General features: G+C 71.0%; 105 protein-coding genes and 3 tRNA genes (1 of these 108 cut by a window edge). 49 read left to right on the top strand and 59 right to left on the bottom strand.

Going from position 1 to position 114,156, the window contains the following annotated elements; genetic code table 11:
- Nucleotides 1-147 precede the first annotated feature (147 nt).
- The 4 genes from HNQ07_RS12005 to trmH all read right to left on the bottom strand — a co-directional run bounded on the left by HNQ07_RS12005 (nt 148) and on the right by trmH (nt 3,770).
- Complete coding sequence (locus tag HNQ07_RS12005; RefSeq protein WP_184112052.1) at nt 148-1,380, bottom strand: 2,3-bisphosphoglycerate-independent phosphoglycerate mutase; 1,233 nt, start codon at nt 1,378-1,380, stop codon at nt 148-150.
- Nucleotides 1,381-1,465: 85 nt separating this feature from the next.
- Entirely contained in the window at nt 1,466-2,080 is a 615-nt protein-coding gene (locus HNQ07_RS12000) for a dienelactone hydrolase family protein (RefSeq protein ID WP_260322888.1), read from the bottom strand.
- Between the two features lie 111 nt (nt 2,081-2,191).
- Nucleotides 2,192-2,983 (bottom strand): MeeY/MeeF family manganese export membrane protein, encoded by a 792-nt coding sequence (locus HNQ07_RS11995; RefSeq protein WP_184112048.1) that lies wholly within the window; start codon nt 2,981-2,983, stop codon nt 2,192-2,194.
- 121 nt (nt 2,984-3,104) lie between these two features.
- A complete protein-coding gene (gene trmH / locus HNQ07_RS11990; protein WP_184112046.1) occupies nt 3,105-3,770 on the bottom strand; it encodes a tRNA (guanosine(18)-2'-O)-methyltransferase TrmH in 666 nt (221 codons plus the stop codon).
- Between the two features lie 174 nt (nt 3,771-3,944).
- Here trmH and HNQ07_RS11985 point away from each other — a divergent pair, with 174 nt between their 5' ends.
- The gene (locus tag HNQ07_RS11985) at nt 3,945-4,139 is read left to right on the top strand and encodes a hypothetical protein (RefSeq protein WP_184112043.1); all 195 of its coding nucleotides are present in this window, start codon (nt 3,945-3,947) and stop codon (nt 4,137-4,139) included.
- 13 nt (nt 4,140-4,152) lie between these two features.
- On the opposite strand, the gene HNQ07_RS11980 is transcribed toward HNQ07_RS11985, so the two are convergent.
- Nucleotides 4,153-4,704, bottom strand: a complete 552-nt coding sequence (locus tag HNQ07_RS11980; protein WP_184112041.1) for a DinB family protein — start codon at nt 4,702-4,704, stop codon at nt 4,153-4,155.
- 125 nt (nt 4,705-4,829) lie between these two features.
- On the opposite strand from HNQ07_RS11980, the gene HNQ07_RS11975 reads away from it, so the two are divergent.
- Nucleotides 4,830-6,008, top strand: coding sequence for an ABC transporter substrate-binding protein (locus tag HNQ07_RS11975; protein ID WP_184112039.1), 1,179 nt, complete (start codon nt 4,830-4,832; stop codon nt 6,006-6,008).
- A gap of 6 nt (nt 6,009-6,014) precedes the next feature.
- Here HNQ07_RS11975 and HNQ07_RS11970 read toward each other — a convergent pair whose 3' ends face one another.
- On the bottom strand, nt 6,015-7,034 hold the full coding sequence (locus HNQ07_RS11970) for an MBL fold metallo-hydrolase (RefSeq protein WP_184112037.1): 1,020 nt from the start codon (nt 7,032-7,034) through the stop codon (nt 6,015-6,017).
- Nucleotides 7,035-7,075: 41 nt separating this feature from the next.
- Complete coding sequence (locus HNQ07_RS11965) at nt 7,076-7,726, bottom strand: trimeric intracellular cation channel family protein (protein WP_184112035.1); 651 nt, start codon at nt 7,724-7,726, stop codon at nt 7,076-7,078.
- Between the two features lie 163 nt (nt 7,727-7,889).
- Here HNQ07_RS11965 and HNQ07_RS11960 point away from each other — a divergent pair, with 163 nt between their 5' ends.
- The 10 genes from HNQ07_RS11960 to HNQ07_RS11915 all read left to right on the top strand — a co-directional run bounded on the left by HNQ07_RS11960 (nt 7,890) and on the right by HNQ07_RS11915 (nt 20,284).
- Entirely contained in the window at nt 7,890-8,771 is an 882-nt protein-coding gene (locus tag HNQ07_RS11960) for a DNA repair protein (protein WP_184112033.1), read from the top strand.
- A 175-nt stretch (nt 8,772-8,946) separates the two neighbouring features.
- The gene (locus HNQ07_RS11955; RefSeq protein WP_184112031.1) at nt 8,947-10,131 is read left to right on the top strand and encodes an MATE family efflux transporter; all 1,185 of its coding nucleotides are present in this window, start codon (nt 8,947-8,949) and stop codon (nt 10,129-10,131) included.
- A complete protein-coding gene (locus HNQ07_RS11950) occupies nt 10,118-12,082 on the top strand; it encodes a glycosyltransferase (protein ID WP_184112029.1) in 1,965 nt (654 codons plus the stop codon). The genes HNQ07_RS11955 and HNQ07_RS11950 overlap by 14 nt, the downstream gene beginning before the upstream one ends.
- The gene (locus HNQ07_RS11945; protein WP_184112027.1) at nt 12,079-12,432 is read left to right on the top strand and encodes an STAS domain-containing protein; all 354 of its coding nucleotides are present in this window, start codon (nt 12,079-12,081) and stop codon (nt 12,430-12,432) included. The genes HNQ07_RS11950 and HNQ07_RS11945 overlap by 4 nt, the downstream gene beginning before the upstream one ends.
- Entirely contained in the window at nt 12,419-14,029 is a 1,611-nt protein-coding gene (locus HNQ07_RS11940) for an ATP-binding SpoIIE family protein phosphatase (RefSeq protein ID WP_184112025.1), read from the top strand. Before HNQ07_RS11945 ends, HNQ07_RS11940 begins: the two co-directional genes overlap by 14 nt.
- Nucleotides 14,030-14,071: 42 nt before the next feature.
- Nucleotides 14,072-14,383: an STAS domain-containing protein gene (locus HNQ07_RS11935; RefSeq protein ID WP_184112023.1), complete on the top strand. Its 312-nt coding sequence runs from the start codon at nt 14,072-14,074 to the stop codon at nt 14,381-14,383.
- Nucleotides 14,384-14,447: 64 nt separating this feature from the next.
- The gene (locus HNQ07_RS11930) at nt 14,448-14,858 is read left to right on the top strand and encodes a response regulator (protein ID WP_184112022.1); all 411 of its coding nucleotides are present in this window, start codon (nt 14,448-14,450) and stop codon (nt 14,856-14,858) included.
- A gap of 7 nt (nt 14,859-14,865) precedes the next feature.
- Entirely contained in the window at nt 14,866-17,997 is a 3,132-nt protein-coding gene (locus HNQ07_RS11925; RefSeq protein WP_184112021.1) for a putative glycosyltransferase family protein, read from the top strand.
- Nucleotides 17,994-18,953 carry a hypothetical protein gene (locus tag HNQ07_RS11920; protein WP_184112020.1) on the top strand — a complete coding sequence of 320 codons (960 nt, stop codon included), beginning with the start codon at nt 17,994-17,996 and terminating at the stop codon, nt 18,951-18,953. Before HNQ07_RS11925 ends, HNQ07_RS11920 begins: the two co-directional genes overlap by 4 nt.
- On the top strand, nt 18,950-20,284 hold the full coding sequence (locus HNQ07_RS11915; RefSeq protein WP_184112019.1) for a hypothetical protein: 1,335 nt from the start codon (nt 18,950-18,952) through the stop codon (nt 20,282-20,284). The genes HNQ07_RS11920 and HNQ07_RS11915 overlap by 4 nt, the downstream gene beginning before the upstream one ends.
- Here the strand turns inward: HNQ07_RS11915 and HNQ07_RS11910 are convergent.
- Nucleotides 20,259-21,653 (bottom strand): hypothetical protein, encoded by a 1,395-nt coding sequence (locus HNQ07_RS11910; protein WP_184112018.1) that lies wholly within the window; start codon nt 21,651-21,653, stop codon nt 20,259-20,261. The two genes, HNQ07_RS11915 and HNQ07_RS11910, sit on opposite strands and share 26 nt — an antisense overlap.
- Nucleotides 21,654-21,718: 65 nt before the next feature.
- Between HNQ07_RS11910 and HNQ07_RS24380 the strand changes: the two genes are divergently transcribed.
- From HNQ07_RS24380 to HNQ07_RS11895, 3 genes are all read left to right on the top strand, one after another.
- On the top strand, nt 21,719-24,523 hold the full coding sequence (locus tag HNQ07_RS24380) for an FxLYD domain-containing protein (RefSeq protein ID WP_184112015.1): 2,805 nt from the start codon (nt 21,719-21,721) through the stop codon (nt 24,521-24,523).
- A complete protein-coding gene (locus HNQ07_RS11900; protein ID WP_184112013.1) occupies nt 24,520-25,368 on the top strand; it encodes a hypothetical protein in 849 nt (282 codons plus the stop codon). Before HNQ07_RS24380 ends, HNQ07_RS11900 begins: the two co-directional genes overlap by 4 nt.
- Before the next feature lie 61 nt (nt 25,369-25,429).
- Nucleotides 25,430-26,371 carry a type I phosphomannose isomerase catalytic subunit gene (locus HNQ07_RS11895; protein WP_184112011.1) on the top strand — a complete coding sequence of 314 codons (942 nt, stop codon included), beginning with the start codon at nt 25,430-25,432 and terminating at the stop codon, nt 26,369-26,371.
- Between the two features lie 62 nt (nt 26,372-26,433).
- Here the strand turns inward: HNQ07_RS11895 and HNQ07_RS11890 are convergent, their stop codons facing one another.
- From HNQ07_RS11890 to HNQ07_RS11850, 9 genes are all read right to left on the bottom strand, one after another.
- On the bottom strand, nt 26,434-27,951 hold the full coding sequence (locus tag HNQ07_RS11890) for a DEAD/DEAH box helicase (protein WP_184112009.1): 1,518 nt from the start codon (nt 27,949-27,951) through the stop codon (nt 26,434-26,436).
- A 282-nt stretch (nt 27,952-28,233) separates the two neighbouring features.
- The gene (locus tag HNQ07_RS11885) at nt 28,234-30,456 is read right to left on the bottom strand and encodes an AfsR/SARP family transcriptional regulator (protein WP_184112007.1); all 2,223 of its coding nucleotides are present in this window, start codon (nt 30,454-30,456) and stop codon (nt 28,234-28,236) included.
- A gap of 550 nt (nt 30,457-31,006) precedes the next feature.
- Entirely contained in the window at nt 31,007-34,294 is a 3,288-nt protein-coding gene (locus HNQ07_RS11880) for a carboxypeptidase regulatory-like domain-containing protein (RefSeq protein WP_184112005.1), read from the bottom strand.
- 1 nt (nt 34,295) lies between these two features.
- On the bottom strand, nt 34,296-34,820 hold the full coding sequence (locus tag HNQ07_RS11875) for a hypothetical protein (protein ID WP_184112003.1): 525 nt from the start codon (nt 34,818-34,820) through the stop codon (nt 34,296-34,298).
- On the bottom strand, nt 34,817-35,635 hold the full coding sequence (locus HNQ07_RS11870; protein WP_184112001.1) for a fimbrial biogenesis chaperone: 819 nt from the start codon (nt 35,633-35,635) through the stop codon (nt 34,817-34,819). The genes HNQ07_RS11875 and HNQ07_RS11870 overlap by 4 nt, the downstream gene beginning before the upstream one ends.
- Nucleotides 35,636-35,788: 153 nt before the next feature.
- The gene (locus HNQ07_RS11865) at nt 35,789-36,550 is read right to left on the bottom strand and encodes a hypothetical protein (RefSeq protein WP_184111999.1); all 762 of its coding nucleotides are present in this window, start codon (nt 36,548-36,550) and stop codon (nt 35,789-35,791) included.
- A 626-nt stretch (nt 36,551-37,176) separates the two neighbouring features.
- Nucleotides 37,177-38,118 (bottom strand): acetyl-CoA carboxylase carboxyltransferase subunit alpha, encoded by a 942-nt coding sequence (locus tag HNQ07_RS11860; protein WP_184111997.1) that lies wholly within the window; start codon nt 38,116-38,118, stop codon nt 37,177-37,179.
- Nucleotides 38,115-38,972, bottom strand: coding sequence for an acetyl-CoA carboxylase, carboxyltransferase subunit beta (accD, locus tag HNQ07_RS11855; RefSeq protein ID WP_184111995.1), 858 nt, complete (start codon nt 38,970-38,972; stop codon nt 38,115-38,117). Before accD ends, HNQ07_RS11860 begins: the two co-directional genes overlap by 4 nt.
- An 89-nt stretch (nt 38,973-39,061) precedes the next feature.
- Nucleotides 39,062-39,505 carry a LapA family protein gene (locus HNQ07_RS11850; RefSeq protein ID WP_184111993.1) on the bottom strand — a complete coding sequence of 148 codons (444 nt, stop codon included), beginning with the start codon at nt 39,503-39,505 and terminating at the stop codon, nt 39,062-39,064.
- 109 nt (nt 39,506-39,614) lie between these two features.
- Here HNQ07_RS11850 and cutA point away from each other — a divergent pair, with 109 nt between their 5' ends.
- A complete protein-coding gene (gene cutA, locus HNQ07_RS11845; protein WP_184111991.1) occupies nt 39,615-39,932 on the top strand; it encodes a divalent-cation tolerance protein CutA in 318 nt (105 codons plus the stop codon).
- Nucleotides 39,933-40,004: 72 nt separating this feature from the next.
- Here the strand turns inward: cutA and HNQ07_RS11840 are convergent, their stop codons facing one another.
- The 19 genes from HNQ07_RS11840 to HNQ07_RS11750 all read right to left on the bottom strand — a co-directional run bounded on the left by HNQ07_RS11840 (nt 40,005) and on the right by HNQ07_RS11750 (nt 60,659).
- Entirely contained in the window at nt 40,005-41,510 is a 1,506-nt protein-coding gene (locus HNQ07_RS11840; RefSeq protein WP_184111989.1) for an NADH-quinone oxidoreductase subunit N, read from the bottom strand.
- A 2-nt stretch (nt 41,511-41,512) separates the two neighbouring features.
- Complete coding sequence (locus tag HNQ07_RS11835) at nt 41,513-42,928, bottom strand: NADH-quinone oxidoreductase subunit M (protein ID WP_373298014.1); 1,416 nt, start codon at nt 42,926-42,928, stop codon at nt 41,513-41,515.
- A 32-nt stretch (nt 42,929-42,960) separates the two neighbouring features.
- A complete protein-coding gene (gene nuoL, locus HNQ07_RS11830; protein WP_184111988.1) occupies nt 42,961-44,886 on the bottom strand; it encodes an NADH-quinone oxidoreductase subunit L in 1,926 nt (641 codons plus the stop codon).
- A 9-nt stretch (nt 44,887-44,895) separates the two neighbouring features.
- Nucleotides 44,896-45,198 (bottom strand): NADH-quinone oxidoreductase subunit NuoK, encoded by a 303-nt coding sequence (gene nuoK / locus HNQ07_RS11825; RefSeq protein WP_184111986.1) that lies wholly within the window; start codon nt 45,196-45,198, stop codon nt 44,896-44,898.
- Entirely contained in the window at nt 45,198-45,791 is a 594-nt protein-coding gene (locus HNQ07_RS11820; protein ID WP_184111985.1) for an NADH-quinone oxidoreductase subunit J, read from the bottom strand. Before HNQ07_RS11820 ends, nuoK begins: the two co-directional genes overlap by 1 nt.
- 73 nt (nt 45,792-45,864) lie before the next feature.
- Nucleotides 45,865-46,419 (bottom strand): NADH-quinone oxidoreductase subunit NuoI, encoded by a 555-nt coding sequence (gene nuoI, locus HNQ07_RS11815; protein ID WP_184111984.1) that lies wholly within the window; start codon nt 46,417-46,419, stop codon nt 45,865-45,867.
- 33 nt (nt 46,420-46,452) lie between these two features.
- Nucleotides 46,453-47,625, bottom strand: coding sequence for an NADH-quinone oxidoreductase subunit NuoH (gene nuoH / locus HNQ07_RS11810; protein WP_184111983.1), 1,173 nt, complete (start codon nt 47,623-47,625; stop codon nt 46,453-46,455).
- Nucleotides 47,625-49,796 carry an NADH-quinone oxidoreductase subunit NuoG gene (nuoG, locus tag HNQ07_RS11805; RefSeq protein ID WP_184111982.1) on the bottom strand — a complete coding sequence of 724 codons (2,172 nt, stop codon included), beginning with the start codon at nt 49,794-49,796 and terminating at the stop codon, nt 47,625-47,627. Before nuoG ends, nuoH begins: the two co-directional genes overlap by 1 nt.
- Nucleotides 49,793-51,133 carry an NADH-quinone oxidoreductase subunit NuoF gene (gene nuoF / locus HNQ07_RS11800; protein ID WP_184111981.1) on the bottom strand — a complete coding sequence of 447 codons (1,341 nt, stop codon included), beginning with the start codon at nt 51,131-51,133 and terminating at the stop codon, nt 49,793-49,795. Before nuoF ends, nuoG begins: the two co-directional genes overlap by 4 nt.
- The gene (locus HNQ07_RS11795) at nt 51,130-51,744 is read right to left on the bottom strand and encodes an NADH-quinone oxidoreductase subunit NuoE (RefSeq protein ID WP_184111980.1); all 615 of its coding nucleotides are present in this window, start codon (nt 51,742-51,744) and stop codon (nt 51,130-51,132) included. Before HNQ07_RS11795 ends, nuoF begins: the two co-directional genes overlap by 4 nt.
- Nucleotides 51,745-51,755: 11 nt before the next feature.
- On the bottom strand, nt 51,756-52,574 hold the full coding sequence (locus HNQ07_RS11790; protein ID WP_184111978.1) for a DUF1963 domain-containing protein: 819 nt from the start codon (nt 52,572-52,574) through the stop codon (nt 51,756-51,758).
- A complete protein-coding gene (gene nuoD / locus HNQ07_RS11785; RefSeq protein ID WP_184112189.1) occupies nt 52,574-53,806 on the bottom strand; it encodes an NADH dehydrogenase (quinone) subunit D in 1,233 nt (410 codons plus the stop codon). Before nuoD ends, HNQ07_RS11790 begins: the two co-directional genes overlap by 1 nt.
- 121 nt (nt 53,807-53,927) lie before the next feature.
- Entirely contained in the window at nt 53,928-54,509 is a 582-nt protein-coding gene (locus tag HNQ07_RS11780; RefSeq protein ID WP_184112187.1) for an NADH-quinone oxidoreductase subunit C, read from the bottom strand.
- 110 nt (nt 54,510-54,619) lie between these two features.
- Nucleotides 54,620-55,156 (bottom strand): NuoB/complex I 20 kDa subunit family protein, encoded by a 537-nt coding sequence (locus HNQ07_RS11775; protein WP_184111976.1) that lies wholly within the window; start codon nt 55,154-55,156, stop codon nt 54,620-54,622.
- Nucleotides 55,157-55,289: 133 nt separating this feature from the next.
- The gene (locus HNQ07_RS24065) at nt 55,290-55,847 is read right to left on the bottom strand and encodes an NADH-quinone oxidoreductase subunit A (protein WP_260322887.1); all 558 of its coding nucleotides are present in this window, start codon (nt 55,845-55,847) and stop codon (nt 55,290-55,292) included.
- 39 nt (nt 55,848-55,886) lie between these two features.
- Complete coding sequence (locus tag HNQ07_RS11765; RefSeq protein WP_184111974.1) at nt 55,887-56,849, bottom strand: hypothetical protein; 963 nt, start codon at nt 56,847-56,849, stop codon at nt 55,887-55,889.
- A 127-nt stretch (nt 56,850-56,976) separates the two neighbouring features.
- Nucleotides 56,977-59,262, bottom strand: coding sequence for an endonuclease MutS2 (locus tag HNQ07_RS11760; protein ID WP_184111972.1), 2,286 nt, complete (start codon nt 59,260-59,262; stop codon nt 56,977-56,979).
- A 430-nt stretch (nt 59,263-59,692) separates the two neighbouring features.
- Entirely contained in the window at nt 59,693-60,205 is a 513-nt protein-coding gene (locus tag HNQ07_RS11755) for a GNAT family N-acetyltransferase (RefSeq protein WP_184111970.1), read from the bottom strand.
- The gene (locus HNQ07_RS11750; RefSeq protein WP_184111967.1) at nt 60,189-60,659 is read right to left on the bottom strand and encodes an EVE domain-containing protein; all 471 of its coding nucleotides are present in this window, start codon (nt 60,657-60,659) and stop codon (nt 60,189-60,191) included. The genes HNQ07_RS11755 and HNQ07_RS11750 overlap by 17 nt, the downstream gene beginning before the upstream one ends.
- 71 nt (nt 60,660-60,730) lie before the next feature.
- Here HNQ07_RS11750 and HNQ07_RS11745 point away from each other — a divergent pair, with 71 nt between their 5' ends.
- Together HNQ07_RS11745 and HNQ07_RS11740 are read left to right on the top strand one after the other, a co-directional pair.
- Nucleotides 60,731-61,798, top strand: a complete 1,068-nt coding sequence (locus HNQ07_RS11745) for a S1C family serine protease (RefSeq protein ID WP_184111965.1) — start codon at nt 60,731-60,733, stop codon at nt 61,796-61,798.
- Between the two features lie 72 nt (nt 61,799-61,870).
- A complete protein-coding gene (locus HNQ07_RS11740; protein WP_184111964.1) occupies nt 61,871-62,104 on the top strand; it encodes a hypothetical protein in 234 nt (77 codons plus the stop codon).
- Here the strand turns inward: HNQ07_RS11740 and HNQ07_RS11735 are convergent.
- Nucleotides 62,082-62,990 carry an aldose 1-epimerase gene (locus HNQ07_RS11735; protein ID WP_184111962.1) on the bottom strand — a complete coding sequence of 303 codons (909 nt, stop codon included), beginning with the start codon at nt 62,988-62,990 and terminating at the stop codon, nt 62,082-62,084. The genes HNQ07_RS11740 and HNQ07_RS11735 overlap by 23 nt on opposite strands.
- A complete protein-coding gene (gene rlmB / locus HNQ07_RS11730) occupies nt 62,987-63,697 on the bottom strand; it encodes a 23S rRNA (guanosine(2251)-2'-O)-methyltransferase RlmB (RefSeq protein ID WP_184111960.1) in 711 nt (236 codons plus the stop codon). Before rlmB ends, HNQ07_RS11735 begins: the two co-directional genes overlap by 4 nt.
- Before the next feature lie 271 nt (nt 63,698-63,968).
- Here rlmB and pdhA point away from each other — a divergent pair, with 271 nt between their 5' ends.
- From pdhA to HNQ07_RS11710, 4 genes are all read left to right on the top strand, one after another.
- Nucleotides 63,969-65,102 carry a pyruvate dehydrogenase (acetyl-transferring) E1 component subunit alpha gene (gene pdhA, locus HNQ07_RS11725; RefSeq protein WP_184111958.1) on the top strand — a complete coding sequence of 378 codons (1,134 nt, stop codon included), beginning with the start codon at nt 63,969-63,971 and terminating at the stop codon, nt 65,100-65,102.
- Nucleotides 65,099-66,100: an alpha-ketoacid dehydrogenase subunit beta gene (locus tag HNQ07_RS11720; protein WP_444542454.1), complete on the top strand. Its 1,002-nt coding sequence runs from the start codon at nt 65,099-65,101 to the stop codon at nt 66,098-66,100. The genes pdhA and HNQ07_RS11720 overlap by 4 nt, the downstream gene beginning before the upstream one ends.
- Nucleotides 66,101-66,181: 81 nt before the next feature.
- Entirely contained in the window at nt 66,182-67,414 is a 1,233-nt protein-coding gene (locus HNQ07_RS11715; protein ID WP_229831958.1) for a C39 family peptidase, read from the top strand.
- Between the two features lie 46 nt (nt 67,415-67,460).
- The gene (locus HNQ07_RS11710) at nt 67,461-68,225 is read left to right on the top strand and encodes a polysaccharide deacetylase family protein (RefSeq protein WP_184111954.1); all 765 of its coding nucleotides are present in this window, start codon (nt 67,461-67,463) and stop codon (nt 68,223-68,225) included.
- A 52-nt stretch (nt 68,226-68,277) separates the two neighbouring features.
- Here HNQ07_RS11710 and HNQ07_RS11705 read toward each other — a convergent pair whose 3' ends face one another.
- The 11 genes from HNQ07_RS11705 to uraD form a co-directional block, all read right to left on the bottom strand.
- Nucleotides 68,278-69,900: a membrane protein insertase YidC gene (locus HNQ07_RS11705; RefSeq protein WP_184111953.1), complete on the bottom strand. Its 1,623-nt coding sequence runs from the start codon at nt 69,898-69,900 to the stop codon at nt 68,278-68,280.
- Nucleotides 69,897-70,157, bottom strand: a complete 261-nt coding sequence (yidD, locus tag HNQ07_RS11700; RefSeq protein WP_184111951.1) for a membrane protein insertion efficiency factor YidD — start codon at nt 70,155-70,157, stop codon at nt 69,897-69,899. Before yidD ends, HNQ07_RS11705 begins: the two co-directional genes overlap by 4 nt.
- Nucleotides 70,154-70,591, bottom strand: a complete 438-nt coding sequence (rnpA, locus tag HNQ07_RS11695; protein WP_184111950.1) for a ribonuclease P protein component — start codon at nt 70,589-70,591, stop codon at nt 70,154-70,156. Before rnpA ends, yidD begins: the two co-directional genes overlap by 4 nt.
- 73 nt (nt 70,592-70,664) lie before the next feature.
- Nucleotides 70,665-70,808, bottom strand: coding sequence for a 50S ribosomal protein L34 (gene rpmH / locus HNQ07_RS11690; protein ID WP_103312348.1), 144 nt, complete (start codon nt 70,806-70,808; stop codon nt 70,665-70,667).
- 282 nt (nt 70,809-71,090) lie between these two features.
- Nucleotides 71,091-72,539: an NAD-dependent succinate-semialdehyde dehydrogenase gene (locus HNQ07_RS11685; protein ID WP_184111949.1), complete on the bottom strand. Its 1,449-nt coding sequence runs from the start codon at nt 72,537-72,539 to the stop codon at nt 71,091-71,093.
- A gap of 96 nt (nt 72,540-72,635) precedes the next feature.
- Nucleotides 72,636-73,934, bottom strand: a complete 1,299-nt coding sequence (gene gabT, locus HNQ07_RS11680; RefSeq protein WP_184111948.1) for a 4-aminobutyrate--2-oxoglutarate transaminase — start codon at nt 73,932-73,934, stop codon at nt 72,636-72,638.
- 74 nt (nt 73,935-74,008) lie between these two features.
- Nucleotides 74,009-74,797 carry an ethanolamine ammonia-lyase subunit EutC gene (eutC, locus tag HNQ07_RS11675; RefSeq protein WP_184111947.1) on the bottom strand — a complete coding sequence of 263 codons (789 nt, stop codon included), beginning with the start codon at nt 74,795-74,797 and terminating at the stop codon, nt 74,009-74,011.
- A complete protein-coding gene (locus HNQ07_RS11670; RefSeq protein ID WP_184111946.1) occupies nt 74,794-76,179 on the bottom strand; it encodes an ethanolamine ammonia-lyase subunit EutB in 1,386 nt (461 codons plus the stop codon). The genes eutC and HNQ07_RS11670 overlap by 4 nt, the downstream gene beginning before the upstream one ends.
- A 17-nt stretch (nt 76,180-76,196) precedes the next feature.
- A complete protein-coding gene (gene uraH / locus HNQ07_RS11665; protein ID WP_184111945.1) occupies nt 76,197-76,559 on the bottom strand; it encodes a hydroxyisourate hydrolase in 363 nt (120 codons plus the stop codon).
- Entirely contained in the window at nt 76,556-77,419 is an 864-nt protein-coding gene (gene pucL, locus HNQ07_RS11660; protein WP_184111937.1) for a factor-independent urate hydroxylase, read from the bottom strand. The genes uraH and pucL overlap by 4 nt, the downstream gene beginning before the upstream one ends.
- Nucleotides 77,416-77,949, bottom strand: a complete 534-nt coding sequence (uraD, locus tag HNQ07_RS11655; protein ID WP_184111935.1) for a 2-oxo-4-hydroxy-4-carboxy-5-ureidoimidazoline decarboxylase — start codon at nt 77,947-77,949, stop codon at nt 77,416-77,418. Before uraD ends, pucL begins: the two co-directional genes overlap by 4 nt.
- 146 nt (nt 77,950-78,095) lie before the next feature.
- Between uraD and HNQ07_RS11650 the strand changes: the two genes are divergently transcribed.
- From HNQ07_RS11650 to HNQ07_RS11600, 11 genes are all read left to right on the top strand, one after another.
- Entirely contained in the window at nt 78,096-78,878 is a 783-nt protein-coding gene (locus HNQ07_RS11650; RefSeq protein ID WP_184111933.1) for a hypothetical protein, read from the top strand.
- Nucleotides 78,879-78,941: 63 nt separating this feature from the next.
- Nucleotides 78,942-80,186, top strand: coding sequence for a glycerate kinase type-2 family protein (locus HNQ07_RS11645; protein ID WP_229831957.1), 1,245 nt, complete (start codon nt 78,942-78,944; stop codon nt 80,184-80,186).
- A 357-nt stretch (nt 80,187-80,543) separates the two neighbouring features.
- Complete coding sequence (locus tag HNQ07_RS11640; RefSeq protein WP_184111932.1) at nt 80,544-81,023, top strand: fasciclin domain-containing protein; 480 nt, start codon at nt 80,544-80,546, stop codon at nt 81,021-81,023.
- A gap of 84 nt (nt 81,024-81,107) precedes the next feature.
- Nucleotides 81,108-82,307, top strand: coding sequence for a VanW family protein (locus HNQ07_RS11635; protein ID WP_184111931.1), 1,200 nt, complete (start codon nt 81,108-81,110; stop codon nt 82,305-82,307).
- Nucleotides 82,308-82,427: 120 nt separating this feature from the next.
- Nucleotides 82,428-84,008, top strand: a complete 1,581-nt coding sequence (aceB, locus tag HNQ07_RS11630) for a malate synthase A (RefSeq protein ID WP_184111930.1) — start codon at nt 82,428-82,430, stop codon at nt 84,006-84,008.
- Between the two features lies 1 nt (nt 84,009).
- Complete coding sequence (locus HNQ07_RS11625) at nt 84,010-84,786, top strand: IclR family transcriptional regulator (RefSeq protein WP_184111929.1); 777 nt, start codon at nt 84,010-84,012, stop codon at nt 84,784-84,786.
- Between the two features lie 43 nt (nt 84,787-84,829).
- On the top strand, nt 84,830-86,230 hold the full coding sequence (locus tag HNQ07_RS11620; RefSeq protein WP_229831956.1) for an aldolase/citrate lyase family protein: 1,401 nt from the start codon (nt 84,830-84,832) through the stop codon (nt 86,228-86,230).
- Nucleotides 86,227-87,474, top strand: a complete 1,248-nt coding sequence (locus tag HNQ07_RS11615; RefSeq protein ID WP_229831955.1) for an allantoate amidohydrolase — start codon at nt 86,227-86,229, stop codon at nt 87,472-87,474. The genes HNQ07_RS11620 and HNQ07_RS11615 overlap by 4 nt, the downstream gene beginning before the upstream one ends.
- Complete coding sequence (locus HNQ07_RS11610; RefSeq protein ID WP_184111926.1) at nt 87,471-88,823, top strand: allantoinase; 1,353 nt, start codon at nt 87,471-87,473, stop codon at nt 88,821-88,823. Before HNQ07_RS11615 ends, HNQ07_RS11610 begins: the two co-directional genes overlap by 4 nt.
- Before the next feature lie 84 nt (nt 88,824-88,907).
- A complete protein-coding gene (allE, locus tag HNQ07_RS11605; RefSeq protein WP_184111924.1) occupies nt 88,908-89,663 on the top strand; it encodes a (S)-ureidoglycine aminohydrolase in 756 nt (251 codons plus the stop codon).
- Nucleotides 89,660-91,384, top strand: coding sequence for an NAD-dependent malic enzyme (locus tag HNQ07_RS11600; protein WP_221274953.1), 1,725 nt, complete (start codon nt 89,660-89,662; stop codon nt 91,382-91,384). The genes allE and HNQ07_RS11600 overlap by 4 nt, the downstream gene beginning before the upstream one ends.
- A gap of 24 nt (nt 91,385-91,408) precedes the next feature.
- Here the strand turns inward: HNQ07_RS11600 and HNQ07_RS11595 are convergent, their stop codons facing one another.
- Entirely contained in the window at nt 91,409-94,288 is a 2,880-nt protein-coding gene (locus tag HNQ07_RS11595; protein ID WP_184111921.1) for a YhgE/Pip family protein, read from the bottom strand.
- Nucleotides 94,289-94,416: 128 nt separating this feature from the next.
- Here HNQ07_RS11595 and HNQ07_RS11590 point away from each other — a divergent pair, with 128 nt between their 5' ends.
- The 5 genes from HNQ07_RS11590 to argR all read left to right on the top strand — a co-directional run bounded on the left by HNQ07_RS11590 (nt 94,417) and on the right by argR (nt 98,415).
- Entirely contained in the window at nt 94,417-94,995 is a 579-nt protein-coding gene (locus HNQ07_RS11590) for a TetR/AcrR family transcriptional regulator (protein ID WP_184111919.1), read from the top strand.
- 25 nt (nt 94,996-95,020) lie between these two features.
- Nucleotides 95,021-96,259, top strand: coding sequence for a bifunctional phosphopantothenoylcysteine decarboxylase/phosphopantothenate--cysteine ligase CoaBC (gene coaBC, locus HNQ07_RS11585; protein WP_184111917.1), 1,239 nt, complete (start codon nt 95,021-95,023; stop codon nt 96,257-96,259).
- Between the two features lie 146 nt (nt 96,260-96,405).
- Nucleotides 96,406-96,534 (top strand): hypothetical protein, encoded by a 129-nt coding sequence (locus HNQ07_RS24060; RefSeq protein ID WP_260322886.1) that lies wholly within the window; start codon nt 96,406-96,408, stop codon nt 96,532-96,534.
- The gene (locus HNQ07_RS11580) at nt 96,534-97,829 is read left to right on the top strand and encodes a DUF2254 domain-containing protein (protein WP_229831964.1); all 1,296 of its coding nucleotides are present in this window, start codon (nt 96,534-96,536) and stop codon (nt 97,827-97,829) included. Before HNQ07_RS24060 ends, HNQ07_RS11580 begins: the two co-directional genes overlap by 1 nt.
- 115 nt (nt 97,830-97,944) lie before the next feature.
- Entirely contained in the window at nt 97,945-98,415 is a 471-nt protein-coding gene (argR, locus tag HNQ07_RS11575) for an arginine repressor (RefSeq protein WP_229831954.1), read from the top strand.
- A 59-nt stretch (nt 98,416-98,474) separates the two neighbouring features.
- Here argR and HNQ07_RS11570 read toward each other — a convergent pair whose 3' ends face one another.
- From HNQ07_RS11570 to mqnP, 6 genes are all read right to left on the bottom strand, one after another.
- Entirely contained in the window at nt 98,475-100,046 is a 1,572-nt protein-coding gene (locus tag HNQ07_RS11570; RefSeq protein ID WP_184111911.1) for a sensor histidine kinase, read from the bottom strand.
- Between the two features lie 93 nt (nt 100,047-100,139).
- On the bottom strand, nt 100,140-100,817 hold the full coding sequence (locus HNQ07_RS11565; protein ID WP_010887388.1) for a response regulator transcription factor: 678 nt from the start codon (nt 100,815-100,817) through the stop codon (nt 100,140-100,142).
- Between the two features lie 45 nt (nt 100,818-100,862).
- The gene (locus tag HNQ07_RS11560; protein ID WP_184111909.1) at nt 100,863-101,459 is read right to left on the bottom strand and encodes an adenylate/guanylate cyclase domain-containing protein; all 597 of its coding nucleotides are present in this window, start codon (nt 101,457-101,459) and stop codon (nt 100,863-100,865) included.
- A gap of 124 nt (nt 101,460-101,583) precedes the next feature.
- The gene (locus HNQ07_RS11555) at nt 101,584-102,039 is read right to left on the bottom strand and encodes a hypothetical protein (RefSeq protein WP_184111907.1); all 456 of its coding nucleotides are present in this window, start codon (nt 102,037-102,039) and stop codon (nt 101,584-101,586) included.
- 79 nt (nt 102,040-102,118) lie between these two features.
- Nucleotides 102,119-102,421, bottom strand: a complete 303-nt coding sequence (locus HNQ07_RS11550) for a hypothetical protein (protein ID WP_184111905.1) — start codon at nt 102,419-102,421, stop codon at nt 102,119-102,121.
- Nucleotides 102,403-103,293: a menaquinone biosynthesis prenyltransferase MqnP gene (gene mqnP, locus HNQ07_RS11545; protein WP_184112175.1), complete on the bottom strand. Its 891-nt coding sequence runs from the start codon at nt 103,291-103,293 to the stop codon at nt 102,403-102,405. Before mqnP ends, HNQ07_RS11550 begins: the two co-directional genes overlap by 19 nt.
- Nucleotides 103,294-103,395: 102 nt before the next feature.
- On the opposite strand from mqnP, the gene HNQ07_RS11540 reads away from it, so the two are divergent.
- The 5 genes from HNQ07_RS11540 (at nt 103,396) to HNQ07_RS11520 (ending at nt 105,943) form a co-directional block, all read left to right on the top strand.
- Nucleotides 103,396-103,472 (top strand) — tRNA-Pro (locus tag HNQ07_RS11540).
- A 33-nt stretch (nt 103,473-103,505) separates the two neighbouring features.
- Nucleotides 103,506-103,579: transfer RNA gene (locus HNQ07_RS11535), tRNA-Gly, on the top strand.
- 40 nt (nt 103,580-103,619) lie between these two features.
- Nucleotides 103,620-103,696: transfer RNA gene (locus HNQ07_RS11530), tRNA-Arg, on the top strand.
- Between the two features lie 173 nt (nt 103,697-103,869).
- The gene (locus HNQ07_RS11525; protein WP_184111903.1) at nt 103,870-104,925 is read left to right on the top strand and encodes a GDSL-type esterase/lipase family protein; all 1,056 of its coding nucleotides are present in this window, start codon (nt 103,870-103,872) and stop codon (nt 104,923-104,925) included.
- 130 nt (nt 104,926-105,055) lie between these two features.
- Entirely contained in the window at nt 105,056-105,943 is an 888-nt protein-coding gene (locus HNQ07_RS11520; protein WP_260322909.1) for an EamA family transporter, read from the top strand.
- 47 nt (nt 105,944-105,990) lie between these two features.
- Here HNQ07_RS11520 and HNQ07_RS11515 read toward each other — a convergent pair whose 3' ends face one another.
- The 3 genes from HNQ07_RS11515 to HNQ07_RS11505 all read right to left on the bottom strand — a co-directional run bounded on the left by HNQ07_RS11515 (nt 105,991) and on the right by HNQ07_RS11505 (nt 107,971).
- Complete coding sequence (locus tag HNQ07_RS11515; RefSeq protein WP_184111899.1) at nt 105,991-107,049, bottom strand: glycosyltransferase family 2 protein; 1,059 nt, start codon at nt 107,047-107,049, stop codon at nt 105,991-105,993.
- Nucleotides 107,050-107,279: 230 nt separating this feature from the next.
- The gene (locus HNQ07_RS11510) at nt 107,280-107,639 is read right to left on the bottom strand and encodes a VOC family protein (RefSeq protein WP_184111897.1); all 360 of its coding nucleotides are present in this window, start codon (nt 107,637-107,639) and stop codon (nt 107,280-107,282) included.
- A complete protein-coding gene (locus HNQ07_RS11505) occupies nt 107,636-107,971 on the bottom strand; it encodes a DNA-binding protein (RefSeq protein WP_184111895.1) in 336 nt (111 codons plus the stop codon). The genes HNQ07_RS11510 and HNQ07_RS11505 overlap by 4 nt, the downstream gene beginning before the upstream one ends.
- 101 nt (nt 107,972-108,072) lie before the next feature.
- On the opposite strand from HNQ07_RS11505, the gene HNQ07_RS11500 reads away from it, so the two are divergent.
- The 6 genes from HNQ07_RS11500 to HNQ07_RS11475 all read left to right on the top strand — a co-directional run.
- The gene (locus HNQ07_RS11500; protein ID WP_184111893.1) at nt 108,073-108,858 is read left to right on the top strand and encodes a histidinol-phosphatase HisJ family protein; all 786 of its coding nucleotides are present in this window, start codon (nt 108,073-108,075) and stop codon (nt 108,856-108,858) included.
- Nucleotides 108,859-108,920: 62 nt separating this feature from the next.
- Nucleotides 108,921-110,627 carry a helix-hairpin-helix domain-containing protein gene (locus tag HNQ07_RS11495; protein WP_184111890.1) on the top strand — a complete coding sequence of 569 codons (1,707 nt, stop codon included), beginning with the start codon at nt 108,921-108,923 and terminating at the stop codon, nt 110,625-110,627.
- A gap of 175 nt (nt 110,628-110,802) precedes the next feature.
- Nucleotides 110,803-111,957, top strand: a complete 1,155-nt coding sequence (locus tag HNQ07_RS11490; RefSeq protein WP_184111888.1) for an ABC transporter substrate-binding protein — start codon at nt 110,803-110,805, stop codon at nt 111,955-111,957.
- A gap of 119 nt (nt 111,958-112,076) precedes the next feature.
- A complete protein-coding gene (locus tag HNQ07_RS11485; protein ID WP_184111886.1) occupies nt 112,077-113,051 on the top strand; it encodes a branched-chain amino acid ABC transporter permease in 975 nt (324 codons plus the stop codon).
- Between the two features lies 1 nt (nt 113,052).
- Complete coding sequence (locus tag HNQ07_RS11480) at nt 113,053-113,979, top strand: branched-chain amino acid ABC transporter permease (RefSeq protein WP_184111884.1); 927 nt, start codon at nt 113,053-113,055, stop codon at nt 113,977-113,979.
- Between the two features lie 32 nt (nt 113,980-114,011).
- A protein-coding gene (locus tag HNQ07_RS11475) for an ABC transporter ATP-binding protein (protein WP_184112173.1) crosses the window boundary here: on the top strand, nt 114,012-114,156 show its beginning. It continues 587 nt past the right edge of the window; the window shows 145 of its 732 coding nt (coding positions 1-145); the start codon lies at nt 114,012-114,014; its stop codon lies off the right edge, out of view.

Here is a 114,156-nt window from a genome sequence, read left to right as displayed (position 1 = left end):
AGCGCAGCGCCACTCCCCGTCCACCAGGTTTCGAGCGCGTTTACGAGGTCAGCGGCAACGCGCCGGCCGCCCGGCGCGACGGAGACGTCGCCCCTCTGCTGCGCAGCTCTTCGAGTCTGGGGGAGGGGGCTGGGGGTGGGGCTTCCCTTACGCCCCGTACTTGTTCAACTTCAGCGCATTCGCCATCAGCAGCGGCATCACGTCCGTGCCGCGCCGCAGCCCGAGGCTGCCCTTGAGCGCTTCGTCCTCGGTGTAGCGCGTGGCGGCGTCCTTGCGGCCGTAATTGCTGCGGATCAGCAGCGGCACAGGGTGCCACGAGTGCGTGGCGAGCTTGCTGGGCGTGCTGTGGTCACCGACGATGGCGATCACGTCGGGGTTCAGTGCAAGGAGCTGCGGCAGCAACTCGTCGAAGATCTCGATCTTGTGGACCTTCTCGGGGAAGTCGCCGTCCTCGCCGGTGGAGTCGGTCTTCTTGACGTGGAAGTAGAAGAAATCGTACTTGCTCCAGTTGTCCTTCAGGGCCTGCACCTTGCCGTCCAGGGCGTCCTCGTGGCCCTCGACGGGCAGGACGTCCATGCCAACCAGGCTGGCGAGGCCCTTGTACATGGGGTAGCTGGCGATGCACGCGGCGCGCAGCTGGTAGGCGTCGTCGAAGCTGGGGAAGTGCGGCACGTCGCTGTAGCCGCGGAACAGCACGCCGTTCACCTGCGGTTCGTCCTTCAGGGCGGCCTCGGCGCGCTGGACGAAGGTGTTGACGAGGTCGGCGGTCTTCTGGCTGGCGTCGTCGTGGGCGACGGCGGTCATGGGCTGCACGCCGGTCGCCTGCGGGTCGACGTCGCTGAGGTTCGCACCCAGGGCGGGGCCGCCGTTCGCGCGGAACACGACCACGAAGCGGTGCTCGGATTCGGTGTAGATCTCGACGGGCGTGCCGCCGATGTCGCTGATGGCCTCCCGCAGTCTGCCGACGATCTCGGCATTCTTCTCGTCGCTGGGGCGGCCGGCGCGGCGGTCGTCGACGATGCGGTTGCCGCCCAGGGTGGCGAAGTTGCCGCGCACGGCGACGTCGCCCGCGCCGAGTTTCACGCCGATGCCGACGGCCGAGAGCGCCCCGCGGCCCACGACGTAGTGCAGCGGGTCGTAGCCGAAGAGGCTGAGGTGGCCGGGGCCGCTGCCGGGCGTGATGCCGGCGCCGACGAGTTCGACCTGGCCGAGCTGGGCTTCGCGGGCCAGGGCGTCGAGGTTGGGGGTGACGGCGGTGGCGAGTTCGGTATCGCCGCCCAGCTCCAGCGGCAGGCCACCGATGCCGTCGAGCACGACCATCAGGATCTTGCTGTCGGTTTTCTTGGCGAGGTCACGGATGGTATCCAGCAGGTCACTCATGGGGGCAGTGTACGCCGGGCACCGCCACGCCCCGGTCAGGCATATGGGCAGGGGCACAGGCCGGAAGGGCCGCCATGGGTGCCGGTCAGCGGCTCTGGAGGAACCCGAGGACGCGCCGCGTCAGCAGCTCGGCGGCGCCGGGGTCGTAGGACGGCAGGCTGCGGTCCGCGAACAGGTGCTGGGTGCCGGGGTACAGGAACAGTTCGGCGTCGGGGGTCGAGGCCACCAGGGCGCGGGCAGCGTCGATATCGCCGTCCTCGACGAAGAACGGGTCGCCGTCCATCGCGTGGATCTGTGCGGGAACGCCCTCCGGCCACGCCCCGAACTCGGCGGCGGGCACGCACGCGTGCAGCAGCAGGGCGCCGCGCGCGCCCGGCCGGGTCTGCGCGAGCTGCTGCGCGGGCATGACCCCCAGCGAGAAGCCCGCGTACACGAGGGCCTCAGGGAGGTCGTCCGCCGCGCGCACGCCGGCGTCGAGCAGGGCGCCGAAGCCGAGTTCCCGGGCGTGGGCGATGCCCGCGTCCAGAGTGTCGAAGGTGCGGCCGTGGTACAGGTCCGGCGTGTGGACGGTGTGTCCGGCGCCGCGCAGGTCGTCCGCGAAGGCGAGGAAGCCCGGCGTCTGGCCCTGGGCGTGGTGGAACAGCAGAAGTTCAGCCATGACCGTAGGGTACCGGCCATTGCCGTCAGGAGTTGACGTCAATAGCCGGATTCCTGGAGACGGTCACGGCTCCCGCCTGACGGCCGCCGGCGCCGGGAAGCCGCAACGCAACAGGCCACCCCCGAGTGGGAGTGGCCCGGCAGGACCTGCTGCTCAGTTGCCGTCGACGTGGCCGTCGAGGGGGTCGTTCGCGGCGCGGTTGCGCTGCTCGGTGATCGCGGCGACGTCCGCCTCGGCCTGCGCCTCGGTGCGGGCGGCCTTGCGGGTGGCGATGAAGGTGCCGATCCCGGCGATCAGGCCCATGCCGGTCCAGAAGATGGCCGGGGGCATGTGGGCGCTGATGCCCAGGTGGTACAGCTCGCTGACCTGCTCGACCGTCTCGATGCCGAGTTTCAGCGCGATCCAGCCGATCAGCACGTACGCGACGTCGTCCAGCGCGGGAAAGCGGTCGAGGAGCTTGAGGAAGAAGGTGCTCGCGAAGCGCACCAGGATCAGGCCCATGACGCCGCCGGCCACCACGATCCAGAAGCCGGTGGGCGTGTCGCGCATGGCAGGCTTGAGCAGCGCCACGCCGGCCAGAATCGAATCCACCGAGAACGCGAGGTTCACGAGGTTCAGGCTGATGACCACGTTCCAGAACGAGCCCGTGAGTTCGCGGGGCGCGTCGTCGTGGCCACCACGCTTGACGAAGTGCGCGATCACCAGATACGCCAGGTACGCCGCCCCGAACGCGCGCAGGAACCAGTACTTGATGATGAAGCTGGCGAGCAGCACGCCCGCGAGTCGCAGGGCCATGGCGCCCCACATCACGTAGGTCAGGGCTTTTTGCTGGAGGTTCGCGGGCAGGGGCCGCACCATCACGGCCATGACCAGCGCGTTGTCGGCAGACAGCAGCCCTTCCAGCACGGCGAGGGTCGCCAGGATCACGATGATTTCAGTGTTCACGTTCGGTCGCTCCTGGCCCCACAACCACCTCGGGGGCGGCTCAAGAGGCTCGGTCTGCGCAGTCTACCGGCCGCACAGCGCCGCCATGGTTCACCCGCGTGAACACAACGCACCAAAACGCTCACGCAGGAAGCTGTCCGGTGTCGTCCAGCAGGGGGTACGGTTCGTTCCGCTCGCGGCAGGCGGCGCTCAGGTCCGGGTATGCCCACTCGAAAGCGCGGTTCCGCAACTCGTCGGGGGACAGCTGCGGCGCGGCGTACATGCCGGCCGCGAGGCGCTGGCGCTGCGCCTCGAACAGGATGGTGGCTGCGGCGACCGACACGTTCAGGCTCTGCACCATGCCGTACATGGGAATGACGATGTTGGCGTCGGCCGCCTCGGCCGCCGCGTCGTTCACGCCCCACTTCTCGGCGCCCAGCAGCACGCAGGTGGGGCGGGTGTAGTCGGCGTCGCGGTAGTCCACGCTGCGCTGCGAGAGGTGCGTGGCGAGCACCTGGAAGCCCCGCGCCTGCAATCCGCGCACGGCGCCCACGGCGTCGGCATGGCGCTGTACGCGCACCCACTTGTGCGCGCTGCCGGACGTGGCCTCGAAGGCGTGGCCCTCGAACTCCAGGGGGCGGCCATCGTCCGGCGGGACGGCGTGCGCTTCCAGCACGCCCACGGCGTCGCAGGTGCGGATAATCGCGGAGAGGTTGTGGGGCTTGTTGACCTGATCCATCAGCACGGTCAGGGTGGGCTGGCGCCTGTGCAGCACGCGCAGGATCTTGGCGTAACGCTCCGGGGTCATCACGGCGCAGGGTAGCAGAGCGGGCGGCCACCCACGTCCGCCGCGCCCGATCACGGCCCGATCACGCCCGCCGTGCACACTGTGGAGCGAGCTGCGGCCGCCGCCTTGGGGGAGGAGACGGCCAGCGGCGCTGCGCGGCCCTGACAACGGACCGCCGCGCCCCGGGGGGAATGCATGCAGGAACCGCAACCGACCATCCGCGTGAGCCGCATTCACTGCTATGACGAGCGCGACGGCACGCCCGATCCGCCCACATGGCTGATGTCCTTCCGGACGGACGCCGAACTGGAGCCCCATCCCGCCACGGCCCACGACGAGGACACCGGCGGGGGCCGCACGCCGGAACCGCCGCACCGTCAGGCGATGTGAGCGCCGGGCCGGGTCACGGTGCCGTGCCGTTCAGGCCCGCCAGCCCGCGTTCGATGGCCTGCCGGTGGTGGCGGGTCTGGTACGCGGCCATGCGCAGCCAGTCCAGCGCGTCCAGCTGACCCATGAAGGGGTGGTAGTACGTGCGCGTGGGATCGGCGGGCGCGGTCACTGTCAGCAGCTCGCGGGTCGCGGCGTGCCGCTCGAGCACCTGCTCGGGCGTGTGGTCGCCGGCGGGAATGGTGTTGGCCGGCGCCTGACGCCGGCCCTCCCGGTACTCGCCGGGCACCTCCGGCGGCTGGCGAATGGCCTTGTCCGACAGCAGCAGCCGCGCCAGGCGCCCGGTGCCCTCATTGATGATCACGGTGTGTTCGGCCTCCTGCGCGGGCGTCCACTCGCGGCCGGGCAGCACGGTGGTCCAGTGCGGCGCGGCGGCGCGGATCACGGCCTCCAGGGCGTCCAGCTCCCGGTGCATGCGGCTGACCAGGTCCTCCGGGGTGGGGTACGCGGCGCGCAGGGCGGCCAGCTGCTCCTGTTCGCTGGGCGGAACGTGACCGGCAGATGTCATGCTGCCAGTGTACGGCGGGGCTGCCTGGACAAGCGGCGCGCCGCGCGGCCCGCCGGTGGTGCTAGCCTCTGCGGCGCACGGTTCGGGCGGCCCGCCGCCCTGGCCCGTCCCGGAGGTGTTCGTCCATGACCCCAGCCCCGACCATTCCGCGCGCCCTGGCCCTGCTGCTGCTGGGCGCTCCGCTGACCGTTTCCGCCCAGACCGCGCCCGCCCGGACGGTGAAGGTGGGCGTGATCATGCCGTTTTCCGGCGTGTACGCGCAGATCGGCGAGGAGGGCCTGCGCGGCTTCTCGCTGTACCTGGACTCCATCGGGAACCGCGTGGCCGGGCGCGGCATCGTGGTCGTGCGCGAGGACGAGGAAGCCGATCCGGCGGTCGCGCTGCGCAAGGCGAACAAGCTGATCAGCGCCGACCGCGTGGACCTGCTGGCGGGCGTGGTGCTCACGCCCAGCGCCTACGCCCTCGCGCCGGTGGTGGAAAAGGCGCAGGTGCCGCTGGTGGTGTTCAATTCGCTGGGCAACGACCTGACCCGCAGCCGCCGCACGCCGTGGGTGTTCCGGGCGTCGGGGTCCGGGTGGCAGTTCAGCAATCCCTTCGGCACCTACGTGGCGCAGAAGGTCAGCAAGAACGTGTTCCTGCTGGGCGCGGACTACGCCTTCGGGCACGACTCCGTGAACGACTTCAAGGCGTCGTACACCGCGGCCGGCGGCAAGGTCGCCGGCGAGGTCTACACGCCGCTGGGCAGCGCCGATTTCAGTCCGTACCTGGCGCGCATCGCGGCGGCCCGGCCCGACGCCATCTACGCCTTCCTGAGCGGCAGCGACGCCGTGCTGTTCCTCAAGCAGTTCGCGCAGTTCGGCCTGAACCGCTCGGTGAAACTGACCGTGTCCGGCGAGATGATGGACGAGAAGCTGCTGAACTCGGTGGGCGACGCCGTGGTGGGGGCCATCAGCGTGGGGCCATGGGTGCAGAACCTGCCGACGGCGCAGAACAAGATCTTCGTGGACGCGTACCGCAAGAAATACGGCGACACGCCGGGCGTATTCGCGGAGCGCGGCTGGGACACGGCGCGCGTGATCGTGGAAGCGCTCAAGACGACCCGGGGACGTACGGACGACAAGCCCGCCCTGCTCGCCGCGCTGCGGGGCGTGCGCTTCCAGTCGCCGCGCGGACCCTTCGCGTTCGATCCGGTCACGCAGAACGTCGTGAACACCATCTATGTCCGCCGGGTCGCCAAGGGCCAGGGCGGACTGGTGAACGTGCTGGTCAGCAGCCTGGGCGCGTTCCCGGACCCCGGCAAGTAACAGCGCTCACGCGCGCTGGAACAGGGCCGCGCCGTCGTCCCGCTCCGTCTGCCGCAGGTCGGCCCGCGCCGTCAGATACTCCGCGAGCGCGCCGGTCTGATCGAGCAGCAGCAGGGCCTGCACGGGATTCAGGCGCGGAAAGAGTACGTGCGTCAGATCGTGGACGGTGATGGGCTCGCGGGCAGCCTCCAGCACGCTGCCGAGCTTGTCTGCGTAGCGCGCCCGCAACTGCGAGGTCCGGCCGCGCCACTCGGGCATCGGACCGTTGTGCCCGCCCAGCGCGAGCCGCACGCCCTCCAGCGCCTCGACCCGGCCAAGGGACGCGAGATAGTGCGCGAGGCCGGCGCCCGGCTGCATGCGCTGCGGCATCAGCGGCGGGGAGTTGTGCGGCAGGAGGTGATCCGCGCTCAGCAGCACGTCGTCCACGCGCAGGCACACCTGCGAGCCCTCGTGACCCGGCGTGTGGATGACCGTCAGGAGGTCGTCCAGCACGTCGCCGTCGTGCAGGGGCGTGTCCACCGGCACGCCCGTCGGCAGGGCGAGGTTCCCGGCCCGGCGGCGCAGGCGCTCGGCGTAGGAGCTGTCCGCCGGGATGCCCGCCCAGGTGAGCTGTTCCTCGATGGCGGCAAGGTGGGCGCCCTGCCGCTCGTGCGGGCGCTCGATGGCCGGCACCGCGCTGTGGAACGCAGCGACCGGCGCGGCCGTGCGGCTGCGGACGAAGGGCAGTCCCGCCACGTGGTCCGGGTGCGGGTGCGTGATCACGATCCGCGACAGCGTGTCCCACGAGCACGTCTCGCCGAAGTCCGCACGCAGCGCGTCCAGGCCGGCATCCAGGGCCGCAGTGCTGTCGTGGTGGCTGCTGCCCACGTCGATCAGGGCGGCGTCTTCAGGCTGGGAGGGGTCGCCGCGCACGACCACGAAGGCGTTGGCGGGCAGGTGCGGGAAGGCCGGCACCGGCAGCCGGTACACGCGCACGCCACCGGACGTGACGTGGCGCGTGGGCAGCACGGTGGAGAGCGCGGTCATGCGCGCACTGTAGAGCGTGGGCCGCGCAGAGGGAGTCGGGCCTAGCTGTCCGGCAGCCGGCGCACCGGCAGGCGCACCCAGCCGTGCCGCGACACCCAGCGCAGCGCGGCGACGACGGCCGCGCCCCCGAACTGCGCCTGGAACGGCGTGACGTGCGGGTGCAGCGCCCACACCGTGAAGGCCCCGGCGGCGGCGGCGGTGGCGTACAGCTGCTCGCGGCGGTACATCACCTCCGGCACCTCGTTGGCGATCAGGTCGCGGATGATGCCGCCGCCCACGCCCGACAGCATCCCCGCGAAGATCACGCCGAGTGGCCCCAGCCCGAAGTTGATGGCGCCCAGCGCGCCGGACGCCGCGAACAGCGCCAGCCCCACGGTGTCGAACACGTTCAGGGTGCGCTCGAAGCGGGCCAGCCGCTCTCCGAAGCCGAAGGCCAGCGCCGCGCCCAGCAGCGCCGCCCACAGGTACGTCTCGTCGCGCAGGAACACCGGCGGGGTCTGACCGGTCAGGGTGTCGCGGATCGCGCCGCCGCCCACGGCAGTCACGCAGCCGAGCACCAGCACGCCGAACAGGTCGAAGCGCTTGCGCACGCCCAGCAGCGCGCCGGACATCGCGAAGGCCAGGATGCCGACCAGGTCCAGGGCGCGCAGCCCGGCGGCCAGGGTGATCGGAGCCCACTGGAGTTCGTGCACGCCCCACTGTAATCAGATTTCTGCGGCGTCAGGGAGCACCCCACGGCCCGCCACGACCTCCCGGGGACGCGTCCGGCCGGCGTCGTGTGCGGCCAGGACGACCCGCGCCCGGCGGAACGACACCACACATGCCGCGTTCTGTTTAGGGCAGAATGATGGAGCTATGGCCCGAGTCAAGACGAAAGATGCTGCTCCCACTCCGCCCTCTCCGTACGCGCACCTGGACGCCTTCGACGCGCTGATGGCGACGGCCGCCGTGGACAGCCGCGTGCGGGCGCTGGCCGAGAGCGGCGCCGATCCCCAGACCGTGAACGCGGCGCTCACGGAGGCGCTGGTGCACGCGCAGCGGCGCTGGGGCCTGGGCCTGCACCACCTGCGCCACACGGCCGAACTCGCCGGCGACGAGGACACGCCGGACATCGCCCTGCTCACGGACGGCGCCCGCACCGCGCTGGTCAGCAGCGGCTCGGCCGCCATCGCCGCCGCGTACGCGCCCATGCAGGCGCTGGACGAGCGCGGCCTGAGCCTGTGGGGCGCGCTGCCGGACGGCCACCGCGTGCCGGCCGACGCGCCCTTCGCGACCCTCAAGGCCCTGATCGAGGAGGCCCGCGACTTCGAGACGCAGTGGATGCCCGCCCGCGGCGGCGCCCTGAGCCGCGTGTGGCGCTCCGGCGACACGCTGATGGTCGAGGCCTCGCGCCCGGCCTCGCCGCAGGAAGCGCTGTCGGACGCTGCGTGGGACGTGATCACCAGCATCAAGGACCGCACCTTTCAGCGCGAGCTGATGAGCCGCAGCGAGGAGGTCGGGCTGCTGGGCGCGCTGCTCGCGGCCCGTCATGCCGGCGCGAGCGCGACCCTCAGCCGCCTCCCTGAGGCGCACTTCACCGTGCAGGCCGTGGTCGTGACCCTGGCGGGCAGCGAGGCGCGCAGCGCCGAGGGCTACCGCACGGCCCTCAGGGCCGCCTCCGCCGAACTCGACGAGCACCAGGCGGGCGCCACGCGGCAGCTCGCGCAGGTGCTCAAGCACGGCCTGCGCGGCAGCTAAGTGCCGGGCCGCCCGGCGTGTCCAGCCGGACCCTCCGCCGCTGTCCACACAACCGGTCAGTAACGTCCACAGCGTGCAAAGTCCATGAAAGTTGCGGCTGTGACGTGATTTATACGACATTTCCCGGCGAGACCTGAAAGAGGGGTGTAAGGTCGGACGAGGCACACTCGTCCTCATGAGGGAGCGCTCTCACCACCTCCAGGGAATGTTCACGATCGCGGCGATCGTGGCCTCCAGTGCCCTGAATTACGGGTACACCCTGCTGCTGGGGCGCGTCCTGAACGCGGAGGGCTACGGCGCCTACGCGAGCTTCACCTCGCTGTTCATGATCCTGGCCGCGCTGCCCGTCGCGTTCCAGCAGGCCCAGGCGCGCCGCAGCGACGGTCAGCTGTCCCGCGTGGCGGTGACGTGGGGAGCGGTCGCGGGCGGCCTCCTGCTGCTGGGTGCCGTGCCCCTGGGGCCGCTGCTGGGCGTGCCGGCCGCGTGGGTGATGGCCTTCGCGCTCACCCTGCCGGGCATGGTGCTGCTGGGCGCGTGGCGCGGCGCGGCGCAGCGGGACGGCCGCGTGCTGGCCTTCGGGGGCAGCCTGATCGCCGAGCACGGCCTCAAGATCGCCCTGACCTTCCCGCTGCTGCACGTGCTGGGCGGCCCGGTCGCGGCGGTCACGGCGACGCTGGCCGGCGTGCTGCTGGCGCTGCCGCTGGTCCGGCCGGCCGGACCGGACGCCGGCGCGCGCCTGCGCTCGGACGCTACCGCGCTGCCCCTGGCCCTGGCAGCGGCGAGCCAGTCGGCGCTGCTGTACGGCGACGTGCTGCTGGGCGGTATGCACCTGCACGCCGGGGACGCCGGCGTGTACGCGGCGGCGGCCACGCTGGCGCGCGCGGTGTTCTTCGCCGGATGGGCGGTGCAGGTCGCCGTGTTCCCCGTGGTCGCGCGTGGCGACGCGGCGCACGGCCGACTGCTCGGCACGGCGCTGGGCGGCACGCTGCTGCTCGCCGGAGTGCCCGCCGCCCTGTTCGCTGTGTGGCCGCAGGTCTTCGCCGGCCTCGCCTTCGGGCCGGCGCTCGGAGCGCAGGTTGCCGCGGTGCTCCCGGCCTGCGCGGCGGGCACGCTGCTGCTCACGCTGGGCGCCACGGTCCTCAACCACCTGCTCGCCGCCGGCAGCGCCGCCACCGTGGGCCGCAGCGCCGGCCTGTACGCCGGCGGCGCGGCCGTCCTGGCCGTGCTGGCCCTGTCACTCGGCTCGACTCCGTCCTCGCTCGCCCTGGCCGCCCTGATCGGCAAGGGCGCGCTGCTGCCCGCATCCTTCCTCGTCCTCTTCACCACCCTGAACCGGAGACCCGTGTATGTCCTACGCTGAGTTCGAACGCTGGCGCGACACGCCGCTGGAGCGCGTCACCCTGAGCATCGTCGTTCCCGCCTACAACGAGGCCGAACGCATGCTGCCCACCCTGGCCGCCTTCGCCGTGGCCGTGAGCGACCTGAACGAGCCGTGGGAACTCATCCTCAGTGACGACGGCAGCCGCGACGGCACGGCGGCCCTGGCCCGCGGCCTGGGCTGGGCAAACCTGCGGGTCATCGAGCACGCGAACACTGGCAAGGGCGGCGCGGTGCGCCGGGGCGTGCTCGCGTCGCGCGGCGACCTGGTGCTGTTCGCCGACGCCGACAACTCCACTCCCATCGAGGAACTGCCGCGCCTGATCGCGGAGATCCGCGGCGGCGCCCACATCGCCGTGGGCTCGCGCGCGGCGGGCGGCGCGGTCGAGGCGGGCAAGAGCGCGCTGCGCCGGGCGGTGTCCGGCACGCTGCGCTCGATCACGCGGCTGTCCACCGGCGTCGGCCTGCAGGACACGCAGTGCGGCTTCAAGCTGTTCCGCGGCGAGGTCGCCCGCGACCTGTTCCGCCGACAGCGCATGGACGGCTTCTCCTTTGACCTGGAACTGCTGTACCTAGCCGCGCGCGACGGCCTGCGCGTCGCCGAGGTGCCGGTCATGTGGGTGGACGCGCCGGACTCGAAGGTCGAGCCCATCAAGGACGGACTGAAATTCCTGCGTGACATCGTGCAGATCCGGCGGGTGCATGCCCGGCGCACGCCCGAGTCGCGCGCGGGCCTGCACATCGCCGTCGTGAGCGCGTATCCGCCGGGGCGGCGCAGCCTGAACGAGTACGGCCTGCACCTGTCGCGCGTGCTGGCCGAGAAGGTCGAGGTCTCGCACGTGACCGTCATCGCCGACCGCCTGCCTGCCGCGCAGGAAGCGCAGGCCGCCGTCGCGGACGCGCCGAACGTCCGGCGGGTGTGGAGCTTCAACGATTCGCTGAGCGCCGTGAAGATCCTGTGGGCGCTGCGGCGCGCGCGGCCGGACGCCGTGATCTTCAACCTGCAGATGGCGTCGTTCGGTGACCGCCGTGTGCCGGCCGCCCTGGGCCTGCTGACCCCGATGCTGGCGCGGCTGGGCGGCCTCCCGACCATCACGCTGCTGCACAACCTGTTCGAGACCGTGGATCTGGACACCGCCGGCTTCGGCGGCCATCCCCTCAAGACCTTGGTCACGCGCACATTCGGCCGGCTGTTCACGCGGGCGCTGCTCGCGTCGAACCTCGTGGCGACCACCATGCCCCGCTACGTGAAGCTGCTGCGCGAACGCTACGGCGCGCAGAACGTGTTCCTTGCGCCGCACGGGACCTTCCAGGTGCCGCAGGTGCCGGAACTGCTGCCGCTGCTGCCCACCGTGATGGCCTTCGGGAAGTTTGGAACATACAAGCGCGTCGAGGTGCTGCTCCAGGCGCACGAGATCCTGCTCAACCGCAATCCGCAGGTGCGGCTGGTCATCGCGGGCAGCGACACGCCCAACGCGCCGGGTTACCTGGCAGGCGTGCAGCGCGAGTACGCGCACCTGCCGAACGTGCACTTCACCGGCTACGTGGCCGAGGACGCCGTGCCCGGCGTGTTTTCTGGCGCGACCGTCGTGGCCTTCCCGTACTCCGCGACGACCGGGTCGAGCGGGGTGCTGCACCAGGCCGGCGAATTCGGGCGCGCCGCGGTCATGCCGCGCATCGGGGACCTCGCGGACCTGATCGAGGAGGAGGGCTACCGCGCCGAGTACTTCACGCCGGACGACCCGGACAGCCTCGCGGACGCCCTGTGGCGCGTGCTGGCCGACCCTCGGCACGCAGCGGCGCTCGGTGAGGCCAACTGGTGCGTGGCGTCGGGCCTGCCGCTCTCGGACGTCGCGGACTGGTATCTGCTGCACCTGGAAGCGCTGGTGGACCACCCGGCCTTCACGGCCAGCGTGGCGGGGGTAAACGTATGAACAGCACGCCGATCACGCTCAGGATCGACACGACCGATCACGGCGGGTGCCGCACCCTGCGCCTCCAGGGCCGGCTGGACGCCCACCAGGTGGGCGCCCTGATGGGCGCGGCCGAACCGCTCGCCATGACCACGCGGCTCGACCTGGCGGGCGTGAACTTCATGGACTCCAGCGGCCTGGCGTCGCTGGTGCGGCTGAACCGCGCGGCCACCGTCCAGAACGTGAAACTCGAGATCGTGAACGTCCGCGACGCCGCGAGGCTCGCCATGGAGATCACCGGCCTGTACAGCCTGCTTCCCGTCGTGGAGGACAGGTCCGCAGCGGACGGCGCCGCGCATGGTTCCGCCTGATCCGCGCGCGTCCGCCGGCCCGTGGCCCGGCACCACCGTGCTGGCGGAGACGGTGGACGCCGACGCCGTGTATGCCGAGCTGGTCACGCAGGTGGCGGACATCAGCGACCAGGTGGTGTTCCTCCAGCGCCTGATCCCGCAGGTGCTGGGCCTCACGAACGACGCGCAGGCCGCGGGTCTGGTGCAGGAAGCGGCGCTGCTGCTCAACACGCCGCGCGCCGCGCTGTTCCTCGACGGCCACTGGGTGGGGGACGCGCCCGGCTGGCTCCAGGGGTACCCGGCCCCGCAGCAGCCGTTCGTCCAGAGCGCGGGCCGCGTGTACACCGGCCCGCCGTACCGCGACGCGTGGCGGCCCACCGCGCTGCTGGCCGCGCCGTTCCCGCGCGGCTGGGTGGCGCTGTGGGGCAAGCGGCAGTTCCAGGCGGGCGAGCGGCGCCTGCTCGAGGCCTTCGTGAAGCTGCTCGACTCGGCGCTGCAGGCGGTGCTGGCCCGGCAGAAGGCGGCACACCACGCGGCCGAGCAGCGGGACCGCGCACAGGCGCGCGAGGTGTGGCGCAGCGTGATTCCCATTCGCCTGGACGATCCGCCCGGGTACCGCCTGGCGGTGCACTCGCAGCCGGCCAGCGATTTCGGCGGGGATTTCCAGTTCCAGGAACGCGACTGGCTGGTACTGGGCGACGTGAGCGGCAAGGGCCTGCCCGCCGCGATCCTGACCGCAATGTTCGCCGCGACCCTGCCCCTGGCAGCCCGCCGTGACGACCTGGCCGGGGAACTGTCGGAGGCGCTGTACCGGCACCTGGAACGCGCGGAGTCCTTCTGCACGCTGGCGGCGCTGCGCGTGTCCGCGGCGGGCGGCGTGCGGGTCGTGAACCTGGGGCACCCGCCGGCCCTGCTGCGGCGCGCCGACGGCACGCTGGAACGCTTTGCGTCGCAGGCCCCGCCGCTGGGCACCTTCCCGGTGGAGGGCGTCGAGGGCGTGCCGGTGTGGCTGCACCCGGGCGACCAGCTCATGCTGTACAGCGACGGCCTGAACGAGGCGGAGCCCGAGCACGGCGACGTGCCCGGAGCGCAGCTTGGCCTCGGGGCCGTGCAGCGGATCGCGGCGGCGTCGGACACGCCGGACGGCTTCATCGAGCGGGCACTGGACGCGCTGCGCGGCTACCGGGTCATGGACGACCTGACCCTGCTGGCCGTGCAGCGTGATCCGTCGCAGCGCAGCGTCACGCTGACCCTGCCCGGCACCCTCGACCGGCTGCCGGAACTGGGCGACGCGCTGCGTGCCGTGGCCGGCGACGACCATCCGGCCCTGATGGGCGCGGAACTGGCCGTCACGGAGCTCGTCGTGAACGCCGTGAAGCATGGCCGGGCCACGCACCTCACGCTGCGCGCCCACGCAGATACCGAGCACATCTACGTGACGCTCAGCGACGACGGCGGGCCGCACGATCCGACGACGCAGCCGGCCGGGCCCGCCGGCGAGCTGCGCGAGCACGGCTACGGCCTGCTGATCGTGCGCCGCTGCACCGAGCTGTGGGCCTATGCCCGCAGCGCCGACCTCAACCGCCAGACCCTGCACTTTCGTGCCCCCGCGCTCTGATCCCCCCTGCAACCTTCCCGAGCAAGGAGACCCCGGATGAACATGACGGACCCGACCCCCCGCCCCGACGGCCACGCGCTGAGCGTTTCCGGCCGCCTGGACGCGCAGACCGCCTCGGCCTTCCGGGCCGCGCTGAGCAGCCACGTCGCCGCGCACCGCGGGCACCTGTACCTGGACCTCGCGGACGTGAGCTTCATGGATTCCAGCGCCCTGGCCGGCGTCGTGGCGACCCTCAAGGCGCTGCGGGCCCGCGGGGACGAGCTGCGCCTGACCGGAGCCGGGCCCGCCGTGCGCGAACTGCTGTCCCTGACCATGCTCGACCGGGTGCTGCCCCTGCGCGAGGACATGGCATGAGCCGCGGGCCGGTCCTGACGCCGGGTTCGCCCCCTGGACTGCCGCGGCCGCGGCCGGGCAGCCCGTGACCACCTGGATTCCCGCCAACGCGACGCTGTTCGGGCAGATCGAGGCCCAGCACGTCCTGGTGGTCGAGGATTCGCCGGCCATGCGGCTGCTGGTGCGCCACATCCTGAAGGAGGCCGGGCACCACCCGGTCGTGGTGGGCAGTGTCCCGGAGGCCCTGGCGGAACTGAACGTGGGCGCCGTGGACGTGATCGTCAGTGACCTGTATCTGCCGGGCGAGAGCGGCCTGGACCTGCTGCGGAGGCTCCGGGCCCAGCCCGGCGCGCCGCCCATGGTGATGCTCACGAGTGCCGGCGAGGACCGTCTGCGGGAGGAGGCGGTGGCGCTGGGCGCGCGGGCCTTCCTGACCAAGCCGTTCAGCCGGCACGAGCTGCTCGACGCGGTGTTCCTGGCCAGCCGGCCGCACTGAGGCCCGCGTGAGGCTGCGCTTCCCGGCCCGCCCGCCGCTGTCCTGGCCGGCGTGGCTGCCAGCCCCTTCCGCCGCGCAGCCCGGCGCCGCGGCGACCCGGCCAGCGGCCCTCAGCCGGGACGAGCGGGCCGGGCGGCAGCTACTGGCGCTGGCGCTGCTGCTGGTCGCGGTGCTGCACGGCAGCCAGCTGCTGGGCGGCAGCTTCCTGCGCACCTACGACGCCCTGATCCACGTGTTCTTCGGGTCGCACTACGCGCACGCGTGGTTCGATCCGTGGGAACCGCGCTGGTACACCGGGTTCTCGCTGACGTCGTACCCACCGCTGAGCCACTACCTGATCGGGGCGCTGTCGTACCCGCTGGGGCTGCTGGGCGCGTTCGCCGCCACGCAGCTCCTCGCGCTGAGCGGCATGGCGGTCGGCATCTACCGGTTCGGCAAGCTGCTGGTGCCGGCCCGCGCGGCCGGATACGGCGCCGTGATCCTGGTGCTGTCGAGTTCCATCGCAGAGACCGTGCAGGTGTTCGGGCAGCTGCCCACCACCCTGAGCCTGGGACTGCTGCTGAACGCCATTCCGTACGCGGCCGGGTATATCCGCACCGGCCGCAAGCAGCTGCTCCTGAAGGGCGCGGCGTTCACGGCCGCCACGACCGCCGCGCACCACGTGACCACACTGTTCGGCTCGGTGTTCTTCATCGCGCCTGTCGTGCTGGCGCTGGTGCTGGAGGGCGCCGCCCGCCCCCGCCCGGGCGAGCCGCAGGGCCGCCGCCTGCCCGCCCGCATGGGCCGGCGCGTGTACCGGCTGCTGCCCCGGCTGTACCGCAGCGGCGTGTACGGCGCCCTGGCGATCACGGCGCTGGTCGTGGTGGTCTTGCCGTACTGGCTGTGGAGCCGCGCGGACCCGATCACGCAGGTGACCATTCCGCACGGCAGCCGCGAGAACTTCCTGGTGCGCCGGGATTTCGGGTTCATGTTCTGGCTGGTGCCGTGGGCGTCGCTGCTGCCGCTGTACGTGGACGCCGTCCGGCGCGGGCTCCAGCCGTACCGCACGCTGCCGCGCTGGCCCGTCACGGCCAGCATCCTGCTGCTGACGCTGCTCGGCACCGGCGGCACCACGCCCATCCCGAAGCTGCTCCTGCGCGGGTCGTTCTACATCCTGACGCTCGACCGCTTCACGTTCTGGGCGTCGATCCTGATCCTGCCGTACGCGGGCCTGGTGGTCGAGTCGTGGCGGCACGGCGCGCTGCGGTCGCTGGCGGTGGCGCGGCTGGGCCGGCGCGTGCACCGCGCCCTGAGCGTGCTGGGCCTGGCCGGCGCGGCGACCCTGTCGGTGCTGGTGTGCACCCTGACGTACCAGCGCAAGTTCCAGCCGGACCGCATCGACGTGGCCCCGCTGGTCCGGTTCCTGGAGCAGGGCGACCACCTGCGCTACCGCTACATGACGCTGGGCTTCGGGGACCAGATGGCGTGGCTGGCGGCGAACACGAAGGCGACCAGCCCCGACGGGAACTACCACTCGGCGCGCAAGTTGCCGGAGATGACCACCACGCCCGTCGAGCGGCTGGAGGGCGCGAAGTACACCGGCGTGCCGGGCCTGGCGAGCCTGACGCAGTTCCTGACCATGCCCGAGAAGTACAACCTGCGCTTCATCCTGTCGAACGACGCGTTCTACGACCCCATGCTGCACGCGCTCGGCTGGGAGCGCCAGGGCGTGCTGCCGGGCAACATCATGGTGTGGGAGCACCCGGGCATTCCCGCGCTGCCCACCCGGCTGCCCCGCCGGGAGCTGCCCGCGTGGCAGCGCCTGATGTGGGGCGTGCTTCCGCCCGGCGCGGCCATCGGTGCGCTGCTGAGCCTGGCGGTGCGGGTGCCGCCGGTCCGCGCGCCGCGGCCCACGCGGCTGTTCTGGGTGCGCTGGCTGCGCGAGGACAGCGCGCCGGCGCCGGCGGGAAGCGGCGCGTGGTGGGGCCGGCTGGCCCGCCTCCAGCCGCTGGGCCGCTGGCGCTCGCGCCTGCGCCGGCGCGGACGGCTGGGCGTGCGCGAACGCTGGCGCGCGGCGCTGCTGCTGGCCGCCGTGGGGCTGCTGGGGCTGGGCAGCGCCGCGTGGGTACTGAAGCCCCGCTCAACCGTACAGAGCACGATTCTGGCGTACTGGGACGCCATCGACTTCAAACGCTTCGGTGACGCGTACGCGTTCATCGAGCCGCAGGCGGGCCTGACCGAGGAGCGCTGGCGGCTCGACCTGTCGGTGGTGGGCGGTCTGCGCAGCGGGTACGCGAAGCTCGACAGCCTGAAGGTGCTGGACGTGGCGTACACCGGCGCCCCGGAGCGCGTGGGCAGCGTGGCGAGCGCCCGCGTGCAGCTCACGTGGTTCACGGCGCTGGGTGAGCGGCGCGAGATCATCCGTCAGGAGTTCCGCCACACGTCCGCCGGCTGGCGCGTGCTGGCCCGGCCCCAGCTCAGCGTGCGCCCGCCGGAGCGCTTCGAGCCGCTGCCCGCCCTGGCCGGGCCGCCCCCACAGGTACCGCTGGCCGAGCCGATCCGGGTGCTGACGTCGCGCGTCGTGGCCGCCCGGAGTGCGCCCGGCGCCCGGGAGGTCGTGGCGGTCGTCGGCGAGGTCGAGAACGTCGGGACGCGGCCAGCGGCGGTCACGATCACGGCCGCGCTCACGGCGGCAGACGGCAGCGAACTGGCGCGCAACGACGCGGCCGAGCGGGCACTGCACCACCTGCTGCCGGGCGAGCGCACGCCCTTCCTGGTGCGCTTCGACGGCGCCGGCATGGCTGTGAAACCGGGCGACATCGCCCAGTACCACGTGCGCGCCCAGGGCACGGCCAGCGAGCGCGCCACCGACCGCAGCCTGACCCTGTGGCGCCGCGGAGCCCAGGTGCGGGTGGAGAACACGGGCGCGACCGAGGCGACCATCACGAACGTGATCACGGCCCTGCGCGACCCGCGCGGCGTGGCGTGGGTCACCCAGTCCTTCCTGCTGGAGGCGGTGCCGCCCATGCAGTCCCGCACGGCGATCCTGAGCACGGCCCTGCCCGCCGGCTACCGCGAACTGCTGTCCCCTGCCCCTGCACCCGCCGGACCACGGACGGTCAGCGTGGTCGCGGACGCGTTCCGCCGGGAAGTGCCGTGACCCTGCGCGCCCCCCGCATGGCCGCCTGGGTCGGCACGGCGGCGCTGCTGGCCTCCGTCCTGTGCGCGTGCCACCGCCCGCCGCCCGCCGCCCCCGACGTGACGCTGTTGCCCCAGCCCGCCCAGCCGCCGCTGCTGCGCGTGACGCCCGGCCGCGCCACCCTCCAGGCCCGCGACGTGCCCACTGGCACGCCGTGGCGCATCCGCTGCGACTCGGCCACCGGGCCCTTCACGCGGGATGGCCGCGCCGGAGGCGGCCCGCTCGACCAGACGCTGCACCTGCCCGGCGGTGTGTACGGCTGCACCGGGCAGGTCGGGAGCGCGCGGGTGACTGCGGGGCCGGCCACGCCCGGCGCGGCCCTGCCTCGTCCGCCCCGCCCGGCCCCGGTGGCCGCGCTGGCCGCCGCCGCACGCGGCACGGTGACGGTCATGCCCGCCACCGTACGGATCGGGCAGCGTGAGCCGTGGGTGGTGCGCGCCGCCGTGCTCGACGCGTCGGGGGCACCGGTCCCCGACGGCACGCTGGTCACACTGACGGGACGTGGCCCGGCGGGCGCCGAGGTGGTCGCGGAGCGGGTCACGGTGAACGGCGAGGCCCAGTGGGCGCTGACCCCGGACCAGCCGGGAACGTGGACGCTGAACGTGCGCGCCGGGCCATGGCACGCCGCCCTGCGCGCCTCGGCCCGCTCGGCGCTGCTGGGCGGCACGCCGCCCGCGCTGTGGGGGGGCGACACGCTGAAGGTCGGTCCGCTCACCTGGGACGACGGAGCGCTGCCGGACGACGGCACCCCGGTCGAGGTGACCGCGCTGGACGCACGTGGCCGCAGCGTGTGGGCCACGCAGGGGTTCACGGTCCTGGGCCGTGTGGAGGTCGACATCCCGCGTCTGTCCAGCGCGCGGACGCTGCAGCTGGCGGTGGCCGGCACCACCGCCACGCTGCCGTGGGAGCAGCCGTGAGCGCGCCCGGACCGGCCGTGGCCGCTCGACCGGCCGACAGCCTCCGGGCACGGCGCGTGAAGCTGATCGTCTTCGCGCTGTTGCTGCTGGGCGCGGCGGCGGGCGCGCTGCTGGGCCTGCGGCTGCTCGGGAAGCTGTATCCGCGCGTGACGGTCGTGCAGGAGCAGGCGAGCGCCCTGAACCTGGCGCGGCGCCCCGAACCCGTGCCGCCGCTGCACTGGCAGCCGGGACCGGCCGACGCGGCGCTGGACGGCGTGTCGCGCGAGGACGTGCGGCTGGCGTACCTGCTGGCCCACGCGGAACTGACGTACGCGCGGCGCTCCGGCGACCTGACGGGCCTGCCGGGCCTGTTCACGGACTCGGCGCTGCGGCAGGCCCGGCTGGGAGCGCGCGGCCTGCTGCTCGACTGGAACCACCACGCCCAGGTGCGCCGCGTGACCGTGTCCGGTCCAGCACCAGCCGACGGCGACAGCGTGGAGCTGCGCGACGACTCCTGGGCGGCGACGGCCCGCCCGGCCGGGAAGACCTGGACGGACATCGTGGTGGCGCGGCGCACGCTGGACGTGACGCTGCGCCGCTGGGACGGCCGCTGGCGCATCTCGGCGCTGCGGCCGGTCCGGCAGGTGCAGCCCACGCCCGGTCCAGTCCGGACGCTCACGCCGGGGGTGGCCTCGTGGCGGGCGCTGACGCTGCCGAAAACGTGGGCCACGTGGACGCCCGACACCTGGGACATGTGGCTGGACCGCGCCCGCCGGCGGCACCTGGGGCCGCTGTGGGCGCCGCTGAGTTCGCCGCCCACCCGGGCAGAACTGCTGGCGCTGGGCATGGGACTGGACCGCGCCCGCCGCGCCGGGGTGGGTGTGGTGCCCGCCTTCACCACGCCGCTGACCCTGGAGGCCGTGCCGCTGCGCGCGCAGGTGATCGCCCAGTTGCCGCCGGGCACGCTGGCCTTCGATCCGGGTCCGCTCGATCCGTCGGACCCGGGCACGGTGGCCGCCCTGAACGCCCTGCGGCTCGGCGCGCCCCGCGTGGCCCTGGTGGCGACCCTGCGCGGGCACACGCCGGAGCCCTCGGCAGGCGCGCGGGCGGGCCTGTCGGGGACCGTGACGACCTCCCCCGCCGTGGCGACCGACCACCCGGAGACGCTGCTGGCCCTGCCGGCGCGGGGCCTGCTCCCTCCCCTGCCGTGGAAACGCCGGGCACTGGACGCGGCGCTGGCAGCGGCGGGCGAACGGGGCGGATGGCGGATTCCCCTGACCGACGTGCTCGGCCCGGACGGTCAGCCCACGGCGCGCGGAACGCGGCTCATCCGCGTGCCCGCCGCGCCCTGACGTTCGCGCGGCGGGTCCGCCACCCCTCCAGCGCGCACAGCAGCAGGAGCGGCAACCCCTCCAGCAGGAGTGCGGGCAGGCCGGGTGGCCGGGCGTCACCGCGCACGCCACGAGCTTCCGGGCGGTAGAAGCCCTGCGGGGTGAGCAGGCCACGCTGGCTGCCAGGCTCGTCGTACAGGGTGCCGACCTCGGCGCCGGCCGGGTGCGAGGCAAGGAAGCTCTGCACCTGCCACGCGCGGCGGGCGTCCGTCAGGGGCCAGCCCGGCCACCAGCGCAGGCGGTACGTGGGCCACGCGCCGCGCCCCACGCGGAACTCGACCGGTCCCGGCGCCCGGTCACCACGCAGGCCGATGGCGAGGTCCGGCCGCCGGTCGCGGATCACGCGCCGCCACACGTCCAGCCGCTCGGCACTGGGCGCCGCGCCGGGACCGAGCAGCACCCCCGCCAGCGGCTGATCCACGGGCAAGGCACGCAGCGCGGCGTCCAGCGCGGGCAGGCGCAGCGGGTCGAGGCGCGGGGCGCGCACATCCAGCATCACGGCCACGCGGGCGGCGTGCGCGGCGCTCAGCACCGTGGCCAGCGGCGCGGCCAGCGCGGCCACGGTGCGCGGGTCGGCGCCGGCGTCCACCTCCAGCAGCAGCGGCCCGAGCCCCAGGTCGCTCACCGCCGCGACGTCGCGGCGCAGCGTGTCGGCCGGGCGCGTCCACCAGCGCGGGCCGGCGCGCACCGCGCGGAAGGCGGTGGGAGGCACACCCAGGAGCGCGGGGGGCAGGGCCCGGTCCGCGGTCACGCGCTGGTGGTGGGTCCGCCAGGTGCCGTCGTCGAGCGTCATGCTGACGTCCAGCGTGCGGGCCGCGACGCGCAGCACCTCGGGCGTCGCAGCAGCGTCGGGATTCAGGGCCACGTAGCGGAACGTGTCGGTGAACGCGATGGTCGAGCCGTCCGGGGCGTAGAAGCGCAGCTGCGGCGCGTGCCCCCAGCTGAGCAGGGCGTCCCCGCCGGCGGCCACGGCCCGCGCGTCATCCAGGGCCGCTTCCTGGAACAGGTCGCCCAGGCCGGCGAGGTCGCCGCTGCGCGCGGCGTACCGCAGTTCCCGCTCGCCGCGCAGCCACGAGTCCGTGATCGCCTCACGGGTGTTGGCCTCCATGACGCGCGGGCCCCCCAGGTCCGGTCGCCACGCGAGCACCCCGCCGCCGTCGCCCAGCGCCCCCACGGCCGTCTGTGCGTCCGCGGCGGGCGTGGGGCCATGCCGGGCCGCGACCAGCGCCCGCACCCCCAGGCCCAGCAGCAGGGCGACCAGCGCGGCCACCGTCAGCACCGGCCAGGACGGCATCGCCCGGCGCCGGACACGGAGGAAGCGGGGGGCCACGCCCGCATTCAAGCATGGCCGGAGCGTTCAGAAGCGCGTGACGACCGGCGGCGTACCGTGACCGGGTGAGCGCCGCCGCGTCCCCGTCCGCGTTGCCCCTGGCCCGCCCGGTGCCGGGGGGACTGCTGTGGCTGGCGCTGCTCCTGACCGGCCTGCTGCACGGCACGCTGATGCTCTCGCGGGCGTTTCTGAACTCCGACGGAGCGGGCACGCTGCTGTTCATGGCGTCCGCGTACCGGCAGCACCCCTTCGATCCGTGGGAGCCGCGCTGGTACGTGGGCATGCCCCTGACCGGCCTGCCGCCGCTGGCGCCGCAACTGCTCGCCGCGCTGGAGCATGCCCTCACGCCCACCGGAGCGTACGGTGTGCTCCAGCTGCTCTCGGCGCTGCTGCTGGTCGTGGGCATCTACCGCTCGTCCCGCGCGCTGGGCGTGCCGGCCGACGCGTCGGGGCTGGCGGCCGTCCTGGCGGGGATCGCGGCGCCCGTCGCGGCGCAGCTGAGCGTGTTCGGGCACCTGGACGCCGTGTTGGGTGCCGCCCTGACCATGAGTGCTGTGCCGGCGCTGCGCGCCGCGCTGGACGGCACCGGGACGCGCCGGGCGTGGTGGGCGTCGGGCTTCACGCTGCTGGCGGCGGGTCTGGCGTGCCCGGGGGCGGCACTGCCGCTGGGCCTGCTGATCGTGCTGGCGCTCGCGGCGCTGGACCCGCACGGTCGTCGGCGGACCGTACGGACGGTGGGGCTGGCCGCGCTGTGCGCCGTGCCGGGCGTGCTGATGCTGGCAGTCACGGCCGCGTGGACCGGGCCGGCGGGCGTGACCCTGCGCGCCCCGAGCGTGCCGGCGGCCGAGGGGCGGGACGTGCTGGTCACGCTGCTGGTTCCGCTGGCGGGCGTGCTGTGGGCACTGCCGGGCCTGTGGCGGCGCGCGCGGCCCGGCCGGCCGCTGGACGGCGCGGTCGCCCTGACGCGGGCGGGCGCGGGCCTCGCAGGGATCTCGGCGCTGGCCGTCCTGGGCGCCGCCGCCGGGCACCCGGCGCTGGTCGCCACGCCGCCCGAGACGCTGCTGTTCTTCGGGCTGCTGCTGTGCCTGCCGCTGGCGGGCGCGGTGGGGCTGGGCCTGCGGATCGGTGCGCCCGGCCGGGCGCGCGCAGGCCTGATGGCGCTGGTCGTGGGCACGGCGCTGTTCTCGGTGGGCGTGCACTCGCTGGGCACGCGGCGCCCGCTGGAACCCGCACGGATCGACATGCAGCCGATCCTGAACTTCATCGAGAAGGACGAGCACTGGCGCTACCGCTTCCTGACCGTGGGCTTCGGCCGGCAACTGGCGCTGATGTCCGCGCAGACGCGGGCGGGCACGCCGTCGGGCCTGCTGCACCTGCCACCGGAACTGCCGGGCCTCACGGCGCGCACCCGGGGCCTCGCAGCGCTGCCGGAGCGCGCGGACCTGCCGAACCTGGGGCCGCTCGCGGCGCTGCTCACCCACCCGGAGCGCACCCACCTGAAATTCGTGTACGCGAAGTCCACGCTGCTCGACCCGCTGCTGCATTTCTCCGGCTTTCACCCCATCGGCGCGGTCGAGAACGGCGTGATGGTCTGGGAGCGCGAGGACATCCCCCCGGTGCCGGCCCGCCCGGCGCGCGGGACGCTGCCCTTCCCGCTGGGCGTGCTGTGGGGCTCCGTCCCGGGTCTGGCGCTGGTGCTGGGTCTCGGCATGCTCGCGTGGACCGGACCGGGCCGGACCCGCGCCGCGCGGCCGGTCCTGGTGGTGGCCGAGGCACACCGGCCGGTGGCGCTGCTGGTGCTGGGCGTGGGGGCCGTGCTGGCCGGCACGGCGCTGCGGGCGCGGGTGGTGCCCGGGCAGGTGGCGATGGCCGCGGTGGTCGCCGGGGCGCGGCAGGTGCCGGCCGGCGGGGGCCTGCGCGGCGAGTACGCGCGGCTCGACCGCGTGCGGGCACGGGCCCGGGTGGGCGACGCGCTGCCGGTGCCGGTCGCCCAGCGCTGGTGGACACCGCTGGGCTACTGGTTTGACGTCACCGACACGACCCTGACGCCCACGGCGCTGGGCTGGAGCGCGACCACGCCGGCGCCCACGACGGCCTTGCCCCCGCCAGTGGCGGACACCCAGCCGACCGTCGCCTTCTACCGCAGTCCGCGCCGGCTGACCACCGACACCACGTCTGCCGCGGACGTCCTGGACCGGCCGGTCCTGCAGGTGCTCGCCACGCGCCTGAGCCGCACGGCAGACGGCGGCCTGACGGTGGTGGGCGAACTGCGCAACGTGGACGCCCGCCCGGCCGACACGACCGTCACCGTGATCATGCGCGGCCCGGACGGCACGCCGCTGGTCCGCGAGAACGCGGGCCGCCTGACCCTGCACAAGCTGCGGCCCGGCGAGCGCACGCCCTTCCGGGTGGACATCCTGCCCCCGGCACCCGGTCAGGACGTGTTGCCGCCGGGCACCCCGCTGGACCGGCTGGGCGTGGAGGTCGCGGCGCGGGCCGTGGTGACCGGCCGCGAGCAGGACCGGCCCCTGATGGCGCGCAGCCGCGTCCGCCACGGGCAGGTGGAGGTGATCGTCACCAATGTTGGGACGCGCACGGTGGGCGTGCCGCAGGCGCTGGTCACGCTGCTGGACGCGCGCGGCGCCGCGTGGGTGCACGAGGCGATCGGCCTGCGCGAGCTGCCGCCCGGGGGCACATGGGCGTTTCGCGTGCCCGCCACACCCCCGGCGGGCACGCGGGTGCTGGGCACGGTGCCGGCGCAGCCGTCGGCCGCGGCGCCCCCGGCCGGTCCGGTGCCCGGCACGTTCGCGCGGCCGGGCGGCGCGTACCGCATCACCCTGAACGCCTTCATCCCGGAGCCGCACCCGTGAGGAGCGCGCTGATCGTCGTGCTGGGCGCGCTGCTGACGGCGTGCGGCCGGCCCGGCGCCGCCATCCCGGCGCCGCACGTGGACGTGGGCACCACCGACACGGCCACGACCTTCCTGGTGAGCGCCCCGGGCCTGCCGGCCGGCGTGCCGATCACGGTGACGCTGTTCACGCCGGCCGGCACCCGGCGCGTGCAGGGCCGCAGCGGGCCGGGCAGCGCGCAGCTCACCGTCTCGTACGCCCGCGCCGGCCTCACGCCGTACCGGGTGCAGGTGGGACCGCGCGCCGTGACCGGCGAACTGCGGCGGGTGCCGGGACCGCCGGTGACGCCGCTGCAGCTCAAGATCGGGGCGCGCGCCGTGCGGGTCACGTGGCCCCGTCCACCCGCGCTGGTGCTGCACCCGCTGGACGCCCAGGGCAACGTGGCCGCGCTGCTCGTCACGGTCCGCTCCACCCGGCCGGACGGGACAGTCGTGACGGCCCACATGACGCCCCGGCACCTGTACGCTTGGACGTGGCTGCCCACCGGGCACGTGCCGGGCCTGATGCACGTCGTCGCCACGACCGGCCACGCGGCGGGCGAGGTCGGGGACGTGGACGTGCTGCCCGGCCCTCCGGCCCGCGCTCAGTGGACCGCCGCGCGGCGTGTGGACGCCCTGGCCGACCGCGCCGGCAACCGCGTGGGCGACGGCGAGGCACTCAGCGTGCAGGGCACGCGGGACGGCTGGAACGTGACGCTGCCCGTGACCCCCGTGAACGCCCGCGCCGCGCTGCGTGCCGACGTGCCGGGCGGCACCCTCACCGCCGAGGGCTGGGCGACCACCCGGACGCCTGCGAACAGCAGATAGCCCCCCTGCGCCATCAAGATGACGCCCGGCCCGCCGCGCGCCCCTGCCGTACCCTGGGGGCATGACTGCCCCGGATGCCCTGCCCGCCTTCCTGCCCCTGACACCCCGCTACTACCCGCGCGTGTGGGGCGGCGACCTGCTCGCGCCGCCCGCCGCCGACGGCACCCCCATCGGCGAGGCGTGGATCGCGGACGGTCAGAGCGTCGTGGCGTCGGGGCCGCTGGCCGGGCAGAGTGTCGCCCAGATCATGGCCGCCCACCCGGATGCGCTGCTGGGGGATGGCCTGGACGCCTCGGCGGGCTTCCCGCTGCTGATCAAGCTGCTCGACTGCCGCGACTGGCTGAGCGTGCAGGTCCACCCGAACGACGAACAGGCGCGCGAGATGGTCGGACCGGGCGAGCGCGGCAAGACCGAGGCGTGGCACATCCTGCGGGCCGCGCCGGACGCCGAGCTGCTGGCGGGCGTGGTACCGGGCACCGCACCGGACGCGCTGGCCGCCGCGATCCGCCACGGGCACGACATCCTGGACCTCAGCCAGCGGCGACAGGTCGTGGCGGGCGACACCATCTTCATCCCGGCGGGCACGCTGCACGCGCTGGGGCCGGGGCTGCTGCTGTACGAGGTGCAGCAGGCGTCGGACACCACCTACCGCGTGTACGACTGGGACCGGCCCGCCAGCGCCGGACGCAAGCTGCACCTCGAGGAGTCCGTGCGCGTGACTGACCCGCACGCCCAGGGCGACTTCCGCGCGGCGCACGACACGCTGGGCCTGGGCGAACTGGTGAGCTGCGAGTACTTCACGCTGCGCGGCGTGCCGGGCGAGCAGGCCCAGGACACGGCGGGCCGAGTTCAGATCGTCACGACTGTCGAGGGCACCCTGACGCTGGAGGCCGGTCTGAACTCGCTGGAGCTGCCGCAGTACGCGACCGCCGTGGTGCCGGCGAGCACGGGGCTGTACCACCTGAACGGCGAGGGCCGCGCCCTGGTCGCGCGCCCGGGCTGACGGACGAAACGAACGCCCCGGACATCATTCCCGGGGCATTCGTTCTGTGCTGGACGACGAGATCAGCGGCGGCCGCGTCCCCCGCGGCCACGCGCGGGCTGCGGGCCGACGCGCCCGGCCCCGGTGCCCGCCGGAGCCCCGGCGCCGCGCTGGCCCTGGCCGCCGGACTGACCGCGCCGCTCGCCGCCCTCGCTTCTGCCGGACGCCGATCCGCCGCCGGACCGTCCCGCTCCCTGAATCTGCGGGCCCTGGGGACGCGCGCCGCCCTGCCCGTGACCACTGCCCTGCCCGCGCGGCTGGTGCCCGCCGCCCTGCCGGCCCCCGCCGCTGCCCTGGCCCTGTTTCTCCTGGATGCTGCGGTCGATCTGCGTTTCCTCGCGGCTCAGGGGCGGGTGCAGGGCCTCGGGCAGGCCGCGGCGCACCGTCTGCCACAGCCCGCGCTGTTCGGGAATCAGCAGCACGAGGTTCACGCCGGGCCGCCCGGCGCGCGCGGTGCGGCCGGAACGGTGCACGTGGTCCTCGGACGTGGACGCGATGTCCATGTGGATCACCAGCCGCACCTCCGGCAGGTCGATGCCGCGCCCGGCGATGTCGGTGGCGACCAGCACGCGCGACTTGCCCTCACGCAGCAGCGTCATGGTGTGCTCGCGCTTCTTCTGGTCCATGTTGCCCTGCAGGGGGCTGACGATTTCGCCGGGCATCAGCTCGTTCAGGCGCTCGGCGCGGCGTTTGACCAGGGCCTTGGTGCGGCAGAAGATCACCACGCAGCCGCCCGGCGCGCGCAGCGCGTCGCGGGCGTGGGTCGCGGCCACATTCAGCACGTCGTCGCGGGTGGTGTTCAGCAGCAGGTGCGTGGCGCCGGTCGCGCCGCCCATGATGTCGGCGCTATTGGCGTCAGCATCGGCGTGCCGCGCGGGCGCGATGTCGATGCGCTCAGGCCGCACCATGAAGCGCTCGGCCACCGCACGGATCTCGGCGGGGAACGTCGCGGAGGCCATGGCGAGTTGCAGGTGCACGCCGCCGTGCCCGGAGCCGGTCTGCGTCTGGGCGGCGCGCAGGATGTCGCCCACGTCGCGCAGGAAGCCCAGCGACAGCAGCTCGTCGGCCTCGTCCAGCACCACGTAGCGCAGCCCCGCGAGGCTGAGTTCGCCCCGGGTGATCAGGTCTTTGAGGCGCCCCGGCGTGCCCGCGATCAGGCCCTTGCCGGTCGCCTCGGTGCGCGTCTGACCGGGCGTGATGCCGCCCGTGATGCGCCCGGCGGTCATGCCCAGTTCGCGGGCCACGTCGCGGATCTGCACGGCCAGTTCGCGTGTGGGCGTCACGACCAGCACCTCGGGGCGCATGCCGCGCACCGGGCGCATCCCGATACCGCGCGCGGCGGCCGGGATCAGGAAGGCCAGCGTCTTGCCGCTGCCGGTGCGGGCGGTGGTGATCACGTCGCGGCCGGCCAGCAGGGCGGGAATCGCGCCCTCCTGCACGGGCGTGGGGGTACGGTCGCCCAGCATGGCGCGCCAGTCGCGCACGGCCGGGGTCTGGTCGGGGGTAGAAGTGGAGCGGGAGGGGGTTCGGGTTGAAGTCATGGACATCCTGTGTGACGCCCGCAGGGGCGGGCCGCGGGCGGCGGCATTCGGTGAGAGGGAACGGGACTGACCGGCGGCTCCGGTATGGAGCGGCGGCAATCCAGCATTCCGGCAGGGCCCTGCGGCGACCTGCCACGCTGCTCCATCATGCCCCAGATCGGGCGTCGGGAACTGTTCCGCCGTGCGTGACGACCCGGCGGACTCACCCCGCGACCATTGACCGCGGTGGAACTGGCCGCTACCGGGCGAAGACAGGGGCTCCAGGGGCCAAGGCGACCGCCATCAGTGGGCGGCGCAGCCCACCCTCGTGCCGGCCGTGCTGGCCAGCAGATTCACTCCGTTCCAGCGCAGATCATGAATGGTGCAAGCCAGGTCAACGGCCTGGAAACTCAGGGTCAGTGTTCCGGGCGCGCCGTCCCAGCGCCCGGTGAGCTGCACGTCCTCTCCGACGGGTAGACCCTCGAAGTACTGGGCCGGCGGACACGTGCGGGCGATGGCGGTCGCGGTCACGTCCGGGGCGAACGCCTGAAGTGGGCCGTCCGCCACCTGCAGGCCGACCGCAAACGGCGGCGTGGACACCTGCACGCGCGCCGACGCGCGGAACACGTCCAGCCGCAGCGTGACACTCCACGGTCCGGGCCGCACGGGTCCCAGCGTGATCTCCAGGGGTGGCGGAGGTGCGCTGGCCCCCCGGCGCAGCACGTCCAGTCGCCCGCCCTGCGCGCACAGGCGGTAGCCGTTGGGCGTCCAGACTTCGCGCCGCTCCGCGTCGACAGCGGGGTCCCGGCCGGGCGGCAGCACCCGGTGTGGGTGGACACGCTGCCAGCTGACGGCGCGCGTGGCCGGCAGGGCGGCGTGCGCCCGCGCAATCAGGTCGGGGTCCTGAACGCGGCCGGCATAGTACAGGGCCATGCCGGGCCGCGTTTCCAGGAGCAGCCTGGCCAGGTCCTCCCGGACACCCTGCCGTTCGGCTGGAGACAGGGCGCCGGCCAGCGCCACCCGCTCGACCTCACTGCGGAACACCAGCCGGGAGTCGGCGTCATCGTGTGTGCCCTCCAACTCGGGGAACCGGAGCTGCTCGCGCGGAGCCGCGTGCGTCAGGATGCCCAGGGCCAGGGCCGCGTGGACGGTCGCTGCGGCGTCCTCGCCCAGCAGGCCCACGGCCACAGGCAGCGTGAACTGGTCCTGCACCTGCGCCAACATCGAGAGCCGGCGGCGCAGGCCGGGGTCGAGGTGCCCGTACTGTGCCCGGATGCGGGTGCTGAGGTTCTGCGGCACCCGGGGCGTGAGTGTGGGAGCGTCCAGCAGCGCGTCCACGTAGGGCACCCAGCCCTCGCTGAGCTGCGCGATCTGGCTCGCATGGCTGCGCAGGACCGTGGGCTGATCATGAGGATGCCGGGCGCGCAGGTGCGCGTAGACGCTGGCGGTCGACAGGGGCGGCAGGGTCAACTGGTGCACGCGGGTCCAGTCGGTGTGGGCCAGCGGCGCGCCATGCAGGGCAGTGGCAGCGGTGGGCGAGGCGACCAGCATGAGCGGAACGCGCAGGTTCATCAGAAGGCTCAGCATGCGGCCCAACCACTGCGGCATCTCGTAGAGGTCATGCAGCGCGAGCAGCACCGGCTGAGGCTGGTGGGACAGCAGCGTGGCGAGGCGCATCATGTTCTGCGCGCTGGTGGACGCCGTGATGGCCTCCTCCAGGGTGGCGCGTTCCGCACCCGGAAGGGGAGCGATCAAGTGACGCAGGACGGCATGCAGAAGGTCGTCCTCGCTGGAGGTGAACTGCAGCTGAACCGCGTGCCACCCAGCCAGGGCCGCGGTCGCCGTGACCAGCGTGCGCGCACTCCCGTGCTGGCCCCATACCAGCACGCATTGCGGTTCAAGCAGCGCACAGCCCAGCAGCGCTCGGAATGTACCCGTCTGCAGAGGCCAGTCGTTGGAGGCGACGGTGGCCGGCGGCGGCTCGCTGGGCGGCGCGGTCCCGAGTTCCAGGCCGAGCGCAGCCGCACGCGCGTAGATGGCGGCGGACGCCTCGGCCTGTCCCTGGCGGCGCAGACGCGCGGCAGTCACCGAAGACCGCCGCTCCACCTTCCGAACGATCTGGTCACGCTGATGGTCCAACCACGTCCGGAACACGCCCGAACCCAGATCATCCAGGCCGGACAGGGGCGTATCGTGGAGCTGGGCGAGCCAGGTGGGAACGTCGTTCCCCTGCACCTGCGCGCCGGCAGCGTCCCACTGGTCCAGATCCGTGGGCAAACGGAGGTCCAGAATGGCCTGCCTGGCTGGGAACAGCTCGACGCCCTGCTGGCGCAGCCGGGTGAGTTCCACGCGCAGATTCAGCAGGGCTTTGGCGTTCTCCCACAGCAGTCCGGCCAGATGATCCCTGTGGTGCGGCGCGGCGTCGAGCGTCAGGTAGGTGATCAGGGCCAGCGCCTTGCGGGACAGGGGCACCACGACATCGTCCTTGGTGAGGTGCACGTGTCCCAGAAGGTTGAGTCTGAACATCGGTCGCCACCTGCTGGGAAAGGAGGAAGGAGCTGTGAATCGACACACTTCGACGGCCGAGCCGACAGGGGCGGCGCGCCGCCCCCGGTCATCCAGGACGTGCGCGCTGCCGACCGGACTGTCGGGTCGCTGTGCTCTGCATTGTGGGAAAAGGGTGTGCAGGCGGTGATTCTTGCCTACATGACGACAATATCACCGCCCCAATGTCCCGACCAGCTCAGATGACACCCGAACCTGCCATCCGCTGTCGGGTCATAGAAGATGAATGTCATATGAGTGAACGAATTATGACTCCGGGGTCACGAACGCCGTTCTGCTCTCTGTCATTCGGGAGCGGCACCAGAGATGCGTGCCATCCGACGTGCCGGACCACTGGCGGCCGACGCCTTTCTACACGACATTTTCAGCGGCGCAACAACCACGCTCGATCATAGGGTGACGACTGAAGGAACGCGGCTGCCCTGCCGCACCGCATTCGTCCGCGCTGGAGGACAGGTAACCGTCTGTTACTGAACGGCTGGATGAGAACCCTTGCTCGCGGCGATCTGGGTCACGGCCGACCGATCACCACGTAGGTGGCCTGCGCTACCTGCCGGTCTCCGACCATCAAGGCCAGCGTGTGCTCTCCAGGCTGCGTGCTGGCCTGAACGTCTGCGAAGTAGCTCTGATCGCTGTCCGCCGTCAACAGGACCGTCCGGCCGTCTTCATCCCGCAGCGTTACCCGGCCGGACGCGCCGTAGACCGTGGCGCGGACCTGCACCACCTGGCTCGGCAGGGCGTTGAAGGGCCGCAGGGTCAGGTCGGTGGCCTTCAGCGTCGGATCGACCCGCAGCAGCGCCCGCTCCGACGTGCCGCTGTTCCCCTTCCACGCCGTGACCTGTACTTCCAGTGGTCCCTGCTGGTCGGCCGGAACAGTCAGCATGCCGCGCCACTCACTGCTGCCCTCTGAGCGCTTCAGTTCGAGCCCGGGGTCGTCCAGCGTGACCCGCTCGGCGTCCGGCGTGACGCTCACCACCACGGGCACCTGCACGCCCGGCGGCACGGACGTGTCCGGCAGGGACAGCGCGACCTCCAGTCCAGTGGTGTCCAGTGTCTGGTCGTCCAACAGCGCCCGCGCGACCAGGTCCGTGGTGAGCAGCGCATGCGTGCCGTCGAGCTGCACCGCGGCCGGCTCCGGCAGGGCGTAGTATGCGGCGTCCGGCAGCGGCGTGACCGTGTACGCCCCGAAGCCCAGGCCACTCAGGCGGTAGCGGCCTTCCCCATCCGTGACGACCGATTGCCCCCCGGAGGGTCCAGTGATGGTGATCGGCACGCCAGCCAGGGGCTGCCCGCCGTCATCACGCAGCTGGCCTTGCAGGACGCCGGTCTGCTGCACCGGCACCAGCACCTGAACGGTGCCCTTCAGGGGAACGGTTACGGGCTTCAGGGCGGCCAGGGTGTACTGGGCGTCCACACCGTCGCCGAGTTGCACGCTGTACTCGCCGGGACGCACCTGCGCCTGCGCCCGGCCCTGCGCGTCGGTGGTGACCTCGCAGGGGCCCACGTTCAGGCGGATGGCGGCCGGCTCCTCACCCGCGTCGCGCGTGCCGTTGCGGTTGGTGTCCAGGAAGGCCAAAATCTCGGCCGTGCCGGCGTTTCGCCCCCCAAAGGCGCGCACCACAGCGTCCGGGGTATTCAGCGCGCCGCCCGGCGAGAAGGCCGCTCCCAGCGCCACCCGGGTATCGGTGCCGCTGCGCTGGGCGCTGAGCGTCACGCGGACGGTCTCACTGACGTTCACCCCCAGCGCCGCGCCGTACAGGAAGGCGCCCGTCACGCCCGGCGCGTCGCTGTCGGTGTACCCGCCGATCAGCGCAGCGTTCCAGCGGTCGGTGGCGTACCCCACGCTGCCCTTCACCTCGCGGGCCAGTCCCGTCGCCGTGCGGCTGAGCTTGAGATCCACGCCGACCTGCGCGCCCATGGTCGGCAGGTAGGCCGCGCTGCCAGTGAGGGTGTACCCGTCGCCCTGCACCTGCGCGCCACCCGCGACCCGGAACGCTCCGCGGGTGTACCCGGCCCCGGCGCCATACACCACGGCGCCCTCCCGGTACCCGAGCAGGCCACGCAGCACGTACTCGCCCGCGCCAGCCGGAACGGTCGCCGTGAGCTGCGCGTCCGCTCCCGGCGTGCCCGCCCGGTACGTGGCCTGGGTGTTCAGGTGCAGCGTCGTGCGGCCCACCAGCCACGTCTTGGCCGCCGCCACGCGGCTGCTGAAACCGTCGCTGCCGTAGCCCGCCTGCACGGACGTCACGAAGGAGTCGTCCGGGGTGTAGGTGACCTGCCCGCCCAGCGCATAGGTCGTCACGCCCTGCACGTTGTTCACGGTCGCCGCCGCGCTCACGCCGAACGGCGCGACCTGCCTGGAAGTGACCTTCACATTCAGCGCCTGGGCACCCGACAGGTTGTCGTAGCTGTAGGTCTGCCGGGCAATCAGGGCGCGGTTCTCGTATCCCAGGCCCTGGGTGATCAGCGTGCCCCAGCGGTCGTCGCGGCGCACCGCGTACACGCCAGCCGACGGAGCGAAGGCGCCCAGCGGCCGCTGCCAGCTGACCCCGAAGGCCGTGGTGTGCTCTGCGCCGAACGTCTGCGCGGCCGTGACGCTCACGCCCGACGTGTGTGTGACCCCGCCGCCGACCACATACACGGCGGAGTCGCCGGGTGTAACGGGCGCCTGGCGGCTGGCGTTCACGCCGAAGGTGTAGTCGCCGCGGGTGTAGTTCACGCCCAGCCCCACCCCGGAGAGCGAGTCCTGGGTGTTCAGGGTGACGCTGGTTCCCGCCCACTGCACCTGGGCGCTCCCCGTGTCATGCAGGGTGCCGTCCATCCGGCGCGTCACCCCATAGGCAGCCGATCCCGTCGCGTAATCGCTGAGCGCCCCACCGACCGACGCCGACACGCCACCGCCCCAGTACCACGGGCCGCTGCCGGTCGCCGTCCCGGCCGCGTCAGCTGGACCGCCGGGAAGCCCCGGCAGGGTCGGCGTAGCCGATGGCGGCTCCCCGGACGACCCAGGAGCCGGGTCTGCGGTCGAGGCCAGTGGCGCCGCACTGGACTGATAGGTCACCACCGGCGAGACATTGACCTGCCACGTGAGCTGCGGTCCGCTGCCGGCCGCCGCGTATCCCACATCCAGTGCCAGGATCGCCTCCTGCCGCAGGTCCGGCGCGGCGCTGCTCACAGCGCTCAGCGTCACGCTGTCCGCATTGCCCTGTCCCTGCTGCACATACGCAACGTGTACCGTGCCCGACTCGCCGGGCTTCAGGGTGAGCCGCTGCGTACTGAGGGTGGCGTTTCCCTCGACCTTCAGGGCCAGGATGTCCGGAGCATTGCCGGTATTCGTGACCTGCGCCGTGAAGGTGCGGTGTTCGCCGGGCCGCACTCGCGCGGAGGAGGGAAAGTCCAGCGCAAACGCCGGACGCGCCGGGATCGTCACCCGGGCGTTCACATCCAGCGTGTGGGCATCCTCGCTCTTCAGGCGGAAGGCCAGCTCCTGCGCGCCGGCCACGGCGTCTTCAGGGACGTACACGCTCAGCAGTGCAGGCGCGCCACCTCCGAGCTGAACGCTGTCCGACAGCAGGGTCCAGCCGGGCGGCAACGCCGCCTCGACCGTGTACAGGCCACTGGTCGCGCCGCCGACCTTCACAGGCAGCGACACGAAACCGCCGGGCTGCACCTCGGTCTGTTCCGCTGACGCGCTGGCCACCTGCGCCGCACTCCAGTTGCCCGGCAGACCGGCCACGCCCAGCAGCAGGCCGGTGGCCAGCACCCGACCCGGGCTCAGCACACGCGGCGACGGAGGCATCTCAGCGCGCCTCGACGCTCCAGCTGAGCAGAGCCTGGCTGAGTCCGGCCGGTTCGTCTCCTTCCAGCCGCAGCCGCAACGCGATGTCGTAGGTGGCCTGGCCCGACACGGGCAACAGCGCGATCACCTGAATGGACGTGCTGGGCACGAAGGGCGCGCCGTTCACGCTGTACTCGATCCGGTCGATCGGCAGGGCCTGCTGTCCAGGTGCAGTGATCGGCTGCGTGCGCAGCACCAGCGCCGCTCCAGCCAGCGTGGACTGCACGCTGAGATGAAAGGCCTGATCCGTCCCCAGCATCGGGTAGTAGGCAGGCGCACTTTTGGAAAAGGGCACCAGCGGCGGATACGCCGTGCCCTCCGCCCCGGGATTGAACTTCACGTCGATGGTGAGCTTCTGCCCATCGAGCAACAGGGCCGTGTTCGGCACGACCGGAGTGGGCGCCGCCAGGCCCGGCAGCGGGGCCACCGACGTCTGCGCGCCCGCCACACCCAGCAGCGCGGCCAGGAGCAGCGCCCGCGCCTTCACGGCTTCACGACCAGCGCGGTTTGCCCGGTGAACAGTTTGCCCTGGCCGTACTTCAGCACGATCAGCACCTGGTACTGCCCGGCCGGAAGCGATTGCGCCGCGCTGCCCGTAAACGACCGGGTATAGCCGGGCAGCGCCACGCTCTCGCCCAGATCGACGGTCGCCATGGTCTTCCCGCTGGCGTCCACGACCACAGCCCGCCCGGCCGCCCGGATCAGGGTGGTGCCAGCATTCTTCACGGTCGCGCTGACGTTCAGACCGCCGGCGCTGTACGTGCTCTGCACCGCCGTGAGCTTGGCATCGAAGTGGGGCTGACCGACCTGCACGTAGATGATCTGACCGACGTCCACGTTGTAATTCATGGTGACGCTGCTCTGGCTGCCTGCCACGCTCGCGGCGTCCGGTGAGTCGCTCTTGAAGAAGAGCACGCCCCAGTACAGACCGGGCGTGGTGCCGGCGGGCACGTTGATGGTGTAGCGCACCTGCTGTTTTTCACCGGCGCCGAGCCTGAACGTCGTGGGGGTCACCTGGAGCCAGCGGCCCAGCGAGTTCTTGAGGCTGCCGCCTGACACGTACTGCGCTTCACCGCTGGTCGGCAGCACGAAGTCGCTCGTGTACGAGCTGACCGTCATCGCGGCCTCGCCCTGCTTGCCCGGGTTCTGCACGGTGACCGTGTGGTTGAGGGACTGGCCAGGCTGCACGCTGAGTTCCACCCGCGACACGTCCAGACTGACGCCGGTGGCTGCCAGAGCCGGTCCACTCAGCAGCGCCGAGAACGTCGTCAGGGAAAACAGCACTCGGGGCAGTCGCTTCATGGATGGTTCCTCCGGCCGGGCAGTGGTGCGGGCACATGGGGGGAAAATAGGGACTCTGGTGTTGTGGTGCGGCCAAAAGGGGGGGAGCCGCGAAATCGCGAAGGGGCGGCTGGCAGCGGGGCACCACGGCCCCAGCCACCAGCCGCCGGGGTGTCAGAACGTGCCGGTGAGCTTGAAGTTCACAGCGGCGGTCTTGTTGCCGGCCGTCTCGCTGCCGTCGAAGACGAGCGCCTCGAGGATGTAGTCGTCCAGCCAGCCACCGGTGGTCTTCTTGTCGAAGCCGGCCTGCGTGTTGGTGAACTCCAGGCTGGCGGACGCGCCGTTGTTGTACAGCGTCTTGACGAACTTGGCGCCGTTGGGAGCGTCCGTCTCCTTCGTCATGGTGCCGGGCAGCATGTCACCCAGCACGAGTTTGGGGAAACCGGGCGTCACACCGCTGACGGAGATGTTCACCTTCCAGTTCGTGGAGTTGCTGAACTTCTCGACGATCTTGCGGTTGAAGCACACGATCGGGCCTTTCCAGTCCACGGTGCCCTTGACATTGTCGTAGACGATGCCCGGGTAGCTGGTGACCTTGTTCTTGAGCTGCGCTTCCGCACCCGTCAACCCCGCCAGATTCACGGTCCCCGTGAAGGAGTAGGGGTTGCCGGCAATCGCCAGATTGTCGCCCTTCCAGTAGCTGCCGGAGCGGTTCATGATCGCCTCGAGGTCAACCACATCGTCCCTGCCCGTGACCTTGTTGTGCTCGCCAGCGCGGTAACAGTCGCAGTTGGTCAGGTTGAACAGATCGACGGTCCACGACTTCTCGTGCAGGTGCATGGCGACCACAGCCGGGATGGAGACGGTGATGGCCTCGGTCAGGGTGGAGGACAGGTCGCCCTTGAAGACCTGGTCCTTCTTCTGAATGTCAACCACGCCGTTGCCCGTCGAGCAGCCATTCACAGTCGGGTCGCAGGGCGGCGGCGTCCATCTGAAGTCTTCGGCGCCCGCCACGCCCAGAGCGCCGATGAGCAGTGAACCGGCCAACATCATGTGCTTCATATCCTTCCCCCGTTCGAAGAGAGCTTCGGTCCCCGGAACCCTCTGCTCCGGTGGTGGAAGAAGCGTAGAAAAAGCCACGTTAAGCGCCGGTTAAGTTATTAAGGCCATCGTTAAAGCAGCGTGAAGTAACCATTGAATTTCATGTGGTATTTATCCCTCGGCGCCAGAAAACTGACGCCCCAGGCTAAGAAATTCATGTAACGTCCAGCGTTCCCAGTTGTGAAGACCTCATGCCTTGCTCACGGTACTCAGCGTGGGTGCGAACGGGATCACCAAGGACCGTCGCCGTCCTGAAGTCAGAAGTCCTTCGCTGGCCCTTCCGGTCTTGAGAACACCACCTCAGATCGAGGGCCGCTCAAGACGGCGGAAACGGCGGTTCGACAGTGCTCTGGCGCTGGATCAGGCCCGCAGGCAACATCTGCCGTCAGGGCGCTCCGACGGCAGATGACCATGAAAGTCAGACTGTACCTGGCCAGCGGTCATCCCAGCGGAACCGGGTGTCAGCCCTCCGCGAACGCCCCCAGGCGCCGGAAACGCTCGCCGCGCTGCCGCAGGAGTTCGTCCGGGCTCTGGGCCATCAGCTCACGCAGGTGTCGGGTCACGGCCTCACCGACGGGCACGGCGGCCGCGTCGGCGTCCTGGTGGGCGCCGCCGACCGGTTCCGGGATGATCTCCTCCACGATGCCGAGCCCGAGCAGGTCCGGCGCGGTGAGCTTCAAGGCCTCGGCGGCCAGCGGGGCCTGCGCGGCGTCCTTCCAGATGATGCTCGCGGCGCCCTCCGGCGAGATCACCGAGTACCACGCGTTCTCCTGGATCAGCACGCGGTTGCCCACCGCGACGGCCAGTGCGCCCCCGCTGCCGCCCTCGCCAATGACCACGCACACCGCCGGAACCCGCAGCGACAGCATGCGGCGGATGCTCTCGGCAATCGCCCAGCCCTGCCCGCGCTCCTCGGCCTCCAGGCCCGGATACGCGCCCTGGGTATCGACCAGTGCGACCACCGGCAGGCCGAACTTCTCGGCCAGGTCCATCAGGCGCACCGCCTTGCGGAAGCCCTCCGGGTTGGCGCTGCCGAAGCGGCGGCGGATCTTGCTCTTGGTCTGCCGTCCCTTCTCCTGGAGCAGCAGCATGACCGGAATGCCCTGCCAGCGCGCCGGGCCGCCGATCAGCGCCGGATCGTCCCCGAAGCGGCGGTCGCCATGCAGTTCGTGGAACTCGGTGCACAGCCGCTCCACGTAGTCCAGGGCGGTGGGCCGGCCGGCGGCGCGGGCAAGTTGCACGCGCTCCCAGCGGGTGGGCGGCGGACGCGATTCGCGCAGGCGCTGCACCTCGGCGCGCAGCGGGGTCAGGGCAGCGTCAAGGTTCTGGCCGGTCTTCTGCGCGGTGCCCTCCAGATCACGCACGCGCGCCTCGAGTTCCTGCAGGGCGTCGGGGGCGGTCACGCGCTCGCCTCGCGGTGCATCAGCAGGCCCAGCAGCGACCCCAGGTAGGTGCGGTGCTCGCGGCGGTCCACCACGGCGTCCACCATGCCGCGGTCCAGCAGGAACTCGGCGCGCTGGAAGCCCTCGGGGAGGTTCTGGCGGATGGTCTGCTGGATCACGCGCGGGCCCGCGAAGCCGATCAGCGCGCCGGGCTCGGCCACGATCACGTCCGCGATGGTGGCGAAGCTGGCGGTCACGCCGCCCGTCGTGGGATCGGTCAGGACGCTCACATATGGCAGGCCGCGGGCACTCAGGGCGTCCAGCGCGACGGTCGTCTTGGCCATCTGCATCAGCGACAGCGCGCTTTCCTGCATGCGCGCGCCGCCGCTGGCCGTCACGATGATCAGCGGCGTGCCGTGCTGCGCGGCGTACTCGGCGGCGCGGGCGATCTCCTCGCCCACCACGCTGCCCATGCTCCCGCCGGAGAACGCGAAGTCCATCACGGCCAGCGTGACCGGCAGGCCGTCCAGCGTGCCGTGGCCGGTCAGGATCGCGTCGGGGCGGCCGGCCTTGCGCTGCGCGCGCTCCAGGCGCGCCGTGTACGCCTCGGTGTCCTTGAAGTCCAGCCGGTCGACGGGCCGCACGCGCCCGGACAGCTGCGTCCAGCTGCCCTCGTCGAGCAGGACGTCCACACGCTTGCCGGCGTCCAGGCGCAGGTGATGGCCGCACTTGGGGCACACGAAGGCGTTCGCCTCGAGGTCACGGTTGTACAGCCCTTCCTTGCAGTGGGGACACTGGGTCCACAGGTCCGGCATGTCCGCGCCCTCTCCCTTCTGCTGCGGACGGCGACGGCGGAAAAAACGATCTAGGGCCATGACATTCCTCCCGGTTGAACTCTACCGGTGCATTCTATGCGGCCCCGGCGCTGCGGGCTGCACTGCGTCCAGCGGGCGGCCGCCCATATTCAGCCGAGCTTGCCCTTGAGGTAATCGTCGAGCTGCGCGAGTTGCAGGTTCACGTCGCGTTGCAGCGCGTCGATCCGGGCGTTCACGGTGCTCAGTTCGCTGCTGCCCGACGCGGCCGGCAGGGCGTTGAGCCGCTCGTCAATGTGCGTCTGGAGCTGAGCGAAGCGGCTGCCCTCCTTGCTGTCCAGGGTGACCCGGAGCTGCTCGATGTCGCGCAGCAGCCGCGCCGAGTCCGCCTGCGCGCGCAGGCCCGACAGCCCCGCCCAGAAGTAGAAGATCAGGGCCAGCAGCGTTCCCAGGATCAGCAGCACCAGGCCCATCGGCACGCCGGTGTAGGTCACGAAGCCCAGGCTGATGGTGTGGGGAAACATCAGCGCGTTGGTGTTCAGCAGCGCAAACAGCGCCAGCAGCACCAGCACGACGATCAGGACGACAGTCCGCATGACGGCAGCGTAACATTCCCCCGCCCGCGCCCCGCGAAGCCTAAGCGCTTCGTGAGTTCCGGGCGCGCCGCACCGACAATCCCGCCCGGACCGGGGGTATGCTGCCCCCATGTCCCTGGTCGTGATGGTCACCCTCCCCCCCGAACGGGCGCACGACGTGGCGCGCACCCTGGTGCAGGAACGCCTGGCCGGCTGCGTCAACGTGGTCGGCGGCGTGCAGAGCGTGTACCGCTGGCAGGGCGAAATCGCCGAGGACCCCGAGACGATGCTGCTGATCAAGACCAGCGGCGAGAAATACCCGGAACTCGAGGCGCGCATCAAGTCCCTGCACCCGTATGAGGTGCCGGAAATCATTGCGTTGCAGTTCGACCGCGCCCTGCCGGAATTCCAGGCGTGGCTGCGCGAATCGCTAGAAGACCGGAAGTAAGAGGCAGGGGCCCGAAGAGAAGAGAGGCAGAAGCCCACGCTTCTGCCTCTCCTGTTTTGTGCCCTCAGCTCCCTAGCGCCCCGCGAGGAGTTGCCAGATCGCCGGGTTGCTGACCCAGCCGTACCACAGGTTGGGCAGCAGGCCCAGCACGGTCACGCCGGCCACGCCGATCGCGACGGTCAGGGTGGTGGGAGGCCGCTGGCCGTGCGCGTACTCGCGCGTGGGCGTGCGGTCCGGCATGAACATCAGCATGCCGGGGCGCAGGTAGTAGATCAACGCGGCGACGCTGGTGAGGGCCGCGAGCACGCTGAGCCACACGTAGCCGTTCTGGAAGGCCGCCTGGAACGCGAGGTACTTTCCGAAGAAGCCCGCGAAGGGTGGCAGGCCCGCCAGCGACGCGAGGCAGATCGCCAGCGCGACCGCGTAGCCGGGATGCCGGTAGTACAGGCCGCGCATGTCCGTGATCTCCATCCCGGCCTCGGTGCGCTGCAGCGCAGCCACGATCGCCAGGGCGGCGGCCGTCATCAGGGTGTAGACCAGCAGGTAATACGTCAGGGCGGCGCCGCCGGTGGCGGGCGTACCCAGCAGGGCCATCGCCAGGAAGCCGGTGTGCGCGACCGCCGAGTACGCCAGCATGCGCTTGAAGTTGCGCTGGAGGAGCGCGGCGGTGTTCCCGATGATCAGTGTGGCGGCCGTGAGGATCTGGAGCACGCTGGCCCAGCCGGGCGCGTCGGCCAGGGCACCGGAGAACACGCGCAGCATGCCCGCAAAGGCCGCGACCTTCACGACGGTGCTCAGGAACAGGCTGACCGAGGTGGGCGCGCCCGAGTACACGTCCGGCGTCCACTGGTGGAACGGCACCAGCGCGATCTTGAACGCGAAGCCCGCGAGCACCAGCAGCGCCCCGCCGACCAGGATGCCGGTGTTCTGCGGCAACAGGCCCGACACCGAGCCGACCCGCAGGGCGATCTCGGCGTAGTTCAGAGTGCCGGTCGCGCCGTATACGAAGGCGATGCCGTAGATCAGGATGGCGCTGCCGACTGCGCCCAGCAGGAAGTACTTCAGGCCGGACTCCTCGGCGCGGCGCGAGTCCTGCAAGGTCGAGAGCACGTAGCCCGACAGGCTCATGATCTCCAGGCCGATCAGCAGCACGATCAGGTCGCCGGAGAAGGCCATCAGCAGGGCGCCGGTGACCGCGTACATCAGCATGGCGTCGAACTCCGGGAAGGAGATGCGGGCGCGCCACGCGGTGTCGAGCGACACCAGCAGGGTCATCAGGCTGCCGACCACGATCACCAGCCCCAGCAACAGGGCCGGGTTGTCGGCATGCAGCGAGGCGGTCGTGAGCGACTGGCCGTCCAGCACGCGGGTCTGCGTGAAGGCCGCGCGGCCCTGGTTCCACAGCGCGATCATGGACGCCCCGGACAGCACGAGCATGCCGATGTTCAGGTACGTCAGCACGCGGCGGCTGACCCAGAAACCCAGCAGGGTGCTCAGGAGCGCGCCGAACAGCACCGCGAAGATAGGAAACAGCGCGCCCAGGGCGTAGAGGTCGGTTCCGGTGGGGGTCGTCAGCATGGTCAGTTCCCCCCGAGGGCGGTGAGCACCGCTTTCACCGCAGGTTGCATCAGGTTCAGGGCGGGCGCGGAGTACACGCCGAAGAAGATCGCCACGGCCAGCGGCAGGCTCAGAATCAGCCACTCCGTATGCACGAGGTCCGCCACGGGAATCCCGCCGGGCGGCCGGGCCTGCCAGAAGGTGTGCTGGAAGGCGGTCAGCGCGTACGCGGCGGCGGCGATGGTGGTGATCCCGGCGAGGAAGGCGAGCCACGGGTAGACCTGATACGCGCCCAGCAGGATCGAGAATTCCCCGATGAAGCCCGCCAGCCCCGGCACGGCGATGCTGGCCAGCCAAAGCGCCAGGGTCAGGCCGCCCAGCGCGCCCGCCTGCGTCATGACGCCGCCGACCCGGACCGCGATGCTGCCGGTGCGTTCCTGAAGCATGCCCACCCCGAGGAACAGCGCCCCGGTGTAGAGGTTCTGGAACGCGAGCAGGTACATTGCGCCGATCACGGCCGTCTCGTTCAGCGAGAACACGCCCAGCGCGACGAAGCCCATGTGCGACAGGCCGGCGTAGGCCAGCAGGCGTTTCCAGTCGGCCTGATGGAACGCGATCCACGCAGCGTACAGCGCCGTGAACGCTGCGAGGCCCATCAGGATGGGGCGCAGTTCCATACTGGCGTCCGGGAACAGCGTGATGCCGAAGGTGAACACGCCGTAGCCGCCGACCTTGTACAGCGTGCCCATGACGTCGGGAATGCCGCTGTCGTGGTTCTGCTCGTGGAAGTCCGGCAGCCACGCGTGCAGCGGCCACAGCGGCAGCTTCACGGCCATGGCGGTCAGGAAGGCCACGTACAGCCACGTCTGCGTGCTTCCGGCGGGCAGCACGTGCGCGCGCAGGTCGGCCAGCGCGAAGGTGGGGCTGCCGCCCAGGTACTTGATTCCGATGATCGACACCAGCATCAGCAGCGAGCCGAACAGCGTGTAGGCCGCAAACTTCACCAGGGCGCGCATGCGGTGCTGCTTGCCGTAGATGGCCAGCATCAGTAGAGACGGCAGCAGGGCGTCCTCGAAGAACACGTAGAACAGCACCAAATCGCGCGCGGCGAAGATGCCGATGAGTCCCGTCTCCATCGCCAGGATTAGGGCCAGCATGGTGCCGGGGTTGGGAATGCGCCGCGCGGCGTACAGCACCGCGATGAAGCTCATGAAGGCCACGACCATCGCCAGCGCGAGGCTCACGCCGGACAGCTCCGTGGAGTACGTGATGCCCAGTGCCGGCACCCACTGCACACTGAGCAGGTCCGAGCCGCCCGCGCGCCACAGCACGAAGCCGATGCCCAGCGTGAGGGCCGAGAGCAGGCCCGCCATCTCGTCGCGCCAGCGCTTCGGCGTGACCAGCAGCAGCAAGCTGCCGAGCATGGGCAGGAAGATCATGAAGGTGGGCAGCAGCCGTATAAAGTCGCGGCTCACAGGCCACCTCCAATCGCCTTCAGCGCCCAGTAGCCGATGATGGCCGCCGTGCCGAGCAGCATGCTGACCGCGTAGGCGCGCACGAAGCCGCTCTGCCACATGGTGAACAGCCCGCCCGGCGCGGCCGCGTTGCCTGCAATGCCGTTGATCAGCCCGTCGGTGCCGCGGTCGGCGGTGTCCAGCGCGCCGGCCAGGGTGCGGCTGGGCGCACTCACGAGGTTGTCGTACACGGTGTCGAGGTACAGGGCGTTGGTGCTCGCGGCGCCCAGCGGGCCATCGGTGAGGCTGCCGCGGCGGTACTCCGCGAAGGCCCACAGCAGGCCGATCACCCCGGCCGCGACGGCCAGCACGGTCAGCAGCACCTCGGTCGAGGCGGCGATCTCGTGGCCCTCGAGCGGCACGACCCGGCCGAGGTACGTGTCGAAGGCGTGCCCGCCGCCGAGGAACGACGGCACGTTCAGGAAGCCGCCCAGCGTGGCGAGCGCGGCCAGCACGCCCAGCGGCGCGGTCATGACCGGATCAGCCTCGTGCGGGTGGGCGTGGCCTCGGTACTTGCCCTGCCATACCAGGAAGTACCAGCGGCCCATGTAGAACGCGGTCAGCAGCGCCACGCCCAGGCCGATCACGTACAGCCACGGACTACTCTCGAAGGCGGCGGCCAGGATCGCGTCCTTGGAGAAGAAGCCGCTCCAGATCGGAATGCCGCAGATCGCCAGCACGCCCATCAGCGACACCACGTGCGTGAAGGGCATGAACCTGCGCAGGCCGCCCATCTGCCGCACGTCCTGTTCCTCGTGCACGGCGTGGATCACGGCGCCGGCCGCGAGGAACAGCAGCGCCTTGAAGAAGGCGTGCGTGAGCAGGTGGAACACCCCGGCCGTGTACGCGTGCAGGCCGACCGCCATGAACATGTACCCCAGCTGCGACACGGTGGAGTACGCCAGGATCTTCTTGATGTCGTACTGGTTCAGGGCCGAGAGCGCGCCGTACAGCGCGGTCAGGCCGCCCACCCACGCGACCCAGGTGCTGGCCGTGGGCGCCAGGTCGTACAGGAAGTGGCTGCGCGCCACGAGGTACACGCCGGCCGTGACCATGGTCGCCGCGTGGATCAGCGCCGAGACCGGCGTGGGGCCGGCCATAGCGTCCGGCAGCCACGTCGTCAGCGGCAGCTGACCGGACTTGCCGACCGCGCCGACCAGCAGGAACAGGCACGCGAGTTCCAGGGTCGAGGTGTCGAACTGCACCGATTCGACCCGCTCGGCGAGCTGCGGAATGCTCAGGGTGCCGAAGGTCTTGAACAGCAGGAACATGCCCAGCATGAAGCCCAGGTCGCCGATGCGGTTCATGATGAAGGCCTTGCGCGCGGCGTTGGAGTTGCTCGTGCCCTCGGCGTTGCGGGCGGGGAAGCTGGCCGCGTCGGCGGGATTACCACGCCCCGCGAACCAGAAGCCGATCAGCAGGAACGACGCCGTGCCCACCCCCTCCCACCCGACAAACATCAGCGGGTACGAGTCGGCGAGGACCAGAATCAGCATCATCGCCACGAAGAAGTTCAGGAAGGCAAAAAAGCGCGTGAACTTGGCGTCGTGACCCATGTACGACACCGAATACACGTGGATCAGGAAGCCAACGCCGGTGATGATCAGGGTCATCAGCGCGGAGAGCTGGTCCCACGTGAAGCCCACGGACAGGTTGACGGTCACGCCGTTCTCGCCCAGGGCCATGTTCGGCAGCCAGGTCCACAGCGTCTCGGTCTGCGAGGTGTCGGTCAGGCCGAAGTAGCGGCTGACGGCGATCAGGAAGCTGGCGAGCACCATCCCCGAGCCGAGCCAGCCGCCCACACGGCCGGGAAAGAGGCGGGGAACGCAGATCAGCAGGGCGAAACCCAGCAGGGGCAGCAGGGGAAGCAGATACAGGGGCACGCCGAGCACTCAGCCTTTCATGCCCGCGAGGGCGTCCACATTGGTGGTCTCGCGCTTGCGGAAGATGGCGACGATGATCGCCAGGCCGATCGCCACCTCGGCGGCGGCCAGGGTCATCACGATGAAGACGGCGGTCTGCCCGGTCGGGTCGCCCCAGGCCCGCGCGAAGGCCACCAGGGCCAGGTTCGCGGCGTTCAGCATGAGTTCCACCGACAGAAAGACCATGATCGCGGTGCGGCGGGTCAGCACGCCGATCATGCCCAGCGCGAACAGGATGCCCGACAGGGCCACGTAGGACGCGGTCGGCACCATTACGCCCTCACCTCCCGCTCGGGCAGGTGCGACACGGACGCCGGCGCGGAGGGCGCCAGCACCTCCTCGCGGTCGTCCACGCCGTCGGGCTGGGCCGCCGGACGCTGCACCAGCGCGACCGCGCCCACGATGGCGACCAGCAGCAGGATGCTCACCGCCTCGAAGGGCAGCAGGAAACGCGTCAGCAGCGTCTCGCCCATCACGTTCGCCGTGCCGTCGCGCACGCCCGCCACACCCCGCGCGAGCGGCTGCGGGTCCTTGAAGGTGTACGCCAGCACCACGAAGGCCCCGGCCAGCACCGTGCCCCCGATGCCCGCGAGTTCCCGCACGTACGGAATGGGATCGGCCGTGCTGACCGGCGCGTTCGCGTTGAGCAGCATGATCACGAACAGGAACAGCACCATGATCGCCCCGGCGTACACGATCACCTGCGTGGCCGCCAGGAAGGACGCGCTCATGGTGGCGAACAGCCCCGCCACGCTCAGCAGCGTGCCCACCAGCCCCAGCGCAGCGTGCACCGCGTTCCTGGCCGCGATGGCGACCACGCCCCCCGCGATGGCGAGCGCGCCCAGAAGAATGAACGCGATCATCATGGGTGGCCTCCACTTCCCAGCCCGGCGGCGTCTGTACCCCTCACGCCACTCTCTCCGTTCCTCTGCGTCCTGCTCATGTCGGGTACGTCACCCCCTCCAGCTCGGCGCGCACGCCGTGTTCCACCTGGAAACCCAGCCGCACGGGTTTGCCCTTGCGGGCGGCCTCGCGCCGCTGCGGCAGGCTGCCGGTCACGCCAACCAGCATGTCCTCCTTGCCGTACACGAAGTCGCCGTAGCGGTAGTCCGCCATCTCGAACTCGTTGCCCAGCACGACCGCGCCGGTCGGGCACGCTTCCTCGCACATGCCGCAGAAGATGCAGCGCAGCATGTTGATCTCGTACACCTTCGCGTAGCGCTCGCCGGGACTCGTGGGGTTCGCCGGGTCGTTCTCGGCGGCCTCCACGTAGATGGCGTACGCCGGGCACGCCGCAGCGCACAGGCTGCACCCGATGCACTTCTCCAGCCCCAATTCTCCGGGGCGCTGGCCGGGATGACGCGTGAGGATGTGCCGCCCGCGGAAGCGCGGCTGCAACGTGGCCCGCTGCTCGGGGTAACTGACGGTCACGGGCTTCTGGAAGAGTTTTCCCAGCGTCAGACCCATGCCCTTGGCAATCTCAAGAACGCCCATATCCGGCTCCTTTCATGTGTGATGGGGCGCGCATCAGTCCCCTCCCGCAGGGCGCGTGCGGGGCAGCACAGCCTCGTCCTCGCGGCGGATGGTGGGCGTGTTCCACAGGGAACGCACGCGGTCGCTGAGCACCAGCAGCGCGACCAGACCGGCGAGGCTGAGCACCGCCAGGAACCACAGGCCGCCGCTGCCGCGGTACGCGAGGAACGCGGCGGTGACCATGGTGTTCGCCAGCGCGACGGGCAGCACCAGCTTCCAGCCGAAGCGCATGAGCTGGTCGTAGCGCAGGCGGGGCAGCGTGGCGCGCACCCAGATGAACAGGAACAGGAAGAACGCGATCTTCACGACCAGCCAGATGATCGGCCACTCACTGATGCCGGGGATGATCCCGTTCAGGAACTGCGGCCCCTTCCACCCGCCGAAGAACAGTGTGCTCATCACGGCCGACGCGGTGATCATGTTCACGTACTCGGCCATCTGGAAAAGCGCCCACTTGATCGCGGAGTACTCGGTAAGGTACCCGGCGACAATCTCCTGCTCGGCTTCCGGCAGGTCGAAGGGCGTGCGGTTGGTCTCCGCGAACGCGGACAGAAGGAACAGCGCGAAGCCCAGTGACTGGAACAGGATCAGCCAGCCGTTCTGCGCCTGCCACAGCACGATGCCCTGGAAGGACGTCGTGCCGACCAGCATCAGCAGGCCCAGCAGGCTGATGCCCATGCCGAGTTCGTAGGAGATCATCTGCGCGCTCGACCGCAGGCCGCCCAGAATGGGGTACTTGCTGCCCGACGCCCAGCCGCCCAGGAAGATGCCGTACACGCCCATGCTGGTCAGCGCCAGCAGCGCCAGAATCCCGGCGTTGAGGTTGTACACCCACGGGTCTTCCCCGAACAGGCTGTTCTCCGGCCCGGCCGGCAGCCCCCCAAACGCGGAGAGCGCCATGCCGATGGCGACGATGGGCGCGAGCGTGTACACCAGCTTGTCGGCCAGGGTGACGTTGACGTCCTCCTTGAAGATGCTCTTGATGGCGTCCGCGAGGGGCTGGAGCAGGCCCATGGGACCCACGCGGTTCGGGCCGTAGCGGATCTGCATGCGCGCCAGCAGCTTGCGCTCGACCAGCGTCATGTACGCGAAGGTGGTGAGCAGCGCGAAGGCCACCAGGAAGGCCTTGAGCAGCGTGATCAGGGCGGCGGCGAGCCAATCGGGCATCAGTCGTCCCCCCCGGGCTGGATAGACAGCATGGGCAGCGTCATTCCACCCAGCGAATTGATGTGTTCGGCGCGTTCGACGTCGTCCCGGCGCACCTGCATGCGCTCCGTCCACAGCCGGGGCGTGTGCGTCAGCGCGGTCGGGGCGGTCGGGGCGCTGGGCAGCGGGTGGATCACGCCGCGTTCGGGCACGCTGTCGAGCTTCAGGCCAAAGCGCGCGGCGGCGAGCGCCTGGGCGCTCTTCAGGCCGCGCACCTTCGTCCGCACGCCCAGCGCCTCGGCCAGCGCGCCCAGCGTGCGGATCAGGTCGGCGGCCTCGCCGCTGCTCAGGGCGGCCTGAGACAGGGACAGCAGGCGGCCCTCGAGGTTCACGGTCGTGCCGCGCTTCTCGTAGTTCGTGAGGGCCGGCAGCACCACGTCCGCGCGCTGCGCGGTGGCGGTCAGGTGCGTGTCGTGCACGACCGTGAAGCCGCGTGCGGTGACGCCCGGGTCGAGCCGGCTGATGAACGCCGCCGGCGCCTGCGCGAGCTGTGCGTAGCCCAGTCCGCCAGCACGCGGGACGAGATTCAGCGCGGCCAGACCGCGGCTGTTCGGCCCGGCGGGAATCGCCATGACCTTCGCCCCGGTGCGGGCGGCGAGGCCGGCAACGGCCGACGCGAACGACCCGGACGCGCCGTTCAGGGCGTCCGCGCCCAGGACGATCACGGGCTTCTCGGCGGCCTCAAGCGCTTTCAGGGCGGCGCGCAGGTCGTCGGTGTCGGGCGTGGCCAGGCGGGTCACGCCGCTCATGCCGTTCGCCGGGATGCGCGTGCCCGCGTGTGTCCACAGGCGCGATTCCTGACCGATCACGATCAGCTTCTCGAGCTTGCGGACGGGGCGCTCGATCAGGCGCAGGTCGGCAATCGCGGTGCCGTGGTCGAACTCGGCCGGCAGGATGCCGCCGCGCAGCATCTCCAGAATCCGGAGTTCCAGCACCGGCGCTTCCTCGCCCAGGTCCGCGCCGATCACGACCACCAGATCGGCGGTCGCCACGTCCGTCAGGGTCGCGGCGGGAGCGGTGAGGCTCACCTCGTAGCGGGGCCAGTGGTCCACATGCTTCGTGCCGGTCTGCTCGGCCAGCGATTCGAGGGCGAGCCCCTCCTCCAGCGTGCTGTCCGACCCGATGTACAGGGCCAGGTCGTCCATGTTCTGCCCGGCCAGGCCGCGGTTGATCGCATTAATCGCGTCGTCCCACGTGGCGGCGTGCAGCTGCCCGTCCTCGCCGCGCACCAGGGGCACGGTCAGGCGGTCGGCGGACGCGAAGGAGTGCCCGAAGCGGCCCGCGTCGCAGATCCACGCCTCGTTCACGTCGCGGTTCTCGCCGGCCACGATGCGCTCCAGGCGGCCGTTGCGGGCGTCCACGGTGATGGAGCAGCCCACCGGGCACAGCGTGCAGGTGGTGGGCGTGTGGTCGTACTCCCAGTTGCGTCCCCGGAAGCGCGCCACGTTGTCCAGCAGCGCGCCCACCGGGCAGATGTCCGTGATATTGCCCTGGAAACCCGTGGGCAGCCCGCCCTCCTCGGTGTCGATGAAGGTGTGCCCGCCGCGCTCGATGAAGTCCAGCACCTCCTGGCCCGGCACCTCCTCGAAGTAGCGCACGCAGCGCTTGCAGTGGATGCAGCGCTCCTGGTCGAGGATCACGTACTCCGAGAGGGGGTAGTGCTTGTCGGCGTGGCGGCGGTCGAAGCCGAAGCGGCTCGCGCCGTAGCCGTATTCGAAGGCGCGGTCCTGAAGCTCGCACGCGCCGCCCTTGTCGCAGGTGGGGCAGTCCAGCGGGTGGTTCAGGAGCGTGAACTCCATCATGCCCGCCTGCGCCTTGGCCACCACCGGCGAGGTCTTCGCGCTGCGGATGTGCATGCCCTCGGTGGCCTGCATGGTGCACGACGCCATGGGTTTCGGGAACCAGAAGATCTTCGGCGTGGCCGCGTCTCCCTCGCCCTCCATCACGAAGGTCCCGTCGGGGTTCTTGCGCGGCGAGCCGGACTCCACGAGGCACATCCGGCACGCGCCCACCGGGCTCAAATACTTGTGGGCGCAGAAATACGGCACGTCCCCGCCCGACTGGAACACCGCGTCAATGGCGGACGTTCCGGCGGGCAGGTCGAGTTCCACGCCGTCGACAACGACTTTCATTCATCCCTCCAGCGCTTCCGTGCCGGGTAGAGCGGTTTTTGCGTGCGCTCAAGCGCGTCGTATTCCTCGCGGAACAGGGCGATGCTGCTCAGCACCGGCCCCAGGCACGCGTCGGCCAGGGCGCAGAAACTCCGGCCCCCGATGTTCTCGGACATGTCCAGAATCAGCTGCACGTCGCCGGGCTGACCGTGGCCGCGCACCAGCTTCTCGTACATGCGGGTCATCCACGAGGAGATGCCCTCGCGGCACGGCGTGCACTTGCCGCAGCTCTCGTGCCCGTAGAAGCGCACGAGGTTCCACGTGGCGTTCACGATGCAGTCGGCCTTCGGGATCAGCGTGACGCCGCCGGTGCCGAGCATGCTGCCCGCCGCCGCCACCGACTCGTAGTCCATGGGCGTGTCGAGGATCTTGTCGGTGAAAGGCAGCATGGGGCAGCTCGATCCGCCGGGGATGATGGCCTTCATCTCCTCCAGAGGGCCGCCCGCCCAGTCGTAGATCAGTTCGCGGAAGGTGGTGCCCAGCGGCAGTTCGTACACGCCGGGCCGCGCGACCGGGCCGCTGATCTGGAAGAGCTTCATGCCCCTCGACTTCTCGGTGCCCATGCCGGCGTGCCAGTCGGCCCCGTAGCGCAGGATCTGCGTGGCCGCGCAGAAGGTCTCGACGTTGTTGATGGTCGTGGGCAGACCGTACAGGCCCGCCGCCGCCGGGAAGGGCGGCTTCAGGCGCGGGTTGGCACGCAGGCCCTCCAGCGAGTTCATCAGGGCCGTTTCCTCGCCGCAGATGTACGCGCCGGCGCCCCGGTGCACCTGGATCTCGAAGTCGAAGCCGCTGCCCAGCACGTTCTTCCCGAGCAGCCCGGCCGCCCGCGCCTCGTGCACGGCGGCCCACACACGCTCGGCGGCGTGGACGTACTCGCCGCGGATGTAGATGTAGCCGACGGAAGCGCGCATGGCAAACCCGGCGATCAGCATGCCCTCGATCAGCTGGTGCGGGTCTTCCGACATCAGGTAGCGGTCCTTGAAGCTGCCCGGCTCGGACTCGTCCGCGTTGCAGATGATGTAGTGCTGCCGGCCGTCCTTGAGCGGCATGAACGACCACTTCAGGCCGGTGGCGAAGCCCGCGCCGCCGCGCCCGCGCAGGCCGGACTTCTTCACCTCGTCGATCACGGCGTCCGCGCCCATGGCGAACGCCCGCTTCACGGCCTCGTACCCGCCACTGCGGCGGTAGAAGTCCAGCGTCCAGCTCTGATCCTGGCCCACATAGGCGTACAGCGTGGGGGCAAACCGGGGATCTTTTGCGCTGGTGATTGGCTTGGGAGCGGGTTCCGCGACGGTCATGCGCCACCTCCGGGCAGCTGCGTCAGGCCCGTGATGCTGGCACCCACGATTTCCCCGCTCGCCAGGGTCTGCCGGCCATCGGCCGTGACCGTGACCGGCACCGGGTTGTCCGGCAGCGGCTGGAGGTCGTTTCTGAGCGACTCCAGAATCCGCGCGCACTTCGCCGGGCCGACATTCTCGTAGTAGCCGTCGTCGTTGATCTGCATCATCGGGGCGGTGCCGCACGAGCCCAGGCATTCGACCTTCTGCACGCTAAAACGGCCGTCAGGCGTGACCTCGCCCGGCTGCACGTCCAGCTGCGTCACCAGTTCGTCCCACAGCTCGTCCGAGCCCTTCAGGGCGCACATCAGCGTGGAGCACACCTGGAGGTGATACCTCCCGGTCGGCACCGTATGGTACGTGGAGTAGAAGCTCATCACCGAGCGGACTTCCGTGGCGGTCGTGCCGCACAGCGAGGCGATCTCCGCCATGCGCGGTTCGGACACGAAGCCCTCGGCGTCCTGCACCTCGCGCAGCAGCGGCATCAGCGCGCTTCTGCGGCCCTGCGGCGAATCCGGGTAGCGGGAGAAGATGTCCGCCACCAGGGGTTGTTTGTCTGCGAAGTAGGTCAAGTTTTCTCCCTTCATAGGGTCTGCTCCAGCACGAACGGTTCAGCCAATTTCCCCTGCTCAGCAAAGAAGTAGTAGAAGCCTGTGTCACCCCAGAGCACGTCGGTATCGCCTGTACCCAGAGCCAGAATGAAGTCGGCGGGCCGCCCTGTCGCGGGTCTTCTCGGCCAGCGACCGTCCTGCATCCAGGCCGGGTAGCCACCGATCTGACAGAGCGTGTCCTCGTTCAGATAGGGCCGCGCGGCGTCCCAGTAGGCGTCCCGCTCGTCATCTTCAAGCGTGGTGAACTGCTCGTCGAAGGGATGGGGCAGGCTCAGCACGGCCTCTGGAAGGAGCTTTTTCAAGAAGAGTAGGTTCTGCTCGGACGGGTATCTGGGGCCAGTGTTGTTGCCCCCGCCCTCAGTCCACCGTGCGAGAAGCCGGGAGGAGCCGTATGGGACGGATTTTCCCTCACTCATCTCAAAGGTGAGCAGGTCACGGGCATCTGCATAGGCTTCCCCGCCAGGAAGGCAGTACCAGCAATTCCAGAACTGGAACAGGCCCGATTTCACACCCATGAGAACGCTGACGAGTTCTTCCGTCAGGTGAATCTGCATGACAAAGCCCATCTCGCGTTGACAGTGAACGCAGGTCGGCCACTCCTCTCCCTCAGCGCGGGACGGCGAATCGCCACCCACGACACTGTCCCCCTCGTTCATATGGTCGGCATTCGCAGCGCGTAATAACCAGGCTGGACGCACACTCTTCAAAATCTGTTCCCGAAGAGGGGCCAACGCTTCCGGCACGTCGGGGAGTGGCAGATGACGGTGCGTGGCGGGCAAACTCAAGGTCATCACCGATCCACGTCCCCGAGCACGGGGTCGATGGTGGCGAGAATGGTGATGAGGTCGGCGAACTGCGCGCCCACGCAGGCATATTCCAGCGCCTGGAGGTTCACGAAGCTGGGCGAGCGGATCTTCACGCGGTAGGGCATGGAGCCGCCGTCGGACACGACGTAGTACCCGACCTCGCCGCGCGCGCTCTCGATGGGCACGTACGCCTCGCCGTGCGGCGGGTGGAAGCCCTCGGTGACCAGCTTGAAGTGGTGGATGACCGCTTCCATGCTGGTTTCCAGCTCCTGCCGGGGCGGCAGGCTGATCTTGCGGTTGGGGTCCTTGACCGGGCCGGGCTTCAGTTTCTTCAGTGCCTGCCGGACGATCTTGATGCTCTCGCCGAACTCCAGCAGCCGCATGTTGAAGCGGTCGAGGCTATCGCCGGTCTGGCCGGTGACGACGTTGAAGTCGTACTCCTCCAGGCCGCAGTACGGGTTGGCCTTGCGGTGGTCGAGCGGCACGCCCGACGCGCGCAGGTTCGGCCCGGTCAGGCCCAGGTCGATGGCCACCTCGGGCGGGATCACGCCAACGCCCCGCGCGCGGTCAAGGAAGATGGGGTTCTGCGCGAAGAGGGTCGTGTACTCGGCCACGCCCTGTTCCATCTGGTCGAGGAATTTCGCCACGCGGGGCGCCCAGTCGTCGGGGATGTCGCGGGAAAGGCCGCCGACGCGGAAATATCCCTGGTTCATGCGGTAGCCGCACACCGCCTCGAACAGATCGACCAGCGCTTCTTTCTCGCGGAAGGCGTAGAAGAAGGGCGTCAGCGCGCCGAGGTCGAGCAGGCCGGTGCCCACGAACACGAGGTGCGAGTGCATGCGCCCGAGTTCGTGCAGGATCACGCGGACCACGTTCGCCCGCTCCGGCACCTGCGCCTGCAGCAGCTTCTCGACGCTGAGCACGTACGCGAGTTCGTGGCTGAAGGAGTGCAGGTAGTCCGTGCGGGGCGCGTAGGTCACGCCCTGCTGGTACGTGCGGTGCTCGAAAGTCTTCTCGAAGCCGCTGTGCAGGTAGCCCATGTGCGGCGTGACCTTCACCACGTACTCGCCGTCCATGTCCACGACCAGCCGCAGCACCCCGTGAGTGCTGGGGTGCTGCGGCCCCACGTTCAGGGACATGATCTCGGTGTGCATCATCGCGCCGCCCTGCCCGGAGAGCCGCTCGGCGGCCGTGCTCTCCTGGTGGTCCGGCGTCATCTGCTCGGGCGGCAGCGTGCCCGACTGGGTGCCCTCGCCGTGGGTGGGCTTATCGGTGATGGTCATGGGGTGGTCTCCCTTCGGTCAGTCCAGCGGACTGTCAGACGAGCGCGGCGGGTCCTCATTTCGGCCCTCCTTCCGGCATCACGGGCGGTTCGATGTCGCGCGTGCCGCCGCGGCGCAGGCTGCCGCGGTAGCCGGTCAGGCCGCTGCTCTGTCCGGTCAGGCCCGCGCGGAACGCGGCGGGGTCGAGAAAGCGCCCGTCGCGGAACAGGGTGGGCGACTCGCCCAGCGGGAAGTCTTTGCGCAGCGGGTGGCCTTCCAGGTCGTCCGGGGTGAGCACCTTGCGCAGGTCCGGGTGGCCGGTGAACTCCACGCCCATCAGGTCGTAGACCTCGCGCTCCAGGTAGTTCGCGGCCTTCCACACCGGATACAGGCTGGGCACGCTCTGGCCCTCGTGCAGCCACACCCGCAGGAACAGCCGGCGGTGGTCGCGCGGGTGGTAGACGTTGTGCAGCACCGCGAAGCGCTCCGGCCGGGCGTCGGGATAGGTCAGGTAGTCGATGCCGACGCAGTCCATCAGCATGAACCCGCGCGCCCTGAGGGCCTGCGCCACGCCCAGCAGCTCATCCGGCGTGACCAGCACGGTCGGTTCGGCCGCGTCGTCCTCGGTGAGGTTCAGTTCGCGCAGCAGCGGCACCAGGTCGCGCGGATCAGCCTTCGGCGCGGCGGGAACGGCGGGCGCGGGCCGCGGCGCCCCCGACTGCGACGACTGCGCCACGCCTTCGCGGCCGGTGAGTTTGCTGTCCCCCGTCACCGCGTCCACGCATCCACCATCGGGAGCTGGTGGCCGAGTTCGTCGAAGGCCTCGCCGCGCACCTTCTTCTGAAGCTGCATCACGGCGTAGATCAGGGCCTCGGGGCGGGGCGGGCAGCCGGGCACGAACACGTCCACCGGCACCACGGAGTCCACGTTCTGCACGATCGCGTAGTTGTTGAACATGCCGCCACTGCTGGCGCACGCGCCCATGCTGATCACCCACTTGGGATCGGGCATCTGGTCGTACACGCGGCGCATCACGGGGGCCATCTTCTTGCTCAGGCGTCCGGCCACGATCATCACGTCCGCCTGCCGCGGACTGGCCCGGAACACCTCGGAGCCGAAGCGCGCCAGGTCGTTGCGGCCGTTGGTGGAACTCATCATCTCGATGGCGCAGCACGCCAGCCCGAAGGTCGCCGGCCACAGGGAATTGCTGCGGCCCCACGCGACCAGCTTCTCCAGGCTGGAGAACAGCACGCCCTCGGATTCCAGTTCCTGCCAGTCCTTCTCGAACAGTTCCTTCAGGGGCATGGGCGCACCTCCGGTGCGTGACGCCACGGGTTCAAAACCACCGCAATACTCTGGCCCGTTCCGTGTTCAGTGGCCGCAGGGTCAGGGGCGGCCCCTCCCCTCTCTTGACCAGCCAACGGAAGCGTACCCGCTCTCAGGCCCATTCCAGCACCTTCTTCTTCAGAACATATACGTAGCCCACGAGCAGCAGCAGCACGAAGGTCAGCGCCTCAAAAAAGGCGAAGGGCACGAGTTTCTGGTAGGCGACAGCCAGAGGATAGAAGAAGGCGGTCTCGATGTCGAAGACGATGAAGAGCATGGCGACGAGGTAGAAGTGCACCGGGAAGCGCTGGCCGGTGCCCACGCCGCCGTGCTCGGGATCGTTGCCGCTCTCGTAGGCCATCAGCTTGGTGCGGCTGGCCTTCTTGGGGCCGAGGATGGCGCTGACGACCACGGCGAGCACGCCGATGCCGATGCCGATCAGCAGCATGATCACGAAGTTCGCGTACTGTTCGATGTTCTTTCCCCTTTCCGCCCCCACACTCCTGCTCCCGGCATCACTCGTGAAAAAGAGCACGAGAGGCTGGAAAAAAAGAGAGGGGGCCAGATGACGAGCGGCGACGGACAGACTGAGGTACGCCTCAGTTTTACCACGATTCCCGGCCGCCGCCGCGCCCGACCGGCCACGCATGCCGGCCGCACCGACGGTCATCAGGGCAGGGATAGCTCCGTCGCAGGTGTGCCTTTCCGGTCAGCGGCCCAGCGTGACCAGGGTGAACAGCCAGCGGCTGTCCGCGCCGTTCGGCCCGAACTGGTAGCCGACCCCTGGCCCCAGCAGGCTGGGCAGCCCGCGCACGTCGAGCAGCACGTCGGCCCACACGTAGGTGTACCCGGCCGTCCAGTTGCGGCTCGCGCGCGCCCGAACCGCGCCCAGCGACAGCAGATTCCCGGTCGCGGGCAGCCGGTACAGGGCCGTGAGGTTGCTCTCCTCATAGCGTGACATGCCGAAATCCGGCAGGGGCACCGAACCGACCACGTAGCGCTCGAAGTGCGACGCGGCCAGTGACAGCCCCGGCAGCGGGCTCGACGACGCGGCCAGATAGACATCCACATTCCCCAGCACCTGTCCCTGCGCCGGGAAGACCGACGTGCGCAGCGTGGCCCCCGCGTAGGTGTTCACCACGCCGAAGGTCTTGCCGACGCCGCCGGCCACCTCGGCCTGGGCGTACGGAGCCATGGTGTTTGCCTGCGTGGCCACGCCGGCCACCGCGAGCACCCGCACCTGATCCCCCAGCGTCTTGAAGGCGTAGCCGCCGGACAGGTGCGAGTGCAGGCCGTCTCCCTGGATCAGCGCGCTGTACTGCACGCCTAGCGCCGGGTTGTGGGTGTACTCCATGCGGGGAATGCCCTCGGGCGCCGTGTAGCCGTCGAAGTACACGCCGCCCGCCAGGGTCGTATCGTCCACGCGGCTGCCGATGTTGATCTCCCAGTAGTTCGCCTGCTTCACGACCGTCAGCCGGACATCCGGGTCCGTGGGCAGCGGGATGTAGCGCACGCCGAAGCCCGTGGCGGTGGTGTACGCGATCTCGGACGTGCCGAAGCGGCCCATGTAGTTGGCCGGGAGGTGGAAGATCGTGGACTGTGCCTGCGCGGCCGGGGCGGCCACGGCTGTCAGCACCACGCCCGCGCGGATCACGGTGCGGGCGGCCTGCACAAGCCGGGAGCGGAGGGATGGGCCAGGGCGACGGAGGGACAGCGGCATGACGGCCCCACCCTACCCGTTCGCGCCGTACAAAGTTCTCACATCTGCCGGTCCGGGGCTCCGGCTCTGGTGTCCGGGGTTACGCGCGCAGGTTCACGATGGTCACGCCGTGGCCGCCCTGGTTGGGCTCGGCGTCGTGGAAGGACTCGACCTTGCGGTCGGTCTTGAGGTAATCGCGCAGCAGCCGCCTGAGCACGCCCTGGCCCTTACCGTGCACCACCCGCAGCTGCTTTTCCTTCAGGGCGGACGCCTCCAGAATCGCGGTGCGCAGTTCCTCGACCGCCTCCTCGACGCCCAGGCCGCGTAGCTGCAGCTCTGCCTGGAAGGTGCTGGGCGCGCGGCCCACGAAACTGCCTCGGGCCACCGGCACCTTCACCTCCGGCTGCATGCGCACGTCGCGGCGCTTGACCCCCACCTTCATCACGCCGAGTTGCACGACCAGATCATCGCCGCGCAGTTCCAGCACCTGCCCGGAGGCGTTGTACGCGGGCACGTCCACCCGGCTGCCCACGCGGATGGGATCGCCGCGCTCCTCGCGCACCGGGGGGGCCGGTCGGGCCTTCTGGGCAGCGGTGCGCAGCTCGCGCAGTTCCTGCATCACGCGCGGGCGGGCGCCGTCCTCCTGCGCGCGGGCGCGCAGGGTCCGCACGCGCTCGATGGCGTCGGCGTACAGCGACTCGGCCTTCTGCGCGGCCTCGGCCAGCATCTCGTTCCGGCGCGTTTCCAGCGTCTCGCGTTCCTGACGCACGCGGCCGAGTTCCGCTTCCGCGTCGCGGCGGGCGGTCGTGGCGGTCTCCAGCTGACCGGCCAGGTCGGCCCGCTCGCGTTCCAGGCCCTCCAGCATGCGTTCCATGATGCCGGCGTCCTCGCCCAGCAGGCCCTCGGCCCGCTCCAGCACGCCGCCCGGCAGGCCCATGCGCTGCGCGATGGCCAGGGCGTACGAGCGGCCCGGCTGGCCCACCAGCAGCGCGTAGGTGGGCGACAACGTCTCCACGTCGAAGCCCATGCTGGCGTTCTTCAGGCCCGGCGTCTCCAGCGCGAAGAGTTTGAGCGGCGACAGGTGCGACGTCACGATGCCGCGCGCGTCCTGAGCCAGCAGCGTCTCAATGATCGCCTGCGACAGGGCCGCCCCCTCGTTCGGATCGGTGCCGGACCCCAGCTCGTCCACGAGTACCAGCGTGTCTGGCGACGCGTGCCGCAGCACGTAGCGCAGGTGCTTGAGGTGCGACGCGAAGGTGCTCAAGCTGGCCTCGATGCTCTGCTCGTCCCCGATGTCCACCAGCACGTCGCGCACGACCGGTAGCTTCGCGGCCGCCGCCGGAACGTACAGCCCGCACTGGGACATCAGCACCGCGAGGCCCAGCGTCTTGAGGGTCGCCGTCTTGCCGCCCATGTTCGGGCCGGTGATCAGCAGCAGTTTGGTGTCGCCCAACTGGATGTCGTTGGCGACCGGGTTCTCGATCAGCGGGTGGCGGGCCTCGCGCAGGTCGTATACCCCAGCCGGCGAGGGCTCGGGGCGGTTCAGGCGCCAGTCGCGTGACAGCCGCGCCTTGGACGCGATCAGGTCGAGTTCGCCCACGGTGGCCAGGGTCATCGGTACGTCCGCGTCCTGGGCGAGCAGGCCCGACAGTTCCGTCAGGATGCGGCGCACCTCGGCTTCCTCATCGAGGATCAGCCGGGCGAGTTCGTTGTTCAGCGGCGTGACGGCCGCCGGCTCCACGAAGTAGGTCTGCCCGGTCGCGGACGCGTCCACGATGATGCCCTGCACCTGCCCCACCCGCGACGCCTGCACCGGCAGCACGTAGCGGTCGCGGCGGATGGTGACGATGTGCTCCTGCAGGACGTCCGCCCACTTCTCCAGGGTGCTGGCCAGCCGCTCGCGGATGCGGCCCCGCAGCGGCTCAATGCGTTTGCGCAGGTCACGCAGGTGATGCGACGCCTCGTCGCGCACGCCGCCCTCGCGGTCGAGCGCACCCAGCACCCGGCGCACGAGTTCCGCGTGGTCGCCCAGCCCGAGCGCCACCTCGCGCAGCGGCCCACGCGAGTTCGCACCGATGGCGCGCTTGACCGTCATCGCGCCGTCCAGCGAGTACGCCGCGTTCAGCAGTTCCTGTCCGGACAGCACGCGGCCTTCCTGTGCGCGGGCATGCAGCGCCCGGATGTCCTGAATGCCGCCCAGGCTCAGGCTCACGCCGAAGAGCGCGTCCTCGACCTCGTCCAGTTCCCGCGCGATCCGCCCGGCGTCGTCGGAGGGAACCAGCGCGAGCGCCCGCTCGGTGCCCAGCGTGGTCGCGCAGCGCTCCGCGAGCGCGTCACGGACACGGGGAAAATCCAGGGCAGACAGGGCGCGTGCATCGAAAGCCATCTTGCGTGAAGCATACCGGCGCGCCCGGCTGGACACCGTGCGCCGAGTGGCTTAGAAACCATTGACCCATTTCGCAGCCCGGCACGACGGGTACGTGACGGAGCCCAGGCCGAATCAGTCGAGAAGCTCCATACAGTCCTTTCAGTGCTGCTCCTCCCAGCTTCTGCACGCAGATCCGCGAGTCCCCACCAGTGGCAAGGGGTTCAAAACCGAAGCGTCCCACCGAGCACCTGACCGAAAGCCATCGTGCGCGCAGCGCGCGGGTGGTGACGGCGACAATGCACGAGGCAAAGACGCGGCCCCACGCTGACGAGGCCTCAGCTCCGGCCAGCCCGAATGACGTGCCGACCACCTGCCTAGCGCAGCGCTCTCCCCCTGCCCCTCTGGGGTAGGGGGCCGGGGGGTGGGGAAGCCCGCCGCAGGCGCCCACCTACCCCCTCCACCCAACGTTCAAGGTCATGATCACCCGCCGCTCGCCATCACCCTCCAGAATGCCGGCCGGCTCGAACCCCACCTTGCCGTAGGCGCGAATCGCCCGCGCATTGCGCTCGTCCGGATCGATCACCATGCGGCGCAGAGCCGGTCGCTCGCGTTGAAGTGTTCCGATGAACGCCGTGATCACCCGAGGCCCCACGCCGTGACCGATCAGCTCGGCCTCCCCGATCAGGAGGTCGATGGCCCAGGTCTCCCCTCCCGGCGCGGCCCACGGCTGGAACTCGTGCCCATCCTGTATCCACTCGGTCTGGAGGAAGCCGGCGGGGCGCCCGTCCACGCTGAAGATGAAGCCGGGCACGTCGTCGCGGTCCGGGCCCAGGTACTGCCCGGTGACCGCTGCCTCGTCGCGCTCGCCGTCGTCCCAGAACGCGCGGACATGGGGCTGTTGCAGCCAGCCGGTGAAGCGGGGCACGTCCGCTGCGGTCAGCGGCTCAAAGGTGATCGGCATCCAGGCCCACCGCGGCCAGCGCCGCGCGGAATTCCGTGTCGCTGACGGGCAGGACGCTCAGGCGGGTGCCCTTGCGGATCAGCGGGGAGTCCTGCCACCCGGGCAGGGCACGCAGGTCGTCCAGCGTCAGCACGCGCGGGAAGGCGCGCACCGGCTCGACCTCGACCATGCTCCAGCGCGGGTCGTCCATCGGCGACCTGGGGTCGTAGTACGCACTGGCCGGATCGAACTGCAGGTTGTCCGGGTGGGCCTCGCGGCTCACGCGCGCCACGCCCGCGATGCCGTTCGGTTTCGCGTTGGAGTGGTAGAACAGGCACAGCTCGCCCGAGCGCATGGCGCGCAGGTTGTTGCGCGCCTGGTAGTTGCGCACGCCGTTCCACGGTTCGCGGCCCACACGCTGGAGATCGGGGTACCCGAACACGTCCGGTTCGGACTTGAGGAGCCAGAAGGGCATGATCACCAGCGTAGCGTCCGCTGGTGCGTTCGCCCACCGTGCGGCCGACGCCCGGCGCCTAGACTGCTGGGATGCGCGCGTCTCCGTGGCTTCCGGTCCTGCTCCTGCTGGCGCTGGGAGCGTACCTGCTGCCGCCGCGCGCGCCCGACGCTCAGGCGGCCCCGGCCCCCAGTGCCGCGCGTACCCTGCCCGATCCCCTGCCCCGTGAAACGCGGGCGCTGTTCGAGCAGACCCGCCCGGCGACCGTGCAGGTCGAGAGCGTCGATCCCGCGCGGAACTCGGCAGGCATCGGCACCGGGTTTTTCATCAGCGACCAGGGGCAGGTGCTGACCGCGTACCACGTGGTGAGCACCGGCACGCTGTTCCAGGTGAGCACGGTGTCCGGCAGGAGTTACCGCGCGCGCGTCACGGCCTTCAACGCGGCCGCCGACGTGGCGCTGTTGAGCGTCGACGGCCGCGGGCCGTTTCCGTTCCTGAAACTGACGACGCGCGCCCCGCGCGTGGGCGAGACGGTGCTGGCCATCGGGAACAGCGGCGGGGAGTTCCTGCAGCCCCGGCGCGGCACGCTGCTGGGGCTGGACGCAGCGGCTGGTCGGGCGGATTTCCCGCAGGGCACGCTGGAGATGAGCGCGCCCCTGGCACCGGGCGACAGCGGCGGGCCGATCATCGACGGCAACGGGCAGGCGATCGGGGTGGTCAGTTACATCCGCGTGGACGGCGAGAACCGCACGCAGCGCAGCTACGCGGTGCCGGTCGTGGCGGGGAACGCGCTGGTCGAGGGTCTGCTGGCGGGCCGCAAGCAGGACGTGGCCGTGGTGGGGCTGGTGCTGGACGACGTCCACAGCGGCATGACCGACCCGCCGGGCGCCATCGTGTCGCGCGTCGCGCGGGGCAGCCCGGCGGCGCGGGCCGGTCTGCGCGGCGCGCAGTTCGACAAGGACGGCAACCTCTCGCGCCTGGGTGACATCATCACCAGCGTGAACGGCACCCCCGTGCGCGACGCCGACGAGTTCATCACGGCGGTGCGCGGCGTGGGCATCGGCGTGGCCGTGCGCCTGGGCTACGTCCGCGACGGCACGCCGCGCGAGGCGACGGTGGTACTGGCCGCCAAGGCGAGCATTCCGGACCTGCGCGACTGACCGCGCGCCCGGCTGAAGGGACAGTCACGCCGGGCAAATGCGGCGTTCACGGCCGGGGCCAATGCTGGGGGCATGTCGCGTGCATTCGTGAAAGAGGACGACGGCAACCGCTGGGAAGCGCCGCCGACCGCCCGCGCCTACCGCGTGCTGTGGCGCGGTGAGCGCCCCGAGGTCATGCGCGAGACGGACGACCTGCTGGACGCGCTGCGCTGGCTGTCGGCGCGGCAGCGGCCGGGCTTCGAGCTGCGCGACCGTGCCGGCGTGCTGCTGGCGACGTCCGGACCTACCAGCGACCCTCCAGCGTGAGCCGCACCGCACCCGCCAGGCTCTGACCGGGCGCCAGGACGCGCATGTCCACGCCCCCCACGCCCCGCGCCGCGAGGTTGAAGGCGTCGGTGGCGTGGCTGGTGGGTTCCAGGGCCAGCGAGCCGTCCGGGGCGGTGAACACCACGAGGTGCGAGAACGCGCTGTCGGCCGTGAGGGTCAGCCCGCGCCCGCCCCAGTCGAGGTGTGCCACGCCGTCCCACGCGGTGTACGTGCGGTCGATGGTCCGCTCACCGACGGGTGCGGGCACGCGGTAGTCCTCGTCGGGACGCAGCGTCCGAGCCGCGCCGAGCGGCAACGCGCGGTCATCGGTGTCGTAGGCCAGGGCCGCGTCAAAGGTCACGGTCGGGTCGGTGGCGCCGTCCCGGCGGGTGAAGTACGGGTGCAGCCCCATCCCGGCGGGCATGGGGGTGGTGTCCGCGTTCGTGAGGGTCACGCTGGTGTCCAAGTGCGGGCCGTGCAGCGTGTACTCCACCCGCGCCGTGAACGCCCACGGCCAGTTGATGTCCGGGAAGGCGCGCGAGTCGAAGTCGCAGCGCAGCCCCGCGTCCGAGACGCGCGTGACGGTCCACGGCCGGTTGCGGACGTCGCCGTGCTGGGTCAGGCCGTCCTTGGTGGTCACCTTCAACTGGTGCTCCGTGCCGCCGAACGCGAAGCGCGCGTCCCGGACGCGGTTGGAGAAGGGCAGCAGCGTGAAGCTGGCGCACTGGCTGCTGGTCTGCACGTCCGCCAGCTTCACCGGCCGCATCACCGGTCGGCCCGACGCGGCGCGCAGGTTCAGGATGCTCGCTCCGACCTCCGGCAGTACTTCCAGGGTCAGGGCGCCGCTGGAGATGGTCTCGACGCGCCAGGAGTGGCCCGGCGTCACGCGCGGCCCCGCGTGACCTCGTACAGCAGGATGCCCGCCGCCACCGAGGCGTTCAGGCTCTGCACCCGCCCGCGCGTGGGAATGCTGACCAGCACGTCGCACTTCTCGCGCACCAGGCGGCGCAGGCCCTCGCCCTCGGCGCCGATCACCAGCGCCACCTTGCCGGAGAAGTCCACGCGGCCCACCGGCTGGGCCGCCTCGCCGGCCGCGCCGTACACCCACACGCCGTCCGCCTTGAGCTGGTCGATCAGCCGGGGCAGGTTCTTGGTCTGCGCGACCGGCAGGAACGACGTGGCCCCGGCGGCGGTCTTGGCGACCACCGGCGACAGCGGCGCGCTGCGGCGTTCCTCCACCACCACGCCGTGCGCGCCCAGCACCTCGGCGCTGCGGATGATCGCCCCGAAGTTGCGCGGATCAGTGACGCCATCGAGCAGCACGACCACCAGCGGTTCGGCGCGCTGCTCGGCGCGGTCGAGGATGTCGTCCACGCTGGCCCACGCCAGTTCCTCGACCTCGGCCATCACGCCCTGGTGCGCGGTGGTGCCGGCGAGCTGGTCGAGTTCGATGCGCGCGCCCCAGCGGATGTGCACGCCGGTGGCCTTGAGTTCCCGGACGAACGCGTCCTCGACGCCCCTGGCGACCAGCACCTCGGTCACGCGACCGTCTTTCAGTGCTTCCAGCACCGGATTGCGCCCATACAACAACATGGAGGGAAGTCTACCCCGCCCCCGGCAGCCCGCCGTTCCGTCCTATGGACGTGGGCGCCCGTTTGGAACGCTGCGCTCCGGCTGCTACGCTGGGGCCACCTTCCTTCCGGGCGTCAGCCCGCCCGATCACGTCCCTGATCATCCCTGCGAAATGCCGACGATGCCGCGCCCCCTGTCCAGCGTTCCACGTCGCCTGCTCAACCAGCGGCGGGCGCCCTGATGCGTTCCGGACGCCGCCCCGCGATCCAGACCCCGCCGCACAGGAGCCCGCATGACCCCCACCCCGTCCACACCGCAGGAATCCGCCGACACGGACCGCGCCCACCACGCCGCCCGCACCGCCTACGACACCGCCCAGGCCGCCGAGGACCTGTTCCAGATCGTCGCGCCCGACGGCACGGTCACCCGCCCGGACCTGCTGCCCGACGCAGAGATCCGCGTGCAGCTGTACCGCCACATGCGCCGCGCCCGGCACTTCGACGAGCGCGGCTGGGTGCTGTACCGCCAGGGCCGCATGGGCGTGTTTCCTCCCTTCGGCGGCATGGAGGCCAGCCAGGTCGGCACCGCCGCCGCGCTGACGAAGGACGACTGGCTGTTTCCCACGTACCGCGACACCGGCGCGGCCCTCACGCTGGGGCTGCCGATCGCGCGGGCCATCGCGTACTGGCGCACCAGTCCGCACGGCTGGCACATGCCCGACGACCTGAAGGTGCTGCCCTTCTACATTCCCATCGCCACGCAGTATCCGCAGGCGGTCGGCGCGGCGCTGGCCGAGCAGCGCCAGGGCACGCGCAACGTGGCGATGGCCTTTATCGGCGACGGCGGCAGCAGCGAGGGCGACTTCCACGAGGCGCTGAACTTCGCGGGCGCCCTGAATGCCCCGTGCGTGTTCATCCTCCAGAACAACGGCTGGGCAATTTCCGTCCCAACCCGCGCCCAGACCAGGGCCACGAACCTGTCGCGCCGCGCCGACGGCTACGGCATTCCCGGCGTGCGCGTGGACGGCAACGACGCCCTGGCGACGTACCACGTCACGCAGGAGGCGGTGGAGCGCGCCCGCAGCGGCGGCGGCCCCACGCTGATCGAGACGGTGACGTACCGCGTCAAGCCGCACACCGTGGCCGACGACCCCAGCCGCTACCGCACCGACGCCGACACCGCCGGCTGGGACGCAAAAGACCCCGTGCTGCGGCTGCGCACGCACCTGCTGTCGGCGGGCGTGCTGACGGAGGCGGACGAGCAGGCCATGCTGGCCGACATCGCCGCCGAGTTCGAGACCGCGCTAGCCGAGGCCGACGGCTATCCCGAGCCCACGCCGGCCGAGATTCTGGATCACGTGTTCGCAGAGCCCACGCCGCAGCTTCGCCGGCAACGCGAGCAGATCGCCGCGGAGGCCGCGCAGTGACCGCCACCGCCGAGGCCACGAGGACCATGACCATGGTCGCGGCCATCAACGACGCGCTGGACGTGGCCCTGGGCACCGACGACGCCGTGCACGTCTTCGGTGAGGACGTGGGCGTGATGGGCGGCGTGTTCCGCGCCACCGACGGCCTCCAGGCGAAGTACGGCACGGCGCGCGTGTTCGACACCCCGCTGGCCGAGGCCGGGATCGTGGGCATGGGGATCGGCATGGGGCTGGCGGGCCTGAAACCGGTCGCGGAGATCCAGTTCGCGGGCTTCCTGTACCCGGCGCTGGACCAGATCCTGTCGCACCTGGGGCGCTACCGGCACCGCACCCGCAGCCGCTACCACCTGCCCATGGTGATCCGGGCGCCGTACGGCGGCGGCGTGCACACACCTGAGCAGCACGCCGACAGCCCCGAGGCGATCCTGGCGCACACGCCCGGGGTCAAGGTGGTCATTCCCAGCACGCCGGCCGACGCCAAGGGCCTGCTGCTGAGCGCGATCGCGGACCCCGATCCGGTGTTCTTCTTCGAGGCGATCAAGCTGTACCGCAGCGTGAAGGAGGACGTGCCGGTGGGCGACCACCGCGTGCCCCTGGGCATGGCGCGGATCGTGACGCCCGGGGACGACGTGACCGTCATCTGCTACGGCGGCATGGTCGAGGTTGTGCAGAAGGCCGCTGACGCCGCGCGGGCGGCCGGGATCGGCGTGGAGGTGATCGACCTGCGGACGCTGGTGCCCATGGACACCCAGACCGTGCTCGCCAGCGTGGAGAAGACCGGACGCGCTGTGGTTGTGACCGAGGCGCCGCGCACCGGCGGTTTCCACAGCGAGATCAGCGCCGTGATCGCCGAGGAGGCCATCGAACACCTGCGCGCGCCGATCGTGCGCGTGACCGGCTTCGACGCGCCGTATCCGCCCTTCACCGCCGTGGAGGACGTCTATCGCCCGAATCCCGTGCGCGTGGCACGGGCCATCAAGGCGGTCATGGGCTACTGACAGCCGGTCATGGGCTACTGACAGCGCAGGACACGGTTCGACCTCAGCGGCGGATCATGAAGGGCACGGACGATGGAGGGGATGCGTCTGCCTGCTCTGCTGCTGACCGCCGGCCTGCTCGTGGGAGCGGCGGCCTTCGGCGTGAGCCAGTACCACGCGACCCGCGACGTGCCCGAGGAGACGGCCAGCGCGGCGCCCGTCGAGCCATCCGCCCCGGCAGAGACCGCCCTCCCGGAACCCGTCCGCGTGCCGGCGCAGGTGACGGAATCCGCGCCGCCCGTGCCGGAACCGGCCGCCGAGCCCACACCGGCACCGGCGCCCACCGTGGCCCGGCCCACACCGACGCCGCTGCCCGTGCGGGCGAGCATTCCCGGCATCCGGCACGAGTACCAGCGCATGAACAACTGCGGGCCGGTGACCATCGGCATGGCGCTGAACCGCTGGGGCAGCACGCTCACGCAGTACGACATCGCGCCACAACTCAAGCCGTCCAGGGGGGACGTGAACGTCTCACCGGACGAACTCGCCGCGTACGCGCGCTCGCAGGGCATGGACGTGCACCTCGCGCGCGGCGGCGACCGGGCCATGCTGCGCGCCCTGCTGGCGGCCGGCTACCCGGTGATCGTGGAGACGTGGTTCATCACGCACGACTCAGGCGGGATGGGGCACTACCGCCTGCTGACCGGCTATGACGACACGGCGCAGCGCTTCAGCGCCCTGGATTCCTACCTGGGACGACTGAAGCTCGACTACGCGCCGTTCGACGAGATGTGGCGGGCCTTCGGGCGCACGTTCCTGGTGGTCACGCCGCCCGCGAAGACCGCGCCGCTGCGCGCCCTGCTGGGCCTGCGCGCCGACCCGGCCGCCGCGCGGGCCGAGACGCTGCGCGTGGCCGAGGCCGAGGCCGCCCGCATCGGGGACGCCGTGGCGTATGCCAACGTGGGCGAGGCGCGGCTCGCGCTGGACGACGCCCCAGGTGCCGCGCGGGCCTTCGATCAGGCCCTGGCCGCCCGGCCGGACCCCGCGCTCGACCCGACCAGACCCGGCTGGGTGCAGGGCGGCCTGCCGTGGCGGGCGCTGTGGTACGACTTCGGGCCGCTGGAGGCCTACGTGCGCACCGGGCAGTACGCGAAAGTCCTGTCGCTGACGGGCGCGGTGCTGCGCTCGGTGCCCACGCACGAGGAAGCGCTGTACTGGCGTGCCCGGGCGCTGAGTGGCCTGGGCCGCACCGCCGAGGCGAGGGCGGCGTACCGCGAGGCGCTGCGCCTGCGGCCCACCTTCGCGGAGGCCCGGGCCGACCTCAGCGCGCTGTGAGCGGGCGTTCCATACCGCACTGAACTGATCCCCGCACACTCGGCGCATGAGAGCCCTCCTGCTGGCCCTGTTGGCCTTGAGCGGCGTCGCCGGCGCCATCCGGCCGTCCCTGGACGCGCCGGGCGTGATCACGCACGGGCCGCGTGCCCTGCAGGACGTTGCCCTCACCTTCGACGCGGACATGACGCCGGGCATGGAGCAGGAACTGCGCTCGGGCCGCGTCCGCAGCTTCGACAACGAGGCGGTCGTGCGGGTGCTGGAGCAGGCCGGCATACCCGCCACCTTCTTCCTCACGGGCATGTGGGCGCAGGTGTACCCGGCCTCGGCGCGGGCGATGGCCCACAACCCGCTGTTCGAGATCGAGGACCACAGCTACGACCATCCGGGCTTCGCGCAGCCGTGTTATGGGCTGGCGGGCATCGCGCCAGGGGCCAAGGCGCCGGACATCCTGCGCGCGCAGCGGGCCATCTCGCAGGCGACCGGGGACACGCCGCGCTATTTCCGCTTTCCCGGCGGGTGCGCCACGGCCGCCGACGTGGCCCTCGCGCATGCAGCGGGACTACAGGTCGTGCACTGGGACGTGGTGGGCGGAGACGTGAACCAGCCCGACCCGGCCGTCATCGTGCGGCAGACGCTGCGCGCCGTGCAGGGCGGCAGCATCGTGGTGCTGCACGTCAGCGGGGGGCACGCGCCGGCCACCGCCCTGGCGCTGCCGGGCATCATCGCGGGCCTGCGGCAGGAGGGCTACCGCTTTGTCACGGTGCAGGCGCTCCTCGGGGCGCCGGCCACCCACACGCCGACCACACCGTAACCAAAGCAACCGGAGGCCACGGTCGGTGCCGGGCCTCCGGGGAACAGCGGTCTTACTTCTTGGGCGCGTCGATGGTCTTGGCGTTGGCGCGCGCGACCTGCCGCGACGGCGCCTTCTCGACCTTCTGGCCGATGGTCGCGGTCTCGCGCTCGACCTGCTTGTTGATCAGGATCTGCTGCCCGATGCCGATCAGGGTGGACAGGATGATGTAGATGGTCACGCCCGCCGGGAAGGTCAGCGCGAAGTACAGGAACACGATGTAGATCATGGCCTGCTGCCGGAACATGTCCGGGTTCTTGCGCGTCATGACGTACAGCTGCCCGACGTTCACGATCAGGTAGATCACGGCCAGGATGTAGAAGGGATCGGGCACCGCCAGGTCCGGCAGCCACAGGAAGCCCGAGTCGAACTCGAAGTTGCGGATGGTGGACCACAGCGCGATCAGCACCGGGAAGGGAATGAAGGTGGACAGGCACCCCGCCGGGTTGAAGTTGTAGTCGCGGTACAGCTGCGCCATCTCGGCCTGCATGGCGCGCTGCGAGTCGGCGTCCTTGCGCTCCTTGTACTTCTCCTGAATTTCCTTGATCTTCGGCTGCATGACCTGCATGCGGGCGGTGGTGCGGCCCTGCGTCTGCATCAGCGGCCACATGATGGCGCGCAGCAGGATGGTCAGCACGACCAGCACCAGGCCCCAGTTGCCGATGAACTTGTACAGCGTTTCCATCAGCTTGACGATGATCAGGCTGATCTGGCCGAAGGGGTTGGGTTTGAACACGCCCGGCAGCGCGGTGTAGCCGCTCTGGTACAGGTGGATCAGCTCGTTCTTGCCGCCGTACACTTCCAGCGAGCTGCTGGCGGGCAGGGTCGCGCTGATCAGGCCCTGCGGACCGCCGGTCAGGGTGGCGTCCAGCGTGGTGCCCGCCTGAGGACGCACGATCACCGCGTGCGCGACCTGGCTGGGATTTTCCTGGAGCGCGGCGTACTGCACGTTCTTGACGTCCTGCGTGCCGGCGCCCTGCACCGCGATGGCCGAGGCGGCGCCCACCGCGTAGGCCTGCACGCGCGGGTTGTCGGCGCGGCCCAGGCCGGGGAAGCGCATCTGCACCTGTGCGGGACCGCCACTCACGTCGGTCTTGACGTCAATCTTGAAGTTGCGGGGGTGCAGCGTGATGGTCTTGGTGACGCTCACGCCGCCCTGGGTGTAGCGGAACACGGCGTCCTGGCGGTTGGCGGCCAGATCCGTCCTGAGCTGCGGCGCGCTCGTCTCGGCCGGCTGGGCGGGGTCGAGCGCGCCGCCGGTCAGCGCCAGGGCGCGGCGGTCGGCGGGGAAGGTCGGGGCCGTGCCCTTGGCGACCGGCACGCCGACCATGTTCGGCATGGCCGCCTGTCCCTTGACGCTGCTAAAGTCCCACGCGCCGTTGGTCTTCTTGATGTACGGCGTGCCGGCGGTGGGTTTCACGTACCAGCCGATCACCTCGCCGCGCGCGTTGAACACCACGTCCTGCAGGTTGCTGGTGGCAATGTACTCGTCGCCGGGCTGGCCGTCGAAATCGGCGGTGATCCACTCGGGCGTGATCGCCTTGCCGAAGGTGGGGAGGGGGCCGGTCTGTCCGCAGCCCGTGAGGAGCAGCGCGCCGGCCAGGGCCGTCAGGGGAAGCAGGAGTCGTGTGTTCATGGCGTTCTCTTTGGAGTGGAGGCGGCGGGGAACCGCTCAGGAACGGGATCGAAGCCGCCGGGCACGAGGGGATTGCAGCGCAGGACGCGCCACGTGGCGAGCCACCCGCCGGCCAGCGCGCCGTGCTTCTCGAGGGCCTGCGCGGCGTACTCCGAGCACGTGGGCGTGAAGCGGCAGGTGGGCGCAGGCTTGCGGGACGACAGTTCGCGCTGGTAATAGCGGACGACCCGCACCAGGCCGCGCGAGGCGGCGCTCACGGCGTGCCGCCGGCGGGGGAAGAATCAGGGGTCACAGGGTCCGGTACGGGCCGAACTGACCCGGAGTTCCCGCCCCTGGCCTTCACGCGGCCCGGCGCGCGGGCCAGCGCGCGGCCCAGGGCGCCCTGCACCTGCGCAAAATCGGCCGTGAGCACCGCCGGGTTCGGCAGCAGGATCGCGCGGCACGGCGGCAGCCCGCCCGGCAGGGTCCGCAGCGCCTCGCGCACGCGGCGCCGGGCACGGTTGCGGTCCACCGCCCGCTTCAGGGTCTTCTTGCTGATCACGATCCCGATGATCGCGCGCGGGCGCCACGTCTCGCCATGACGCGGGCGGTACTCGGTGATGCGCAGGGTGAACAGCGGATCACGCACCGCCACGCCGTGCGCGCGCACCTTGCGGAATTCCCGGTCGCCACGAAGCGAGTCCAGCGCCACCGGACGGCGGGGCCGTGCCTGCGTGGCGCTGGACGTGGAGGACGTGGAAATGGACGGCTCCTGAAAGTGGAGCTTACTCGTCGCTGACGGTGAGCTTGTGACGGCCCTTCGCGCGGCGGCGCGCGAGGATGTTCCGGCCGGACTTGGTCTTCATGCGGGCGCGGAAACCGTGGGTCTTGGCCCGCTTGCGGACGTTGGGCTGGTAGGTACGCTTCATCTTGGATCTCCTTGCTCGCGGCGTGGCGGCCAGTGCCCGTTTCCCGTGCCCAGACCTGCCGACTTCACGCGCCACTCCACCCCGGTGTCGGGGCAAACTCCGGGAGTGTATCACGGCGGTGGCAAAGGGGCCAAGGGGGACCGCGTCCGTCAGGTCAGACTGCCGTACAGGCGGTGGACCACATCAGCAGGAGAAGGGCGTCCTTCTGCCCCTTGAGCGTCTGGACACTCTCTGAGACCACCCACGGCAACGCCTACAAGAAGGTGCCTCTCCAGCATTCCCTCAGATTCCCAGCGAGATGTACTTCGTCTCCAGGTATTCGTCGAGGCCCCAGTGGCCGCCCTCGCGGCCGACGCCGCTGTTCTTCATGCCGCCAAACGGCATCTGCGGCGCGCTGGCGCTGGGCACGCCGTCGTTGATGCCGACGATGCCGTACTCCAGCGCCTCAGCCACGCGGAAGGCGCGGCCCAGGTCGCGGGTGTAGGCGTAGGCGGCCAGCCCGTACTCGGACGCGTTCGCCAGCGCCAGCCCGTCCTCCTCGGTCTCGAACGCCACGACCGGCGCGACCGGCCCGAAGGTCTCCTCGCGCAGGATCACGGAGTCCGGGTGCACGCCGGTGAGCACGGTGGGCTGGAAGTACAGGCCGCGCTCGACGTGGCCGCCGACCGTGGCGGTCGCGCCCCGCTCCAGGGCGTCCTCGACCTGCGCGCGCACCTTGTCCAGCCCCCCCTGCTCGACGACCGGGCCGACGTTCGTGCCGTCCTGCAGCGGATCGCCCAGCACGAGGTCACCCGTGAGCCTCGACAGGATCGCCGTGAACTCTGCCGCGACCTCGCGCTGCACGTACACGCGGTTGGTGCTGATACAGGTCTGGCCGGCGTTGCGGAACTTGCTGCCGACCACCTCGCGCGCCGCCCGCTCCAGGTCGGCGTCCGCGAAGACCAGGAAGGGCGCATGGCCGCCGAGTTCCAGCGACACCCGCTTGAGCGTCTTCGCCGCCTGCGTGTACAGCAGGCGCCCCACGGCGGTCGAGCCGGTGAAGGTCAGCTTGCGCACACGCGGATCGTCCATGAAGGGCGCGGTGAAGGCCGGCGCGTCGCTGGTGGGCAGCACCTGCAGGGTGTTCGGCGGGCCGCCCGCCTCCAGCCACAGTTCCGCGAGGTACAGCGCGGTCATGGGGCTCTGCTCGGCCGGCTTGAGGATCATCACGCAGCCGGCGGCCAGGGCGGGCGCGGCCTTGCGGGTGACCATCCCGGCCGGGAAGTTCCACGGCGTCACGGCGTACACGATGCCGACCGGCTCGCTGGCCGTGAAGCCGCGCTTGTGGTCGAAGCGCGACGGCACACGCTCGCCGCCGATGCGGCTGGCCTCCTCGGAGCACCACTCGATAAAACTGGCCGCGTAGTGCACCTCGCCGCGCGTCTCGGCGATGGGTTTGCCCATCTCCAGCGTCATCAGCCGGGCAAGCTCCTCCTTGCGGGCAATCATGAGGTCGTGCCACTTCCGCAGGATCTGGCCGCGCTGGTATGGGTTGACGCGGCGCCACTCCCGCAGGGCCACCTCGGCGGCGTCGATGGCGCGGCGGGCGTCGGCGGGCGTGCAGTCCGGGGCCGCGCCGATGCTCTGGCCGTTGCCGGGATGGATGACGTCGAAGGTCTGCGGCGCGGCGCGCCACTCGCCGTCAAAGTACGCCCGGGTGCGGGTCACGGGGTCGTTCAGCAGTGTGGTCATGGGTCCTCGCTTCCGGCGGTCACGTCGGCGCCGCCGCGCACCGACTGGATAGCCGGGCCTGGGTCTCAGTATGAAAGGCGCCCTGCCGGCCGATGGTCAGCTGAGCGGGCTTTGGGCCGCCCTGACCGCCGCCGCGAAGCGTTCCAGCCCTTCATCTAGCTCGTCGTCGCTGACAGTCAGGGGCACGAGCACCCGGATGACGCTGGCGTACATGCCGGCCTTGAGCAGCAGCAGGCCGCGCGCGCGGGCTTCCTCGACCACGCGGGTGGCCAGCTCGGGATCGGGCTCGCGGCCCCCCCGGTCCTTCACGAATTCCATGGCGATCATGGGACCCTGGCCACGCACGTCCCCGATGCCGGGAACCTCGGCCTGGAGGGCGGTGAAGGCCGCGTGCAGGCGCTCGCCCACGTGCCGGGCGTGCGCGAGCAGCGTCCCGTCCTCGAACAGGTCCAGCACGGCCAGACCGGCGGCGCACGCCAGCGGATTGCCGGCGTAGGTGCCGCCCAGGCCGCCCACCGCCGGGGCGTCCATCACGTCGGCGCGGCCGGTCACTCCGCTGATGGGCAGGCCGCCGCCGATGCTCTTGGCGAAGGTCAGCAGGTCCGGCTGCACGCCGCTCGCCTCGATGGCCCAGAACTGCCCGGTGCGGCCCACGCCGCTCTGGATCTCGTCCGCGATGAACACGATGCCGTGCTCGTCGCACAGCTGACGCAGCGCCCGCAGGAACTCGGGCGGCGCCGGCAGGAAGCCGCCTTCACCCAGCACGGGTTCGAGAATGATTGCGGCGACGCGGGACGGATCGACGGTGGTCCGCAGCAGTTCGTGCAGACCCTCCAGCGCGGCCGGGACGCTGGTGCCCCGGTACTCGTACGGGAAGGGAGCGTGATACACGTCCGGCGCAAACGGGCCGAAATTCTGCGCGTAGTACGCCTTCTTACCGGTCATGGTCATGCCCAGCAGGGTGCGGCCGTGGAAGGAATGCGTGAACGAGATCACGGCCGGGCGGTTGGTGTACGCGCGCGCGATCTTGACGGCGTTCTCGGTGGCCTCCGCGCCGGTCGTGAGAAACAGCGTCTTGGCCGGTGCGCTGCCGGGAAAGCGGGCGTTCAGGCGCTGGGCGAGGCGCAGATACGGCTCGTACAGCGTGACCTGGAAGGCCGTGTGGGTGAACGCCGCGAGCTGCTCCTGCACGGCCGCGACCACCGCCGGGTGGCTGTGCCCGACGTTCAGCACGCCGATACCGCCGATCCAGTCATGGTACTCGCGGCCCTCGATGTCCCACATGCGCACGCCCTCGGCGTGGGCGGCCACGATGGGGTGGGCGAGGCTGACGCCGCGCGGAATTTCGGTGCGCCTCAGGGCCAGGAGGTCTTCGGTGCGGGTGGTGACGGTCATGGTGGGTGCCTCCCTGGGCCGGCGGAACGGGAACGTGGGGTCTGGAGCTGTGAATAGCACACTCCGGACGACACTTATCCCCCCCGCGGCAGCGCGTGCGGCGCGAAGTGCCGGGGCACCTCACCGCTGTCGTCCTTGAGGGGGACGCCGCTCAGCGCCCGTCTCAGGGCGTTTAGGATCAGCCAGTGCAGGCGCCACGCGGCCGTGCGGCCGTCCAGACCGGCGGGACGGATGTTCGACACGCAGTTGCGCGCCGAGTCGGGTGTGACGGGCTGCGGCGCGTGGGTGACATACGCGCCCAGGCTGTCCGGGCTGCTCAGGCCAGGACGTTCGCCGATCAGCACCAGCACCAGCCGTGCGCCCAGCGCGAGGGCCACACCGTCGCCCAGGGCCACGCGTGCCTGCGCGGCGAACACGACCGGGGCGAGCCGGAAGCCCTCGCGGCGCAGCTCCGGCAGCAGCGCGCCCAGCACGCCCGGCACCTGCGCCAGCGCCCGTGCCGAGAGCCCATCCGCGACGACCACGGCAACGTCCAGCGGTTCGGGATGCGCGGCGTGCCACGCGTCCAGTTCTGCGGCCGACGCCGGGTGCAGGGCCCGCCCGAGATCGGGGCGGCGCACGTATGTGGCGCGGTCGGGGGCGCGGCTGCGAACCTCCAGCACGGGCTCGCCCAGTCCGTCCAGCGCCGCGCGCAGGCCGGTGAAGTCGGCATCAGCATGCACGGCGTCCCGCGCGGCGGCGTGCGCCTGCGTGAAGGCCAGCAGCTCACGCGTGGGCAGCGACGTGCCCGCGCAGCCCTGTCCCACCCGCGCGTCCGTGAAGGCGCGCAGGAGCGCCCACGGATCGGCGTCCCGCCCACTCACGGCCGCTCCTCCAGCCCAGCCATCAAGGCGTGCATGCGCCGGTCGTCCGGGCGGGCCAGCACGCCGCCGCGCGTCAGGCCCACACCCTCCAGCCACGCGGCGAACTCCGGCGCGGGCGGGCGGCCGAACAGCCGGCGCACGTACCACGCGTCGTGGAAGGACGTGGACTGGTAATTGAGCATGATGTCGTCCGCGCCGGGCACGCCCATGATGAAGGTCACGCCCGCCGCGCCCAGCAGGGTCAGCAGCACGTCCATGTCGTCCCCATCGGCCTCGGCGTGGTTGGTGTAGCAGATGTCGCAGCCCATCGGCAGACCCAGCAGCTTGCCGCAGAAGTGGTCCTCCAGACCCGCCCGGATGATCTGTTTCCCGTCCGCGAGGTACTCCGGGCCGATGAAGCCCACCACGGTGTTCACCAGCAGGGGCCGGAAGCGCCGCGCGACCGCGTATGCGCGGGCCTCCAGCGTGCCCTGATCCACCCCGTGGTGTGCGCCGGCCGACAGCGCGCTGCCCTGCCCCGTCTCGAAGTACATGACGTGGTCGCCCACCGTGCCACGCTCGAGGCCCGCAGCCGCCGCGTGTGCCTCGGCCAGCAGCGCGAGGTCGATGCCGAAGCCCGCGTTCGCCGCCTGGGTGCCCGCCACGCTCTGGAACACCAGATCGACGGGCGCGCCGCGCCGGATGGCCTCCAGCGTGTTCGTCACGTGCGTCAGGACGCAGGTCTGGGTGGGCACGCCCGCGCGCTGCCGGAAGTCGTCCAGCATGGTCAGGAGCAAGGCGGCGCTGTCCACCGAGTCCAGCGCGGGATTGATACCGATCACCGCGTCCCCGGCCCCGTAGCTCAGGCCGTCCAGGATGCCCGCCAGCACGGCGCGCGGGTCGTCGGTGGGGTGGTTGGGTTGCAGGCGTGTGCTGAAGGTGCCGCGCGTGCCGAGGGTGTTGCGGAAGCGCGTGACGACCTCCACCTTGGACGCGGCGAGCACGAGGTCCTGCGCCCGCATCAGCTTCGCCACCGCCGCGACCATCTCGGGCGTGAGACCCGGCGCCAGGGCGGCCAGCGCGGCCGGAGTCGCGTCGTCGCCCAGCAGCCAGTCGCGGAACTCGCCCACACTGAGGCCGGAGACGGGCGTAAAGGCCGCCGCGTCGTGCGTATCCACAATCAGCCGCGTGACCTCGTCGGCCTCGTAGGGAACCACCGGCTCGTCGAGAAAGACCCGCAGCGGCAGGTCGGCCAGCACCGCGCGGGCCGCCTCGCGCTCGGTGGCCGACGTGGCCGCCAGCCCCGCGAGTTCGCCGCCGGACTTCTGGGGGCTGGCCCGCCCCAGCAGCGTCCGGAGGTCCGCAAACGAGTGGTGCGTGTGGCCCAGCGTGACGTGGTACATGCCAGCCTCTGGGCGCTTCAGCTGCCCCGGTACGTGGAATACGACCAGGGCGTCATCACCAGCGGCACGTGGTAGTGCGCGCCGGCGTCCGCGACCGTGAAGCGCAGCGTGACCACGTCCAGAAAGGGCGGCGTGGACACCGTGGGGAAGTCCGCGTAGTACGCGCCCACGTGGAAGGTCAGCTCGAAGGTGCCGGGGCGCAGGTGGCCGCGCCCGATCAGCGGCGCGTCCGTGCGGCCATCGGCGTTGGTGGTGGCCTCGGTGACCGGCCGGCGCTCGCCGCCCGTGACCTCGTGCAGTTCGATCCGCACGCCCGGCGCCGGCCGGCCCCGCGCCGTGTCGAGGACGTGCGTGCTCAGGCCTGCGCCCGCCGCACTCATTCGGCGCGCTCGATCCAGGCTTCCATCAGCCCGTAGGGCTCGGGGTCCACGTGGAAGATCTCATTGTCGTTGTCCAGGCCGAAGCGCTCGAGGTTGTAGCGCAGATGATGTTTATTGGGCAGGTGGAACCACACCCGCGAGAGTTCCGGGCACGTGCCCAGCACCGCCTCGCCCAGTCGGTACAGGGTGTGCTGGAGGCTGGGCGAGTAGTGGTCGGTAAACGTCTGCTGGATCTGCGCCATGGCGCGCTGCCACACGGCGTCGTAATCGCAGGTGTCCACCGCGTACTCCCACTTTGCGGTCACGACCGTCGCCATGATGCGGTCGAAGGACTCCGGCAGGGTGGTGAAGCGCTCGTCCAGCAGGTACCCGGCCCACCCGCTCTGCGTGGTCTTCAGCACGTACAGCTCGTCGATACCGCTGGTGACGCGGAAGGTCTGCCCATCGTCCGTCTCGACGCGCACGGTGTGCTTGGGGAGCTGCCGGGCGAAGCCGTGGTCGTGGCCCGCCTCGCCCTCGCCCGGCAGGCGCTCCCACAGGTGCTCCGTGAATTCCGCGAAGCCGCCCGTGACCCTGGGGCCGGCCTGCACGAAATGCGCCAGCAGTTCCTTGCCGAAGTCCTCCACGCTGCCCGCGAAGCCCTCCTTCGCCAGGGCGTAGATGGTGTTGCGCACGGTGTCCGTGGCGAGCAGGTCGGTGTTGTCGCCGTCGGCGTGCGCTGCCTCGAAGTTGCCGGTCATGGCCACGCGCACGCGCACGTCCCGCACGCGGTGGCGCGGCGTGTCCCGGTACACCTTGAACAGCTGCACGTCCGCCTTCCCGTAGTTGTTCTCGCCGAGTCTGACGTTCACCTTCGTCATGCGCCCTCCCCCTGGATCAGGTCCAGCACCCGCAGCCGCGCGATCCGCCCGATTTCGAACAGGGCCGCCGCGCGCTCCTGCTCGGGCGTGTTCGCCAGCCGCCGCCGCGCGCCCTCGAAGATGCTGGCCTTGGTATTCTCCCGCACGCACACCACATAGGGCAGGCCAAACCGCGCGTGGTACGCCGCGTTCAGGGCGTGGAACTCCGCGTACTCCTCGGCACTCAGGCGGTCCAGGCCCGCCGAGGCCTGCTCACCGGCACTCTCCGGCGTCAGGTCGCCCGCCAGCGCCGCCTTGCCCGCCAGGTCCGGGTGCGCGCGGATCAGGGCGAGCTGCGCGTCCGCCGGAGCCGCCCCGAACGCCTCCGCGAAGGCCCGCGCGACTGCTTCGGCGTCCGCGAAGGGCCGGGCACGGGCCGCCGCACGCGCGTACTGCGGCGAGTGCTCCAGCACGCCCGCGAAATGCGCCTCGAACGCCTCGGGGCTCAGGGCATTGATGTCGGACAGCGTCCGGGGGGACCTCGCGCTCACACTCCACCTCCAGCAGGTGCCCGCATTCTGCCGCACCGCCGGCCCACGTGCGCCCAGCCCACCTGATCAGAATGTGAGAGGAGCACGCCAGCCCACTGAAGGCAAACCCCACCCCCCGGCCCCCGCCGTTCGTCAGCGTGGGAAGTATGCCCCTGCTTCCGACCCGGCCGCTGACCCTGAGCCTCCTGACCGGTCTGACCGTCCTGCTGGCCGCGTGCGGGAGCACGGCGCCTCAGCCCCTCACGCCGAAGCCCACCCCTCAGCCGGACCCCACGCCGTCCGAGGTCAGCGGCCTGATCATGGGCAAGATCACCCCGTTTACGGCCGGGGACGCCAGCAGCGTGCACGAAGGGAACGGCACACCGGCCGACCAGGCCAACGGCGGAAGTCTCGTCGATGCCAGCGGCAACCTGCTGGTCGCCCTGGTCAGCGACCAGGGGCAATTTGACCTGGCGCTTCCCAAAGTAGGAACCATGACGAGCGCGCCGGACGCCAGCCTGCTGTTCACAGTCCCCGCCGTGTTCGGCTCATGCGAGAACAGCCAGACCACCGCGCCGTCTGGGCTCAAGGTGTATCCCATCAACTTTTTGACCACCGATACTGGCAAAAACATCGTATCGGAGATTGATCCGAGCAAGGCGGACCTGAACTATCGAGCGTGGTGGTTCTCGAACATAGATGCGACGGTGGAGTACTCCGGCAACTGCCTCGGCTTGGGCAAAATCAATACCTCATTTGAGCTCAAACGCGGCTGGAACTTGCTCATCACCGAGACCAATCCGGGCGTCTCTACGACCTATACCGTGTCCACCCAACCCACCTCGCATGTGAACTGGCAGTACTCCGTCAGCAGCGTAGGAAGCGCCAGTATCAAGTACCCCAACCTGCTCTCCCCCTGGAAGAACCTGCCCCAGTACCACAACCGCTGATCCCACCTGCTCGGGGCGACCGGCACCACGTGTGTCCGGTCGCCTCCGCCGTACAGTGACCGGGTGGACGTGCGCGCCCTGCTGGCCGAGACCTACCACGCCGCTCTGGACGCGGTGCGGCCCGGAGTGCTCCTCGCTCCTCACCTGAGTGGACCGCGGCCGGAGTTCGTGCTGGCCTTCGGCAAGGCGGCGGTGCCGATGGCGCGGGCGGCACTGGACGCGTTTCCGGGCGTGCCGGCCCTGGTGGTGCCGCCGATGCCGGCAGCCGTGCCGGGCGCGGAGGTGCTGGCCGCGAGCCACCCAGTGCCGGATGGGTCGAGCGTGCGGGCGGCAGAGCGGGCGCTGGAGCGGCTGGGCGCGCTGCGTGAGGGTCAGGAGGCCCTGGTGCTCGTGTCGGGCGGCGGGAGCGCGCTGCTGTGCGCGCCGGACGGCGTGACGCTGGCGCAGAAGCAGGCCCTCACGCGGGCGTTGCTGCGGGCGGGGGCAGACATCCGCGACCTGAACACGGTGCGCAAGCATCTGTCCCGCGTGAAGGGCGGCCGGCTGGCAGCGGCCACACGGGCGCGGGTGCGGGCGCTGCTGCTGTCGGACGTGGTGGGGGACGACCCGGCCGTCATCGCAAGCGGCCCGACGGTGCCCGATCCGACGACCTTCGCGGACGCGCTGGCGGTGCTGGACCGCTATGGGCTGGACGCCCCGGAGGCCCGTGCCCACCTGCAGGCCGGCGTTCGGGGCGAGGTTCCGGACACGCCCAGGGCGCTGCCGAACGTGTCCACGGCGGTGATCGGCGGGGGCCGCTCGCTGCTCGAAGCCGCGCGGCGCGTGCTGGAGGGCCGGGGGGTGCGGGTCGTGATCCTGGGCGACACCTTCGAGGGCGACGTGCGCGACGTGGCGGCGGCACACGTGGCGGCTGTCCGGGCGGCCGCGGCGACCGGCGAACCGGTGGTGCTGATCTCCGGGGGTGAGGCGACCGTGCACGTGCGCGGGGACGGAGTGGGCGGCCGCAACACGGAATTCGCGCTGTGGCTGCTGCGCGATCTGCATGGGCTGGGCGTGAGCGCCCTCTCAGCCGGGTCGGACGGCGTGGACGGGAGCAGCGGCGGGGCGGGGGCGTTTCTCACGCCGGACTCGGCGAGGCGGGCGCAGGCGGCCGGTCTGAACATCGCCAGCTGCCTGGCACGCAACGATTCGGCGTCGTTCTTCGCCGCGCTGGGTGACCTGTTCGTGACCGGTCCGACCGAGCACAACCTGAACGACGTCCGGCTGATCGCTGTAGGCCTGGACGGCGGAGACAGAGCGGCTGGCTGAATCTCCACTGGCGATCCGTGATCTGTCCAGAGACCGAGCGCAGGTCCTTCCCGATCAACCTTTGCTCAAGCGCAGATGCACCACACGACAGGTCCATGACAGTTGTCCCACCGGGCGCTCCGCACTAGGTAACGGCAGCTACAGTTCAATGATGCTCTAATTTACCCACAAATTGTACCGCGACCTACGCAGTTCGTAGACTGCCCTGAGTACGCTGACGGCGTCAATAAGAAGTGTCGTCGGACCGGGGGATCTCTTGGTTCTTCAACACTTCCGATGATGTTCGGGTGTGCACAGCAGCAGACCAGGCTCCAGCAGCGATCTGCGTCGTCTCTCTATGTCTTTCGGAGGTTTGCCATGAAGTATATCGTCCTGTCGGCCACGCTGCTCCTCGGGAGTACCGCTTTCGCTGGTGGTGGGAGCGCCATGCCCGCCGGCAACACCATCGCCGGGATCGTGTCCAGCGATCCGAACTTCAGCACGCTGCTGGCCGCCGTGAAGGCCGCCGGCCTGGTGGAGACGCTGAGCAGCCCCGGGCCGTTCACGGTGTTCGCACCGACCAACGCCGCCTTCGCCAAGATCCCGAAGGCCGATCTGGACGCCCTGCTCAACGACCCCGCGAAGCTCAAGGCCGTGCTGCTGTACCACGTCGTGGCGGGCCGCGTCACGGCCGCGCAGGTCATGGGCATGTCGTCCGGCAAGACGGTCAACGGCGCCAGCGTGCGGGTCTCGACCATGGGCAACAGCGTCATGATCAACGACGCGACCGTCACGAAGGCGGACGTCCGGGCCAGCAACGGCATCATCCACGTGATCGACACGGTGATGATGCCCTGAGCGGCCGCGCCCGAGCCATCAACGCGGGGAGGGGCGGTACGCCGCCCTTCTCCGGTTTGTTTTCACGCCCACAGGACCCCTGACATGCTGAGACCTCCTCTATCCATCCACGCCGCTCTGCTGCTCGGCGCGGCCCTGCTGCTCGGCCCGGGCGCGGCCGCGGTCCCGACCTTACCGGAGAGCCCGGCCCGAACGGTCGCCCTGCGCTGGACGGTGCCCGAACCCTGGCTCGTCGGAGGGCAGATGCAGCGGCCCGTGCTGCACCGGGAACTGCCCCTGACCCTGAGCGCCGCGCAGGTGGAGGCGGTGCGGCGGTCCGGCTCGCTGGCGGGCGTGCGCCCGGCCGTGGACCGGCTGTACGCACAGGTCGCGGCGCGCACGCCACGCGACGTGCGGTTCACGCGTGTGGGCAACCAGTGGGTGGGCGAGGCGCGGACGGGCTGGGCCGTGAACCGGGCCGCCAGCGACGCGGCCCTGCTGCGGGCGGTGCGCCGTGGAGAGCAGGACAGCCCACTCGCGGTGACTCTGCGGGCGCCTGCGCGGTCCGTGCGCTGGGCGGCGGCGCAGCGGCTGGACGTGCTGGCGAGCGGCGACTCGACGTTCACGGGCAGCCCCGCGTTCCGGGTCCACAACATCCGCGTGGGCGCGGCGCGGGTGCACGGCGTGTGGGTGGCGCCGGGCGCGTCCTTCAGCTTCAACGCTGTGATCGGCCCGATCCGCGCGGCCACGGGCTTCCGGCCGGGGTACGTGGTCACCGGGAACACGCTGAGCACCGAGGACGGCGGGGGGCTGTGCCAGGTGAGCACCACGGTCTTCCGGGCGGCCCTGCGCGCCGGCCTGCCGATCACCGAACGGCACGGGCATTCGTACCAGGTGGGGTACTACGGCGATCCGGGTCTGGACGCCGCCGTGTACGCGCCGGCCAAGGACCTGCGCTGGCGGAACGACACGGGCGCGCCGGTCCTGGTGCAGGCAGCGTGGGATGTCACGGCGCAGACCCTGACCGTCACCCTCTTCGGTCGGCCAGACGGCCGGCGCGTGCAGATCGCAGCCCCGGTCGTCACGGAGCGGCGTCCGGCGCCCGACCCGAGTTTCGTGGCCGACCGCGCCCTGCTTGCGGGCGAGGCGCGGCGGATCGACATGCCGGCGGCGGGCCTGCGTGCCAGCGTGACGCGCACGGTCACCTTCCCGAATGGCCGCCAGCGTATCGACCGTATCGAGACCCGCTACCGCGCGTGGGGCGGCGTGTTCGCCGTGGCGCCGGGGGACGACCGCCTGCGCTGAGGCAGGCCAGCCGCGTGTCACCGGCGGGCGGACATTGCGGAGATCGGGCAGCATCCCATACAGTGGAAGCCAGTTTCACTGGATGAAAAGCTGCCGCCCCTCTCGTTCCCAGGAGCCCGCATGACCACGCTGCCCCCCGCCGACCTGAGCCTCCCCGACGGCATGACCATCACCGGCCCGTTGAAGCCCGGCTACGACGAGATCCTGACGCCGGACGCGCTGGCCTTCGTGGCCGAGCTGCACCGCAGCTTCGAGGGGCGCCGCGCCGAGTTGCTGAGCGCCCGCGACGCGCGGCAGCGGCGCCTGGACGCCGGCGAGAAGCCGGATTTCCTGCCGGACACGCGGGCCATCCGCGAGGGCGAGTGGACGATCAGCCCGCTGCCGGCCGACCTGCAAGACCGCCGGGTGGAGATCACCGGGCCGGTCGACCGCAAGATGATCATCAATGCGCTGAACAGCGGCGCACGCGTGTTCATGGCCGACTTCGAGGACGCCAACAGCCCGTCGTGGGAGAACTGCGTGGAGGGCCAGATCAACCTGCGGGACGCGGTCCGGCGGACCATCCGCCTGGAGACGAACGGCAAGACGTACCAGCTGAACGACCAGACCGCCGTGCTGCTGGTGCGGCCACGCGGGTGGCACCTGCCGGAAAAACACGTGCAGGTGGACGGCCAGACCGTGTACGGCGCGTTCTTCGACTTCGGGCTGTACGCGTGGCACAACGCGAAGGAGCTCCTCGCGCGCGGCAGCGGGCCGTATTTCTACCTGCCGAAGATGGAATCGCACCTGGAAGCGCGGCTGTGGAACGACGTGTTCACGCTGGCGGAGCAGCGGCTGGGAATCGAGCACGGCAGCATCAAGGGCACCGTGCTGATCGAGACGATCCTGGCGGCCTTCGAGATGGACGAGATCCTGTACGAGCTGCGCGAGCACTCGGCGGGCCTGAACTGCGGGCGCTGGGACTACATCTTCAGCTACATCAAGAAGTTCCGCGAGGACCCGGCGGCCATCCTGCCGGACCGGGCGAAGGTCACCATGGCCGTGCCGATGATGCAGAACTACTCGAAGCTGGCGATCCAGACGTGCCACAAGCGCGGCGCGCCGGCCATCGGCGGCATGAGCGCGTTCATTCCGGTCAAGGGCGACGAGGCCAAGAACGCGGCGGCCTTCGAGCAGGTGCGCGTGGACAAGGAGCGCGAGGCCACCAACGGCCACGACGGCACATGGGTCGCCCACCCCGGCATGGTGGAACTCGCCACCTCCGTTTTCGACCTCGTGATGCCCACGCCGAACCAGATCAGCAGCAGCAAGCAGAAAGACCTCCACATCACCGCCGCCGACCTGCTGACCCCGCCGGAGGGCACGGTCACCGAGGCGGGCGTGCGGACGAACGTGAACGTGGGCATCCAGTACCTCGCCGCGTGGCTGCGCGGCTCCGGCGCGGTGCCGATCCATAACCTGATGGAAGACGCCGCCACCGCCGAGATCAGCCGCGCGCAGCTGTGGCAGTGGCTGAACCACGGCGTGACGCTGGAGGACGGCCGGCCGCTCACGCCGGAGCTGTTTGACGCGCTGTACGCCGAGGAGGTGGCGAAGCTCGGGCCGCAGTTCGCGGAGGCCGCCGCCCTGTTCCGCCGCACGGCCACCGAGCGCCCGCTGATGGACTTCCTGACCGTGCCCGGCTACGCGCAACTCGCCTGACATGGGTGCCCAGGCCGCCGGCGGGGAGGGCAGCGGGGTCCGGACGCTGGAACGCGGGCTGGCGGTGCTGGCCGCGCTGGCCGGGCGACGCGCCGCCACGTTGACGCAGCTCGCGCGGGACGTGAACCTCAGTGCGAGCACGGTCTCGCGGCTGCTGGACACGCTGTGCCGCCAGGGCTTCGCGGAGGACGTCGATGGCACATACCGCGTGGGACCGCGCGCCGCGCAGGTCGGGCAGGCCTACGACGCGCACGACGCCCTGCTGGCTGCCGCCCGGCCGGTCATGCGCGCGGTGGTGGACGACCTGAACGAGAGCGTGAACCTCGCCGCGCTGCGCGGTCCGGAGGCCGCGTATGTCGCGCAGGTCGAGGGCAGGCAGCTGGTGCGGATGTTCACGCAGCTCGGGGCTGCCGCGCCCCTGCACGCCAGCGGCGTCGGCAAGGTGCTGATGGCGTGGCGGGACGACGCGGACGTGGCCGTCCTGCTGGGCAAAGGGCCGTACCCGGCGTTCACGCCGCACTCGCTGACTACGTGGCCCGCGTACCGCGATGAACTGGCCCGCGTACGTGCCCAGGGCCATGCGCTCGACGACCAGGAGCGCGAACTCGGCGTGCGCTGCGTGGCCGCGCCGATCCGGGGCGCGGATAGAAGCGTGGTCGCCGCGCTGAGCGTGTCGGCGCCCACGTCCCGCCTGACGGAGAGCGAGGTGCCGCGCTTCGTCGCGCGCATCACGGCGGCCACGGGCGAGATCTCGCGGGCGCTGGGGTGGACGCCATAGGCGTTCGGGCCGCATGATCGGCGCACGTCCGGAGGAGCCGCCCATGTCCCAGACCGTCACCCTGACCCCCACCGCGCACGCCCTAGCCGCGCACCTGCACGCCGAACTGGGCGGGCGCTGGCGGGCGCTGCTCGCCCCCACAGATCGGCCGAACTACGAACTGCATGCCCTCCAGCCCTTCCGCGCCGCCCCCGTCCCGGACGACCTGCGGGGCCGCCGAGTGGAACTGATCGTGGAGGCGTCAGACACCCTGGCCCTGCGCCACGCCGTCGCCTCCGACGCCGACGCGGTCGTCATCGACTTCGACGACACCTTCTCCCCCACCCGCGCCAACGTGCAGGCCGCCTACGACGCGCTGGCGTGGGTCGCCGCGTCGGAGAAGGCCCTGCTGGTGCGGCCCCGCCCGCTGTACGCCACGGAACTCCACGTGGACATGAATGGCCCGAGTATCGCCGCCCTGTGCGACCTCGCGGCCGTGCTGAGCGCCCGCCCGACCCGCCCGCCGCACGTGTACGTGCCCAAGCTGGAGACCGTGGCCGAGGCAGAGTTCTGGCAGGACGCGCTGGCCGCGGCGGAAACGCACCTGGGGCTGCCCGCGAACACGGTGCGCGTATGCCTCCAGATCGAGACCTTTCCCGGCCTGCTGAACGCGGGCGCGCTGCTGCACGCCCTGCACGGGCGCGCGTATGGCCTGAACGCTGGGCGCTGGGACTACGTGTTCAGCGTCGTCAAGCAGCTTGGCCGTAGCCGCTCCGGGCCGGTGCCACCGCGCTCGCAGCTCACGATGGACGTGCCCGCCATGCGCGCGTACGCCGAGCACCTCGTCGCCGTGTGCCGCCAGCACGGCGCGGAGGCCATCGGCGGCACGGCGTCGCTCGCGCCCGATCCGGCCGATCCGCAGCCCGCGCTCGACGCCGTGCGGGCCGACAAGCAGCGTGAGGCCGCACAGGGCTTCACCGCCGCGTGGGCCGGGCTTCCCGATCTGCTGGACGCGGTGCGGGGGGGGCTGACGGCGCGTGATCCGGTCCGGCCGGCCGGGCACCCCGTTCCGACCGACCTGCCTGCCGTCCTCACCGACCTGCCCACACCGGACGTGCTGCCCGTGGCCGAACTGCGCGATACCGTCGGCCTCGCGCTGGACGTGTTCGCGGCGTGGCTGGATGGGCGCGGCGTGGTCGTGCGGGCCGGGCGCGTGGAGGACACGGCGACCGCCGAACTCGCGCGGGCCCTGGTGTGGCAGTGGGTCAAGGTCGGCGCGCGGCTGACAGACGGCAGCACACTCAGTCCCGCGCGCTATCTGGACGAACGCCGCGCGCTGATGCCCGACACTGCGGGGGCGGCGCAGTTGCTCGACCATCTCGTGCTGTCCGTTCCCTGCCCGGCGTATTTTCCGCAGGAAGCGCAGCGGCTGTTTCCCGACCCATCCCAAGGAGTGACCACTTGACTTCGAATCCGGGTGTGACCCTGAGCGACCTGAACGCGCGCGTGCTGGCGGCATGTGCCGACCTGGCGCGACTGACCGAGGTGCCGGGCACGACGACCCGGCCGTACCTGTGCCCGAGTACACGTGACGTGCACGCCTTCCTGTTCGGGTGGGCGGCCCGGCTGGGCCTGAGCGTGCGCGTGGACGCGGTGGGTAATCTGCGTGCCCGGCGCGAGGGGCCGGCACCGGACGCCCCGACGCTGTACGTGGGCTCTCACATCGACACCGTGCCGAACGCCGGGGCCTTCGACGGCGTGTTGGGCGTGCTGCTGGCCTTCGCGCTGGCCGAGGCGGTGCAGGAGCGCCCGCTGCCCTTCGCGCTGGAACTCGTGGCGTTCTCCGAGGAGGAGGGCGTGCGCTACGGCGTGCCGTTCATCGGCTCGCGGGCGCTGACCGGCACGGCGGACGACCTGCTGGGCCTGACGGACGCGGAGGGGCAGACGGTGGCGGACGCCATCATGGCCTTCGGGCTGAACCCGGATCACCTGCCGGACGCGCGGGTGCACGGTCAGTCCCTCGGCTTCCTCGAGTTCCACATCGAGCAGGGGCCGGTGCTTCAGGCGGCGGGCGCGGCGCTGGGCGTCGTGTCGGCCATCGTGGGCCAGAACCGCGTGCTGCTGGACTTCACGGGTCAGGCATCGCACGCGGGCACCACGCCGATGGCGCACCGCAAAGACGCGCTGGCGGCGGCCGCGCGCTTCGTGGTGGCGGCCGAGGAGCTGGCCCGGAGCACGCCGGGGCTGGTGGCGACGGTGGGGATCATGCACGCGCGGCCGGGGGCGATCAACATCGTGCCGGGCGAGGTGCACTGCACGCTGGACCTCCGCCATCCGGACGACGCCGTGCGGCTGGAGAAGCTGCACGGGCTGCTGGAGGGCGCGCAGCACTTCGCGGCCGAACGCGGCGTGACCCTGACCGTCTCACCGATGATGGGCGAGGACGCCACACCGATGGACGCGGGCCTGCGCGACCTGCTGCACCGCGCGGCGGGAGCCGAGGGCGCGGCGCACCCGGAACTGGTGAGCGGCGCCGGACATGACGCGATGATCCTGGCGACGGTCATGCCCGCGGCGATGCTGTTCATCCGCTCCCCGAACGCGCTGAGCCACCACCCGGACGAGATGGTGAATTCGGACGACGTGGAGGCTGCCCTGCGCGTGGGCGTGCGCTTCCTGGACGTGCTCGCGCAGGAGGTGGGCGCGTGAGCCTCGACGTGGTCGTGCGCGGCGGGCAGGTGGTCATGCCGGCCGGCGCACGCCGCCTCGATATCGGCGTGTCGGACGGAGTGATCGTGGAGCTGGCCGCGGAGCTGGCCGGCGCCCGCGAGGTGGACGCCACCGGCCTGCACGTCTTCCCCGGCGTGGTGGACGCGCACGTGCACCTGAACGAGCCCGGCCGCACCGAGTGGGAGGGCTTCGAGACCGGCTCGCGGGCGCTGGCGGCGGGCGGCGCGACCGCGTTCCTGGACATGCCGCTGAACTCCAGCCCGCCGGTGCTGACCCGCGAGCGCTTCGAGGAGAAACGCGCACTGGGCGAGCAGAAATCCCTGCTCGACTTCGGATTGTGGGGCGGCCTGACGCCACTGAACCTCGACCAGATGGACGACCTGGCGGACGCCGGCGTGATCGGCTTCAAGGCCTTCATGTCGAACTCCGGCCTGGACGAATTCCCCGCCGTGGACGACGTGACGCTGTACGAGGGCATGCGCGCGGCCGCGCGGCTGGGGCTGGTCGTGGGCACGCACGCCGAGAGCGACGACTTCACCCGCCGCCTGACCGTGGCGGCGCGGGCCGGAGGCGGGCGGAGCGTGCGCGACTACCTTGCCACCCGCCCGGTGGTCACGGAGCTGGAAGCGGTGGGCCGCGCCCTGCTGTACGCCCACGAGACCGGCGCCGCGCTGCACCTCGTGCACCTCAGCAGCGGCGCGGCCGTGGCGCTGGCGGCCGAGTGGAAGGCCAAGGGCGTGGACGTGAGTGTCGAGACCTGCCCGCACTACCTGCACTTCACGGACGAGGACGTGGAGCGCGTCGGCGCGGCCCTCAAGTGCGCTCCGCCACTGCGCCCGCGTGCCGTGCAGGACGACCTGTGGCGCCATGTGCTGGCGGGCGATGTGGACACCGTCGGCTCCGACCACTCTCCCGCTCCGCCCTCCATGAAGACCAGCGACGACTTCTTCGCGCTGTGGGGCGGCATCTCCGGCGCGCAGAGCACCCTGAACGTGCTGCTGGACGGTGGGCACCACCGCCGGGGCCTGCCGCTGGAGGCCGTGGCTGCCCTGAGCGCCCTGAACCCTGCTCGCCGCTTCCGCCTGCCCGGCAAGGGCCGCATGGAGGTCGGGGCGGACGCCGATCTCGCGTTGGTGCGCCTCGAAGAGACGTTTACCCTGACGGAGCTGCACGACCGCTGGCAGCAGAACCCGTACCGGGGCGAGACCTTCCGGGGCCGCGTCCACGCCACGTACTCGCGCGGCCGCAAGGTCTACGAGAACGGCGTGTTCGACGACTCGGTGCGGGGCCGGCTGCTGCGGCCTCTGCCCGCCAGTCAGAAAGTCTGAACGCCTGGAACACCTCGCCCCCGTTCAAACGTTGAGACACTCGGACGGTTAGACCCTCAGACCCCATTCCCCAGGAGCCCCACCGTGAAGCACCTCGGCGTCACCCGCAGTTCGTTGCAGCCGTCCCACGCCGTCATCACGCCCGACACCTTCGTCCGCACGGCGCTCGCGGAGTGGCCGGGCAGCGCGGTCATCCTGCACATCGCGCCCGTGATCGGTTCGGGCGCCCGGTTCGTGCAGTTCACGGCGGAGATGCCGGCGGGCGCGCGGGCGCAGGAGTCGGCCCACGGCTTCCAGCGCTTCGCGTTCGTGCTGGACGGCGAGGTCGAGGTCACGGTGGAGGGCGACACCCGCACGCTGCGCGAGTACGACTACGTGTTCCTGCCGGCCGGCATCGCCCACACCCTGACAGCGACCTCCGCGGCGCACGTGTCGGTGTTCGAGAAGCCGTACGAGGTCGCGGGCGTGCAGACCCCCGGCGTCGTGTGGGGCAACGAGCGCGAGAACGCCGGGTCGGCCTTCGAGGGCGACGACCACCTGATCGCGCGCAAGCTGCTGCCGGACTCGCCGGAGTTCGATTTCATGGTCAGCACCATGAGTTTCGCGCCGGGCGCCAGCCTGCCGTACACGGAGGTGCACTACATGGAACACGGCCTGCTGATGCTGGAGGGCGAGGGCCTGTACAAGCTCCAGGACACCTACTACCCGGTCACGCGCGGCGACGTGATCTGGATGGGCGCGCACTGCCCGCAGTGGTACGCCGCGCTGGGCCGGCAGTGGAGCAAGTACCTGCTGTACAAGGACATGAACCGCCACCCCCTGACCGGAGGACATACATGAGCGCCCGCGACCTGCCCCTGACCGACCACTACGACGTCAAACGCGGCGAGGACGGCCACCGCTACCTGGTGCCGCTGATCCGGGGGTTCAACCTGACGCGCATCCCGCTGCTGAACAAGGGCACGGCGTTCACCGCCGAGGAGCGCGACCTGCTGGGCCTGGACGGGCTGCTCGCCCCGCAGGTGGACAGCCTGGAGGTGCTGGTCGAGCGGCTGTACGCGGAATACGCGGCGCTGGACGACCCCATGCGCAAGCACACCTTCCTTCGCAACCTGCAGGACCGCACCGAGGTGCAGTTCTACGCGCTGCTCTCCAGGCATGTCGAGGAGATGCTGCCCATCGTGTACACGCCGACGGTGGGCGAGGCGGTCAAGCGTTTCTCGCAGATCTACCGCTATCCGCGCGGCCTGACCATCAGCACACAGAATGTCGCGCGGGCGCGCCGGGCCCTGGCGAACGTGCCGCTGAACGACGTGCGGATCATCGTGGCGACCGACTCCAGCGCGATCCTGGGCATCGGGGACCAGGGCTTCGGCGGCATGGCGATCAGCATCGGGAAGCTCTCTCTCTACACGGTGGCGGGCGGCGTCGGGCCGGACAAGACGCTGCCGGTCGAACTGGACGTGGGCACCACGAGGCAGGACCTGCGCGACGATCCGCATTACCTGGGCGTCAAGCACGACCGCCTGACGGGCGAGGCGTACCTGCAGTTCATGGACACCTTCGTCGAGGCGACGCTCCAGCGCTACCCCAAGGCGATCATCCAGTGGGAGGACTTCGCCAAGGACGCGGCCTTCGACGTGCTGCGCCGCTACCGGCGGGTCGTGCCGAGCTTCAACGACGACATCCAGGGCACCGGCGCGGTGGTGCTGGCCGGTGTGTTGAACGGCTGCCGCGTCAAGGGCGAGCGCCTGTCGGATCAGGTCGTGGTGGTGCATGGAGCCGGTGCGGGCGGCGCGGGCGTGGCCGCCGCGATCCGCGAGGGCCTGCGCCGTGAGGGTCTGGACGATGAGGCCATCGCCCGGCGCGTGTTCGTGCTGGACTCGCGCGGCCTGCTCACGGACGACCGCGACATGGAGCCGTACAAGCGGGATCTGGCGACGCCGAAGGGCCTCACGGACGGCTGGGCCGGCACCGATCTGCTGAGCGTGATCCAGGGCGCGCGGGCCACGGTGCTGCTCGGCCTGAGCGGCCAGGGCGGCATCTTCAGCGAGGACATGGTGCGCGCCGCCGCGGCGAACACCGAGCGGCCGATGGTCTTTCCGCTCAGCAACCCCACCGCGAACACCGAGGCGCTCCCGGAGGACGTCCTGCGCTGGACGGACGGACGGGCGCTGGTTGCCACCGGCAGTCCCTTCCCTCCCGTCACTCACGGCGGGCAGACCTACGAGATCGGGCAGGGCAACAACGCCTTCATCTTCCCCGGCCTGGGCTTCGGCGCGATCCTGGCGCGCGTGCGCGAGGTCACCGACGGCATGGTCACGGAAGCCGCGTACGCCCTGGCCGCGTACACCGAGGAACACCACCCACAGCGCCTGTACCCGCCGGTCACGGAACTGTCGCGGGCCAGCGTGGCGGTCGCGGTGGCCGTGATCCGGCAGGCCCTGGCCGACGGCGTGGCGACCGAGTTCGAGGTGCGCCGCCTCTCGGACGACGAACTGCGCGCCTTCGTGGAGCGCAAGTTCTGGCAGCCCAAGCACCTGCCCTTCCGGCTGGAGTGAGCCGGCCCCTTTGAGCGAGAGCGCTCAGCCGTGCATGGCGCGTTCCGGCAGGTCCCGTGGGCCGGGCGCGTCGATGTACGGATCGGGCGGCACGTCGCGGGACGTCATCGGCGCGCTGATCAGGGGCTTGAAGTCCTCGTCGGCCACGAATTCCCAGCGGCGCCGGCCCAGCAGCGCCATGCCGAAGCTGGCGACAAGCACGGCCAGCAGCGCCAGCATGAACGCGGCGGAGCGGCCCTCCAGGGCGCCGCTCAGGGCGTGGCTCAGCGCGCCGGCGCTCGGCGTGACCGGCAGCCACGCGTGGATCACCTGAATCAGCCGCGGCGCGGTCTCGATGGGCGCGCTGCCGCCCACCACGGCGAGTTGCAGCACAAGCAGCAGCAGCGCGAGCAGGCGCCCGGTCGCGCCGAAGCACACGACCAGCGCCAGCACCAGCATCAGGAAGGTGGCGCCTGTGACCACGGCGGTCAGCACGGCCTGCGCGGGGTGCAGGATCTCCACGCCGATGGCATGCACGCCGAGCAGCACCAGCACGGCCTGGGCGGCGACGAGCGCGGCCGGTACGGTGGCCTTGCGCAGCACGCGGGCAAGCTGCGCACTCCGGCGGCCGCTGCGGGGCAACTGCTGGTACGGGAAGATGAAGGTGGTCAGCGTCACGCCCATCCACAGGCTCAGGGCGACGACGGCCGGTGCGAGGGCCGCGCCGTCGGTCCGGACCGGCGCGAAGGTCTGCACGGCGGGAGCCACGCTGACATTCAGGCGGGCCGGGTCGCCGGTCAGCGCGTCGAGGCGTGGGGGAATCTGTCCCTGAAGGCTGGTCAGGTCCGCGAGGAGCCGACCGGCTCCGACGTTCACGTCGCTGGCGCCCCGTTGCAGGTCCGTGGCGCCGGACGCGACCGCAGCGAGGGTCTGGCCGAGCGTGCCGCTGGTCGTGGCGAGCGTGCGGGCACCGCCCGTCACGGCGGTCAGGTCGCCCTGACCCGGCAACTGGCCGCGGAGCCGGGCCAGCGAGGCCCTGAACGCCACCGTGCTGTCCGCGAGGGTCGAGACGCCCGCCTGGAGGGTTCCCGCGTCGCCCTGCACGCTGCGGGCGTCTGCGGCGGCCCGGGTGGCCCGGCCGGCCAGCGCGGCGGCGCCGGTCTGCATGCCCTGCACGCGGCCGGCGAGGTCCGTCGCGTCGCGGCCGAGGTCGCGCACGCCCTGCACGGCGGCGGCCGCGCCGCTGCGCGCCGCACCGGCCTGCGTGGTCAGCTGGCCCGCGGCGGTCGTCAGGGTGCGAGCGCGGGTGGCGAGTGGTCCGGCGCCGCTGGACAGTGCCCTGGCCTGTTGCGCGGCGGCGGTGACCCCGGCCCGGGCGGCGCTGAGGGTGGCCGCGCCTGCGGCCGGGAGGGGAGCGGCCGCCACCGGGGAGGCAGCAGGGCTGCCGGCCGCGCGGCGCAGGGGCGCGCCGAGCTGGTCCAGTCGGGCACGCAGCAGGACGCTGTCGGCCCGCACGCGCTCCGCCTGGGCGGCCAGGGCAGCCACGTCCTCGCGCACGGCCTGCGGCACCAGGAACTGCGTGCGCAGCGTGGCGTTCATGCGGGCGAGCTGCTGGGCGAAGGTGCCGGCGCTGACGCTGAACTGCCGCGCCCGGGCGCTCACCTGCACGAGGCCGCTCTGCAGCGCGGGCAGGGCCGGGTCCGCCGGCGTGAGCGTGCGGGCGCCGGTGTCCAGGGTGGCCGCGCTCGCCGCGAGCTGGGCAGCGCTGCCGGTCAGCTGGGTCAGGCGGCCCTGGAGGTCCGGCAGGGTCACGGCGAGCTGCCGGGCACCGGCCGACAGCCGGGTGGCGTCCGCGCTGGCGGCGCGGGCCGAGGCGGCGACGCGCGCCGCCGTGCCGGCCAGCTGCTCCACGCTGGCGAGCACGGCGGGCAGGGTCTCGGCCAGCGCGGCGCTGCCCTGCCCGAGCTGCCGGGCGCGGCCGGCGGCGGTCCCCGCGCCGTTCGACAGGGTTCCGGCGCTGCCGGCCAGGGTGCCCAGGTCATCCGTCAGCTGGCCGGTGCCGGCGGCCACCCGGGTCGCGCCGGCCCGCAGGCGCGAAAGTTGATCCGGGCCGGGTGTGGCGGCCTCCAGCGTCTTCAGGTCGGTCGCCAGCCGGCCGGTACGGTCGCCCAGACGGGTAACCGAGCCTGACAGGGTTGCCGCGCCGCGCACGAGCTGCCGGCTCTCGCCCGCGGCCTGCGTGGCGCTGGCCGCGAGGGTGCCCGCACCGTACGCGAGCTGGCGGGTGCCGATCTTGAGCTGCGTGGCTCCGTCGGTGAGGCGGTCGGTGGCACTCCGCAGCGCGGTCAGCTGCTGCTGGGCGCCCACCAGGGTGCGCTGTACGATCGACCAGCGGGTACTTCCCAGCGTGGCGTTCAGCTCGGCGGCCAGGTCGTCCGAGAACGCGGTGGCGACGCGTCCGGCGAAGGTGGTGGGTCCTCCGGCGACATAGACGTTCAGCGTGCCGTGCTGGGCGCTGCTGCCGGCGGCCGCGAACCGGGTGAAGGTCTGCGGAATCGTCAGGGCAAAGGACGCGTCGCCGCGCCGCACCGCGTTCTGCGCCGCGTCCTCGGTGGCGTAGATGGTGTAGCGGAATTTCGGGGTGGCGGTCAGGTCGCGCAGCAGGTCGCGGCCCAGAGCGGCGCGCTGGCCCCGGATCACCGCGCCCTGATCGAGGTTGACCAGGGCCACCGGGAGCGTGTCCAGGTGGCCGGAGGGGTCGAGCGCGCCAGCGAGGGAGAGGACGGCGTAGCCGAGCGGCGCGGCGGTGATGACGGCGGCGGCCAGCCACATCATCGGCCAGCGCCACAGCCGACGTTCGGCGGGACCCAGTCGGCGGTAGTCGTCGCGCGTGGCATGGAGGAAGAGGGGGGCGCGTGCGGGCATGGGCTCTCCTGGAATTGTGGGGAACGACGTCGGGACGACGGGGAGTATGATGCCTCGACAGGTGAGGATGATTGTTTGCTGACACTTGGTCAGGTGACATAATGTCAATTGAGTGCTAGACTCAGGGCATGCCCTCTCCGTCCGCTCCGCGCCGCCTGGACGCCGATACCCGGCGCGCCCAGCTCCTCGAGGCCGCCCAGGCGCTGTTCATCGAGCGCGGCTTCGAGGGCGTCGGCATGAACGACGTTGCCCATGCGCTCGGCACGTCGCGCCCCACGGTGTACGCCTACTTCACGTCCACGGAGGCGATGCTGCGCGCGCTGCTCGACGCCCGGCTGCCGGCCCTGTGGCAGCGGCTGCGTCCGCTGCTGGACACCGGCACGGGGCTCGCGGCCCTGGACTACGCCGCGATCTTCACGGCCCTGCTGCACGAGCGCGACCTGCTGCTGCTGATGCACTCCGGCGGCGGCCCCACCTTCCGCGAGGAGCGCGCCCGCTTTCTGGACGAACTCGCCGCCCTGCTCGCTCCGTACCGGCCGGAACACGCCGCGCGGCACGACGGAGCGCTCAGGATCGTCACGCTGCTGCTGGAGGCGGTGGCCGTCGAGTCCCTGCGCCACCCCGGCGCCACGCCAGGGGACGTGGACGACACCCTCGCGGCGTTCATCGCGGGCGGGCTCGCGGCCCTGCGGCGCGCTCCCGCGTGACGGTTCGGGTGGGTAGACTCGGCAGATGAGCGACGCGTCTTCCCCTGCCCGGCCGGTGCCCGCTGACGTGCTGGTGATCGTGGGCGGCTCCATGGCGGCCGTGAAGGCCCCGTCGGTGCTGCGCCGCCTGCGCGAGCGCGGCGTGACGGTGCGGGTGATCGCCACGCGCGCCGCGCTGGCCTTCATCACGGAGCTGAGTCTCAGCACCGCCGCCGACGGGCCGGTCGGCACCGACGCGCAGTGGTTCGAGGCCCGCCCCGACGCCCTGCACCTGACCCACGCGAAGGTGGACGCGGCCGTGGTCGTCGGCGCGTCGGCCGAGCTGCTGGCCGGCGCGGCGGGCGGGCACGCCGGCGACCTCGCGCTGGCCACGCTGCTGAGCGTGCAGGCACCGCTGCTGTGGGTGCCCGCCATGAACGAGGCGATGTGGCGCAGTCCGGCCGTGCAGGCGAACGTGGCGCGGCTGCGAGGGTGGGGCCACGCCTTCCTCGGCCCGGAGGTCGGCGCCTTCGGCACGCACGGCGAGGGCTCGGGCGTGGGCAGGATGGCAGAACCCGAGGACATCGCCGCGCGGGTGCTGGACCTGCTGCGCCCCAGCCCGCGCGACCTGGAGGGCCGCACCGTGGTCGTCTCGGCCGGGCCGACCCGCGAGTACCTCGATCCGGTGCGCTTCATCAGCAATCCGTCCAGCGGCAAGATGGGCTTCGCGGTGGCCGAGGAAGCCCGTGACCGCGGCGCCCACGTGACCCTGGTGACCGGCCCCGTGACCCTGGCCGACCCGCCGGGCGTGACCACGCTGCGGATCGAATCGGCCTTGGACCTGCGCGACGCGGTGGTCGCGGCGGCCCGGGGCGCGGACATCGTGGTCATGACGGCTGCCGTGGCGGACTACCGGGCGGCCGAACAGGCCGGCGAGAAGCAGGCCAAGGTCGCCGGCGACGTGACCATTCACCTCACGCCCAATCCGGACATCCTGGCGCAGCTCGGGGCCGAGAAGGGCGCGCGGGTGCTGGTGGGCTTCGCCATGGAGACGCACGCGGGCGTGGAGCGGGCCGCCGCGAAGGCCGCGCGCAAGAACGCCGACTTCATCCTGCTGAACTACCCCACGCGCGAGGGCACGGCCTTCGGCGGCGACGACAACCAGGTCACGCTGGTGCGCCCGGACGGCACCCATGAGGACTGGCCGCGCGTCAGCAAACGCGAGGTCGCCCGCCGGCTGCTGGACGAGGCGGTGCGGGTCCGCCGGGAACGCGTCCCGGGCTGAAGGGGGCCGGAGCTGAGGCGTGGCAGTCGTCCTGCCCCTGACCGTCAGACCTCCCTGAACGCGGTCCTTCGCCCAGCGTCCACGGCCTGTCCCGCCGTTAAGGTTTGATGCCTGCACCGGGCTGAACAGCTGGATACGCTGCGGACGTGAGTGTCGACCTGAACACCGTCCTCCAGGAATTGCATGGCATGGTGCAGCGGCCGGCCCACGGTGCCCCGCCCCCCCCTGCCGGCGCCCCCGGCACGCCTGGACCCCTCAGCGGAGCGCGCGCGTGATGCGGACCGTGCTGCGCCTGCGGCAGCTGACCGAGCAGTTCTGGTTCATTCCGGCCGTCATGACCGTCCTCGCCGTGGTGCTGGCTGAGCTGGGCGTGGAGGTCGAGGAGACGTACGGCGTGCCCTACACCCTGCATTTCGTGTATGGCGGCGGCGGCACGGGGGCGCGCAGCGTGCTGTCGGCCGTGGCGAGCAGTTCCATCGGCGTGGCGGGCACGGTCTTCTCGATCACCATCGCGGCGCTGTCCTACGCGGCCGGCAGCATGGGGCCGAGGCTGCTGGACAACTTCACGCGCGACCGGGGCAACCAGATCACGCTGGGCGTGTTCATCGCCACCTTCGCGTTCTCGCTGTACTCCCTGCGCGCCGTGTCCGGCACCGAGGACGTCCCCTTCGTGCCGCACTACAACGTGACCGGCGCCATGCTGCTCGCGCTGGCGTCGGTCGCCGCGCTGGTGTACTACCTCGCTCACGTGACCTCCAGCATCAACATGACCCGCGTGGTCAACCTGCTGCGCGACGACCTGACGCGCACGCTGGAGGGGGCCACCCAGGAGCGCGAGGGCGACGGCCACCCCAACGCCTCCCCGCCGCCCGAGACCTTCTGGGAGAGCGGCGCGGTACTGCGCGCGCCCAGCGGCGGCTACCTGCAACTGCTGGACGTGGAGGCCCTGACGCGCGCCGCCACCCGCGCAGACGCCGCCGTGCGGCTGTACGTGCGGGTCGGCGATTACGTCTTTCCGAACTCGGTGATCGCGCGTGGCGTGCCGCACCTGCCCGCAGGCGTGGTGGACGCCCTGACCGTGGGCCCCACCCGCACCACCGGGCAGGATCTCGAATACAGCGTGCGGCAGCTCGCCGAGGTCGCCGCACGCGCCCTGAGCCCCGGCACCAACGACCCCGTGACCGCCATCGACGTCATCGACCGCTTCGGAGACGCGCTGTGTACCCTGGAGAGCCGCGAGTGGCCCGGCGGCACCGTGTACGTGGACGGCCAGCTGCGGCTGGTGCGGCCCGTCACCGACTACGCGGGCCTGCTCGACGGCATGTTCCACATGATCCGCCAGTACGGCAAGGGCGCCCCCGCCGTCGTCCTGCGCGTGCTGGAAGTCCTGCGCAATGTCGCCGACTGTACCCCGGACCCGGCGCGCCAGCGCGAACTCCGGCGCCATGCCGACCTCGTGCGGGAGGACGCGGCGGCGAACATTGAGAACGCCAGCGACCGCCGCGACGTGCAGGACCGCTACGACGCCTTCCTGGGCAGCCTGCGCGAGGGGCCCGCAGACGAACGCTGACAGGTGGAGTGGGCGGAACGCGGCAGAGCTCTTCAGCCGCCCGTGTTCATCATCCTCTGGCCGTTTTGCGGTGGCGCCTTGAATTATTCACCCCATTTGCATAATCATGGGGGGCGTGCCCGCCGCGCTCAGCAAGGAACAGCGTCAGAAACGCATTCAGGACATCATCGCCCGCGAGAGCGTCTCGACGCAGGGCGAACTGGTGGCGCGCCTGCGCGAGGACGGCATTCAGGTCACGCAGGCGACCGTCAGCCGCGACATCAACGAACTGCGGCTGGTTCGCGTCCCGGTCGGCAAGGGCCGGCACCGCTACGCGCTGGCGCACATGACCGGCCACAGCAACGTCGAGGGCGAACTCGCGCGGCTCTTTCAGAACTTCGTGCACGACATCGACCGCGGCGAGAACACCCTGGTCATCCGCACCGCCGACGGCCACGCGACCGGCGTCGCCATGCTCCTTGACCGCCTGCGCCGCGACGACATCGTGGGCACCATCGCCGGCGAGGACACCATCTTCGTCCTGGCCCGCACCGTCGCCGAGGGTGAAGCGCTGCTCGAGGAATTCCACGAACTGATGCTGGGATGAAGCAGCAGAGGGCACAGAGCGTAAAGGCCTGAGCCCTCTGCTCCCGACCCCACGGCTTCCTACGGCACGTCCTCGTCGTCCAGATCGGGAATGTTCCCCACCGGGAGCTGCACGTGCGCGGCGGTGCCCTCGCCCACGGTGCTCTCCAGCCAGATGCGGCCGCCGTGGGCGTCCACGATGCCGCGCGCGATGCTCAGGCCCAGGCCCGCGCCGCCCTGGTCGCGGCTGCGGCTGTCCTCCAGGCGGTAGAAGCGGTCGAAGAGGCGCTCAAGCTGGTCCGGGGGAATGCCCGGTCCGTCGTCGCGGACGCTCAGGCGCACCTGCTGGCCGTCCAGCACCGCCTGGCTCTGCAGCGTGATGGTCTTCGCGCCGGCCTTCAGGGCGTTGCTGAGCAGGTTGATGATCACCTGCTTGAGACGGTCCGGGTCGCCCTCGAAGGCCACCTCCTGCCCCATGACGCGGATGGTCGTCTGCTGCGCCTGGGCCAGCGGTCCGAGTTCCCGCCCGATCTCCGTGAGGAACAGCGTGGACAGGATCGGCGCTTTCTGCATCACCAGCGCGCCCGAGTCGCTGCGCGCCAGTTCCAGCAGGCTGGCGATCAGGTTGGTGAGGCGCTCGGACTCGTTCTGGATGATGTTCAGGCTCTCCTGCTGCTGCCCGGTCGGGCTGGTGCGGCGCAGCAGATAGCTGGCGTGCCCGCTGATGGCCGTGACCGGCGTGCGCAGTTCGTGGCTGGCGTCGCTGGTGAACCGCCGCTGCGCCTCGAAACTGGCTTCCAGGCGGCCCAGCATGCCGTTCAGGGCCTGCGCCAGCGACTGCACCTCGTCGCCGGTGGCGGGCTCCGGGACGCGCTGGGCGAGGGTCTGCCCGCCGATCTTCTCGGCGGCGCGCTGCACCTGCCGCAGGGGGCGCAGTGCCTGCCCGGCCAGGAGGTACGCGCCCGTGCCGGCCGTGACCAGCCCCGCCAGGAACAGCAGCAGGATCACCGAGCGCAGCCGGGTCAGGGTGGTGTTCAGGTCGTCCATGCTGCGGCCCACGTACACCAGGCTCAGCACCGTGTCCTCATCGCCCGGCAGGATGCTGGTGGCCTGGCGCACCGGGGCGAGCACGACCAGCAGCCGGATCGGTACAGGCTGGGCGTTGATCGAGTCGCGGCGGGGGTAGTTCAGGTACAGGCGGCCGCCGCTGGACCGGATCAGGTCGCTCAGCTGCGCGTCCGTCAGCTTGACCGGGAACGCGCAGTCGAAGCCCAGCGAGCTGCGGGTGTACTCCTGCACGTAGCGCAGGGTGGACAGCGTCGCCTTGCCGTTCGCCCCGCCCAGGGAGCCCATCAGGCCCTGCTGGGTGTAGAACGGCAACTGCTCGACCTGCAGGTTCGAGTTCGAGAACAGGTAGCGTGACGTCAGGCCCGCGTCCGGTCCCTGGTCATTCGGCGCGGCGTCCGGATCACAGGAGTTCAGAGAGATGGTGGTGGACGTGGCGGCAAAACGCGTGTACGTCTCCAGCATGTCCTTGTCGAGCGCGTCAATCAGACTGTTGCGCATCAGGTACAGCGTGGTGACGCCCACGACGAGCAGCAGCGCCGCCAGGAGCGCCGTGTAGAAGAGGGTCAGCCGCCAGCGCAGGGTCATGGCCAGCCTCCCGTCGCGGCGCCGGGCCGCGCCCACGCCGGCGGGTGGGGGCTGGCCGCGGCGCCCCCGGTCGGGCAGGCGGGGGAAGGCAGCTTATTCCTCGCGCAGCACGTAGCCGACGCCGCGCACGGTATGGATCAGGCGGCGCTCGCCCCCCTCCTCCAGCTTGCGGCGCAGGTAGCCGATGTACACGTCCACGACGTTACTGCCGCCGGTGTACTCGGGCCAGACCTTCTCCTCGATCTCGAAGCGCGAGAAGACCTTGCCGGGATTGCGGGCGAGCAGCTCCAGCAGCTCGAACTCCTTGGCGGACAGTTCCACGCGCCGGCCGCCGCGGAAGATCTCGCGCCCGTCGAGGTTCATGACCAGGTCCGCGACGCGCACCTCGCCGGTCACGGCCGGGTTCACGCGCCGCAGGTGGGCACGCACCCGGGCGAGCAGTTCCTCGATGGAAAAGGGCTTGATGAGGTAGTCGTCGGCGCCGGAATCCAGGCCCTCGACCTTGTCCTGGATGCCGTCCTTGGCCGTGAGGATGATGATCGGGGTGTTGCTGGTCTTGCGGATGCGCCGCGCGACCTCCAGGCCGTCGAGCACCGGCAGCATCAGGTCGAGGATCACGAGGTCCGGGTTGACTTCACGGAATTTGGACAGGCCGGTCACGCCGTCGAAGGCGACCTCGGTGGCGTACCCTTCGGCAGCGAGTTCCAGCTCGATAAAGCGGGCAATGTCTTTCTCGTCCTCGATGACGAGTACCAGGGGCTTGCGTTCCATACCCGCAGTCTAGAGATGGCTCTCATGAGAATACGGCCGCGGTGCTTAATCTACTTTCATGCGCAGGATCGGCGACGGCGCAGGCCGCAGTCGCAGGCTGACCGCGTCGCACACCGGCCCGAAACCCCTCAGGGCGAGCGGCGCGTGCGAGTCGTGGAGCACGCTGGGCAGGACCATCTCCGCCACGCGGCGGCACGCCAGCGTCTCGCCCACAGCGGCGGCGTCGCACAGGCGCCGCGCGTAATTGACCGGCAGGCCGTACGCGCTGCGCTGCCCTCCCACGTGGCCGGTGAGGACCTCGCCCACCGCGACACCGGCGCGCAGGCGCAGGTTGATGCCCAGCATGCCGGCCAGCGACAGCCGCGCGGCGCGGTCATGCGCCTCGAGCGCCGCGCAGCACGCGCTGTCGGTGTCCTCGGCCTCCCAGTACGCGAGGACGGCGTCGCCCTGATGCTGGAGCACGTGACCACCGCGCGCCTCAAAACTGAGAATCATGAGCTGCACGAACTCGGTCATGACCGCCATGTACGCCGGCAGGGTCAGGATGTGCGCGAGCGTGGTGCTGCCGACCAGATCCACCAGCACGAGACACGCCGTCCGGGTGTCGGCGGCGGTGCTGGGAAGGGGCAGCAGCTTGGTCATGGATTGCAATTATCATGCCGCACACATGAATCGGGCGGAAGGCCACCGTCAGACAACACCAGCTCAACCGTTCACAAACGGTTGCCCCTGATCCCAACCTGACGCGGCGCCGTGGGAACGGCGCTCAGCGGTACGGCGCGCCGTCGTCCTTCCCGAGCACGAAGCCGTGCAGCGGCGGCGCCGTCCGGAACGCCACCCACTCGCCAGGATGCAGCGCCGGACCGCGCGCGAAGCTCGCCAGCACCAGCGGCACGCGCGCGTGTACCACCCACGTGCTGCGGCCCACCTCCAGCACCCGGCCACGGCCCTCAATGCCCGACACGCCCTGCACCGTCAGCGTCTCGACGCGTTCCTCGTCCTCCGGCAGCTGGGTCAGTTCCTCCACGATGCCGTGCACGACCACCCGCGCCGGTCCGGGCGGCGCTCCGTACGGCCCGCAGCGGTCGAACAGGTACAGCACCCGCCCGCCTGCAGAGAACTCCAGCAGCGGACTGCCCTCCACCTGCGCGTACAGCGTGCCGGTGGCCGCGAACGCCGCGTACTGCTCCCGGAACTCCCGCTCGGAACTCTCCAGCGTCATCCGGCGCTCCCACCCGGCACGGACGCAGCGGGGCCAGGAACGCGGGGCGACGGGGCGGGGGTACAGGCGGCGGGGCGCATCACGAGGATTCTAGCGGGCCGCACGCGCCGTCCTGATCCAGCCACTCCAGCGTGGGCCGGGGCGCGTCCGCCGCGTCCAGCAGCGCGTCCGCCCGTTCCAGCGCGAAGGTGCCCTCGACCTCGCGCTGCACGTGGATCAGCACCAGGCCCCGCAGCCGCTCCAGCACCGCCCAGCCCACCGAGTGCGCGTCCTGGGCGTCCCGCGCGCGCGCCAGCACCGTCAGCGCCCATACCTCCTGGCCCTCCCGGAACGCCTGCCCGGCGCCGCCCGGCACCAGCGACCTCAGGTCAGGGTGCGCCATGTCACGTCCGCGATCACGCCCACGAGCATGGTCAGGGCGAGCCACATGTTCGCGTCGAAGAACGCCACGTTGACCCGCCCCAGATCCTGCGGATTCACGATGCGGTGCTCGTACAGCAGGATGCCGCCCATCACCAGCGCCGCCAGGACGTACCAGAAGCTCGCGCCCGTCACCACCCCCACCACCAGCAGGCCCACGAAGGTCAGCGCGTGGCTGACGGCCGCGATCCGCAGCGCCGTGGGAATGCCGAAGCGCGCCGGAATACTCTTGATGCCGTTCGCCACGTCGAAGGCGTAATCCATGGTCGCGTAGATCACGTCCAGGCCGATCATCCAGAAGATCACCACCGCCCACAGCGCCCACGCGCCCGGTGCGAAATGACCCGTCACCGCGATCCAGCCGCCCGCCGCCGCCGCGCCGTCCGTCACGCCCAGCCACGCGTGGCACAGCCACGTGAAGCGCTTGGTGTACGGATACCCGATCAGGAACGCCACGGCCAGCGGCATCAGCACCAGGCACAGCGGATTGAGCTGTGCTGACGCGACCGCCAGCACGACCAGACTCAGGAGGACCAGCGCCCACGCCTGCCCCGGCGAGACCTTGCCGGACGGCACCTCCCGCCCCGCCGTGCGCGGATTGCGCGCGTCGATGGCGCGGTCGATCACGCGATTGGCGCCCATCGCCGCCGTGCGCGCCGCCGCCATCGCCACCGTCACCCAGATCAGGGTGTGCCACCCGGGCCAGCCGGTGCCGCGCGCCTGCATGCTCGCCAGCAGCATCCCGGCATACGCGAACGGCAGCGCGAACACCGTGTGCTCGAACTTCACCAGATCCAGAAAGGTCTTCACGCGCGCCGCGCCGCCACTCACCATGCCGCCCTCACGATCCCGCAGGATACGCGGCTCCGGCCCGCCGCACACGCCACAGGTCACACGGCGCCGCGCATCTGCTATCATTCCGGACGCGCGCAGGAACGAGGCGTAGCGCAGGCCGGTAGCGCACTTGGTTTGGGACCAAGGGGTCGCTGGTTCGAATCCAGTCGCCTCGACCACCCGCTCGGAACCCCCGGCAGGACGCGCGCACTGCGGGATTGGTGTAGTGGTAGCACAGCAGCCTTCCAAGCTTCTGGCCTCGGTTCGAATCCGTGATCCCGCTCCAGCCTGAAGCTCCCGTCCAGGGAGCTTTCTTCATTCCGCACGCGCCCTTAGCTCAGCTGGATAGAGCAACCGCCTTCTAAGCGGTCGGTCGCAGGTTCGAGTCCTGCAGGGCGCGCCACGACAATCCCGGCCTGGCGCCGGGGTTTCTGTTGATCGCCGCTCCGTGGGCGAGGTGGAGGCCGCTGATACCAGGGCGTCCACAGGTGCGCCGGACGCGCGTCGGGGCCACCGTATAGTGGGCTCGACCTGTCCACGCGGCCGGGTTGCCTCCACCGGCCTCAGAGGAGCGACATGAAACGAATGCTGGCGCTGCTGACCGTGACCCTCGCTGCCTGTGCACCGCAGTTCACGCCTCGTCCGGACGCGACGCCCTTCACCGGGTACGTGGCCGTCGGAGACAGCATCACGGCCGGGTTCCAGTCCGCCGGCCTCACGGCCGAGTCGCAGCGGGCCGCGTATCCCCACCTGCTCGGGCAGCGGGCGGGCGTGGACGTGCCCATGCCGGAGATCGGTGAGCCCGGCTGCCCCCCGCCGGTCGGGGTGAAGGGTGAGGCCAACTGCGAGCGCACGCACCCGGAGATCGTCTCTCCGGACGTGGCGGTGCCCGGCGCAAAGGTGCACGACGTGCTGGTCACCACCGACACGCAGGTGACGGACCCGGACCCCCAGCTGTACGACCCGCGGCTGTACCGCGCGATCCTGGGGGCCGGGGTCACGCAGATCGACGCGGCCACCGCACGCAAGCCTAAGTTCGTGACCGTGTGGATCGGCAACAACGACGTGCTGCTGCCCACGCTCCGCGGCGACCTGACCAAGGCCACCCCGCTGGAGAGTTTCCGCACGGATTACGCCACGGTCATCGAGCGCCTGAAGGCCGCCGGCGCCCAGTATGTGGTCTTGATGACCATTCCCGACGTCACGCGTGTGCCGGCCCTGGTGCCCGTGCGGCTGCTGAAGTTAACGGGCCTGGTGGACAGCTCGTGCGACGGGCAGGAGAGTTACTTCGGTACAGGCACCCTCGCCACCGCCAGCAAGGACAAGCCGCTGTCGTGCACGTCGCCGGAAGTGCTGACGAAGGACGAATACCTGCGCGCACAGCAGATCGTGGAGGGCTACAACGACGCGATCCGCACCATCGCCGCGTCGCACGGCGCCGTGGTGTTCGACGTGAATGCCGTGCTGAACACGCTGCCGGGCCGGCCGCTGATTCCCACCGCGTCCTCGCCGTTCGGGCGGACGTTCAGTCTCGACGGCGTGCACCCGAGCAGCTTCGCGCACGCGCGCTTCGCCCAGGCGCTGGCCGCCTTCATGAACGAGCAGTTCGGAACCAGCATCAATCCGTACTGAGGCTGCTGCTCCGCTCTGGGCTCTCCTGGCCGCCCGATGGCCTCGCCGCCATGAGGGCGTCCAGCCCATCCGGATGGCCGTGGTGACCGGAGGCGTACACTCGCGCGCAGTGAGTGCCGCACTGCCCCCGCTGAACGCCCGCGCGCTGCTGCTCGCCCTGATGATCACGTTCATCTGGGGCGTGAACTTCATCGTGATCAAGTGGAGCGTGGCGGACGCGTCGCCGCTGCTGGTGGCGGCGCTGCGCTTCGCGGTGGCGGCGGTGCCGGCCGTGTTCTTCGTGCCGCGCCCCCGCGTGCCGGCCGGGCTGCTGTGGAGTTACGGGCTGATGGTGGGCGTGGTCCAGTTCGGGCTGCTGTACCTCGCCATCCAGCTCGGCATGAGCGCCGGCCTGGGCTCGCTACTGATGCAGATGCAGGCGTTCTTCACCGCCCTGCTGGCCGCACGCTTCCTGGGCGAACGCGTCCAGCCGTGGCAGGTGGCGGGCATCACGCTGGCCTTCGCCGGCATGGGCGTGATCGGAGCCCTGTCCGGCGGCGACCTGACGGCGCTCAGCCTGGGCCTGACGCTGACGGCCGCGCTCGGCTGGGCGGTCAGCAACCTGCTGGTACGCGCGTCGGGCGGAGCGAACATGTTCTCGCTGGTCGTGTGGAGCGCCCTGATTCCGCCCCTGCCCCTGACGCTGCTGGCCGGCGTGACGGGCGGGTGGGCAAGTGTGGGGCACACCCTGACGCACTCCGGGCCGGGCTTCTGGGCGGCCATCGTGTTCATGGGTCTGGGCAACACCGTGCTGGGATTTGGCGTATGGGCCGCGCTGATTCAGCGGCACGGCGCGGCCCGCGTCGCGCCGCTGTCACTGCTGGTGCCAGTCTTCGGCCTGATCGCCAGCGCCATCGCGTACCACGAGGCCTTTCCACCCGGCAAGGCGCTTGGGGCCACGCTGGTGTTCACGGGCCTGATCCTGCACGTGTTCGGGCGCCGCTGGTGGCCCACGCGGGCCGCGCCAGCCATCGAATAGCGGCCGGCGTTCCCATAGGTCAGATCACGGTGTGGGCAGGATCTACGTCAGAGGCGGCGGGTCGGCCGAACCGCATTGACCGTGTTGCGGAGCATGCGCCGGAAGGGCGCCGGCAGCAGCGCGTGCTTGAGGAAGCGCAGCAGTTCCAGCGCCGTGGGCCGTGCCGAGAGCAGAGACCGGCCCAGGACCGCCAGGCCACGGTAGTCCCCGGCGGCGGAGGCGCGCGGAGCCAGCTGGAACAGCAGGAAGCCGGCGAAGGCCCGGTCGGACAGGCGGGAGGCCTGCCAGTGCTCGCGGGCCCAGTGCAGGTTGTCTTCCCAGATCAGGTGTCGGCTGCCGGAGGGCCGCGCTTCTCCCGAGTAGTAGATCGTCAGGCTCGACGCCTTCTCGCGCGGCACCTGATCGAAGCCCACGCCGGGCACCTGTTCGGCCCGCAGGAGCCAGTCCCAGTCCTCCTGGCTTTTCAGGCCCTCCTTGAAGGGCACGTTCAGCATCAGGGCGCGCGGCGCGAAAAAGAGGCTGCTGACCAGCACGCACTCCTCGTCCTTCAGCGTCCGGCGTACCATGAGGTAGTCACCGATGGGCTCGCTGTCCTCCAGGGGACGGGATGGATGCAGGCGGTCGCCGGCGGGGGTCCGCCCGATGTACCCGTTGAATACCACCGGGAACTCGTGAACGGAACGCCGCGCCGTGGCGGCCTGCTCCCACAGCTTGTCCGGACGCCACTCGTCATCATCGTCCAGAAAGGCGATCCACTCGCCGCGGCTGTGCCGAACGCCGGCATTGCGGGCGGCCGATACACCGCCCTGTTCGGACAGGGCCACGAGGGTGACCTGCGGGCCGACTGCCTCCAGCATGGCGGGAGTTTTCCCGTCTTGGCCGTCGAGCACGACGATGATCTCGACATTCGGATAGGTCTGGTTCAAGGCGCTTTGGAGTGCCCGCTCCCGCAGCAGCTCGGGGCGATTGTAGGTGGGGATGACCACAGAAATCAGGGGGTGTTCTGTACTGAAACGGGTTGCCGTCATATAGACCTCGCGCTCTTCGGACACCACCACAGCAGACATGGAAAGGCACAGGACACTGCCCCTCGTCAGCCATGCCATGCGCTGTTCCGATACCCGGAGTCTACCGACTGCCCTCCCACGGCGCGGAAGAATTGACCGGTCCTACCATTCATTAAGTATCAATGACGCAGCCGGCGAAATATGCATGCAACTCGCCCCGCTGACTTAAATACGGTCGAGCTAGAGCAAGGCAGGCGGCCGTGTCAAATGACAAGTGGGGTTGGCCGTAAACAACTGGTAACGCCTCAAGAGGGTGCTCTGATGGCTGGCTACTCCCGCTGCCGGTACACGGTCAGGGCGTGGCCGTCGGGATCGCGGGCATCGAGGGCCTCGCCCCAGCCCATGCGCTGAAGTTCGCCCACCTGTGCGCCGGCAGCCAGCAGAGCGTCCCGCGTGGCCGTCACGTCCGGCACTGCGAAACCCAGTTCCACGCCGCCCGGCTCGGCCGCCGCGCCGCCCGCACCCGGCGGCTGAAAGATCAGCGTGACGCCGCCCGCGTCGAGCATCACGAAGCCCGGCGAGGCGCGGGGCGAGTCCGGCAGGCCGAAGACCGAGTGGTAGAAGGTGCGAGACGCCGCCGGGTCACGCACGGCCAGCGTCACGTTGCGGAGCTGACCCCGCCCGCTCACGCTCGGTCCTGCGCGTCCAGCGCCTTCACGATGCGTTCGCTCCACGTACGCCCGGCGTCGCCGCCCCACAGCAACCACGCGATGTACCCGCGCGACGGCGGCTGACCGTTCTTGCCGTCCTGGTCGAGATTGTCTCCAGCGTGTCGGGGAAAGTACCGGCTGATGTGCCGCACCTTGCGGGCCGTGACGGTGCCGCCCGCCGCGAGCAGCCGGGCGGTCGCCTCGCCCACCTTGGTGCCGCCGAAGCCATGCTCCGTGCGGAGATCGAGGCCGCGTTTGGCGTTCGCCTGCACGTTCTTCGGAATGCCGAGATCCACCGCCCTGTTCGCCATGCTCCACCGTGCCAGACGCGGGAACACGGCGCTGTGGCCGACCGTGCAGTTCGGCGGACAACCCGGCCGCCCAGACCGGCCCGTCGCATACCCTGGTCAGCATGTCCCCCCTGCTGCTCGACTCGCACATGCACACGCCCCTGTGTGGGCACGCGACCGGCACGCCCCGCGAGTACGCCCAGGCGGCGCTGGACGCCGGCCTGGCCGGCATCTGCTTCACGGACCACATCCCTATGCCCGCGTGGTACGACGCGCCGTGGCGCATGCGGCGAGATCAGCTCGCGCAGTATGTGGAGAGCGTGCGGGACGCGCAGCAGGAGTTCGCGGGGCGGCTGGACATTCGGCTGGGCCTGGAGGCGGACTTTCACCCCGGCACGGAACGGTACGTGGAGGGCGTGCTCAGCGCCTACCCCTGGGATTACGTGATCGGCAGCGTGCACTACATCGGCGCGTGGGGCTTCGACAATCCCGAGTACGCCGCCGAGTACGACGCGCGCGACCTGCGCGGCCTGTACCGCGACTACTACGTGCTGGCCGAGGGCGCGGCCAGGAGCGGCCTGTTCGACGCCATCGGGCACCTCGACCTGCCCAAGAAGTTCGGGCACCGCGACCCCGACGGCTACGCGGCCCTGCACGCGCTGGACGTGATCGCGGAGGCGGGCCTGAGCCTGGACTTCAACACCGCCGGGTGGCGCAAACCCGTGGCCGAGGCCTACCCCGCCCCGGACCTGACCCGCCTCGCCGCCGAGCGCCACATTCCCTTCGTGCTGGGCAGCGACGCGCACAAGCCGGAGGAGGTCGGCTACCGCTTCACCGACGCCATCAAGCAGATTCACGACGTGGGCGGGCGGATCGTGGCGTACCAGGGACGGGTGCGGCACGGCTGAGGAGCCGCGAGCCCTGGGCTGCTGACCGCTGACGTGGCCTCGGAGCCCGCTACTCTGGGCGTATGTCCGACATCACGAAAAAATCGCTGGTGGGCGTGCTGAAGACCACGGCCGACCTGCTGGACCTGCTGGGGGTGGGCGACGATCCCTTCCGGGCGCAGGCGTTCCGCAGCGCGGCGCGCAGCCTGGAGGGCGTGGACACCGAAGTGGAGGCCCTGGCGGCGCGCGAGTTCGCGGGCGTGCCCAAGGTCGGCAAGGCCATCGCCACGGACCTGCTGGAGTACGTGCAGACCGGCGTGTTCGGGCCACTGGAGGACGCCGCGAGCCTGATTCCGGCGGGCGTGCTGAGCCTGTTCCGGGTGCGCGGCCTGGGCCCGAAGAAGATCCGCGCCCTGTGGGACGCCGGCATTGACTCGCTGGAGGGCCTGCGCGAGGCGTGCCGCGACGGCCGCGTGGCGGCCCTGAAGGGCTTCGGGGCCAAGAGCGCGGCGTCCTTCCTGGAGGCGGTGGAGTTCGCCCTGAGCGCGCAGGAACGCCAGCACCTCAGCACCGCGCTGGAGGTCGCGTCGGTGCTGTGCGCCCGTCTGGACGGTCTGGAGCCGCGTCTGGCGGGCGACGTGCGGCGCGGCCTGGACACCGTGCGGGTGGCGCGCGTGACCGTGACCGCCGCGCCGGAGGCCGTGCAGGAGCGCCTGAGCGGCGTGGTCGAGGGCCTGGCACCCGTCGAGCGCAAGCCCCTGCTCGCGGGCCGCGTGGACGGCGTGCCGGTGGAGATCGCATACGCGCCCACGCCGGGTGTGCGCGGCGCCCTCGACCTGATGATGGGCGGCAGCACCGCGTACCGCGAGGCCCTGCGTGGGGAGGCCAAGGCCCAGGGGTTCGACCTCAGCGGACGCGGCCTGACACGGGACGGGCAGGTGCTGGACACGCCCAGCGAAGCGGACGCCATGCGCGCCCTGGGCCTGCCGCTGCGCCCCGCCGAGTACCGCGAGCCCGAGCACGACGAGGTCTGGCAGACCCTCCCCCACCCGGAGCAGCTCGTGACCGTGGGCGACCTGCGCGGCATGCTGCACACGCACTCCACATGGTCCGACGGCGCGGCGTCCATTGCCGATATGGCCGCCGAGACCATCCGGCTGGGCCACGGTTTCCTGGGCACCGGCGACCACTCGCGCGCCGCGCACTACGCCAACGGCCTGAGCATCGAGCGCCTGCGCGCGCAGCTGAAGGAAGTCCGCGAGTTGCAGGCGGCCGGCGTGCCCCTGGTGGCCGGCGCGGAGGTGGACATCCTCGACGACGGCACGCTGGACTACCCAGACGACGTTCTGGCCGAACTCGACTACGTGGTCGCCAGCGTGCACAGCCTGTTCACCCTGGACGCCGCCCGGCAGACCGAGCGTCTGATCCGCGCTGCCAGCCATCCCCTCGTGACCATCCTGGGGCACCCCACCGGCCGCCTGCTGCTGCGCCGCCCCGGCTACGCCCTGGACCTGGACGCCGTGCTGGCCGCGTGCGAGCACCACGGCACGGTCGTGGAGATCAACGCCAACGCCTACCGCTTGGACGTGGACTGGCGCGTCGCCCTGGCGTGGCGCGGCCGCGTGACGTTCGCCATCAACACCGACGCGCACGTGCCCGGCGGCCTGCGCGACGCCAAATACGGTGTGATGGTGGCACGAAAAGCCGGGCTGACGCCGGAGCACGTGGTGAACACGCTGGAGCGGGACGACTTCTTGGCATTCGTGGCGCGGCAGCGCGCGGGACGCTAGGCCACTCCCGGCGGGCATGACATGACGTTGACTTGCCGGACGCTCAAAACCTAGACTCGGTGCGTCCTCTTCTGTGGCTCTTCCGTCTGGGCGCTGTCCGGCCCGCTCCCAACCGCCGCTCTGGCGCGGATGTTCCGTTCGTATCGGGCCTGCCCGGTTCAGCAAAGGAGTTCCCATGAAGCGAATCCTGACCGCCACCCTCGCCCTGAGTCTAGGCGCCACGCACGCGCAGAAAATCGATACGATCACCATCGGGGTGGCCGTGGCGCAGACGAGCAACACCGCCCTGCTCGGCCAGGAACAGGTCATCGGCGCGAAGTTCGCGGAGAAGTTCCTGAACGCCCGCGGCGGCATCAACGGCACGCCCTTCAAGCTGGTCTTCCAGGACACCGGTGGCGACGAGGCCGGCACCATCAACGCCTTCCAGAATCTGATCACCAAGGACCGCGTGGTAGGCATCGTGGGGCCGACGCTCTCGCAGCAGGCCTTCGCGGCCGACCCGATCGCCGAGCGCGCCAAGGTGCCGGTGCTGGGGCCGAGCAACACGGCCAAGGGCATCCCGCAGATCGGGGACTTCATCGCCCGCGTGTCGGCGCCGGTCGCCGTGGTCGCCCCGAACGCCGTGAGGCAGGCGCTGAAGCTCGACCCGAAGATCAAGAGCGTGGCCGTGCTGTACGCGCAGAACGACGCGTTCTCCACCTCCGAGACCGGCACCTTCCAGGAGACCGCCAAGGCCCAGGGCCTGAACGTCGCCACGGTGCAGAAGTTCCAGACGACCGACACGGACTTCACCACACAGGTCACGGCCGTGCTGAACGCCAACGTGCAGCTCGTGATCATCTCGGGACTCGCGGCCGACGGCGGGAACCTCGTCAAGCAGCTGCGCCAGCTGGGCTACAAGGGCCTGATCATCGGCGGCAACGGCCTGAACACCTCCAACATGTTCCCGGTGTGCCAGCAGCTGTGCGACGGCGTGATCATCGCCCAGGCGTACAGCCCCGCGCAGGCCAGCGCCGCCAACCAGGTGTTCGTCAAGGAATACACCGCGCAGTACAAGAAGGCTCCGCCGCAGTTCGCCGCGCAGGCCTATGCCGGCGTGCAGGTCATGGTCGAGGCCCTGAAGGCCATCGACCGCAAGAAGAAACTGAACACCTGGGAGCTCGCGGACCTGCGCGTGGAGCTGAACAAGCAGATCCTGGCCGGCAAGTACAACACGCCGCTGGGCCCGATCGCCTTCGACAAGGAAGGCGAGGTGCAGCAAAAGGAGTTCTACGTCGCGCAGATCAAGATGAAGGACGCCAAGAACGGCACGTTCGTGTACCTGAAGTAATGGGCTGTGGGCGGCGGGCCGTGAGCAGAACCGATTGACCTCATCGTCCGCCGCTCAGCGCCACGTCTCCGCCGTCAGCCCCCCTGGACGCTGGCGGCGGCGCCCTGAAAGGAGACCGCATGGAGTTCAGTCAGTTCGTCCAGAACCTCATGAACGGCCTGGCGATCGGGAGCGTGTACGCGATCTTCGCGCTGGGATACACGCTGGTGTTCTCGATCCTGGGCATCATCAACTTCGCTCACGGCGCGGTGTTCACGCTGGGCGCGTATTTCACGTACACGCTGGTGGTCGGGCAGTTCGAGAACAACGGGCTGCTCAAGGGTGTGAACCTCTTCCCGACCGGCTCGCCGCTCTCGGGGCAGCCCCTGACTTTCGCGCTCGCCACCCTGATCGGCGCGGTGCTGGCCGGACTGGTCGCCGTGCTGATCGAGCGGCTCGCGTTCCGGCCGATGCGCTCACGCGGCGCCGACCCGCTGCTCGCGCTGGTCAGTTCACTGGGCGTGGCGCTGGTGATCGTGAACCTGATCCAGCTCCTCGTCGGCGCGGAGATCTACAACTTCCCGTCGGACGCCTACGGCAGTACACCTCCCGCGCTGTCGTTCACGCTGGGCGGCAAGATCGTGATCATCCGCACCGTGCAGGTCATCATCTTCGCGGTCAGCCTGGTGATGCTGGTGATCCTGGGGTACGTGATTGGCCGCACCAAGATCGGCAAGGCGCTGCGGGCGGTCGCGGAGAACCCCACCACCGCGTCCCTGCTGGGCATCAGCGTGGACCGCTTCATCCTGATCACGTTCTTCCTGTCGGGCTTCCTGGGTGGGCTGGCGGGCACGCTGGTCGGCACGGCCTTCGGCGTGGCCGGGCCGTACTTCGGCGTGGTGTATGGCCTCAAGGGGCTCGCGGTGATCGTGCTGGGCGGCCTGGGCAGCATTCCCGGCGCGGTACTGGGCGGGCTGGTGATCGGGCTGGCCGAGGCCTTTGTGCCCGCGCAGTACTCGGCGTACAAGGACGCGGTGGCATTCGCCCTGCTGTTCGTGATCCTCCTCGTGCGTCCGCAGGGCCTGCTGGGCCGCAGCGTGATCCAGAAGGTATGAGATGACCGACTTCCTCGCCACCTACGGCTTTCTGCTGGTGACCATGATCCAGGCGGGCCTGCTGGGCCTGAGCCTGTACTTCCCGCTCCAGGCGGGGCAGCTCAGCCTCGCCAGTCCCGGCTTCTACGCGGTGGGCGGCTACACGGCCGCGATCATGCTCACCAACCCGGCGTTCTCGGGCCTGCGTGAGGCCCTGGGCAACGGCATGTTTCCGCTGACGTGGCTGGTGGCGGCGCTGCTGGCCGGCGTCCTGGGCCTCGCGGTGGGCGTGCCGGCGCTGCGGCTGCGCGGCATCTACCTGGCGCTGGCGACCATCGCGTTCGTCGAGATCCTGCGCGTGATCAGCCTGAACCTGACCATCACCGGGGGGGCCATCGGGATCTTCGGGATTCCGCAGCCCTTCGGCATTGCCGACCGCTGGCAGTACGTGTTCATCTTCGGGCCACTGCTGATTCTGGCGCTGCTCTTCGCGCGGCAGCTGGAACGATCGCGGGTGGGCCGCGCCCTGCGCGCGATCCGCGAGGACGAACTGGCGGCCGACGCCATGGGCGTGCCGCCCACGCAGTACAAGGTGCTGGCCTTCGTGATCGGCGCGGTGCTGGCCGGCATCGTGGGGGCCATGAGCGCGCCGCTGCTGAGTTCGTGGAACGCCCGGCAGGGAACCTTCGACGCCAGTATCGCCACGCTGGCCTTCGTGCTGATCGGCGGCAGCCGGAACATCTGGGGGCCGGTGGTGGGCGGCGCGCTCCTGACCGCCGTGCCGGAGGTGCTGCGCTTCCTGGCCGACTGGCGGCTGGTGATCAACGGGCTGGTGCTGGTCGTGGCGAGCCTGTACCTGCCGCAGGGCATCGTGGGCGCGCTGACGAACCTGGGCCGGCCGCGCCCGCCGCAGCGGCCCGTGCCGAGCGCGGCGGAGGTGAAGCCGTGACGGCCGCGCCGGTGGTGCTCGAGGCACGGAACATGACCCGGCGCTTCGGCGGGCTGGTCGCCGTGAACGACGTGTCCTTCGACGTGCGCGAGGGCGAGATCTTCGGTCTGATCGGCCCGAACGGCGCGGGCAAGACCACGCTGTTCAACCTGATGACCGGCCTGACCCCGCCCTCAA

It is taken from the genome of Deinococcus metalli (assembly GCF_014201805.1).
Taxonomy (GTDB): domain Bacteria; phylum Deinococcota; class Deinococci; order Deinococcales; family Deinococcaceae; genus Deinococcus; species Deinococcus metalli.
The sequence above is the reverse complement of the archived record's forward strand: the minus strand, read 5'-3'. Positions and strand labels throughout refer to the sequence as shown.

Coding starts and splice junctions, on each gene's coding strand:
- HNQ07_RS11650 (WP_184111933.1), top strand. CDS start 78,096: ATGCCCCTGCTTCCGACCCGGCCGCTGACCCTGAGCCTCCTGACCGGT.
- HNQ07_RS11850 (WP_184111993.1), bottom strand. CDS start 39,505: ATGCGGACTGTCGTCCTGATCGTCGTGCTGGTGCTGCTGGCGCTGTTT.
- HNQ07_RS11565 (WP_010887388.1), bottom strand. CDS start 100,817: ATGGAACGCAAGCCCCTGGTACTCGTCATCGAGGACGAGAAAGACATT.
- HNQ07_RS11670 (WP_184111946.1), bottom strand. CDS start 76,179: ATGTACCACGTCACGCTGGGCCACACGCACCACTCGTTTGCGGACCTC.
- nuoD (WP_184112189.1), bottom strand. CDS start 53,806: ATGACGCCGGACCACCAGGAGAGCACGGCCGCCGAGCGGCTCTCCGGG.
- HNQ07_RS11685 (WP_184111949.1), bottom strand. CDS start 72,539: ATGACCACACTGCTGAACGACCCCGTGACCCGCACCCGGGCGTACTTT.
- nuoG (WP_184111982.1), bottom strand. CDS start 49,796: ATGAAAGTCGTTGTCGACGGCGTGGAACTCGACCTGCCCGCCGGAACG.
- cutA (WP_184111991.1), top strand. CDS start 39,615: ATGTCCCTGGTCGTGATGGTCACCCTCCCCCCCGAACGGGCGCACGAC.
- HNQ07_RS11985 (WP_184112043.1), top strand. CDS start 3,945: ATGCAGGAACCGCAACCGACCATCCGCGTGAGCCGCATTCACTGCTAT.
- aceB (WP_184111930.1), top strand. CDS start 82,428: ATGACCACGCTGCCCCCCGCCGACCTGAGCCTCCCCGACGGCATGACC.
- HNQ07_RS11840 (WP_184111989.1), bottom strand. CDS start 41,510: ATGCTGACGACCCCCACCGGAACCGACCTCTACGCCCTGGGCGCGCTG.
- HNQ07_RS11715 (WP_229831958.1), top strand. CDS start 66,182: ATGCGTCTGCCTGCTCTGCTGCTGACCGCCGGCCTGCTCGTGGGAGCG.
- HNQ07_RS11525 (WP_184111903.1), top strand. CDS start 103,870: ATGAAACGAATGCTGGCGCTGCTGACCGTGACCCTCGCTGCCTGTGCA.
- HNQ07_RS11885 (WP_184112007.1), bottom strand. CDS start 30,456: ATGTTCAGACTCAACCTTCTGGGACACGTGCACCTCACCAAGGACGAT.
- HNQ07_RS11760 (WP_184111972.1), bottom strand. CDS start 59,262: ATGGCTTTCGATGCACGCGCCCTGTCTGCCCTGGATTTTCCCCGTGTC.
- HNQ07_RS11975 (WP_184112039.1), top strand. CDS start 4,830: ATGACCCCAGCCCCGACCATTCCGCGCGCCCTGGCCCTGCTGCTGCTG.
- HNQ07_RS24065 (WP_260322887.1), bottom strand. CDS start 55,847: ATGACCGTCGGTGCGGCCGGCATGCGTGGCCGGTCGGGCGCGGCGGCG.
- HNQ07_RS11960 (WP_184112033.1), top strand. CDS start 7,890: ATGGCCCGAGTCAAGACGAAAGATGCTGCTCCCACTCCGCCCTCTCCG.
- HNQ07_RS11945 (WP_184112027.1), top strand. CDS start 12,079: ATGAACAGCACGCCGATCACGCTCAGGATCGACACGACCGATCACGGC.
- HNQ07_RS11480 (WP_184111884.1), top strand. CDS start 113,053: ATGACCGACTTCCTCGCCACCTACGGCTTTCTGCTGGTGACCATGATC.
- HNQ07_RS11495 (WP_184111890.1), top strand. CDS start 108,921: ATGTCCGACATCACGAAAAAATCGCTGGTGGGCGTGCTGAAGACCACG.
- HNQ07_RS11485 (WP_184111886.1), top strand. CDS start 112,077: ATGGAGTTCAGTCAGTTCGTCCAGAACCTCATGAACGGCCTGGCGATC.
- HNQ07_RS11600 (WP_221274953.1), top strand. CDS start 89,660: ATGAGCGCCCGCGACCTGCCCCTGACCGACCACTACGACGTCAAACGC.
- HNQ07_RS11955 (WP_184112031.1), top strand. CDS start 8,947: ATGAGGGAGCGCTCTCACCACCTCCAGGGAATGTTCACGATCGCGGCG.
- HNQ07_RS11835 (WP_373298014.1), bottom strand. CDS start 42,928: ATGATCTTCCTGCCCATGCTCGGCAGCTTGCTGCTGCTGGTCACGCCG.
- HNQ07_RS11595 (WP_184111921.1), bottom strand. CDS start 94,288: ATGCCCGCACGCGCCCCCCTCTTCCTCCATGCCACGCGCGACGACTAC.
- HNQ07_RS11590 (WP_184111919.1), top strand. CDS start 94,417: ATGCCCTCTCCGTCCGCTCCGCGCCGCCTGGACGCCGATACCCGGCGC.
- HNQ07_RS11515 (WP_184111899.1), bottom strand. CDS start 107,049: ATGGCATGGCTGACGAGGGGCAGTGTCCTGTGCCTTTCCATGTCTGCT.
- HNQ07_RS11980 (WP_184112041.1), bottom strand. CDS start 4,704: ATGACATCTGCCGGTCACGTTCCGCCCAGCGAACAGGAGCAGCTGGCC.
- HNQ07_RS11750 (WP_184111967.1), bottom strand. CDS start 60,659: ATGCCCTTCTGGCTCCTCAAGTCCGAACCGGACGTGTTCGGGTACCCC.
- HNQ07_RS11570 (WP_184111911.1), bottom strand. CDS start 100,046: ATGACCCTGCGCTGGCGGCTGACCCTCTTCTACACGGCGCTCCTGGCG.
- HNQ07_RS11870 (WP_184112001.1), bottom strand. CDS start 35,635: ATGAAGCGACTGCCCCGAGTGCTGTTTTCCCTGACGACGTTCTCGGCG.
- HNQ07_RS11895 (WP_184112011.1), top strand. CDS start 25,430: ATGACTGCCCCGGATGCCCTGCCCGCCTTCCTGCCCCTGACACCCCGC.
- pdhA (WP_184111958.1), top strand. CDS start 63,969: ATGACCCCCACCCCGTCCACACCGCAGGAATCCGCCGACACGGACCGC.
- nuoH (WP_184111983.1), bottom strand. CDS start 47,625: ATGCCCGATTGGCTCGCCGCCGCCCTGATCACGCTGCTCAAGGCCTTC.
- pucL (WP_184111937.1), bottom strand. CDS start 77,419: ATGACGAAGGTGAACGTCAGACTCGGCGAGAACAACTACGGGAAGGCG.
- nuoI (WP_184111984.1), bottom strand. CDS start 46,419: ATGGGCGTTCTTGAGATTGCCAAGGGCATGGGTCTGACGCTGGGAAAA.
- HNQ07_RS11755 (WP_184111970.1), bottom strand. CDS start 60,205: ATGCCGATCACCTTTGAGCCGCTGACCGCAGCGGACGTGCCCCGCTTC.
- coaBC (WP_184111917.1), top strand. CDS start 95,021: ATGAGCGACGCGTCTTCCCCTGCCCGGCCGGTGCCCGCTGACGTGCTG.
- HNQ07_RS11880 (WP_184112005.1), bottom strand. CDS start 34,294: ATGCCTCCGTCGCCGCGTGTGCTGAGCCCGGGTCGGGTGCTGGCCACC.
- HNQ07_RS11490 (WP_184111888.1), top strand. CDS start 110,803: ATGAAGCGAATCCTGACCGCCACCCTCGCCCTGAGTCTAGGCGCCACG.
- HNQ07_RS11890 (WP_184112009.1), bottom strand. CDS start 27,951: ATGACTTCAACCCGAACCCCCTCCCGCTCCACTTCTACCCCCGACCAG.
- HNQ07_RS11820 (WP_184111985.1), bottom strand. CDS start 45,791: ATGATGATCGCGTTCATTCTTCTGGGCGCGCTCGCCATCGCGGGGGGC.
- gabT (WP_184111948.1), bottom strand. CDS start 73,934: ATGACCGTCACCACCCGCACCGAAGACCTCCTGGCCCTGAGGCGCACC.
- HNQ07_RS11625 (WP_184111929.1), top strand. CDS start 84,010: ATGGGTGCCCAGGCCGCCGGCGGGGAGGGCAGCGGGGTCCGGACGCTG.
- nuoF (WP_184111981.1), bottom strand. CDS start 51,133: ATGACCGTCGCGGAACCCGCTCCCAAGCCAATCACCAGCGCAAAAGAT.
- HNQ07_RS11935 (WP_184112023.1), top strand. CDS start 14,072: ATGACGGACCCGACCCCCCGCCCCGACGGCCACGCGCTGAGCGTTTCC.
- HNQ07_RS11550 (WP_184111905.1), bottom strand. CDS start 102,421: ATGGCGCACCCTGACCTGAGGTCGCTGGTGCCGGGCGGCGCCGGGCAG.
- HNQ07_RS11710 (WP_184111954.1), top strand. CDS start 67,461: ATGAGAGCCCTCCTGCTGGCCCTGTTGGCCTTGAGCGGCGTCGCCGGC.
- rpmH (WP_103312348.1), bottom strand. CDS start 70,808: ATGAAGCGTACCTACCAGCCCAACGTCCGCAAGCGGGCCAAGACCCAC.
- HNQ07_RS11970 (WP_184112037.1), bottom strand. CDS start 7,034: ATGACCGCGCTCTCCACCGTGCTGCCCACGCGCCACGTCACGTCCGGT.
- HNQ07_RS11500 (WP_184111893.1), top strand. CDS start 108,073: ATGTCCCCCCTGCTGCTCGACTCGCACATGCACACGCCCCTGTGTGGG.
- HNQ07_RS11620 (WP_229831956.1), top strand. CDS start 84,830: ATGTCCCAGACCGTCACCCTGACCCCCACCGCGCACGCCCTAGCCGCG.
- HNQ07_RS11740 (WP_184111964.1), top strand. CDS start 61,871: ATGTCGCGTGCATTCGTGAAAGAGGACGACGGCAACCGCTGGGAAGCG.
- HNQ07_RS11640 (WP_184111932.1), top strand. CDS start 80,544: ATGAAGTATATCGTCCTGTCGGCCACGCTGCTCCTCGGGAGTACCGCT.
- HNQ07_RS11745 (WP_184111965.1), top strand. CDS start 60,731: ATGCGCGCGTCTCCGTGGCTTCCGGTCCTGCTCCTGCTGGCGCTGGGA.
- HNQ07_RS11775 (WP_184111976.1), bottom strand. CDS start 55,156: ATGCCCCTGAAGGAACTGTTCGAGAAGGACTGGCAGGAACTGGAATCC.
- HNQ07_RS11505 (WP_184111895.1), bottom strand. CDS start 107,971: ATGGCGAACAGGGCGGTGGATCTCGGCATTCCGAAGAACGTGCAGGCG.
- trmH (WP_184112046.1), bottom strand. CDS start 3,770: ATGACCCCGGAGCGTTACGCCAAGATCCTGCGCGTGCTGCACAGGCGC.
- HNQ07_RS11580 (WP_229831964.1), top strand. CDS start 96,534: ATGCGGACCGTGCTGCGCCTGCGGCAGCTGACCGAGCAGTTCTGGTTC.
- HNQ07_RS11560 (WP_184111909.1), bottom strand. CDS start 101,459: ATGACCAAGCTGCTGCCCCTTCCCAGCACCGCCGCCGACACCCGGACG.
- HNQ07_RS11950 (WP_184112029.1), top strand. CDS start 10,118: ATGTCCTACGCTGAGTTCGAACGCTGGCGCGACACGCCGCTGGAGCGC.
- HNQ07_RS11555 (WP_184111907.1), bottom strand. CDS start 102,039: ATGACGCTGGAGAGTTCCGAGCGGGAGTTCCGGGAGCAGTACGCGGCG.
- nuoK (WP_184111986.1), bottom strand. CDS start 45,198: ATGGTGCCGACCGCGTCCTACGTGGCCCTGTCGGGCATCCTGTTCGCG.
- accD (WP_184111995.1), bottom strand. CDS start 38,972: ATGGCCCTAGATCGTTTTTTCCGCCGTCGCCGTCCGCAGCAGAAGGGA.
- HNQ07_RS11705 (WP_184111953.1), bottom strand. CDS start 69,900: ATGAACACACGACTCCTGCTTCCCCTGACGGCCCTGGCCGGCGCGCTG.
- HNQ07_RS12005 (WP_184112052.1), bottom strand. CDS start 1,380: ATGAGTGACCTGCTGGATACCATCCGTGACCTCGCCAAGAAAACCGAC.
- mqnP (WP_184112175.1), bottom strand. CDS start 103,293: ATGGTGAGTGGCGGCGCGGCGCGCGTGAAGACCTTTCTGGATCTGGTG.
- uraH (WP_184111945.1), bottom strand. CDS start 76,559: ATGAGTGCGGCGGGCGCAGGCCTGAGCACGCACGTCCTCGACACGGCG.
- HNQ07_RS11940 (WP_184112025.1), top strand. CDS start 12,419: ATGGTTCCGCCTGATCCGCGCGCGTCCGCCGGCCCGTGGCCCGGCACC.
- rlmB (WP_184111960.1), bottom strand. CDS start 63,697: ATGTTGTTGTATGGGCGCAATCCGGTGCTGGAAGCACTGAAAGACGGT.
- HNQ07_RS11790 (WP_184111978.1), bottom strand. CDS start 52,574: ATGACCTTGAGTTTGCCCGCCACGCACCGTCATCTGCCACTCCCCGAC.
- HNQ07_RS11635 (WP_184111931.1), top strand. CDS start 81,108: ATGCTGAGACCTCCTCTATCCATCCACGCCGCTCTGCTGCTCGGCGCG.